At 65.2% G+C, this 115,343-nt stretch carries 63 protein-coding genes and 2 tRNA genes (1 of these 65 running past the window's edge); 17 read left to right on the top strand and 48 right to left on the bottom strand.

What is annotated here, in order from left to right; all coding sequences use genetic code 11:
- A protein-coding gene (gene nhaA / locus B5F40_RS04095; RefSeq protein ID WP_087193105.1) for a Na+/H+ antiporter NhaA crosses the window boundary here: on the bottom strand, positions 1 to 564 show its start. Its footprint begins 1,305 nt before the window's first position; only the first 564 of its 1,869 coding nucleotides appear in the window; its start codon is at positions 562 to 564; the stop codon falls past the left edge of the window.
- Positions 565 to 839: 275 nt separating this feature from the next.
- Here nhaA and hpf point away from each other — a divergent pair, with 275 nt between their 5' ends.
- Both hpf and B5F40_RS04085 read left to right on the top strand, forming a co-directional pair.
- On the top strand, positions 840 to 1,421 hold the full coding sequence (hpf, locus tag B5F40_RS04090) for a ribosome hibernation-promoting factor, HPF/YfiA family (RefSeq protein ID WP_087193104.1): 582 nt from the start codon (positions 840 to 842) through the stop codon (positions 1,419 to 1,421).
- A 353-nt stretch (positions 1,422 to 1,774) separates the two neighbouring features.
- Positions 1,775 to 1,993 (top strand): acyl carrier protein, encoded by a 219-nt coding sequence (locus tag B5F40_RS04085; RefSeq protein ID WP_087193103.1) that lies wholly within the window; start codon positions 1,775 to 1,777, stop codon positions 1,991 to 1,993.
- 177 nt (positions 1,994 to 2,170) lie between these two features.
- Here B5F40_RS04085 and B5F40_RS04080 read toward each other — a convergent pair whose 3' ends face one another.
- A complete protein-coding gene (locus B5F40_RS04080; protein WP_239442903.1) occupies positions 2,171 to 3,748 on the bottom strand; it encodes an FAD-dependent oxidoreductase in 1,578 nt (525 codons plus the stop codon).
- Between the two features lie 815 nt (positions 3,749 to 4,563).
- On the opposite strand from B5F40_RS04080, the gene B5F40_RS04070 reads away from it, so the two are divergent.
- Positions 4,564 to 6,117 carry a response regulator transcription factor gene (locus B5F40_RS04070; protein ID WP_087193100.1) on the top strand — a complete coding sequence of 518 codons (1,554 nt, stop codon included), beginning with the start codon at positions 4,564 to 4,566 and terminating at the stop codon, positions 6,115 to 6,117.
- 62 nt (positions 6,118 to 6,179) lie between these two features.
- Here B5F40_RS04070 and B5F40_RS04065 read toward each other — a convergent pair whose 3' ends face one another.
- The 4 genes from B5F40_RS04065 to B5F40_RS04050 all read right to left on the bottom strand — a co-directional run bounded on the left by B5F40_RS04065 (position 6,180) and on the right by B5F40_RS04050 (position 12,052).
- Positions 6,180 to 7,904: a hypothetical protein gene (locus B5F40_RS04065; RefSeq protein ID WP_140396405.1), complete on the bottom strand. Its 1,725-nt coding sequence runs from the start codon at positions 7,902 to 7,904 to the stop codon at positions 6,180 to 6,182.
- A 12-nt stretch (positions 7,905 to 7,916) separates the two neighbouring features.
- Complete coding sequence (locus B5F40_RS04060; protein ID WP_087193148.1) at positions 7,917 to 9,371, bottom strand: bifunctional folylpolyglutamate synthase/dihydrofolate synthase; 1,455 nt, start codon at positions 9,369 to 9,371, stop codon at positions 7,917 to 7,919.
- 352 nt (positions 9,372 to 9,723) lie between these two features.
- Positions 9,724 to 11,187 carry an NADPH-dependent glutamate synthase gene (gltA, locus tag B5F40_RS04055; protein WP_087193098.1) on the bottom strand — a complete coding sequence of 488 codons (1,464 nt, stop codon included), beginning with the start codon at positions 11,185 to 11,187 and terminating at the stop codon, positions 9,724 to 9,726.
- Position 11,188: 1 nt separating this feature from the next.
- Positions 11,189 to 12,052, bottom strand: a complete 864-nt coding sequence (locus B5F40_RS04050; protein ID WP_087193097.1) for a sulfide/dihydroorotate dehydrogenase-like FAD/NAD-binding protein — start codon at positions 12,050 to 12,052, stop codon at positions 11,189 to 11,191.
- Positions 12,053 to 12,314: 262 nt separating this feature from the next.
- On the opposite strand from B5F40_RS04050, the gene B5F40_RS04045 reads away from it, so the two are divergent.
- Positions 12,315 to 13,238 (top strand): magnesium transporter CorA family protein, encoded by a 924-nt coding sequence (locus B5F40_RS04045; RefSeq protein WP_087193096.1) that lies wholly within the window; start codon positions 12,315 to 12,317, stop codon positions 13,236 to 13,238.
- Between the two features lie 190 nt (positions 13,239 to 13,428).
- On the opposite strand, the gene B5F40_RS04040 is transcribed toward B5F40_RS04045, so the two are convergent.
- The 3 genes from B5F40_RS04040 to B5F40_RS04030 all read right to left on the bottom strand — a co-directional run bounded on the left by B5F40_RS04040 (position 13,429) and on the right by B5F40_RS04030 (position 18,161).
- Entirely contained in the window at positions 13,429 to 14,151 is a 723-nt protein-coding gene (locus B5F40_RS04040; RefSeq protein ID WP_239442902.1) for a uracil-DNA glycosylase, read from the bottom strand.
- Positions 14,152 to 14,175: 24 nt separating this feature from the next.
- On the bottom strand, positions 14,176 to 15,597 hold the full coding sequence (gene alr / locus B5F40_RS04035) for an alanine racemase (protein WP_087193095.1): 1,422 nt from the start codon (positions 15,595 to 15,597) through the stop codon (positions 14,176 to 14,178).
- A 1,022-nt stretch (positions 15,598 to 16,619) separates the two neighbouring features.
- Positions 16,620 to 18,161 (bottom strand): helix-turn-helix transcriptional regulator, encoded by a 1,542-nt coding sequence (locus B5F40_RS04030; RefSeq protein ID WP_087193094.1) that lies wholly within the window; start codon positions 18,159 to 18,161, stop codon positions 16,620 to 16,622.
- 199 nt (positions 18,162 to 18,360) lie between these two features.
- Between B5F40_RS04030 and B5F40_RS04025 the strand changes: the two genes are divergently transcribed.
- The 4 genes from B5F40_RS04025 to B5F40_RS04010 all read left to right on the top strand — a co-directional run bounded on the left by B5F40_RS04025 (position 18,361) and on the right by B5F40_RS04010 (position 23,348).
- Complete coding sequence (locus B5F40_RS04025; protein WP_087193093.1) at positions 18,361 to 20,811, top strand: DMSO/selenate family reductase complex A subunit; 2,451 nt, start codon at positions 18,361 to 18,363, stop codon at positions 20,809 to 20,811.
- Between the two features lie 14 nt (positions 20,812 to 20,825).
- Positions 20,826 to 21,467: a 4Fe-4S dicluster domain-containing protein gene (locus tag B5F40_RS04020; RefSeq protein WP_087193092.1), complete on the top strand. Its 642-nt coding sequence runs from the start codon at positions 20,826 to 20,828 to the stop codon at positions 21,465 to 21,467.
- Positions 21,468 to 21,864: 397 nt separating this feature from the next.
- The gene (locus B5F40_RS04015; RefSeq protein ID WP_087193147.1) at positions 21,865 to 22,497 is read left to right on the top strand and encodes a 4Fe-4S dicluster domain-containing protein; all 633 of its coding nucleotides are present in this window, start codon (positions 21,865 to 21,867) and stop codon (positions 22,495 to 22,497) included.
- Positions 22,494 to 23,348 carry a dimethyl sulfoxide reductase anchor subunit family protein gene (locus tag B5F40_RS04010; protein WP_087193091.1) on the top strand — a complete coding sequence of 285 codons (855 nt, stop codon included), beginning with the start codon at positions 22,494 to 22,496 and terminating at the stop codon, positions 23,346 to 23,348. The genes B5F40_RS04015 and B5F40_RS04010 overlap by 4 nt, the downstream gene beginning before the upstream one ends.
- Positions 23,349 to 24,370: 1,022 nt before the next feature.
- Here B5F40_RS04010 and B5F40_RS04005 read toward each other — a convergent pair.
- The 10 genes from B5F40_RS04005 to B5F40_RS03960 form a co-directional block, all read right to left on the bottom strand.
- Complete coding sequence (locus tag B5F40_RS04005) at positions 24,371 to 24,853, bottom strand: MogA/MoaB family molybdenum cofactor biosynthesis protein (RefSeq protein ID WP_087193090.1); 483 nt, start codon at positions 24,851 to 24,853, stop codon at positions 24,371 to 24,373.
- 9 nt (positions 24,854 to 24,862) lie between these two features.
- Complete coding sequence (locus B5F40_RS04000; RefSeq protein ID WP_087193089.1) at positions 24,863 to 26,119, bottom strand: molybdopterin molybdotransferase MoeA; 1,257 nt, start codon at positions 26,117 to 26,119, stop codon at positions 24,863 to 24,865.
- Between the two features lie 364 nt (positions 26,120 to 26,483).
- Positions 26,484 to 27,770, bottom strand: a complete 1,287-nt coding sequence (locus tag B5F40_RS03995) for a uracil-xanthine permease family protein (RefSeq protein ID WP_087193088.1) — start codon at positions 27,768 to 27,770, stop codon at positions 26,484 to 26,486.
- Positions 27,771 to 27,815: 45 nt separating this feature from the next.
- Positions 27,816 to 28,448, bottom strand: a complete 633-nt coding sequence (locus B5F40_RS03990) for a YczE/YyaS/YitT family protein (protein ID WP_204217324.1) — start codon at positions 28,446 to 28,448, stop codon at positions 27,816 to 27,818.
- 53 nt (positions 28,449 to 28,501) lie between these two features.
- Complete coding sequence (locus B5F40_RS03985) at positions 28,502 to 29,911, bottom strand: DUF1116 domain-containing protein (RefSeq protein WP_087193087.1); 1,410 nt, start codon at positions 29,909 to 29,911, stop codon at positions 28,502 to 28,504.
- A gap of 18 nt (positions 29,912 to 29,929) precedes the next feature.
- Positions 29,930 to 31,471: an acyl-CoA synthetase FdrA gene (gene fdrA, locus B5F40_RS03980; RefSeq protein ID WP_087193086.1), complete on the bottom strand. Its 1,542-nt coding sequence runs from the start codon at positions 31,469 to 31,471 to the stop codon at positions 29,930 to 29,932.
- The gene (locus tag B5F40_RS03975) at positions 31,471 to 32,391 is read right to left on the bottom strand and encodes an oxamate carbamoyltransferase subunit AllH family protein (RefSeq protein WP_087193085.1); all 921 of its coding nucleotides are present in this window, start codon (positions 32,389 to 32,391) and stop codon (positions 31,471 to 31,473) included. Before B5F40_RS03975 ends, fdrA begins: the two co-directional genes overlap by 1 nt.
- Positions 32,392 to 32,398: 7 nt before the next feature.
- Positions 32,399 to 33,655 (bottom strand): hypothetical protein, encoded by a 1,257-nt coding sequence (locus B5F40_RS03970; protein ID WP_087193084.1) that lies wholly within the window; start codon positions 33,653 to 33,655, stop codon positions 32,399 to 32,401.
- A gap of 84 nt (positions 33,656 to 33,739) precedes the next feature.
- A complete protein-coding gene (atzD, locus tag B5F40_RS03965) occupies positions 33,740 to 34,843 on the bottom strand; it encodes a cyanuric acid amidohydrolase (protein ID WP_087193083.1) in 1,104 nt (367 codons plus the stop codon).
- A gap of 168 nt (positions 34,844 to 35,011) precedes the next feature.
- Positions 35,012 to 36,634, bottom strand: a complete 1,623-nt coding sequence (locus tag B5F40_RS03960) for a PucR family transcriptional regulator (RefSeq protein WP_162610876.1) — start codon at positions 36,632 to 36,634, stop codon at positions 35,012 to 35,014.
- A gap of 331 nt (positions 36,635 to 36,965) precedes the next feature.
- On the opposite strand from B5F40_RS03960, the gene B5F40_RS03955 reads away from it, so the two are divergent.
- On the top strand, positions 36,966 to 37,526 hold the full coding sequence (locus tag B5F40_RS03955) for a gamma carbonic anhydrase family protein (RefSeq protein WP_239442901.1): 561 nt from the start codon (positions 36,966 to 36,968) through the stop codon (positions 37,524 to 37,526).
- A 940-nt stretch (positions 37,527 to 38,466) separates the two neighbouring features.
- Here the strand turns inward: B5F40_RS03955 and eno are convergent.
- Both eno and B5F40_RS03945 read right to left on the bottom strand, forming a co-directional pair.
- Positions 38,467 to 39,759, bottom strand: coding sequence for a phosphopyruvate hydratase (eno, locus tag B5F40_RS03950; RefSeq protein ID WP_087193080.1), 1,293 nt, complete (start codon positions 39,757 to 39,759; stop codon positions 38,467 to 38,469).
- Between the two features lie 456 nt (positions 39,760 to 40,215).
- Entirely contained in the window at positions 40,216 to 41,808 is a 1,593-nt protein-coding gene (locus tag B5F40_RS03945) for a helix-turn-helix transcriptional regulator (protein WP_087193079.1), read from the bottom strand.
- Positions 41,809 to 42,170: 362 nt separating this feature from the next.
- On the opposite strand from B5F40_RS03945, the gene B5F40_RS03940 reads away from it, so the two are divergent.
- Entirely contained in the window at positions 42,171 to 43,898 is a 1,728-nt protein-coding gene (locus B5F40_RS03940) for an FAD-dependent oxidoreductase (protein ID WP_087193078.1), read from the top strand.
- Between the two features lie 129 nt (positions 43,899 to 44,027).
- Here B5F40_RS03940 and B5F40_RS03935 read toward each other — a convergent pair whose 3' ends face one another.
- The 15 genes from B5F40_RS03935 to B5F40_RS03860 all read right to left on the bottom strand — a co-directional run bounded on the left by B5F40_RS03935 (position 44,028) and on the right by B5F40_RS03860 (position 84,459).
- On the bottom strand, positions 44,028 to 44,267 hold the full coding sequence (locus B5F40_RS03935; protein ID WP_239442900.1) for an energy-coupling factor transporter transmembrane component T: 240 nt from the start codon (positions 44,265 to 44,267) through the stop codon (positions 44,028 to 44,030).
- A 117-nt stretch (positions 44,268 to 44,384) separates the two neighbouring features.
- Positions 44,385 to 45,266, bottom strand: coding sequence for an energy-coupling factor transporter transmembrane component T family protein (locus tag B5F40_RS03930; protein WP_239442899.1), 882 nt, complete (start codon positions 45,264 to 45,266; stop codon positions 44,385 to 44,387).
- A 205-nt stretch (positions 45,267 to 45,471) separates the two neighbouring features.
- Positions 45,472 to 45,837 (bottom strand): hypothetical protein, encoded by a 366-nt coding sequence (locus B5F40_RS03925; RefSeq protein WP_087193075.1) that lies wholly within the window; start codon positions 45,835 to 45,837, stop codon positions 45,472 to 45,474.
- A 104-nt stretch (positions 45,838 to 45,941) separates the two neighbouring features.
- Entirely contained in the window at positions 45,942 to 46,220 is a 279-nt protein-coding gene (locus B5F40_RS03920) for a BAG1 BAG family molecular chaperone regulator 1 (RefSeq protein WP_239442898.1), read from the bottom strand.
- Between the two features lie 578 nt (positions 46,221 to 46,798).
- A complete protein-coding gene (rplQ, locus tag B5F40_RS03915; protein ID WP_087193074.1) occupies positions 46,799 to 47,401 on the bottom strand; it encodes a 50S ribosomal protein L17 in 603 nt (200 codons plus the stop codon).
- A gap of 12 nt (positions 47,402 to 47,413) precedes the next feature.
- Entirely contained in the window at positions 47,414 to 48,364 is a 951-nt protein-coding gene (locus B5F40_RS03910) for a DNA-directed RNA polymerase subunit alpha (protein ID WP_087193073.1), read from the bottom strand.
- Positions 48,365 to 48,394: 30 nt separating this feature from the next.
- On the bottom strand, positions 48,395 to 48,991 hold the full coding sequence (gene rpsD / locus B5F40_RS03905) for a 30S ribosomal protein S4 (RefSeq protein ID WP_087193072.1): 597 nt from the start codon (positions 48,989 to 48,991) through the stop codon (positions 48,395 to 48,397).
- A gap of 19 nt (positions 48,992 to 49,010) precedes the next feature.
- Positions 49,011 to 49,409, bottom strand: coding sequence for a 30S ribosomal protein S11 (rpsK, locus tag B5F40_RS03900; protein ID WP_009306916.1), 399 nt, complete (start codon positions 49,407 to 49,409; stop codon positions 49,011 to 49,013).
- A gap of 12 nt (positions 49,410 to 49,421) precedes the next feature.
- Positions 49,422 to 49,790 (bottom strand): 30S ribosomal protein S13, encoded by a 369-nt coding sequence (rpsM, locus tag B5F40_RS03895; protein ID WP_087193071.1) that lies wholly within the window; start codon positions 49,788 to 49,790, stop codon positions 49,422 to 49,424.
- 20 nt (positions 49,791 to 49,810) lie between these two features.
- Complete coding sequence (rpmJ, locus tag B5F40_RS03890; RefSeq protein WP_006363204.1) at positions 49,811 to 49,924, bottom strand: 50S ribosomal protein L36; 114 nt, start codon at positions 49,922 to 49,924, stop codon at positions 49,811 to 49,813.
- A gap of 107 nt (positions 49,925 to 50,031) precedes the next feature.
- On the bottom strand, positions 50,032 to 50,250 hold the full coding sequence (gene infA, locus B5F40_RS03885; RefSeq protein ID WP_087193070.1) for a translation initiation factor IF-1: 219 nt from the start codon (positions 50,248 to 50,250) through the stop codon (positions 50,032 to 50,034).
- Between the two features lie 707 nt (positions 50,251 to 50,957).
- Positions 50,958 to 81,518, bottom strand: a complete 30,561-nt coding sequence (locus B5F40_RS03880) for an SdrD B-like domain-containing protein (protein WP_087193069.1) — start codon at positions 81,516 to 81,518, stop codon at positions 50,958 to 50,960.
- The gene (locus B5F40_RS03875) at positions 81,503 to 83,257 is read right to left on the bottom strand and encodes a hypothetical protein (RefSeq protein WP_087193068.1); all 1,755 of its coding nucleotides are present in this window, start codon (positions 83,255 to 83,257) and stop codon (positions 81,503 to 81,505) included. The genes B5F40_RS03880 and B5F40_RS03875 overlap by 16 nt, the downstream gene beginning before the upstream one ends.
- A 1,017-nt stretch (positions 83,258 to 84,274) precedes the next feature.
- Positions 84,275 to 84,348: transfer RNA gene (locus B5F40_RS03865), tRNA-Gln, on the bottom strand.
- Positions 84,349 to 84,383: 35 nt separating this feature from the next.
- A tRNA-Lys gene (locus B5F40_RS03860) sits at positions 84,384 to 84,459 on the bottom strand.
- 445 nt (positions 84,460 to 84,904) lie between these two features.
- Between B5F40_RS03860 and B5F40_RS03850 the strand changes: the two genes are divergently transcribed.
- Complete coding sequence (locus B5F40_RS03850) at positions 84,905 to 85,249, top strand: hypothetical protein (protein ID WP_204217323.1); 345 nt, start codon at positions 84,905 to 84,907, stop codon at positions 85,247 to 85,249.
- Between the two features lie 599 nt (positions 85,250 to 85,848).
- On the opposite strand, the gene B5F40_RS03845 is transcribed toward B5F40_RS03850, so the two are convergent.
- A complete protein-coding gene (locus tag B5F40_RS03845) occupies positions 85,849 to 87,312 on the bottom strand; it encodes a helix-turn-helix transcriptional regulator (RefSeq protein WP_087193065.1) in 1,464 nt (487 codons plus the stop codon).
- A 229-nt stretch (positions 87,313 to 87,541) separates the two neighbouring features.
- Between B5F40_RS03845 and B5F40_RS03840 the strand changes: the two genes are divergently transcribed.
- Positions 87,542 to 89,287 carry an FAD-binding protein gene (locus B5F40_RS03840; protein ID WP_087193064.1) on the top strand — a complete coding sequence of 582 codons (1,746 nt, stop codon included), beginning with the start codon at positions 87,542 to 87,544 and terminating at the stop codon, positions 89,285 to 89,287.
- A gap of 385 nt (positions 89,288 to 89,672) precedes the next feature.
- On the opposite strand, the gene B5F40_RS03835 is transcribed toward B5F40_RS03840, so the two are convergent.
- From B5F40_RS03835 to B5F40_RS03825, 3 genes are all read right to left on the bottom strand, one after another.
- Positions 89,673 to 90,284: an HD family phosphohydrolase gene (locus tag B5F40_RS03835; RefSeq protein ID WP_087193144.1), complete on the bottom strand. Its 612-nt coding sequence runs from the start codon at positions 90,282 to 90,284 to the stop codon at positions 89,673 to 89,675.
- A 1,053-nt stretch (positions 90,285 to 91,337) separates the two neighbouring features.
- Positions 91,338 to 91,973, bottom strand: a complete 636-nt coding sequence (locus B5F40_RS16925; protein ID WP_087193063.1) for a sugar O-acetyltransferase — start codon at positions 91,971 to 91,973, stop codon at positions 91,338 to 91,340.
- Between the two features lie 215 nt (positions 91,974 to 92,188).
- Positions 92,189 to 93,070, bottom strand: coding sequence for an arsenic efflux protein (locus B5F40_RS03825; protein WP_087193062.1), 882 nt, complete (start codon positions 93,068 to 93,070; stop codon positions 92,189 to 92,191).
- A gap of 323 nt (positions 93,071 to 93,393) precedes the next feature.
- Between B5F40_RS03825 and B5F40_RS16395 the strand changes: the two genes are divergently transcribed.
- Positions 93,394 to 93,765, top strand: a complete 372-nt coding sequence (locus B5F40_RS16395) for a DUF2510 domain-containing protein (RefSeq protein WP_204217322.1) — start codon at positions 93,394 to 93,396, stop codon at positions 93,763 to 93,765.
- A 326-nt stretch (positions 93,766 to 94,091) separates the two neighbouring features.
- The gene (locus B5F40_RS15835; protein ID WP_140396404.1) at positions 94,092 to 94,505 is read left to right on the top strand and encodes a hypothetical protein; all 414 of its coding nucleotides are present in this window, start codon (positions 94,092 to 94,094) and stop codon (positions 94,503 to 94,505) included.
- Between the two features lie 81 nt (positions 94,506 to 94,586).
- Here the strand turns inward: B5F40_RS15835 and groL are convergent, their stop codons facing one another.
- The 3 genes from groL to B5F40_RS03800 form a co-directional block, all read right to left on the bottom strand.
- On the bottom strand, positions 94,587 to 96,218 hold the full coding sequence (groL, locus tag B5F40_RS03810; RefSeq protein WP_087193060.1) for a chaperonin GroEL: 1,632 nt from the start codon (positions 96,216 to 96,218) through the stop codon (positions 94,587 to 94,589).
- A gap of 209 nt (positions 96,219 to 96,427) precedes the next feature.
- Positions 96,428 to 96,715 carry a co-chaperone GroES gene (locus B5F40_RS03805; protein ID WP_087193059.1) on the bottom strand — a complete coding sequence of 96 codons (288 nt, stop codon included), beginning with the start codon at positions 96,713 to 96,715 and terminating at the stop codon, positions 96,428 to 96,430.
- Between the two features lie 276 nt (positions 96,716 to 96,991).
- Positions 96,992 to 99,073: an FAD-dependent oxidoreductase gene (locus B5F40_RS03800; protein WP_087193058.1), complete on the bottom strand. Its 2,082-nt coding sequence runs from the start codon at positions 99,071 to 99,073 to the stop codon at positions 96,992 to 96,994.
- Between the two features lie 306 nt (positions 99,074 to 99,379).
- Between B5F40_RS03800 and B5F40_RS03795 the strand changes: the two genes are divergently transcribed.
- A complete protein-coding gene (locus B5F40_RS03795; RefSeq protein WP_087193057.1) occupies positions 99,380 to 100,303 on the top strand; it encodes a LysR family transcriptional regulator in 924 nt (307 codons plus the stop codon).
- Between the two features lie 10 nt (positions 100,304 to 100,313).
- Here the strand turns inward: B5F40_RS03795 and B5F40_RS03790 are convergent, their stop codons facing one another.
- The 3 genes from B5F40_RS03790 to B5F40_RS16595 form a co-directional block, all read right to left on the bottom strand.
- Positions 100,314 to 101,072 (bottom strand): response regulator transcription factor, encoded by a 759-nt coding sequence (locus tag B5F40_RS03790; RefSeq protein ID WP_087193056.1) that lies wholly within the window; start codon positions 101,070 to 101,072, stop codon positions 100,314 to 100,316.
- Positions 101,073 to 101,075: 3 nt separating this feature from the next.
- Complete coding sequence (locus tag B5F40_RS03785) at positions 101,076 to 102,323, bottom strand: sensor histidine kinase (protein WP_087193055.1); 1,248 nt, start codon at positions 102,321 to 102,323, stop codon at positions 101,076 to 101,078.
- 1,928 nt (positions 102,324 to 104,251) lie between these two features.
- Complete coding sequence (locus B5F40_RS16595) at positions 104,252 to 106,030, bottom strand: helix-turn-helix transcriptional regulator (protein WP_087193054.1); 1,779 nt, start codon at positions 106,028 to 106,030, stop codon at positions 104,252 to 104,254.
- A 219-nt stretch (positions 106,031 to 106,249) separates the two neighbouring features.
- Here B5F40_RS16595 and B5F40_RS03775 point away from each other — a divergent pair, with 219 nt between their 5' ends.
- Positions 106,250 to 107,752 carry an FAD-dependent oxidoreductase gene (locus B5F40_RS03775; RefSeq protein WP_087193053.1) on the top strand — a complete coding sequence of 501 codons (1,503 nt, stop codon included), beginning with the start codon at positions 106,250 to 106,252 and terminating at the stop codon, positions 107,750 to 107,752.
- A gap of 183 nt (positions 107,753 to 107,935) precedes the next feature.
- On the opposite strand, the gene B5F40_RS03770 is transcribed toward B5F40_RS03775, so the two are convergent.
- Both B5F40_RS03770 and B5F40_RS03765 read right to left on the bottom strand, forming a co-directional pair.
- Positions 107,936 to 109,624 carry an FAD-dependent oxidoreductase gene (locus B5F40_RS03770; protein ID WP_239442897.1) on the bottom strand — a complete coding sequence of 563 codons (1,689 nt, stop codon included), beginning with the start codon at positions 109,622 to 109,624 and terminating at the stop codon, positions 107,936 to 107,938.
- A 585-nt stretch (positions 109,625 to 110,209) separates the two neighbouring features.
- A complete protein-coding gene (locus B5F40_RS03765; RefSeq protein ID WP_087193052.1) occupies positions 110,210 to 111,973 on the bottom strand; it encodes an FAD-dependent oxidoreductase in 1,764 nt (587 codons plus the stop codon).
- A gap of 293 nt (positions 111,974 to 112,266) precedes the next feature.
- On the opposite strand from B5F40_RS03765, the gene B5F40_RS16870 reads away from it, so the two are divergent.
- Positions 112,267 to 114,003: a helix-turn-helix domain-containing protein gene (locus B5F40_RS16870; RefSeq protein ID WP_275531811.1), complete on the top strand. Its 1,737-nt coding sequence runs from the start codon at positions 112,267 to 112,269 to the stop codon at positions 114,001 to 114,003.
- The last annotated feature ends 1,340 nt before the right edge of the window (positions 114,004 to 115,343 follow it).

The raw sequence follows: 115,343 nt of genomic DNA, 5'->3' as shown, positions 1-115,343 counted from the left end.
GATGATGTCGTCGGCCACGGCGAGCGTGCTCAGGAACACGCGCACGCCGCTCGGCACGCGATTGCCCAAAAGGGCCAAGATGCCGAGAGCGAACGCGATGTCGGTGGCAGTGGGCACGCCCCATCCATGCGCCGTGCCAGGATTTGCGGCGTTGAACAGCAGGTAGATGACGATGGGCGCGATCACGCCGCCCACAGCCGCCATGATGGGCAAAAGAGCCTGGCGGATGTTCGTCAACTCGCCCACCGTCAGCTCGTATTTCACTTCCAATCCCACGAGCAGGAAGAACACGGCCATGAAAATGTCGTTGATCACGTGCGCGAGCGACATGCCGGCGAACGATCTGCCGAAAAACAGACCGACCTCCGTGTGCCAGAATTCCAAGAACGCCTCGTACGCACCCGTGTTAGCCACGACAAGCGCCACCACAGCGGCGAGCAGCATAAAGCCGGCCGCTTTCGTGGAGGAATGGGTGAACTTGATGAGTTTCCTGTAACGCGCCTGATGGCCCTGCACCTCGCTGATGAAAATGCGCTGGGTGCCATCGATGTTCGTGTCCGCCATGTCAGCCTTCGCCTTCCGCATAGGAGATCATCATATTATCTCCGATCACGCCTGCGCGCCCGCTCAATTGTCGCACGTTTTTAAACCGATTTCATAACACAGGGCAAAATGCCCGGGCAAAAGTCGATGAATTGCGTTATCCTGTACCTGGCAGCTGAGGCGTGAGGAGTCGGCTTGGAACATGCGTGAGGGGCATATCGTGTCTGCCCGCATGAACTGGGGCGTTACTTGCGGTTGGCTGTTTTTTATTCGCTTCGAGTAAAGAGGTGATCGCCATGAGCATTACCGTCACCGGACGCAAAATGCCCGTAACCGATGCACTGCGTCAGTACGCCGAAGAGAAGATCGGCAACTCCATGAAAGTCATGGACATCGACCCGCTCGTCGCCGAGGTCGTCCTGTTCGTCGAAAAGAACCCTGCCAACCCCCGCCCCGCCTGCTGCGAGGTGACTTTGCGCACGAAGGGCCACATCATTCGTGTGGAGGAGTGCGAGGAAGACATGTACGCAGCCATCGACGTGGCCGCCGCCAAAGTGGTGCGCCAGCTGCGCAAGTACAAGACGAAAGTCATCGACCGCAAGCTGCGCGCCACAGACGAGTCGGCTCGCGCGATCGAACCCACCGCCGCAGGAGAGCTTGATGTCGAGGGGCTCATGGAGGAGCTTGCCTCGGACGACGAGGTCGTGCGCGTGAAGGAGATAGCGTTCGAGCCGCTGACCGAGGAGGAAGCGCTCGTGAAGATCGACCTTCTGGGACACGACTTCTTCGCCTACACCGACCGCGACTCGGGATTGGTGAACGTGCTGTACCGTCGCGACGACGGCGGGTACGGCTTGCTTAAGCAGACGGAAGGGTAAGCGCTCGGCCAGTTCGGTCGCATGGCAAACGAGAACGCGCGAAGGGGCTTTCGGGCCCCTTCTTCTTATTCTGGACAAAAACGCACGGCTTCTCTATTCTCGCTCAGAGATAAAAACGTGCTCGTTCTCCATCAGGCACTTTTCTCGAACATAGGTTGCGATGCGTCGGCAGCAGACCTTTCCGAGTCGAAAAACCGGAGTAAACGTCGCTTTTCTATACATGATCATTTTAATTATATTTAAAGAAAGGCCGGTTCGACCTTGCCGCAACTTCGGATAGCGCGCGCGGCGCAAGTTTGCAGTTCCGACATCTGCTACCATGGATGGCAACGTTATCGAAGATAGGAGGCGACATGGCGACCATCGACACCATCAGAACCGTCCTCGAAAAGAACCTCGACATCGACCCGACCACCGTAGACGAATCGTCGACGTTCGAATCGCTCGGCATCGACTCGCTCGACATGGTGGAGCTCATCTGCGACCTCGAGGAAGCTTGCGAAGTGGATTTCGGAGAACCCGAGGGCCTTGCCAGCGTAGGCGACCTCGTGAAGTACATCGATTCCCTATAGGCCGCCGTCTCGCCGCCCGCCGAGACGAGCCAGCATCCCGCAAAGCCCCGACTACAGGGATCGCCGCGCTGCGCGCTTCGGCGCCAAGCGCGCCAAGCCGCAAAGCGCAACGATCCTCGTTCGAAGTCAGGCCGCCAGAAGCCGCGCCGCCCTACCGCACCGGCTTCGGGTGAGACTTTACGCCAGCGCCGCCTCCGCAGCGTTTGTCCCGGCCCAGCGACCCGACGTGTACGACCAGTTGAGACCACAACCACCCGCCGGATAATCGTCGTAGATGAACGTGCCGCAGCACACCTCGCCCGCGGAGTACAGGTTCGGGATGGGCTCGCCCGCCGTGTCGAGCACCTGAAACGACGTGTTCACGCGATAGCCCCCGAAGCTGCCATGCGTGCACACTCCCATCGTCAGGACATAATACGGCGCCTGCACAAGCGGGACGAGGCTCTTGGCCTTCTTGCCGAATTGAGTGTCCTCGCCTGCGGCAACCATCTTGCTGTACGCATCGAACGTCTCTTGGGCACGCGCGCCGCCGATGCCCAGCGCTTCAGCAGCTTCGGCCACAGTTTGGCCCTGCGCGAACAGCCCCCGGTCAAGGCCAAGATCGAACTTCGAGCGCAGATCGTCGTCGAGCGCATCCACCATAGCCTGATCGTACACCGCGAAGAACTTCTGATCGTCGAAATGCGCAACGCTGTAATAGATGTCGTGGGTCTGGCCCGCCTCGTTGGCGAAGCGTTCGCCCTTGGAATCGATCCACAGCGCCTTGTTGCTGATGAGCTCTGACTGCCCTGCCTCAACCGGACAGGCGAGGATGCCGTTCGTACCGCCGTGGCCCACGTAGTCGGCACCGATATCGAGGCCCATCTGCAAGCCCTCGCCCGTGCAGCCCACGCCCACCTCGGTGTACACGCCAGAATAATCGGGGCAGTACGCATCGATCATCTCCGCATTGCGACAAAACCCGCCTGTGGCGACGACGATGCTCTTCGCATTGTACTGGACGAGCTCTCCTGCGCTGCTGCGCGCAATCACTCCCGTCACCGCTCCGGCATCGTCCACCACGAGCCTCTCCGCTGCCATGCCGAAATGGAACTCCGCGCCCGCCTGCTGGGCGAACGCCGTCACCGGATTGAGCGCATCCATGCCACTCGTACGGCATTTCGCCTGACGAGGGATGGTGTCCTTACCTTTGAGCAGCACTTCCTCTTGGAAATCGACGTGCAGATCGTTCGCAAGCCAGTCGATCGTCTCGCCGAAATGGTAGGCGCAGAACTCCTGCATATCGTAGTCGAGCTTGTCGCCGCCGCACGACAGGAAGTACTCCAAAAGCGCCGCCGGATCGTCCTCGATGCCCGCCGCCTTCTGCACGCTCGTCCCCGCTCCGTAGAACCCGCCGAGCGCAAGCGAGCTGGACCCGGCAAGCCACGCCATCTTCTCCAACAGCACCGTTTTCGCACCAGTCGTGGCAGCCCAACCCGCAGCGGTCACTCCGGCTCCGCCGCCGCCCAGCACCACCACGTCGTAGTCCCTCGTCTCACGCGCCTCGGTGGCGACGGCCTTGTGCGGAGCGCAGCCGAGCAAGCCCAGGCCGCCCACCGCCATCGCTGCCAAACCGCCCGTCAGCGCACGAGCGAACTGACGTCGCGATAACGACAGGGCGGCTCCTTCGCCCCTGCTGCGAAGCGGCGCAGCTGAACCTTCACCGCCGCAGCCCTCCGCGCTGCTCGACCCCATCCCGTCTTCCACTCTCCTCATGATCGTTCCTTTCCTCCCTGATGCACTGATGAGCAATGCGGCTTGCCGCGTTGCGCACGTTACGCGCGACGACTGCTTGCCGGAAGCCACCTTCCGGGTGAAACGCCCGCAGCGCCGACCGGTTTCACCCGGAAGGTGTGAGCCGAGCGTCTCCGATGCCGCAAGGGACCCTTGCCGCGACGGAAGCACCAGGCAGATGCACGAGGAGGCGGGGCTGCGACGCGTCGAGAAGAAGGGAAGCCTGGAAGGGCGAGCGGTGCGGGCTTGCCCGATGACGGGCGCAAGAAAGAACGCCGGGGGAAGAGCCAATCCGCCGTTCTTGAGGCCCGCCGGCCATCCGATTCGTCTTGCGGGCAAGACTGATCGACGGCGGCTTGCAAAGGATCGAGGCCCCTCGCATGCATCGCACCGAATTCGGCTCCGAGGAGCGGGAAGCGGACGCGAAGCGCGATCCACGCGCCGCCCTTACGGCAGAATCGGCCTCGACCATACGAAAGCATCGGAAGAAGAGGGCGGAAGCGGCAAATCGCGGGAAAACGAGTTGGCGGACCATCGCCAAATGGCAAAATGGCCGCACGACGGCTCCGACGGAGCTTCGTGAGCACGCCGTCCAAGGAGCGTTTTGCGACCCCGCGAACCAGAATGCCCGAACGTCTTTCGCCTGCGCGAAGATGATGCTTGTCGCAGATGAAGAACGCAACCCGCTCTCAAGCGAATCCGCAAGCACCGATCAGGCAAGTTGCGAAATCAGCGCGGTTGGCGACGCTCGTATATACTGGACAGCGCACCGCTTCCCCTGCGCGAATTGAGGATCAATGTCCAACACGGACCAAATCGCCCGAACGAACACGCTGACCGTGCTGACGGACGGCCCGTTTCTGCCCTCGTTTCTGGGACTGGCGGCCACGCGCGTATGGCTGCAAAGCAACCTCTTCGCCTCCTACACGCAAAGCGACGACGGCATGTTCACGATTGTCAACCAGCTGTTCTACGGCCTCGCGATGGTGGTCGGCGGAGCCATGGCGCTGCACAAGCCCTTCTCGAAACGCGCCCGCACAGCCGTGGCATGGCTCGGCTTCGCGATCATGACGTTCTCCACCGTGCTCATCCTCGCAGGAAAGGAAGCGAACGCCGTCGCGATCCTCGTTGCGGCAAGCGTGTCCGCCGGCATCGGCAGTGCATTGGGCGGCGGCATGTGGACGGCGGCCTATGCGCGCTTGGGACTGCGGCAATCGGTGCTGTACGGGTTTCTGTCGCTTGCACTGGGATCGGTAGGAGGGCTTGTTCTCAGCTTCCTGCCCGAAACGCTCGGCTACACGACCAGCATGTTCATGCCCGCCATCGCACTTCTATGCTATCAACGCGCCATGAAGGCGGATGTGGGAGCGCATCCCGCACCCGAGCCGGTGTACGACCGCGAACCGCGCACCACCATGCTGTTCATCTTCGGAGGGCTGGCCGTGTTCGGTCTGGCACTGGGCGTGTCGCGTGGCTTTCCAGCGGGCGAGCCGGTGCCCATGGACGCCACGCAGCGTATCGTGCACCAAATGGGCGTCGTGGTCATCAGCCTGTTCGTCATCTGGTGGTTCATCGTGAAGCGCAAGAGGCTGAGCTTCTCATTCCTGTGGCGCATCGAGATCATGCTCGTGGCGGCAGGGATGCTTGTGCTGTCAGTGCTGCCGGGCCACTTCACCGGACTGGCCATCGCCGTGGTCAATATCGCCGACACGCTCATGCTGGGCGTGCTGTGGGTGACGTTGCAGGACGTGGCGCGCCATACCACCACCGACGTGTACGCCGTGTACGGGTTCGCATGGGCATCGCGCATACTGTCGAGAGACGCGGGACGCGTGCTCGTCATGGCTCTCGGCACGGCAGGGCTGTCCTCGTATGCGGTGACGGCGGTCATCGGCATCGTGGTGTTCGCGCTCGCCGTAAGCATGGCGCTGCTGCTCTCGGACGGAATTCCACGACTGCGGCCGCTGTTCGAGCAAGACGAACGCCGAACACACGAAGATGCGGGAGCGGGCTCGAACGCAAAAACGACCTCGGCAGGAGCCGCGAATGCCGAGGGAGGCGGACGCGTCGACGCGGAAAAGGCACCGGGCGAGCGCTCCGGCACGAGGTGCTCGGCGAAGACACAGGCCGACGCAACCATGGACGGCAGTTGGCTGCGCGACGCGTTCGACCTCTCCGAGCGAGAGACGCAGGTGGCCTTGCTCATCGCACAAGGCCGCAGCAAAGCCTACATCGCCGATACGTTGTTCCTCTCGGAGAACACCGTGCGCACGCACGCGAAGAACGCCTATGCGAAGATGGGGGTTCACTCGAAGCAGGATCTCATCGACCTCGTCCTCGGCGGAAAATAGCGCCGCGCCCCGCCCGCATCGGCATCATGCGCGAGCGGGGCGAAGGCGCGTCCGCAACGAGGTCATTCCGGACGCGCCATGACCTTTCTCCCCTCGTCTTCGTACACCGTTTGGTATCCGAGCCCTTCGGCGGCATGCATCAAATGCGTATCTATCGCATCGTCCAGCCCGCCATTGGACAAAACAAGGTAATCGAACCAATATTTCTCGATGAAGCTGCGGAGGCTCTCGTCATCGAAAGAGACCGTCCGTCCCTGATCCTCCCTGCGACCGAGCCCCACGATCTCCCCGCGAATCTCGCTGCGGCCGTTCAACGATTCCAAAAACACCTCGGCTCGCCCATCGTAATAGCATGGTATGCGATACGCGAACTCAAGGTAGCTTCCATCGTAAGCATACACGTCCAGATCCGATACCTCTTTCCCGAAGCGCGGCATGGCATCTTCGACGATGAACGCACCCGAATTTGATTCCACTATTTCGTATGCGCTCCTTCCCTTTACCAATGGCGAAGCGAAGAATCCCGAAAAAAGGAATACGAGCGAGAGCCCCACGGGCAGAACCACATTCCCGTCGAACCTGCTCTTCTCGTCCCGGAAAAAAACGGACGCCCACTGGGATGCCAAAGCCAGAACGACGAGCAGAACGAAAAAGGAGTTTCTGAAAGACCACAGCGCGAAAGCCGCGAATATCGCCCAGAGGACAGGGAGCCAGATATCGCCACGCCGCACAAAAACAATGGACAGCGCCAGTCCGACAACGATCAAAATAATCACAATCGACACGAAAGCGAAATAGGGGCCGACGCCCACCAACGAAAACCAAAACTCGATCAAAGGCTGGCATTCGCCTATGTACTGCGTGATCAAAGGAGACATCGACCGGAAAATGTACAGCACGGCATCAATGCCGTACGGATTGCACAAAAGCACCACGGCGGACGCCGCGCCCGTCAAAGCCAAACGCCCCGCAAACCGGAACTCCTTGCGCACGAGCGCAGCCAAAAAGAAACCGCCCCCCACCATGAAGATTATCGGCCACATGCTTGCATGAAGGTTGATCAAAGCGCACGACAAGAACGGAATGGGGACGAGATACCTCGCATCCTTCTGTATGCGCGCCTTCTGAATCAAATACATGGTGCACGAGAACGCGAGCGCGTCGAACACGCGCGGACGAAAGCCGACGGTCAGGCATAGCGGTAAGAAAACCAGTATCGCCACAACAACATGAACCGTTCCGACTTTCGAACCGCTTTGCATGCAACCGGCGAGAACGGCCACCCACACCGCTACCGCGAGAATAAGATAGAGGAAAATGGCTAGGCCGAGATATCCTGAAACGCTCCACACCGCATAGAAGATCGCCGCGGAAAGCCATTGCTGGGGAAGATAGGAGAGGCCCTCGTGCATGGAGAACGGCTCTTCTCTCGTGAAACCGTTCTCCCAGATGAAGCGACCGGTATTAAGCACATGGTAGATATCGACGTTGGCGCCTAAATCCCATATCAGAGAAGTGCCCAGGAAAACCATGCCGAGCACAAGGATGATGTACTTCGTCTGTGGCTTGCCAATCCACTCGAGTACACGAGTCTTCACGAAAGCGTCCCTTTCTTCTCCGTCGCCGCCGACCGCGGGCAAAACGACGTTCCATCGCATTATCCGTCCCACACGCTCCAAAAGCGCAATTTGCCATTGTATCGTGCAACGGGAAAAAAAAGGGGGGGGGGGATTAGAAATTACCTGCCGTCTCATTATTGAGACGGCAGGAGTGTTATAGCGGCGCATCGGAGGCTGCGATCAGGCCCTTAGCCCTTCTTTGATCGCCGCGACCGAGTACAAGCTGCCGAATGCGCATACCAGTCCTCCGGGACCGGCCAAGTCGCGAGCACGCGACACCGCATCGTTGAAATCGCTCGCCACGTGCAGCCTCGCACGCGCAGAGCGACCTGGCACATCTTGCTCTTCCCTGCGTATGGCACTCGCCAGCTTCTCGGCTGGAAGGGCGCGGGGGTTTTCGGGCGACACGCACACGAACGCCGCACCGAGCGGCAGCACGGCTCGCACCATGGCAGGGTAATCCTTGTCCTCCAAAACGCCAACGATGAACACGGGCCTCTCGCCGGGAAACACGTCGGAGAGGGAGTCCGCCAACGCACGCGCGCCCTGCGGGTTGTGACCGCCATCGACCACGAAGCGCCGACCCGCTGCGTCGGGCGCGGGGTCGGCGAGCACTTCGAAGCGTCCCGGCCATTCTGCAAAAGCGATGCCCGACCGCACCGCCGCCGCGCCGATCCGCCAGCCGCGATCCCGCAGCGCGCACGCCACCTCGATGGCAAGCGCCGCGTTCGCCGGCTGGTAGCTGCCCAGGAGCCGCGTCGTATAGCGCTCGCCACGGTAGGTGAACGATCGCGCAAGCACTTCGGGTGCAGCGGTCGAATTGGACGTGCAGGTCGCTTCAAGCATATCGACCGGCGCATCCGCCCCAGGCGCATCCAACGCTCTGGCAACCCCGACCGCTCCTTTATTCTCGCCCAACGCGACCGTTCCATGCGCCTCAGACTCTTCCCACGACACGCTCCCCACCTCGAGCGCCGTAAAATCAGGGATCGCGACTTCGCAGCCGCATTCGGCGGCCGCGCGCTCCACCACAGCCATCGCCTCGGGTTCCTGCGGCCACGACACCACGGCCGAACCCCGCTTCACGATGCCAGCCTTCTCGCCCGCTATGGCAGCCAACGTCGAGCCGAGCAGTGCCGTATGATCGAGACCGATACGCGCGATGACGGCCACCTCGGGCGCATCGATGACGTTCGTGGAATCCAGCCTTCCGCCCAATCCCACCTCCAGCACCACGACGTCGCAATTCCGGCGTGCGAAATGTACGAGGGAAACGGCGGTCATCAGCTCGAACTCGGTGGGATGGTCGGCCATGGCCTCGGCGCGCTCTTTCACGATCAGCGTCGCCTCGGTCAAGTCCGCGAGCGAGATGTTCGCGCCGTCCACGCGAATGCGCTCCTCGAATGCAACGAGGTACGGACTCGTGAACAGCCCCGTGCGAAAGCCCGCCGCCTGCAGGATGGCCGCGAGGTAGGCGCAGGTCGACCCTTTGCCGTTCGTGCCGGCCACATGCACGAACTTGAGACGGTCCTGCGGCCGACCCAATCGATCGAGCAGCTCGGCAATACGGCCGAGGCCGAGCCGCGATTCAAGCCAACGCGGCTCGTTAATGTACGCTATCGGATCGAACGACACAAAGACCTCCAAACGACATCGTGAGCTGAACGCAGATGCTTCACATAAAACATCTGCTCGCGCTCAGCGCGACCGCGCAGGAGCGAAACGTTCTGCGCCTCGCACGGAACGCGGGAGCAAAAGCCCGGATTGGCGTAGCAAGCCAGCGAGGGCGCCCGTGGCACCTGAGATCGTGGGGATGACGGGGACGAAGCGTGCTTCGGCATGCGCCGAACACCCCACCGGGCTGTTCGATCCCTTGCTATGCGCCCGAGCGGACGCGCGCCGATCGGCGAAGTCGAGGCGGGGCTCCGGCATCGCCACGAGATCGGGCACCACAAGCGGCCGCAGCGTCGGCGAGCTTCGAAGGCCGTCAGGCCTTCGAAGCCAGATACTCCGCGATCCCCGCAGCGGCGCGCTTGCCAGCGCCCATAGCCAAGATGACCGTGGCCGCGCCGATGACCGCATCACCGCCGGCGAACACGCCCGGCTTCGACGTGGCGCACGTGCGCTCGTCGGCAACGATGAGGTTGCGCGAGGTCATCTCAAGCCCCGACGTGGACTGCGCAATGAGCGGATTGGTCTTCGAGCCCACCGCGATCACCAGCATGTCGACGTCGATGACGAACTCGCTACCGGCGACGGCTTCCGGCCGCCTTCGGCCGCTCTCGTCCGGCGCGCCCAGCTCCATGCGCACGCATTCGAGCCCGCGCACCCAGCCCTTGTCGTCGCCGAGAACACGCACCGGATTCGTGAGCAGTTCGAACTTGACGCCCTCCTGCTCGGCGTGATGGATCTCCTCCGCGCGAGCGGGCATCTCCTCGCGACCGCGGCGGTACACCACGCGCACGTCGGCACCAAGGCGTCTCGCAGTGCGCGCCGCGTCCATGGCCACGTTGCCGCCGCCCACCACGACGCAGCGCTTTCCGGCGTACACCGGCGTGTCGTACTCGGGAAATTCGTACGCCTTCATGAGGTTCACGCGCGTGAGCAGCTCGTTGGCCACCATTACGCCATTGAGCCCTTCCCCCTCGATGCCCACATAGCTCGGAAGCCCCGCGCCCGTGCCCACGAACACGGCATCGAATCCACGCTCGCCCAAAAGCTCATCGACATCGTAGAGCTTCCCCACCAAAGCGTTCGTTTCGAAGGACACGCCGCTCTCGCCAAGCTCCGCCACCTCGCGCTCCACAAGCGCCTTCGGCAGACGGAACTCGGGAATGCCGTAGGTCAGCACGCCACCCACCTTGTGCAACGCCTCGAACACAGTCACGCCGCAACCGAGCTTAGCCAACTCGCCTGCGCATGTGAGGGACGCCGGGCCCGACCCGATGACGGCCACGCGCTTGCCGGCAAGGTCTTTCGGCTCCACCTCGACGACGCCGCACGCCGCACGCTCATCGCGCATCTTCCCCAGCGCGACCGCGGCCTCCTCCGGATGGGCGAGCGCCCAATCGGACACGAAGCGCTCCAAACGTCCGATGCCCACCGGCTCGCCGTTCCTGCCGCGCGTGCACACGCCCTCGCACTGCGTCTCCTGCGGGCACACGCGCCCGCAGATGGCCGGCAACGCGTTCGCGCCCTTCACGATGGCGTAGGCGCGCGCGAAATCGCCCTCGGCCACCTGTGCGATGAACTGCGGGATGGGCACGCCCACTGGGCAGCCGCCCACGCAGGGGGCATTCGGGCATTGGATGCACCGGCGCGCCTCGGCCATGGCATCCTCCTCGGAATAGCCTCTCGCCACCTCGTCGAACGTCTTCGCACGCTCCGCGGGATCCAACTCGGGCATGGGAACCTTCTCCTTCTGCCGGTTCACCTCGTAGCTGGTCGCCATGCTACGCCCCCTTCCGCTCGCCGTCGGTCCCGCCGTTGCAGTCGCGGCCCTCGGCCGCCTCGCGCGCCGCGCCCTCGAAGCTGCGGTACATCACGCCACGGCGCATGGCGTCGTCGTAGTCCACCAAATGTCCATCGAAGTCCGGCCCGTCCACGCAGGCGTGCAGGTACTCGTCGCCCACCTTCACGCGGCAGCCGCCGCACATGCCGGTGCCGTCGATCATGAGCGGGTTCATGCTCACGAGCGTCTTGATGCCGTAGGGCTTGGTGGTGGCGGCCACGAACTTCATCATGATGACAGGGCCCACGGCCAGCACCAAGTCGTAATCCGCGCCCTCGTCGATACGCTGCTGCAGCGCCTGCGTCACAAGGCCCTTGTTGCCGTTCGAGCCGTCGTCGGTCATGACGATCTGGCGCGTGGAGCACGCGTTTATCTCGTCCTCGAGCAGGATGAGGTCCTTGGTGCGAAAACCCGTGATCACGTCCACCTCGCAGCCGTGCTCGTACAGCCACTTGGCCTGCGGGTACGCGATGGCCGTTCCCAGACCGCCGCCGATGACGCACGCGCGGCGCGCGCCCTCGAGCTCGGTGGGGTTGCCGAGCGGCCCTGCGAAGTCCAGCAGCGCGTCGCCCGCCTTCAGCTGCGCGAGGCGCATCGTGGTGGCGCCCACCGCTTGGAACACGATGGTGACGGTGCCCGCCTTGGGGTCGCATTCGTTCATCGTGAGCGGGATGCGCTCGCCGCACTCGTCGATGCGCAGCATGATGAACTGGCCCGGCCTGATCTTGCGCGCTATCTCGGGCGCGCGCACGACCATTCGGGTCACTTCCGCATTGAGCGGCTCTACTCGTTCGATGGGATACACGTCGCCTTCGCCCCTCTCGTCTCAGATACAAAAGCAGCACCGTGTGCGGTGCCGTTTCGTAGGGATTCCTGCAAGTATAGCAAACGCCGGTGGCCGGGATTGTTACGAGCGTGTTTCCATGCGCTCGACGGCGAGGATTCCGGGGAATTCCCACGAACGATCCGCAAGCGCCCAACAACCCTCCCACAACCGCGAGCATGTCGACGCGCCGCATGCTAAGCTGGACGAAGCGTCGAACCATCTCGTCCGAAAGAGCCGCGCCATGTCTCATGCCTACGTGCTGACGAACCGTTTCGAGCCCGTCCCCGCAAACGAGGCCGCTCCTCCCGACCGACCGGTGGTCGAAGCGCTCACATCGCGCGAGCTTGCCTCCTTGGGCCTGGCGGACAAGGACACGCAGGAGGCTTTGCATCTCCTGGCAACTGCGGAAAACACTTATCTCGACGCGCTACCCCGATGCTTCGTAGGCTCGTTTGCCGTACCGGACAAAGCACATCTTTCGCACGAGCCGTTCTGCTTTGCGTTCTACCTGGACAAGTCGCGCCTCGTGCTCCTCGACGAAGGAGACACCTGCGCACGAATGCTCGACGACATCGCCCAGCAAGACCACGTTATGCAGCCCACCGCCGCCCACTGCCTGCTCGAACTTATGAAGCTGCTCGTAAAGGACGACTTAACGTTCCTCGCAAACCTCGAGGACCGCATGGAGGACGTGGAAGAGTCGATCATCGACCGCGGCGCAGAAGGCGCGAACAAGCAGATGCTGGCGTTTCGACGCAAGCTTCTGCGCATCGACACGTACTATCAGCAGCTCGTAGATATGGCAAGCACCTTGGCCGAAAACGAGAGCAAGCTTCTCACGCAAGAGGAAAGCCATCTGTTCCACCTGTTCGAACGCCAAGCCGAGCGGCTGCTCAAACGCTCGCTCACGCTCAAGGAGTACAGTTTGCAGCTGCGAGAGCTGTACCAAACGCACATCGACATCAAACAGAACGACACGATGAGGTTCTTCACCGTGATCACCACGTTGTTCGCTCCGCTTACCCTGCTCACCAGCTGGTTCGGCATGAATTTCACGAACATGCCTGAGCTCGATTGGAAAGGCGGCTACCCCGCCGTCATCGGCGTGTCGCTGGGAATCGTAGCCGTCGAACTGGTGGTCTTCAAGCGCAAGCACTGGCTGTAGCCGACCCTCCAAGCACAGAAAGGACGAGATCGGCGCCGCATTCGCAATACGGGACTAAATGGAGTTCGAACGGTATTCGACGAATACGATGCAGGCTCTGAACGGAGTTGCGAAGCTGACTCCTCTACAGCAAGCCGACAGGCCAACCGCTTTGCGACGCAGCCGCACGCGCCAACAAAGGTGCCGGATGCTATAGCAGATGGGGCTGCTCGACATGCGAAGCGGGATCGGGCTGGGTTTCCGCCTGCCCCTCCCCTGCGTTCGAATCCGTCGGGACCGCAGGCGTGCTCAAGGCCGCCGGCGAACCCTGCGCGTTGCCCGCATCGACCTCGTGCATGCCTGCCGCAGCGTCGCTCTCACGCAAAAGCTGGCCGAGCGTCGTGAAGTCGTTCTCCAGCGCCTCGCGCTTCGAGCTGTCGTAGAGCGCGGCCGCCGGATGGAAGATGGGAAACACCTTGAAACGCCCCGCCCGTTGCAACGTGCCGTGCAGTCGCGTGATGCCGACCTCGGTCTTCAGGATGAACTTCGTGGAGAAGTTCCCCAGCGTCACGATGAACTCCGGATCGATGGTGCGCGTCTGCTCGCGCAGATACGGCGTGCACAGCTCGATCTCCTCGGGACGCGGATCGCGGTTTCCCGGAGGCCGACACTTCAGCACGTTCGCGATGAACACGTCCTCGCGACGCAACCCCGCGATGGACAAAAGCTCGTTGAGGTATTTGCCCGCCGCCCCCACGAACGGCTCGCCCTGCAAGTCCTCGTTCTTGCCAGGCGCCTCGCCCACAATCAGCACGCGCGCTGCGGGGTTGCCCACCCCGAACACGGTCTGCGTGCGCCCGTCAGCAAGCGGGCACCTGCGGCACCCCTCCACCTGCGCGCGGATCTCCTCCAGGGGAATATGCGGTTTCGGCATGTCCGTCCTCCTCCTCGGCACAGCCTACACGTACAACCGGGGCATCCGATGCGAGAAGCCGATGGCCAACTCGTAGTTGATGGTCCCCAATGTGCTCGCCATGTCGTCGAGCGTGATCGCGGCATCTCCGTCGCGCCCGATGAGCAGCACCTCATCGCCTATCTGCGGATCAAGCCGCCGACGCATGCCGTACACGCGCAGATCGACCTCGAACATGCATTGGTCCATGCAGATGCTGCCCACCTGCCGGCACCGTTGGCCCTGCAGGATGACGTCCGTTCGGCCCGACAGCCCGCGGCGCAGGCCATCGGCATAGCCCACGGGCACGGTGCATATCTTCACGCTGCCGGGGCTGCGGTAGGTCATGCCATAGCTCACGCCCTCGCTCATGGGCACGGTTCGCACATCGGTGATGCGCGCATGCACGCTCATGGCGGGCCGCAGATCGACCAGCGGCCTCGTCGCGGGAGAGGGCTGCAAACCGTACATACCGATGCCAAGGCGCACCATGTCGAAGTGCACATCCGGGTAGCGGATGGCGGCAGCGGTGTTGGCCGCGTGCACGATGCCGGGATCGAAGCCGGCCGTCCGCAGCGCCGTGATCGCCTCGATGAAGCGCTTCGTCTGGATCTGAAAGTCCAGCGACTCGGCGCTATCCGCCGTGGCGAAGTGCGTGAACGTGCCCACAAGGTCGAGCGCTCGATGGAAGCTCACCTGACCCATGAACTCCACCACCTCGTCATGACGCACGCCAATGCGGTTCATGCCCGTGTTCACCGCCAGATGATATGGAGCGCGCAGCCCGAACGCGTCGGCCGTCTCTGCGTATTGGATGGCGAAGTCGGGCGTGTAGACGCTCGGCATCACCTTGTAGGCCAAAAGCAAGGGTATGGCCGACTCAGGAGGCTGCGAGAGCACGAGGATGGGCGCGTTCACCAAGCCCTCGCGCAGCTGTATCGCCTCGTCGACGGTGGCGACGCCCAGGTAATCGACACCGGAGTTGAGCACGGTCTTGGCAACACGCACCGCACCGTGACCGTACGCATCGGCCTTCACCACGGCCATGAGGCGCACGCCCCCCTCTATGCGCTGGCGCAGGGAGGCCACATTGTGGCGGATGGCGTTCAGGTCGATCTCCGTCCAGGCCCAGCGACGGTCGGCCGGCGAGATCATGCGCAACTTCTCGGGATCGAACTGCGCGGCACCGCCCTCAGGCCGCGCATGGTCGCGCGCGTACTGGAACGCGCCCTGCGCCCCGCTGCCGAACGCGGCCGTCCCGGCCTCGTAGGCGCTAGGAACCGCCGTCGTCGCGCGCGGCCGCGCGCCGAACGCGCCGGGACCGTCCGTCAGCGGCGGCCCGCCCATCGCGTCGCGCGCGGAGACGAAGCCCTCGGGCTTGCGCTGCGAGAAGCCTGTGAATCCGTTGGGAAGCTCTTGTGCCGTCATACTGTGCGCCTTTCCTGTTGGAACGCGCATCAGTATAGCACTCGGACAAGCCCGATACGTCGGGACACACCCCGCATGCGGCGCGCAGGCGGTAAAGGAGGGCGACTGCGGCAGACCTGCGACGATTCGCCTCCCGCAAGCGTTCGGCCCTGCATGCCGAGCGCACAAACAGCGCCTCGGCCAGGCAAAAGCGGCAACCGTCGGCCGGTCAGCACGGAAGGCCCTCGAACGTTCGACCCCTCCCCCTCCCGCGTCTGATCGCCCCCCAACCCAAAAAACGGCTTCTCGCCCTTTCGTGAACGCGCGAACGCCGAAAATGGCCACGGGCCGCGCTCTGGCACGGATCGCGACCCCGACGGCTCCCTTTCGCCGCCCGAGCCTCGTCGAAGCCCCCGGTCGCGCAAATCGACTGGGCAAGCGCATCTCTATCTTGAGCCGGTTTTGCGCCAGAACGCGGCTCCGTGGCCATTTTCACGTCGCGTCTCTGCTCAACCAGAACCGACATAGGACAGATCGGCCCGATGGACGAGGCTCCGCCGACATCTCGGGAGGCCCCGCCCGTCGGGCAGGAGGGGCCTCCCGAAGCATCCAACCAGAACAAGCTAGGCTCGGAGATCAGCGACCGCAAACTCGTGCCGATCCTGTCTCAACAGAGACACCGGCCCCTTATGTCAAACCGGGATTGACATAAGGGGCCGGTGTCTTTTTAGCGCAAAATCACGGTCAAGAGCGATTTTTTGATTGGATAAAATTTCACGAACTGGCATTTCACCAAAAATGATTTCGATAGGAACGAGAAAATCGTTCTTAATCGTGATTTTGCGCCATCGCCCTCGTCGACCTCCGCTTGGCCGCCGTCGACATAGGCTAGGTCGGATCGCCGCCCTCCATCAGAGAACTCCGATTCGACCAGAGAGCCCCGTTCAAGATACGGCGAACACAATTTCGCTTCAATCCTGGTTTAGCATAGACCGCGCCGTTTTCCCGCACAGCACACGCCGCATGTCGCGCACCGCTGCGCCTCATTCGCCCAGCATGTCCAGCAGCTCCTGGCGCTTGTGAATATCGAGTTTCGTGTAGATGTGCTTCGCATGCGTGCGCACCGTGTTCTCGCTGATGACCAGGCGCTCTGCGATGCTCGCCATGCTGTTGCCGCGAGCGATGAGCTCCATGACCTCCGTTTCGCGCGTGGACAGCCCGTACGCCTCCTGCAGCTGTCGACACTGCTTTGACGTGCGGTCGCGGATGGCGCCGGCGCCGTCCGAGGCCGAAGGGCGGTTGCGACGGCGCTTGGCCGCGGGCTTCGCAGGCGCGTCGACGGACCCGCCCCCCTTCGCCCCCACCGCGGATGGCAGGAACTCAATGGGATCGGCCGACGTCGTCCCCCTCGACGCAAGCGGCCTGAACAGCGTGCCCGTGGCAGCAAGCAACGTAAGGCCCAAAACCCAGCTCGACACCATGGCGATGAAAAAGAGCCACTCGCGCCCGTCCGCCGACACGAATTCGCTCGTCCAGCCCAGCAAAAAGCCCACGCTCTGCATAAGGTACGACACGCCCCCGAAGAACCCGTAGATGAAGACGGGGTTGATGCCGCGATCACGCGACACCTGAGCGCACTGCATCATCATGAGCATCTGCACAAGGGAGAAGACCAAATACGTGAAACCAGCGAACAGGTTAAGATAGCCCGCCCCCAGAAACGGCAGCAGCAGAAACCCTGTCACGACAAGCGGGTACACCACACGGAACACCGACGTCAGTCCGAAACGGAAACTCATGCGGTACCACAGCACCAAGAGCACCGCCGCAGAAACAAACGAGCCCACCATGGAAGCGCTGTTCACCACTGCGGCTATCTCCTCATGGCGAATCGCAATGCCACGGATGACGCCGCTCGCGAACGCAAGCGATCCCACGCACAGCGCACTGCGCCAGTAGTCGGCCACCGCCTGGCGGTACACACGCGGATGCTGGCGCGGCACGTCTTCGAACATGGGTTGATCCACCTGCATCTCGCGCACCGACAACGCGATGCACAAGCCGCACAGCGGCACGAACACAAGTGGCACGAGAAACGCCGTCAACGCGATGGGGACGAGGTACAGCGCGAAGTAGACGAACGGCGCAACCGCCGTGCCCACCACGAGCCGCAAGGTCCCCACAGCCGGCGGAAGCGACGCGAAGTAGCGCTGCCACAACATGAACAGCCCCGCGCTTCCGGTCCCCAAAAGCACGCCGCCACCCGCCACCAGCGCAAGCGCCGCCGTCGCCACGTACATGGCCGCGATGAGGCACGCCGACCCACCGAACACGAGCAGCGCGCTCAGCGACACGAGCATGCGCCGTGCGCCGTGCGGAAACAGATACGCCCCCAGCATGCTCGCCGCGAACGTACCGCCGAATGCAAGCGCTTGCGCCAAGAAAAACGTGAGCGTGACTTCCGCCGTTTGGAACTCGAGCGGCAGAAACGGGAACACGCCGCCCCAGATGGACGTGGCGTTCACCGTGAGGAAGCACGCATAACCCCAACTCGACACGTGCACGCGCGCGCTCGTCCACACCATCCCGCTCTCACCCCCTCTGCCGTCCCGCTGGCAGCATGGTAGCATACGCATGATGACGAACCGATCAGAGTTTCTGCAAAGCCAAGAGGACAACCTGGGGTTTTGTCCTTAAATCACATGCACGGTGTGATTCGCCTCCCGCGCGGTTCCGGTAGTTTTGGGCATGGCGAGAGGAACAACCGAACCAAAGGAGGGAACCATGACCGCACGCGAATCGGCGCTGTCGCGCCGCACGTTCGTCAAAGGGTCGCTCGCAGGCCTTGCGCTTGCCGGGGCATCCGGCTCTGCGCTCTACGGATGCGCACCGCAAAGCCAGGGAGACGGCGCGAACGGCGCAGCCGACGCGCCCGCCGACCAGATCGCCTGGAGCCAGTGCAATGTGAACTGCGGTGGAAACTGCGTCTTCCAGTGGCACAGCCGCGATGGCAAGATCGTCTACATGGAATCCGACAACACCGGCGACGACGCCCTGCAGGCCCGCGCCTGCCTGCGCGGTCGCTCCATGCGCCGCTGGATCAACCATCCCGATCGCCTGACGAAGCCCATGAAGCGCGTCGGCAAGCGCGGAGAGGGCAAGTTCGAGGAGATCAGCTGGGACGAGGCCATCGACACCATCGCCAGCGAGCTCAAACGCATCATCGACACCTATGGCAACGAGGCCGTCTACGTGAACTACGCCACCGGCATGTACTCGTGCACGGGCAAGCAGCCCGGGCTGCGTCTGCTGGGAATGCTGGGAGGCTACGTCAACCAAGCCTACGATTACTCGACGAACATGCTTTCGGCTGCCATGCCGTTCATGTACGGCAGCGACAAGGAGAAGGGCAGCGTCTTCGGCCCCTACGATGCCTTGAACGCCTCCTCGTTCTCAGAGGCCGAACGCGCCTCCGACCTCGTGGTGATGTTCGGCAACAGCCCCGCCGAAACCCGCATGGGCGGCGCGAACGCGGTGTGGGACTTCGCCCGCGTGCGCGAGGCCGTCAAGGAGCGCGGCGGGCGCATCGTCAACATCGACTACCGCCTCAACGAAAGCTCCTCGGGCCACCCCGACGAGTGGCTGCCCATCCGACCCGGCACCGACGCCGCCCTGGCAAGCGCCATCGCGCACGAATGGGTGGTGAACGACCAGATCGACCTCGAATTCCTGCACACCTATTGCGTGGGCTACGACGAGGAGACGATGCCCGAGAGCGCCAAGGGCCAGAACAAGTCCTATCGCGCCTACCTCATGGGCGAGGGCTACGACATGGTGGAGAAGACCCCCGAATGGGCCGCCCCCATCACGCAGATTCCCGCCGATGCCATCCGCGCGCTCGCGGACGAGATCGCAGCTGCCGAGGCCCCGTTCATCGCGCAAGGCTGGGGGCCGCAGCGCCACACCAACGGCGAGGACACCTGCCGCGCCATCTGCATGCTGCCCATCCTCATCGGCAAGATCGGCCTTCCAGGCACGAACACCGGACAGCGCGAGGCGTGCCCGTCTGTCAGCCTCGTCGGCGGCCTTCCGTTCGAGAACCCGGTGAAGACGGCCATCCCGGTGTACCAATGGGTGAACGCCGTAGACCACGGCCATGAGATGACCGCCACCAACGCCGGCATCAGCGGTGCCGACAAGCTGTCGAGCGACATCAAGTTCATCTGGAACTACGCGGGCAACTGCCTGACGAACCAGCACGGCGACATCAACTACACCCACGACGTGTTGACCGACGAAAGCAAATGCGAGTTCATTTTGGTGTGGGACACCGTGATGACCGACTCGGCCAAATACGCCGACATCCTGCTCCCCGACGCCATGCGCTCCGAGCAGCTGAACATGCAGACGCAAGGCTACACCGAGTACTACACAGCCGTCGTGGTGGGCGGTCCGGCCCAGGAGCCGCCTGGCGAGTGCCGCTCCAGCTACGATGTGTGCGCAGACATCGCCGACAAGTTCGGCATGAAGGACGCCTTCACCGAGGGCAAGACGCAAGAGCAGTGGATCCAAGAGCTCTACGAAACCGGAGCCGAGGCCGACGGCAACATGCCCAGCTGGGACGAGATTCGCGAGCAGGGCGTGTACAAGCGCACCCTCGATCCGGTCATCGGGCTCGAGGCGTTCCGCACCGATCCCGAGAAGAACCCGTTGGGAACCCCGTCCGGCAAGATCGAGATCTACTCCGAGCAGCTGGCCGACATCGCCGCCACGTGGGAGCTGGAAGACGACGAGGTCATCAACCCCATCCCCGTGTTCACGCCAGGCTTCCAAGGATACGGCAGCGTGAACGACGAGTACCCGCTGTACTGCGCGGGCTTCCATCATAAGAGCCGCACGCACTCGTCGTTCGGCTTCATCGAAGAGCTCGAGCAGGTGGCGCGCCAGCAGCTGTGGATGAACCCGCTCGACGCCGAGCCGCGCGGTATCGCCGACGGCGACACGGTGGCCGTGAAGAGCCCCGCCGGCGAGATCCGCATCGAGGCGAAGGTGACGCCGCGCATCATCCCCGGCACCGTCGGCATCCCGCAAGGCGCGTGGCACAACGCCGACATGGACGGCGACCGCGTGGACACGGGCGCGTGCGTGAACACGCTCACCACGTACAAGCCCACGCCGCTGGCCAAGGGCAACGGCCCGGCGCACTCCATCATCGCCCAGGTCACGAAGGCTTAAAGGGGGAAGACGACATGACCCAGTACGGATTCTACTTCGACAGCACGCGCTGCACGGGCTGCCGCACCTGCGAGATGGCGTGCAAGGACTACAAGAACCTGCCGCAGACCATCGCCTACCGCCACGTCTACGACTACGAAGGGGGCGCTTGGACCGGCGTCGGCGACGGCACGTACACCTCCGACGCGTTCGCCTACCACGTGTCGCTGGGCTGCCAGCACTGCGCGATGCCCGCCTGCATGGCCAAGTGCCCGTCGGGCGCCATCTCCAAGGACACCGACACGGGCCTCGTGTTCATCGACGAGGAGAAGTGCACAGGCGCAGGCGCATGCGTGGAGACATGCCCCTACAACGTGCCCACCCTCGACGAAGAGACGAAGAAGGGCGTAAAGTGCGACGGCTGCGCCGAGCGCGTGAGCGCGGGGCTGAAGCCCATCTGCGTGGAGGCGTGTCCCCTGCGCGCGCTCGAGTTCGGCGACATCGAGGAGTTGCGCGCCGCCCACGAAGGCACGGTGGCCGGCATCGCGCCGATGCCTTCGCCCGACGAGACGACGCCCTCCATCGCCATCCTGCCCTGCCCCGCCGCGAAGGAACCCGGCGATGCGACCGGCGCCATCGCCAACGGCAAAGAGGTGACGGGGGTTCCCGCCGCGTAGATCGCATGGGACTAAAAGGCTTACGCGGCGCTCGTCTGTTTTCCGACGCCTCGAAAAGCCTGAGCAACCGCCCGGCATCGCAAGGCGCTTTTTGAAGAATGCGGTGCCGTGCACTGCGGTGCAAGCCCTTCGCCACGCACGAAGGCGCCAAAGGACTTGCACCGCATCACCGTCTCGCGGACGCTGAGGAAGCAATTGCCTTGCCTTCTCAGCACAAGTCCCAAAAGGACGAGGGGCGCTTGCGAGGCCGAGCAAGCGCCCCTCGTCTTGCAGCTATGCGCACAAACGCGAGGAGAACGCGGATGCGCTGCAGAGCGAAAGGGAGCCCGCCATCCGAAGGGCTCCTCGGCCCCAAATGCGCTACAATGCACCCTGCCACCATCATGAAAGCGATGCCATGCCACGAGGATTCTTCTTCGACAACACGCGCTGCACCGGCTGCCGCACCTGCGTCCTTGCCTGCAAGGATTACCAAGACCATGGCGTCGACAGCGCATTTCGCATGGTGATCGACTACGAAGGCGGCTCATGGTCGCGACAAGAGGGCGACGGAGGCGGCATCTCGGCCCACGGCGTGTTCGCCTACCATATCTCGCTCGCATGCAACCATTGCAACAGCCCCGCATGTGCGCAGGTGTGCCCTACCGGCGCCATGCACAAAGACGAACTAGATTTGGTGTGGCCCGACGCAGGCAAATGCATCGGATGCGGATACTGCACCATGGCCTGTCCCTACCATGCGCCGCACATCGACGCGCACCTCAAACGCTCAAGCAAATGCGACGGATGCCGCAACCGCGTGGCGCAAGGCGCGCGGCCCGTCTGCGTCGAGGCGTGCCCCTTGCGCGCCCTCGACTTCGGCACGGCCTTTGAACTGCACGAACGTCACCCCAATGCCGTGCGATCCATCATGCCGCTTCCGGACAAAAACGCGACCAGCCCAAACCTCTACATCCAGCCTTCGCCTGCCGCGCTCGCAGCCGAGGACGGAAAGGGGCGCATCGTCAACCGCAAGGAGATCGGCCTATGACAAGCGGGTTCGATGCGTTTTCGCTTGCGCTGTTCACCACGCTCGCCCCAGCGGGCGCGGTGGCGTTCGTCGCGCTTGCGCTCGCGAGGCTCGGGGCGGCTGGACGCGAAGCCGCTATGAGACTCGACCGCGCGGTGGCGCTGCCGTTCTCCATCGCGCTCGGAGGCTTCATCGCCTCGGCAACGCACCTCGGCACCCCCGCCAACGCGCTGCACGTGTTCTCGGGCATCGGACGCTCACCGCTGTCGAACGAGGTGCTGGCCGCCGTGACGTTCCTGCTTCTCGCAGGGTCGTACTGGATGGCGTCTTTCAAAGAGCGGTTCCCCGATGCGCTCGCACGGCTCTGGCTTCTGTTCGGCATTGGCGCGGGATGCATGCTCGTCGTCTGCACGTCCCTCGCGTACGCAGTGCGCACCGTGCCCACCTGGGACACCCCGTTCACGCCAGCGAACCTCGTGCTGGGGGCGCTTTTGGCAGGGCCCATTTTGGGGCTGCTATGCCTGGAAGCTGCCCGCGTCCAGGCACGCGGGCTGGAGACGGCGCTCGTCATCATCTCGTTCGGTGCGCTCATCGCAAGCACCATCATTTTGGGCATGCACGCGGAAAGCCTCAACGGCATCGCGAACAACGAGTACACGGCAGCCTCGCTTGCCCCGCATTACGAAACCGCCGTTGTCGCGCATTTCGCGCTCGGAGCGCTCGGGGCGGGGGCGGCCGCTTGGTCGATTCGGCGCGCGCAATCAAGGCGTCTCGCGATGAGCCTGCGCATCGCTGCAAGCGCCCTCATGCTGCTCGCCGTCTTCATCACGCGCATCGGCTTCTACCATCTCCACATGACCGTGGGATTCTAGCGTCCTCCTTCCCCTCCCATACCCTCCGACGATCCCCAGAACCCCTGCAAAATAACAGCTCGCCAATTTGCCGCTCCATCCGAGCGCGACCTCCCTTACGTCCGTTTTTCGAGGACTTCGCATGCACGAGCACTGGAAATAGAAATGGCCGCAAAATCCCGCACGCCGCGCGACACCCCGCCTCATCGCAGCAAAACACATCCCGCTTTCAATCCGTTCGCCCACAAGACCGGCCACAACTCGATGGCAAAAACGCGGGTCTCTGTTAAGCCTGGATTGACACGAACCCGCGCTCGCCTATTCTCGAGCCGGACTTTCTCCGGTCGGACGCTTCGCAAGGCCCCTCCCAGTCCGACGGGCGGGGCCTCCTGCGGCGCCGACAGAACCTTGCTCGACGAGCCAACCCAACCTCTGTCAACAGCGGTTTAACAAATACAAAAGCCGCCCTCTGTCGGAAATTTGCGTTTGGTGAACGGTTTCGGGACCGCGAGAAAAGCGGCGGGAAGAAGCCGGAAGAAAAAGCCCAGGCGATGTCGTTCCGCATGATCTCGGCAAAGACCAAAACGCCGCCCCAAGCAGCAAAACCGTTCACCAAACGCAAATTTCGACAGAAACGACCACGCACCGCGCCAAGCCAGGATCAGAAAGAGAACCGGAAGGCCCGGCATGCCGCAATTCGAATCTCGAGTCCAAAAACCTCACGCGAGCAGACGACCGGACTTACCAAGCAGCTCCGGCAACCTCGGTTCGAAGACCTCCCTTACCAGGATCGCCCTTGCCAGTCCCGATTTAAAAGTCGTCTGCCGCGCCAACCGCCAAGCCAAAGTCGGCAAAGCGCAAGCAGCCACCCCAAACGACTGGGGAGGCCCGGAATCCTCACGCTACGCCAACCGCAACGCTCCTTCCAGCACCGACGCGCAGACCCCCTCCCCGAGTTCGCGCACCGCGCAGCACCCATGCCCCATCGCGATTTAGCCGCCCTTTTCAGCCCCTTCTTTGAGGGAAGACCCCACCTCGAAGTCTCAGTGCCCGCCGCCGGCCATCATCTTGACGGCGTGCGATAGCGCGGCCACGATGCCGTCCCAGTTCTCGCGCGCGGCCTTTTCGCTCCCCGGCAGGTTGATCACAAGGTGGCGCCCCCGCTGCATGCACACGGCGCGCGAGAGCATCGCATAGGGGGTGATGGCCAGCGAGTGCGCGCGCATGGCCTCGGCGATGCCGGGCACGTTGCGCTCGCATGCGTCCATCGTGGCCTCGGGCGCCACATCGCGCAGCGAAAGGCCGCTGCCGCCGCAGGTCAGCACCACGTCAACGTCGGCCTCGTCGCACGCGCGCACGATGGCCGACGCGATGAACGGCCGCTCGTCGGGCACCACCACATGGCTTTTGCACTCCCAACCGTTCTCGGCGATGAGCGCTTCGAGCGCCGCGCCCGCCGTGTCCTCTTTCATGCCGCGCGTGTCAGAGCACGTGATGATGGCGAAGGTGATGGGATTCTCGGACATACGGCCCTCCTACAGAACGATTTCCTCGGACACGTCGAGCAGCACGCATTCCACCACGGATCCCGCTGTACGCGATTCCAAGCCCTCCGGCAAGATGGCCATGCAGTTGCTGCGCTGAATGGGGCCGAACAGCCCCGAGCTTTGGTTCTTCGCCGGAGTCACCACATAACCGCCCGCCTCGTCTTTGGAGAGCGTCGAGCGCAAGAAGACGCGGCGAGGATCCCTTTTCTTCGCGTCTGTCGCAAGGCGCGCCTTCACGACGGGCCGATCGAAGCGCGAGAATCCCTGCATCTTGCGCAGCGCCGGACGGACGATCATCTCGAAGCCCACGTAGGCCGCCGCCGGGTTGCCGGGAAGGCCGAACACGGGCGTGCCGTCCACGAGGCCGAACGTCTGCGCCTTGCCCGGACGCATGTTCACCGTGGTCATGAGCAGCTGACCCAGCTCCTCGACGACCGGCTTGATGAAGTCGAAGTCGCCGTTGGACGCGCCGCCGCTCGTCACCACGAAGTCGTACGATGCTGCCGCGTCGCAGATTGCGGCGGCAAGCGCCTCGTGCGTGTCCTCCACGATGGGCAAAACGGTGGGCGCGGCACCTGCGGCCTGCGCGCATGCGGCCAGCGCGTAGCTGTTCGAATTGCGGATCTTGCCGGGCGCGGGCACCTCGGTGGGCGCGACCAGCTCCGACCCTATGGCGATCACCGCCACGCGCGGGCGGCGATACGTGGGCACCTCCACGATGCCGCAGCTTGCGAGAAAGCCCACTCCGGCTGCGCCAACAACCTCGCCGCGCCCGACCACCACCTCGCCTGCGCGTGCCTCCTCGCCCGCCTCGCGCACGTTCGCGCGCACGTTCGCAGGCGCGTGGAACGCCACGCGGCTGCCAGGCTTGCCGTCGCCCGACACCGCCTCAACGATCTCGTACTTCACCACGGCATCCGCATCGGCGGGCAGCGGCGCGCCCGTCATGATGCGCACGCACTGGCCGGCCCCGATGACGCCCTCGAACACCTCTCCCGCCGCCACCTCGGCGACGACGTCCAGCTCCACGGGGGACTCCGGCGAAGCCCCGGCCAACTCGGACGCGCGCACCGCGAACCCGTCCATAGCCGAATGAGCGAACGGCGCGATGTCGATGTCGCTCGCCAGGTCGGCCGCAGCCACACGGCCCACGGCCTCAAGCACGGGCACCGTCTCCACCGGCAGCGGACCGACGTGCGACAACACGAGCGCACGCGCCTCCTCGAGCGAGATCATCTCCGACATGGCCTTCCCTTCCCGCAGCATGCGATGCGTCTTCGCCGCGGCCTCCGAGCCGCTTTCACGTATATGCTGGCGAGCATTATACCGCTGTCAGGATGAAAGCGCTGTGCCATCCTGTGAAAGAGAGTCCGCCCACGGCTTTCGCATCCTCGCACTCCCGCCCGCGGACTCAGACGACCGCCCGCCCTCGCAGTCAGGCCCCGCATCCGAATCCGGGGGAGTCGGGCACGAACGCAGGCGCCTTCGTCGCATGCGCGCAAAACCCGTTCCACGCGGCAAAGCGGCAAAGCCGCACGGCCCGCCCCGCGACGTGCCCTTCGCGCACGGTCCGCCAGGTCCGCGAGAGGCCGGAGCACGACTCGCGCGCCTATTCGGCAGCCTCCGTCGGCCCATCGCCTTGGGAGCGCGGCAAGGCGAGGTTCAAAACGACGCCCAGGATGGCGCAGGCCGCCATGCCGGGAATGGAGTAGTCGCCCAGCGGTATGACGATGCCCGCGCACTCCATGCCGATCCCCAGCACCAGCACCGACGCCACGATCATCAGGTCGCGCGAGTCCGAGAAGTCCACCTTGTCGGGTGTGAGCATGCTCATGCCGTTCGTGGCTATCAGGCCGAACAGCGCCAAGGACACGCCTCCCATAACGCACGAGGGAACGGAGTTGACCAGCGCCTCCAGTTTGGGGCAGAAGCCGCCTACGATGAACGCGAACGCGCCCGCGTACCAAAACACCTGCGTCGAGTACACGCGCGTCACGCTCATCACGCCGATGTTCTGCGCGTACGTGGTGGCCGGAGCCCCGCCCACAAGGCCCGCCACCGTGGTGGCCAGGCCGTCGCCCAAAAGCGACCGGGACAGCATGCCGTTGTAGTTCTTTCCCACCACCTGTCCCACCACCAAAAGATGTCCGATATGCTCCACGATGGCCACCAACGCCACAGGCGCTATGAGCACCATAGCGCTCGGTTCGAACGTGGGGAAGACGAGGCTGGGAAGCCCCACCCACGGAGCCTCGATCACCGGCGCGAAATCCACCAACCCGAAGCACACGGCGGCGATATAACCCACCACGATGCCGATGAGCACGGGGAAGGCCGCCCACATCCCCGGCAGGCACGACGTGGCCACGATCACCGCCAGCGAGATGAACGCCACCACCGCACCGCTGGCCACGAATCCGCCGCCGGAGTCGTACCCGCCGTTGAAAAACGACATCTCCACCGCGTCGGAGGACAGCCCGAGCCCGATGACGATGACCACCGGCGCCACCACCACTGTGGGCAAAAATCGATCGATCCATCCCGTTCCCACGAGCTTGACCAACCCCGCCACGCCCATGTACACGACGCCCGCCGCGACGATGCCCCCGCACGCCGCCCCGATGCCGCTGCTGGCCGCCACGATGGCGATGGGCGTGATGTAGGCGAACGACGACCCCAGATAGCTGGGAATCTTCCCGCGCGTGACCAGTAGATAGAGGATAGTCCCCACGCCGGAGCACATGATGGCCAACGACGCCGACATGCCCGTGAGATAGGGCACGAGCACCGTCCCGCCGAACATGGAGAGAAAATGCTGAACGCCGAGCAGCGCCGCCTGCGGAGGAGCCACCCGGTCGTCCACGCCTATCGTGAACCGCTTTCTCGCACCAACCATGTCGCAATCGCCTCCTTCTCGAACGCGCCGAAGCGAGCTTCGGCGTCAGTCTCTGCAGCCCAAAAGCCATCTTCGCGCCAACCTCGCCGAGCGTTGGATGACAGGACCGCTCGCCAGCATCATGCACACCGTGCACAGACCGAGCTCCCCTCCCAGTAGAACGCCGAGCGCCACCACCGCGGCATCCGACACCACGCGCACGCGCCCTACGGGCCAGCCGTTCTTCTCGGACAGGGAGAACGTGACGGCCTCGTAGGACCCTCGACCGGTGTCGGTGGATGCGTACAGCCCGGTGCCCGCCGCGAACAGCACGATGCCCGCCGCCATGAGCGCCGCATCGGCGAACGGATGCCCGACGTATCCGTGAACGCCCGAGAACGCGTCCACGAGCAAGCCGTACACCACCTGGTACAGCACCGTTCCCAAGCCGATCTGACGTTTGTCGTAGGCCAGCGAGAACGCGATCATGAGCGCCGCCACCGCAAACGACGCCTGGCCCAGCGTCAGGCCGAACGTGCGCGCGACGCCCTGCCACAGCACGGCGAGCGTCCCGCCGCCGAACCCCGCCCCTATGGCCAACGTTATGCCGTATGCCGACACCGCCGACCCCGCCGCCACGAGCGCGAGGCGCCGAACCGGCCGCGCCCCGTCCACGCGGGCGGCGCGGGCAAGCCCCACCAGAGCCCTCCGCGCCCTCCCTTCCGCATGTCCTCGCTCGTCAAACACAGCCGTCAGTTCGCGCGCGCGTCCGCGAACGCCTCGAGCGCCCGCTCGAAACACTCGATAGGCGGGTTCACGATGCCCGCGCCCACCTGGCCGATGCCCGGCACCTTGTGCGCGATGCCCGTGTTGATAACCGGCAGCACACCGCTCTCGAGCACCTTCACCATGTCGATGCCCGTGGCCGTGCCGCGAAAGTTCATCGGAGGCAGCGAGAAGCCCGCGTTCTCGGCAACGGTGATCTCGCGCATGCTCTCGGTATAGCGCATGGCATCGGCCACCGAACCGCCCACGAACTGCACGATGGCCGGCGACGCCCCCATGGCGAAGCCGCCGATGCCCATCGTCTCCGTGATGGCGCTGTCACCCAGATCGGGATTGGCGTCCTCGGGAGAGAACCCGGGGAACAGCAGCCCGTCCACCAGGTTGGCCGGGCCGGTGAACCACCGATCCCCCAGCCCGCTCACGCGGATGCCGAACTCCACGCCGTTGCGCGACATGGCCGTGAGCACCGTGGAGTTCGGAATGCCCGACACCGCATCGAGCGCGCATTTGCACGAGGGCATGGACAGGTTCAGGAAGTAGTGCTCGTTGGCCGACATGAAGCGCATGACGCGCTTGGCCGCATCGAGCGGCACGCCGCATTCGAGCAATGCGGGCGCCACCTCTTTGAACAGCAGGCTCGTGGCGGCCTTGTTGCGGTTGTGGCACTCGTCGCCCATCTGGACCGCCTGGGCGATGATGGCCTTGGTGTCGATGCCGCCCAGCTCGCGCACGGCTTTGTCCATGGCCGGCGCGAACTCCCGCTCGATCCATTTGAGGCGCTCGATCACGCTCTCGTCGAACGCGCCGAAGCGCAGCACCTTGCCCAGGCCCTCGTTCACCGTGCAGTACGCCGTGGTGCCATGGATCTGATTCTCCACGATGTGCACGGGCATGGATGGCGACACGATGCCCGCCATGGGGCCCACCGCGCCGTGCTCGTGACAGGGCGCGAACTCGATCTCTCCCGATGCGGCCAGCTCGCGCGCCTGGCGCTCGTCGCCGGCGCGCCCTTCGTACAGAAGCGCGCCCACAACGGCGCCCTGCATGGTGCCGCACATGTCCTCCCAGGAGATGGGCGGGCCCGCGTGCAGGATGGTGTTCTCGGTCATGCCGGGAACCACCTCGCGCGCCGGCGCCAGGCCCACCAGGCGCGTCTGGGCCGCCATGATGCGGCTTGCCGCCTCCTCGTTGGCCGCGCGCACCTCCTCGTCGTCCGCAAGCGCGTCGAGCGCTTCCAGAAGCGCCGGGGCCATGGTGGGCGGCTGCCAGGCCAGCTGCGTGACCCTCTGCCCCTGAAGCGCCAGGTCCTCCATGAAATTCGGCGCGCCGATGTTGACGAAGCCGAGATCCTTGCCGAACAGGTCGTTGATGCTCATGCGATCCACCCTCCCTCTCTACAGGATGCTCGCGGCCAGCAAGGCCGCCTCACGATTGCTGCGCGCCACGATGACGCCCTCCTGCTCAAGAAGGGCGGTCTGCGCAGCGAGCCCCTGCTTGTCGCCCTCCGTCGCGCACACGTACCCCACGAACGCAAGCTCGCGGCCCCCTTCGGCGGCCGCCGCGCGGGCGGCGCGGATGGCGGGCAGCGTCTGGCCGACCGGATCGTCGTGCGAGCCGAAGCCCAGTTCGAAGTCGAGCAGCACCACGCCCACCGTCGGGTCGGACCCCTGCTCCACGATGATGTCGTTGCGAAGCGCCGGCTCGATCATGGGATGAGGACGGCCGTTGGTGAACTCGTCGTCGCCCATATCCAGAAGCACGTTGCCCACGCGCGCCTCCGAGCCGCCCATTTCCTCGCCCGGACGATGCGACACGTTGCTGCGCAGCGCGTCCAGCCGGCTGCGCAGCAAGAACACGGCCTCGGCGCACAGGGTGCCTCCGCAGAAAAACGCGCGCAGGTTCCTCTGGCTGGCGCGCAGCTTGGCATGGGCCTCGGCGGCTGCGGCCCGCATCGTCTCGTCGAGCTCGGTCGAGCCCGCCTCGGGCACCTCTTCGCCGCGCGAAAGCGCCACGGCGGCCACAGCGGCATCGAAGAGGTTGTCGCGCACATGAACGTGGCTCGGCACCGCAATGCTCGCGTCGCCCTCCAAAAAGCACACCACCGCCGGCTTGCCCAGCATTTCCAAAAGGCCGAGGATCCTCGCGCTCACCGACTCCGCAGGAGGCTTCGACACCAGCACGATGACGTCGGTGCCCTCATCGGCCGCAAGCGCCTTGACGCCCTCGAGCATCATGATGCCGCCGACGGCCTCTTTCAGGTCGCGCCCGCCCGTGCCGATGGCCTGGGACACGCCGCCGCCCATGCGGTCGATCTGCACCATGACCTCCTGCAGCCCGGTGCCGGACGCCGCCACCAGCCCGATGCGGCCGGGGCGCACCTTGTTGGCGAAGCACAGCCCCACACCGTTGATGGCCGCGGTGCCGCAATCCGGGCCCATCATGAGCAGCCCGTGCGCGGCCGCATACTCCTTCAAACGCCGTTCGTCCTCGATGCTCACGTTGTCGCTGAACATCATCACGTGCAACCCCTGGCGCATCGCCAGCATTGCCTCGCGCGCGGCGTAGCGGCCCGGCACCGACAGCACGGCCACGTCCCCGAAGCCCTCCGCAGCAGCTTGGCGCACCGTCCGGCACACCACCTCTCGCTCACCGGCGCCCTTGTCTTTGCGGGTCAAGCGCTCGTCCACGGCTTCCACCGCCGCATCGCACGCCTCCTTCGATGCGGCGCGCACGGCGACGACGAAGTCGTTGGGCCCGGCTGCGTCCGTCTCTTCGGTCGCAAGTCCCACGTTCAGAAGGATCTCCTTGTTCAGCTCGGTGGCCATGGACACCACGGCCTCCTCCACCCCCTCGCGGCCCTTGATCTCGCTTCCGATGGACATGAGCGTCACCGAATCGAAGTACGAATTCCTTCGAACCACCGTAACCTGGTGCATCAACGTCTCCTTCCCGAAACGCCAGTCAACAGTACAAGCCTTCTCAGCACGTCAGCGGCGCCTGCGGCGAAATCGGCCCCCGAGGTGTGCCCTACCGACAACAGCTCGGTCAGCGCCGGCCCCACATCGTGCGCGTCGCGCAGCAGGGCCCGCCGAAACCGCAGGTGGGTGGAGGCGGCCTGACCAGCGAGCTCGCAGGCGAGCATATGGCGGCTCACCCGCGTCGTGGCGTCCAGCACGCCGGGCGCGCCCACGCCGTCGGCAACCGCCCGCCACACGCGCCGAGCGTCGGAGCCGCCCACGCCCCCCAGCACGCACAGCACGCCTGCGATGAAGTCGTCGCCCGCGGGTGTGAGCCCCTGCCCGGCGCCCACAAGCCCGCGCGCGGCAACCTCGACGCCCTCCCCGGCAAGCGCGGCCCGCATCAAGTCGTCAGCCCGCCGCCAAACGAACGCCGACACGGCGTCGAGCGTGCGCGTCTCGCCCAACCAGCGCCGCCGATACCCGAGGAGGCAGCCGCGCGCCTCGCCGGATGCCGCCAACGCCTCGTCGAGGGCCGCAAGCCCGCGACGGACGGCGGCGACGTCCCACGCCATCTCCTCGCCCGCCGTCGACACCGTGCGGCAGGATGAAAAGTCGATGCGCACGTCCGAGGAGAGCGCCAGCCGGCCTTCCCGCCACCCCGCCACGCTCCCGAGACGGATGCGGGCATCCGCGAACGAGCGCCGCGTTGCGATGGAAGCTGTGAACGGCGCCGCGAACCTCGGCCGCGCCACCACCGTCCACAGCTGTCCGCCGCCCTCCAGGTTCACCGCATGGTCGAACACCTGCAGCACGCGAAGGGTCATCCGAGCACGGATCGCAGCCTCGAAGCGGCTGTCGCACGCCTCCGCACGCAACGTCGCCATAACGTCGCCCACGCCGCCCCTACGCGAAGAAGAACGACACCGCGATCAGCAGCGCCAACATGCCGATCATGTACTTCATGTTGGTCTTCACGATGTCCATGATGCTCTTGTCGAAGCCGTTGGAAAGCGCCACCACGTTGATCTGAACGGGGCTGATCTGCGTGCCCAGGCCGGTCGCCAAAGCGATCAGTCCCATGGCCACGGGCGAGAAGCCCATGAGCGACATCGTGGGCAGGATGAGCGTGAGCACGCCTGCGCAGTACGCGCCCGACGGAATGGCGATCAAGAATCCGATGATCATGGCCACGGGCAGCATGATGAACGTGGGCACGCCCCCGGTGAGCGACGCGATGTTGGAGAACGTGCCGATCTGCTCCATGAGGTTGATGAACCCGAGGAACAATCCGACCGAGAACATGGTGGTCAGGATGAACTGCGAGCCGTCGATGAGCGCGGCGCAGGTGCCCTCGATGTCGAGCGGCGTGCACACGACGATGAGGATGCACACCACGGCCACGGTCACGGCGGGAACGACGATGTGCGAGCCCACCAGGCCGTTGATCCAGCCGCCCAGCACCACCATCAGCAGAAGCACGATAACGGGAATGGAGCGGACGAACAGCTTGCCGTTGGACAGCTGCTCCTCGTCGGCCTTCTCGCAGGAGGCGTCCTGCGCGACCATCGAGCCGCGGCGATGCACGCCCCAGAAGGCCAGGGCGGCGGCCAGCAGCACCAAGACGATGGTGAACGGCATCATGATGTTGGCGAACTCCGTCACCTCGATGCCGATGTTCTCTGCCGTCACGACGCCTTGGGCGCCGGCCGGCGACGTGATGAAGCACACAGCTCCCGCGATGGCCATAGCCGCGATCACCTCGGGAACCGCCCCGATGGCCGCGAACACGAGCGGGGCTATGACCATCGTGTTGCCCGCCGACAGGCCGGCCATGTACGTGGCGCACGCCTGCACGATCACCAACACGGCGGCCAGCACGGCGAACTTGCCCTTCAGCAGCTTCTCGCACAGATCGACGAGCGACTTGAAGCACCCCGCCTTGCCGGCCATCGCCGCCGCGGCGGCGTACATGATGGGGGCGACGTTGCCGAACATGGTCCCCAAGCCCTCGGTCACGGCATCGCCCATGCCCCCAACGGCGATGCCCCCGATGATCATGGCCACGATGCCGCCCACCAACCCCGCGAACAGCATGTGCTTCTTCAGCACCAAGAGCGCGATGATGACGACAAGGGGGATCAAACTCAAAACGAGCTCCATTTTCTCACCCTCTCACAGTATGGGATTACGGCGCGACGCGCCTGCGGTCGGGGCGGCTTTGCGCCGCCCCGAAGAACCTGGCGCCTAGCGCCTTACGATGACGGCGACCGGGCCGCCCCCGTCGGGTCCTTGATGCTCCGCGCCGCCGGACACGTACACCATCGGATCGCCCACCGCGGCGGAGATCACACCGCCCACGGCAGCGCGCGCATGGCGCGTGTGGTTGATGTCGGAATCGGTGTGCATGGTGTTGCGACGGGCGCGCACGTAGCCGGTCGAGTCGGCTTCAGCCTTGGCCAGCGCATTGACGATCAGGGCTTTCTGCTCGGCCGTGGGAAGGCCGTCCACCTTCATGCCGGCGTTCTCGACGGCCTCGATGACGGCCTCGATGTCGATGGCGTCCCTCATGACGCTGTGGCCGATGGCGAAGTCGCTGTCGAAAGCGGTCGAGTTGCCCATGAGGATGATCTCGCAGTTCAAAAGCTCGACCCCGGCGGAAGTGGACGCCACTTTGGAGTAGAGCGACCAATCGGAGCAGATGACCTCGTCGCTCACGGAGCCCTCGGGGATCTCGCCGAGCGCAAGCGCCACGCCCAGCGCCGACGCGCCGCGGTTGTAGCCCATGGACTCGTACGTGTCGTGCACCACAACCTCGCACCCGCGCTCCTGCGCGTCCAAGATGCGCTCGGACGTGAGCAGCGGGCATTTGATCTGCACGAAGTGGACGTCTGCCGGATCGGCGATGCCGGCCTTCTCCATAAGCTCGAGCGTCACGCGGCGGCACTCCTCCACCACGGCCATGGTGCCCTGTTCCTCGGGCAAAAAGTCGCGGGTGAAGCCCGAACTGGCGGCAAGCGTCTTCTCAGCGCTCGGCTCGCCCTCGGCCTCGATGCTGCAGAACACGAGCGCATGGGGAGCCAGCACTCCTTCGGTTCCGCCGGACATGACAAAAGCCACCTTCCGGGACACCTCCTCTTCCGGCCAACCGGTTTCGGCGGCGATGAGGCGCTTGAACGCCAGCGTGGCCAAGCCGCGCGTGAAATCGTTCACGCAGCCGTTGCCTTCGGTCTTGCCGAGCACGGCGATGATGGTTCTCGGATCGACGGCGCCCTCGTCGATAAGCGATTTCAGGGCGCGCGTGTCGTCGGGGCCGGACATTTCGATCTTGCGGACATCGATCTTTCTCATACGGCATCCTCCTGCTGTGAGATGACTGGACGATCCGTTGGCCAACGCTTCTGTCCCGATGCGCTCATTGTATGGAGGCGGCTCCCGCCTGTCATTGTCACGGATCGATAAAAAGAAGCCATTTCATTGTCTCTGCGAGCCACCGCGCGAAGCGCCCGCACGCCTGCCTCACTTGTTGCCGGACAACGCGCGAAGCCACACCCAGCAGTCGTACGCCAGCACGACCTCCGCGAAGTCGCGCCCCGGCTTGAGGCTCACCCCCATCTGCTCGATTTTATTCGCTCGGTAGCGCACTGTGTTGTAGTGGACGAACGAGCGCTCCGCAACCCGCTTATAGTTCAGATCGCCCTCTATCAAGTGCCCCAGCGTCTCCATGAGATCCGCGTCGTTCTCGCGATCATAATCGATGAGCTGGCCGATTTTTTCCCGCACGAACCGCTGCAGAGCGTCGACGTCTTGCACGCTTTCAATCAACGGGAAAATTCGATGTCGGCCGTAGGCGTCGACGAACGACGACCTGCTGAGCGCGCTTCCCGTCTTGAGCATGCTCATCGCCTGCGCATAAGCCACATCGAGGGCCCTCACGCGCTCGCATGCGTCCGAGATACCCACGCCGATCCTCGTTCCCCTGCCGCGCGTCAACCTCAAAAGATCGGCCATCATGTCGTTGAACAGCGCGACGTTGCCCTCCACGCTCGACACGCCGCCGAGCACCACCAACGCATCGTTGAAATACACGACGTACGCGCTGTCCGAAACGCGTCCATCCGCCCGGCCGCACCACTCGTCGAGCAATCCCGTGCTGATCACGTTGTCGTAGAACTCCTTGCGCGCCGTCTCGTCCTCCGTGAACACCTTGAGGCACACCACCGGCTGGGGAAACCCCAGCGACATGCTGAACGCCCGCATCTTGTTCTCGATCTCGATGGGAGACTTCACCTTGCCTTGCAGAAGGTCGCGGATGAACACGTCTCGAAAACTCTTCTGGTTCTTGAGCACGGCATCGGTCTTCAGAAACAGGGCGGCGAACAGGATGGCGGATTGCTCCACGGCGATGTCCAGATTGACGCGCTCATCCTGATCGCCCGGGTAGTCCGGCACGTAAATGTAGCCGAAGCGGTGCTTGCCCGCCACGATGGGGTACAGGCTGTGGTCGAGCAGCAGCTTGCGCTTGCGCCGCACCACCTCGGCACCGTCGAAAAGCGCCGCCATATCGCTGGGACCTCGCAGCGCGCCGGAGGACGAGGCGGCGCACACCGCGTTCATATCCCTGTCCAACAGGCACACATCGCGGCTGATGAGCTCTCCTAAGCGACCGACAAGCGCTTCCACGTCAGAATCGTTCAACAAAAGCTCCGCAAGCGCATTGTGAACGTGGTTTCGAAACTGAAGCTGCACAATATATTCGTCGAGTTGCAGGGAGAGCACCCTGTTCGCCATTCTGGACAGGTTCGCGTCGGGCGGTAGCTCGAGCACCGGCAATCCCAACTCGTCAGCTTGCTCGAGTATATGCGCAGGGATCTCTTCGATATAGCGTCGCGGCTTGATGCACACCCCCGCAACGCCGCACTCATTCAAGCGGGCGATAAAATCTCGCATGCGCGAATCGTCATTGGCAATGGGAAACAGCGTGGTCAGAAGCAAAGTGCCCTGCTCCAAATAGGGGAAGACGTCTGGAACCTCCATGAGCGACGCTCCGGTGACCGTGCGGGAAAGCCCTTCGAAGCCCGCCACCGCCTTGGCACCGTCGAAGCTGTCCAAATCGAGCATATCCCTGACCGTTTTGAGCATAAAATCACCCTCCGACCACGAGTTTCTCACTTTCGCCGACAGCGAGCTCCTTCCATCGTAGCGCGTCCGCGCGTGTGCCAAGGTGACAAGTATTCGAAAGATTTCCGTCATCCATCGACAATGACAAAACCCTTGCGGCACGCTATATCCCCTCCCCCGAAGAAAGCGCCCGCCGCCCGGAACGCAGCCGATCGGCGCGCCAACCTTGACGCCATGCGCGAACATCTGCGGGCCTCTCACTCAAACAACCCCACGGTCTTTCGAATCTGGGCAAGCGCCCGAACGCACATCTCCGTATAATGAATGGCAATCTAGTCGAAAGGACATGCTCATGGGCATCAAAACCACCCTGTACCACCGCGTGCGCATCCATCCGAACGCGCGCATCTCCCCTGCCGCCGGCATCGTGGGAGACGTGCGCATCGGCAGCGAGTCTTGCGTGCTGGCCGGCGCGCAGATCCGAGGAGACGATGCGCCGGTTGTCATCGGCGAGCAAACGAGCATCCAGGAGAATGCCATTGTGCATGTCGAGGTCGACTGCCCCGTGTCCATCGGCGACCGCTGCACGGTGGGCCACGGCGCCATCGTGCACGGATGCGAGATCGGACGCAACACGCTTGTGGGCATGGGCGCGATCATCATGAACGGGGCCAAAATCGGCGAAGAGTGCGTTGTGGCGGCTGGAGCTCTTGTCGCGGAAGGGAAGGAGTTCCCGCCACGCACGATGATCATGGGCATGCCCGCACGCGCTGTGCGGACGCTCGACGACGAAGAGGTTGAGCGCCTTTGCACGAGCGCCGCCGACGAATACGTGGAGGTGGGAGCCGCCATGCTGCGCGAAGGTGTCCTCGTCCACCCCGATCCCGATCTCGCCATGCAGTTAGGAGCGTAAGGCGGGCACTTTGCAGATGCGTGACGCGCTCGGACGGACGGGCGCGTCACGGAGATGCGGCCCCGTGCGTGCAGGCGCGTCTTCTCGCACAGCTCGCGAGCGCGATCCGTGCCCCCGTACGCCTGGATCGTGTTCGCGTAGACGGGCGCGACGCAAGCGCACAGCCCCCTCCCCCGTGCGCGCGGACGCGACGTAAGCGCACAGGCCACAAGCGCGAATCGCCCCCTTGCGCAAGGTTTCAGCGCCGGGTCCCCTTGCAACTGGAACGGTCGCCCCGAAACCGCAATAAACAGCACGTTTTTTCGTTTTTGGGAACGAAGAGAAAGAGGGGAATTTCACCATCTGGGGTTTTCCGGCCGCAGTTTCGAAAAACAACCGAAAGCAACGCGAGTTCGCTCGCAAAAACGAAAAAACGTGCGCGATTCGCCCGTTGCCTACGCTAAACCATGATCGGCACGAACTCATGCTCGCCACGTATCGAGCCTAGATCCTCTGGTCGGACATGGCGATCCAACCAAGCCAAAGTCGACGGCGGCCAAGCAGAGGCCGAAGAAGAAGGAGGCAGCATAAAATCACGGTTAAGAACGATCTAATCGCTTCCTTCGAGGCCGTTCTTGAGGAAACGCCAGTTCGTAGAATCCTGCCCGGTTGGATAATCGTTCTTACGCATTTTTTTGTGCTAAAAAGGCATCCGCTTCCCTCTGCTAGACAAGGATCGACACGAACTTACGTTCTCCCATTATCGAGCCGAGCTTCCTCTGACCGCGCGCCGCAGCCGTCTCGAAGCGACATGCGCGCAGCACCCTCCCCGCACGCAATGCGGCGGGTCCCAAACACGGGAACCCGCCGCATCCATCGTTAACGAGCGGCTACTGTGCAACGCTCATGGCAGACGGAACGCTGCGCGTAGCATGCCGTACGACAACCGCATGCTGTGCGATCAACGCTTGATGTTGTAGAACGCGCTCATCCCGGCGTACTGGGCGGCGGTGTCCAGCTCCTCCTCGATGCGCAGCAGCTGATTGTACTTCGCCACGCGGTCGGAGCGGCAGGGCGCACCGGTCTTGATCTGGCCGGTGTTGCATGCCACGGACAGGTCGGCGATGGTGGTGTCCTCGGTCTCGCCGGAGCGGTGGCTCATGACGCAGGCGTAGCCGGCCTGCTTCGCCATCTCGATGGCCTCGAGCGTCTCGGTGAGGCTGCCGATCTGGTTCACCTTGATGAGGATGGCGTTCGCGCAGCCCATCTCGATGCCCTTGGCCAGGCGCTTGGAGTTCGTGACGAACAGGTCGTCGCCCACCAACTGTACGCGGTCGCCGATGCGCTCGGTGAGCGCCTTCCAGCCGTCCCAGTCCTCCTCGGCCATGCCGTCCTCAATGGAGATGATGGGGTACTTGTTCACGAGGGCTTCCCAGTAGTCCACCATCTCGGCGCTCGTGAGCTCGCGGCCCTCGCCGGCCAGCACGTAGCGCTGCTTGTCGGCATCGTAGAACTCGGTCGAAGCCGGATCCATGGCGAACATGATGTCCACGCCGGGCTTATAGCCTGCGGCCTCGCACGCCTTCACGATGTACTCGAGCGGCTCCTCGTTCGTGGTGAAGTTGGGGGCGAAGCCGCCCTCGTCGCCCACGCCGCCGCCCAGGCCCGCGTCGTGCAGCACCTTCTTCAGCGTGTGGTAGATCTCGGCGCACCAGCGCAGCGCCTCGGCAAAGGAGTCCGCGCCCACCGGCATGATCATGAACTCCTGGAAGTCCACGTTGTTGTCGGCATGCACGCCGCCGTTCAAGATGTTCATCATGGGCGTGGGAAGCAGATGCGCGTTCGCGCCGCCCACGTACTTGTACAGCGGCAGCTCGGCCGACTCGGCCGCGGCCTTCGCGCAGGCCAGCGACGCGCCCAGGATGGCGTTCGCGCCCAGGGCGCCCTTGTTGTCGGTGCCGTCCACCTCGAGCATGATGTCGTCGATGGTGCGCTGGTCGTCGGCCTCCAGGCCGATGAGCGCCTCGGCGATCTCCTCGTTCACGTGGGCCACCGCGTCGAGCGTGCCCTTGCCGAGGTAGCGGTCCTTGTCGCAGTCGCGCAGCTCCACGGCCTCGAACGCGCCGGTCGACGCGCCCGACGGCACGGCGGCGCGGCCGAACGCCCCGTCCTCCAGCACGACCTCCACCTCCACGGTCGGGTTGCCGCGCGAGTCCAGGATCTCGCGACCGAACACATCGATGATGACGCTCATGAATGCCTCCTAGCACGTTCTCGTCCGTTTCGCCGCATACGCGGCGAAGATGCACCTTGCTGCATCATACCATGTCGCACGCACGGCGGGGGTTCCTCCATCCGTTCGCCAGCCTTTGTCGATGAGCGGTCGCCTGCGTGAAGCGCTGTTGAATCCGCGGCTGCGCAGCCTCCGCCCCACCCCTTGCACGCAACACGCCGCCCACACGCCAAAACGACGCGCGACCCCACCCCTCATCCCGAGCGCACCGCGCGCCGCACGCGCCACCCTCGTACGCGCCGTCCCTTGCGCCCCGGCTCTCGCAGACCTTGCCCCGACATCTCCGACGCGTTCGGGACGCGTCCATGGCCCTTGCGTCCGGATGGACGAGGTCTCCTCGCCGCACCCCCCATCCCAGGCCAGCCGTCGCTCGCAAAGGACGAGTCGGCCGCCCACGCGCCATATTGCCGCGCGCTCCTACCCCAGCGCAACTTCCTCGGCGTCGTCCGCCAATCGCTCGCGCTCTGCCACGATGCGATCGACAAGCTCTTGCTGAGAATGCACATCGAGCTTGCGGTAGACGGCGCGCACGTGGGTCTTCACCGTGTCGGGCGACACGGTGAGCGCCTCGCAGATGGCGCGGCGCGACTTCCCCTGCGCCAAAAGCAGCATGACCTCGGTCTCGCGCTGGGTCACCGCGCGCTCGGTCGCCATGAACCGCACGATGCCCTCCAGGTCGCCCGTATCGAGGGCGCCCTCGCCGGGAAGCACCGTGCCCCATCCGTGCTTCAAGTTGCTGTCGCTCGACAGGAACAGCGCGCACGCGAACAAAAGGCACGCGACGAAACCCGCCGCCATCGCCGCATCCTCGCGAGGATGCCCGCCGAGCGCCGCGCATGTCGCCGCCCCGCCCACCAGCATGCCGAAGAACAGCGCCGCACCCGGGCAGCTGGCAACCCACGTGGCGGGCAATCCCATATTCTTCATGAGGCACGCGCCCAGGCTCCACAGCACAAGGTCGAGATAGCAGAACCCGGCGAACAACACCGTGATGCCAACCCAAGGCGTCTGCGAAGCGGCGGCCAGCAGCAAGAATCCCACAGCCGCGAACGGAAACGCAACCTTGTAGATGAATCGATTGAAGTCGAGCCGCACGAACACGAGCGTCGCGAACAGCAGACCCACGGCGGCCAGCTGGCCGATCGCCAAGGCCGGCGCCACAGCGAAAGGCGCTCCGAACAAAAACAGGATCGCATGGAGCACGCCAGCTGCAACGCCCTGCACCGCCGATGTCGCCACGAACTTGGCGGGAAAGGGCAACGGCACGTCTGCGCCGTAACGGTAATAGCGGCGACGGGGAAACCCGCGAACAACCCTGCGCAAGAGCGCCGCTGCCGCAAACGGCAGCGCCACGGCACCCGCTTGCAGGATCACCGGGCTTTCAGCACCCCCCCCCGTCGGGAAGGCCAGAAAGGCCGCAAGTCCCGTCCCCGCCACGACGCCCAACATGCCCTGGTACAGCGTCTGCTGCGTGCCCACCCAGCCGAACGCCCGATCGATCTCCACGCGAAACAACGCCGCTCCGATGCCCGTCAGCGTGCTGGCGGCCCCGTACAGCGCAGCATCGGCCACTTCCGGCAGCGACCGGTCGAGCGCCCACGTCAGATGCAGCGCCGCCGCCAACGTCATGATGGAGGCCATCACCACGAGCTGCGACGAACCGTTCGGCACGCGACGCGTGCGCCTGAACCGCACGGCGATGACGACGCTCGACACGGCCATGGCAAGCACCGGCCCCGCCCAGGACGGGACGCTCGCCACCGCGCCGAGCGCATCTGGCGCCGAAACCGGCTCCGCGCCGAAACCAGCGCCCGCGGCAAACAGCACGCCGCCCGGCGGCACCGGCACTGCGACCGCAGGCCCCAAGCAGCACGCCATCATCCACACCGTGTAGCACGCAAACGAAAGCGCGATGCACCCGCGGCCCGCGGCGGACCTCCCCACCCCGAAGGCCACGCTTCGCCGCTCGCCCGCAGCGTTGAACAGATTGCGCACATGCTCGTTCGGCATATCCCTTCTCCTTCCTCCCTGCGTTCAGGATACCGCTCTTGGCCGCACCGGGCCTCACCCTCCGGGGTGAAAACACGCGATGCGGCGTTTTCCCTGCGGCGGGCGACGAAACGTCCTCGCGCCCCATGCTACGGTGGGGCCATCGCCTCGCCCCTCCGAATGCAGCATCAGGCGTCGGCCAGACAGCCAGACATCGGGCCGCAACGCGCGAATGCGACGAAACCGCAACGCGGCGCGAGGGCGGACGGCCGCTCCCGAAGCCGTAAAGCCGCGACACGCAGGAAGGGGCAAGCCGTACAGGGAAGCAGACGCTCCGCGCACGAAAGCCGCGCGCACGCACATCGAGCAAGGAAGGGATCGCCATGAAGAACAGCCCCAACATGAATCGCCGCAGCTTTTTGAAGGGGGCGCTTGCCACCGGCGCCATGGCCACAGCCGCCGTCACCGGCGCGGGCGCGCTCGCCGGATGCGGCGCGCAGCCGAAAGGGAGCGTGGACGGCGCCTCGAAAGGCCAGGCCGACGGCGCAACCGCCTACGAGTTCGAGATCGCACCCGATCCCATCCCCGACAGCGACATCGCCGAGACGGTGGACGCCGACGTCGTGGTCATCGGCGCCGGCTTCTCAGGCCTATGCTGTGCGCTCTCAGCCGCCGAAAACGGCGCCTCAGTGGTGCTGCTCGAGCGCATGGACCACGTCAGCGGACGCGGCGGCTCCATCTACGCCATGAACTCGAAGCTCACGAAGGAGAAGGGCTACGAGTGCTCCGTCGAGGAGGTGGCCCAGCGCTACAAGCGCATGATGGGCTACCACTCCTACCGCGTGGACGGCCGGAAATGGATGCTGCACTTCAACCGCTCGGGCGAGGCCATGGACTGGCTCATCGACCGCATGACCACGGCCAGCTCCGTGGGCGGCGACGACCTCACCCCCGTCATGGAGCACTGGTACGAGGATCCGGAGAACATCAACGGCGAGTTCCCCGGCACGCACGAGTTCCTCGACGGCCCCAACGGCAAGGGCCCCGACGACAACCCGCAGCAGGACGTGTGCGCGAACATGGCGCTGTACTGCGAGAAAGCCGGCGTGGACATCCGCTACGAGACCGAGGCGCAGCAGCTCGCGAAGGACGGCGACAAGGTGGTGGGCGTCGTGGCGAAGGGCAAGGACGGCTACGTGCGATTCAACGGAAAGAACGGCGTGGTCATCGCCACGGGCGACTTCGGCCAGGACAAGGACATGCTGGAGAAGTTCATCCCCTGGGCGGCGCACCAGACCGAGTTCGGCGGCATCTGGAACGGCTCGGGCCACAAGATGGCGTACTGGGCCGGTGCTGCCGTCGACAAGAGCGAGACGCCCGCGCCCATGATCTTCTGCTTCCAGTGGCGCTCCATCACGCGCCAGGTGCGCGCGTTCCAGGGCCTCATGGTGAACGAGGACGGCCGCCGCTACGACAACGAGGACAACGTCATCTCGCACGGCGGCTTGGCGCTCATGCACCAGAAAGGTAATCACGCGTTCGCCATCTGGGATGACGACTACGCGAACGAACCGGGCTGGCAGAACCACCGCTACGTGGACGGCCCGAAGGTGTTCGACACGCCCGACGACGTGCGCGCCTACTGGCAGACCGTGGTGGACGGACCCGGCACCATCAACATGAACGGCTCGGGCGACATCCCGGTGAAGATGATCAAGGCCGACACCGTGGAGGAGCTCGTGGAGAAGCTCGGCCTGCCGAAGGACGAGGCGCTCAAGACCATCGAGGCGTACAACGGCTACTGCGACACAGGCGTCGACGAGGAGTTCGGCAAGCGCAAGGAGCTGCTGCTGCCCATCAAGAAGGGTCCGTTCTACGGCATAGAGTGCACGCCATGGTTCCTGTCCACCACCGGCGGCATCCGCTGCAACGAGGACCTGCAGGTCATGAACGCCAACGACGAGGTCATCGACGGCCTGTACTGCCTGGGCTCCACGGTGGGCGATATGTACACCAACTGCTACTCCACGCACTTCCCCGGCCATAACCTGGGCGGCACGTGCCTCACGTTCGGCTACGTGACCGGCCGCAAGCTGGCCGGCGCCGAGTAGGCCGGCCCGTTCGGCCCGGGCGCCCCCTCCCTCCCCGGCGTCCGGGCCCTCGAAAACGAGGGATGCAGCCGCACGACGGCCGCATCCCTCGTTTTTTTTGGCGGCGAACGCCCTTGGAGGCGGCTTACTCTACAGCGCCGCGGCTACCGCTGCGCACAGCGCGAGGCCGGCAGCGAGCACGGCCAGGCTGGGACCCGCAAGGCGGCGATCGTGCAGGGAGGTGCGACACGGCTCGGCGCCGTAGCAGCGGGCGTCCATGGCCACGGCCAGCGCGTCGGCGCGGCGGAACAGGCCCACGAACAGGGGGATGAGCACGGTCTGCCACGCGCGCAGGCGCTCCCACAGGCTGCCCCCACGCCCTGCCTCCACCGGAAATCCTTCACACGCGCGCTCAGGCCCCGACCCCGCGCAGCCCACAACCCCCGATCGTCCCCGCGCGCTCAGAAGTTGCCGAGAAGAGGTGCGAATCCGATCGTTTCCCGCACCCTACAGCCATACAGCCAACACAATGCATGCCGCCAGGCCCACTGCCAGCACAGCAATGTCGCTCGCCGCCAACCGTTTGCGCCCCAGCGACGTTCGCACCGCGTCGCCTATCCCGTAGCACCGCGCGTCCATGGCTATGGCAAGCGCGTCGGCACGCCGAAACAAACCAACGAACAAGGGAACGAACACAGATTGCCACGCTCCCAAGCGCGTTCGCAAGCCACCTTCGGAGAACGCGGCGCAGCGCGCCCACTGGGCATCGTGCACGCGTCCCAACTCCTCCGCCGTGACGGGAATGAATCGCAAGGCCAGCGAGAGCACCATGGCAGCATCGTCCACCGGCACGCGCAGGCGCCCCAACGGGCGCACGAATACGGCGAACGCATCGGTGAGCTGGGTCGAGGTGGTGGTGTAGACGACCACAAGGCTTGCCGTCACGAGAAGCACGATGCGCACGGCGAAGAAGCATCCTCGCGCAAACCCCGCAGGCACCACGCCGAACGATCCGACCAGCGCTACGGGGGGCAGGTTCGCAAACACGCCCGCCGACACGTCGCCCGGCCCACCCGACGCGCCAGAGGCGGCTCCTGCGGCCTGCCACACATCGAATGAGAAGCCGTTGAACGCCACGGCAAGCGCCGCGACCACGTACACCGGGACGAGCAGTCCGAAGTACCGCTTCCATCCGATGCCCGAAATCGCCGAGACAACGCCGAACGCAAGCGCAGCGAGGCCGAGGCCCGCCCAAGCACGCACGAGAAACAGCGTTGCCGAATAGGCTGCGAGCAGCACGATCTTCACCCTTGCATCGCAGAGGTGAACGGGTGAGGAGCCGGGTATGTAGGAGCTGACGTCGATGCGCATGCAGGCAGTATGCCACATCTATCACGTCCCGTCGTCATCCGGGGTGACAATCGCGCGATATCGACGTGCGCCGAAGCTGCGTCAATCGCGCAACGTCGCTCCGGTCAGTTCGCGCTGAGCGCGCGGAAAAGCCCGCGGCCAACGCCGCGGGCTTCCGGAGGGTGCCAGGCACGCTCGCATCCAAGCGCTCGTCTTGAGGCGACCTCAGAAGGCCGCTTGAGGGCTAGCGACCTTCGCGCATGTTGCCGACACCCTGCTTCACGTTGTCCTTCGCGTCGACGGCGGCTTCCTTAATGGCCTCGCCGGCCTTGCCCAGCGATTCCTTCACAGAGCCGAGGATGCCCTCGCTCTTCTCGCTCGCACGCATCTCATGTTGACGCGCGCGCATCGCAGCCTGGGCATCGCCCGTACGCTGGGCCTCCTCGTGCTCACGCTTGGCCGCTTCGGCCTCTGCTTTGCGCTCGCTCATACCGGCTTTGGCGTCGTGATATGCGTCCTTGACGCTGTTTTTCACATCATGCGCCATATCCTTCGCACCCGTTTTCATATCGACGGACGCATCGCCGGTCTTGAAAGCCCGATCAACCATCGTGGTGCTCCTTTCGAGTTCGATTCGAGTTTGCCTTCTCGTTCGCCGCAATCCATTCTAAGAAAGGGCGCGCACCCGTCGGATGACGCAGGGCAACGGAACGGCTACGATTGGGTGCTGCCGCTTTCCCGGCGATCCTCTGCGCTGTCGGCGATCCTCCCGGTACGCTCTTGGGCTTGGTTGAAGTCAAACGCGGTTTCCGCCGCCTCCACCGAGCACTGCTCGTCGCCCTCGTCGTCGCAATCTTCCACTGTGGCTTCGGCTTCCCGCCTCACCTCTTCCTCTATGCTCTGCAAGTCATCGGCGGCCATGCGCGCACGGTCGGCTTCGGACGTTTGGCCATCGAGCACAACGTCCTCTTCCATTATGTCGATCTTAACCATGAGTGCTCCTTTCCAGGGCGTCCTGTGCCCCGTCGTTGTTCGGACCCCCATTCTAAGAACGCTCGCGAACGCGCGCGACCACCAGCGACCTACAGCTGCGAAACGCCTCGGAGACGCCATGCGGAGGCACCAGCGCGCCTGACGACAAAGCCGTTGCCACTCGCCACGTCCCCAAGCCCGCAAAACCCGTCGAGCCAAGACCGGCAAAAGCTTCGAAAAACTCGAAGCCGACAGGCACCTGGCAGGTGCGATTGCGACGGAGCACTCGGCAGGTTCGCGATCTGAAAGGGATCAGCGAGTCAAAACCGACGAAGCCGTCCGACCGAATCAAGGAGGCAGGGTTTGAGCGGATCCGAAGTCGGCGAACCCCCAGCCAAATCGAAACCCGCGAACCCTCGGGCAGCCCGAGCAAGAGGGAAGCGCCTGCAGGATCCGCCCCTTCGTCCACACGAAGCTCGACCGCAACGCCCAAAGCCAACCTGATCGCGCTCCACGGCAGAGCGCCGCGAACCGCACCGTATGAAAAAAGAGGGGGCCGCGACCACGGCCCCCTCTGCAAGCGCATTGTGGGAAAAAGGCTACTCAGCCTTCTCTTCCTTGGACTCCTCGGCAGGAGCATCGGCCTTCTCGGCTTCGACGCCCTCCGCACTCTCGGCGGCAGCCTCCTCGGCCTTCGCCTCGGCGCTCTCCTCCGCAGCCTCGGCAGCCTTCGCCTCGGCGGCCTCCTCCTTCGGAGCATCCTTGGCCGCTTCAACCTTCTTCGGAGCGGCCTTCTTCGCCGCCTTCTTTGCGGCAGGCTTGGCCTCCTCCTTCTTCTTCACCGGCTCGGTCACAAGCTCCATGATGACCATGGGAGCGTTGTCGCCCTTGCGGGGGCCGAGCTTCATGATGCGGGTGTAGCCACCCTGGCGATCCTGCCACATGCCTTGCGCGACCTTCTCGAAGATCTCGCGCACGAGCTCTTTGTCGCCCAAAGCGGCGATGGCAAGGCGGCGAGCGTGCAGGTCGCCGCGCTTCGCCCACGTGATGATCTTGTCCACGTCAGGGCGGATCTCTTTGGCGCGCGACTCGATCGTCTTGATGCGATCATTCAGGAACAGGGCGTTCACCAGGCTCTTCTTCATAGCCTTGGTATGGGCGAAGTCCGTCCCCAGCTTGCGGCCCTTGTAATTGTGTCGCATGATACCTCTCTCCTATAGCTTCAAATTGAGGTCCATGGAAATGAGCTTATCCTTCACTTCCTCGATGGACTTCGCACCAAAGTTTCTGATGTTCAGCAGGTCGTTCTCGGAGAACTCGACCAACTGGCGCACCGAGTGGATACCAGCGCGCTTCAGGCAGTTGTACGAGCGAACCGACAGATCGAGATCCTCGATCTGCTTGTCGAGCTCGGCGTTGGATTCCTGGCCCTCCGGCGCGAAGATGGACGGGATCTCGCCTTCCTCCTCGTCGATGACGTCGGACAAGCTGAGGAACGCCCCCATGTACTGGTTGATGATGTTGGACGCGCGGCACACGGCCTCGGTCGGCGCGATGCTGCCGTCCGTCTCCACCTCCAGCACGAGCTTGTCGTAGTCGGTGCGCTGGCCCACACGGGTGTCGGTGACGTTGAGAGTGCAGCGGCGAACCGGCGAGAACAGCGAATCCACATGGATGACCCCGATGGGATCCTCCGTGCGCTTGTTGCGCTCGGCCGACACGTACCCGCGGCCCACCCCGATGCGCACCGTCATGTCAAGCTGGCCGCCGTCGGCCACCGTGGCGATGACGTGCTCGGGATTGATCAGCGTGAACTCGGTAGGCACCTCGAGATCCGCACCCGTGACCGTGCAGGGACCCTCGGCCGACACGTGCGCCGTGGCCTCCTCGATGTCGTCGTTGAGCGCGGAGAACACGAGCCCCTTCACGTTCAGGACGATGTCGGTGATATCCTCGATGACGCCTTCGGCCGTGGTGAACTCATGCTGCACGCCCTCGATCTGGATGGCGGTGGCTTTCGCCCCGTCCAGCGAGGAGAGCAGCACGCGGCGCATGCAGTTGCCCAGCGTGTAGCCGTAACCGCGCTCGAGCGGCTCGACGATGAAACGCGCGACAGTATCGTTGACTTCTTCCGTTGTAACCGTAGGCCTCATGAACTCTGTCATGTGGGATAAGCCTCCTTAACTTCGCGGCGATTACTTCGAGTAGAGCTCGATGATGAGCTGCTCGCGAATGTCCAGATCGATCTGATCGCGCTGCGGAAGCGAAAGAACACTGCCCTGGAGTTTCTCGATGTCGACCTCAAGCCATGCGGGCACCTGGAAGCGCTCGTTGGAGACAAGCGCGCTCTTGATGACCAGCAGATCCTTCGACTTGGGGGCGACGGCCACAACGTCGCCGGCCTTCACGCGGAACGACGGGATGTCCACACGACGGCCGTTCACTTGGATGTGGCCGTGCGTCACGATCTGGCGGGCCTCCTTGCGCGTGCGCGCAAAGCCCAGACGGAAGATGACGTTGTCCAAGCGCGACTCGAGGATGCGCATCAGGTTCTCGCCCGTGATGCCCGGCATGGACTTCGCCTTCTTGTAGTAACCGCGAAACTGCTTCTCGAGCACGCCGTAAATGAACTTGACCTTCTGCTTCTCGCGAAGCTGCATGCCGTATTCGCTCTCCTTGCGGCGGCGCTTCGGCTCACGAATGGACGTCTTGGAGCTGCTGTAGCCCAGCACCACCGGATCCAGACCAAGCTGACGGCAGCGCTTCAGAACCGGGGTCCTATTGATTGCCATGGTTAATCGATCCTTTCAGTTACACGCGACGACGCTTGCGCGGACGGCAACCGTTGTGCGGGATGGGTGTGCAATCCTGGATGCTGGCGATTTCGAGGCCGGCGGCCTGCAACGAGCGGATGGCCGTCTCGCGGCCCGAGCCGGGGCCCTTCACGAACACGGAGACCTTGCGCAGGCCGTGCTCCATCGCCGTCTTGGCGGCGGCTTCGGCGGCCATCTGCGCCGCGAACGGCGTGGACTTGCGCGAACCCTTGAAACCGACCGTGCCGGCAGACTGCCAGGAGATCACATTGCCCTGGGGATCGGTGATGCTCACGATGGTGTTGTTGAACGTAGACTTGATATGCGCGGCGCCGACGGCGATGTTCTTACGCTCGGAACGCTTGATGCGCGTGCGCACGTTTTTCTTAGCTGCCACTTGTCTGCTCCCTTACTTCTTCTTGCCGCCGATTTGCTTGCGCGGACCCTTGCGGGTGCGAGCGTTCGTGTGCGTGCGCTGGCCGCGAACGGGCAGGCCGCGACGATGACGGAGGCCGCGGTAGCAGCCGATCTCCATGAGGCGCTTGACGTTCTGCGAAACCTCGCGATGCAGGTCGCCTTCGACCTTGAGGTTCGCCTGGATGTAGTCGCGCAGCTTCACGAGCTCCTCTTCGGTGAGATCGTTCGTGCGAGTGTCGGGGTTGATGCCCGTCTCCGCCAAGATTTTCTTGGAGGTGGTCAGGCCGATGCCGTAGATGTAGGTCAAGCCGACTTCAATGCGCTTGTCGCGAGGAAGGTCGACGCCAACAAGACGTGCCATAGGTTAATCTCCTCTTCTTCCTAGCCCTGACGCTGCTTGTGACGCGGGTTCTCGCAGATGACGAGCACCTTGCCATGGCGTCGAATGATCTTGCACTTGTCGCACATTTTCTTGACCGAAGGACGTACCTTCATATCATTTTCCTTTCGGTTATGCGTACCTGTTCTATATTTCACGCCCAGCCGCAGACGATGATTCTCTTACCCGACGATGCTTGCACGACGAATCGCCGATTCGCTTGCTACTTGAAACGGTACGTGATGCGCCCGCGATTCAGATCGTAGACAGACAATTCGACAGTCACCTTGTCACCCGGCAGGATCTTGATGTAGTGCATGCGCATCTTGCCGGAAATGTGGGCCAATATCTTGTGGCCGTTTTCGAGTTCAACCCTAAACATGGCGTTTGGCAGGGCCTCGAGGACGGTGCCCCCGAGCTCGATGACATCTTCTTTGGTCAAAGGTGCTCCTCCAAGCGAAATCGTCGTTAAGCAGCAATCATGGATAGTACCAAACTATTGACGAGATGTGGAGGAAAAAGCGGGATGAGCGCACAAAACCAACAAACCTTGTTGGTTTCTGGTACCTGCTTGCCAGGCTCGCGGTCTGATGCCGCGCAGTCCGCGCATGAGGAAGCGGGACCGCCAGGTATTCGCGCAGTGCGCAGCCGCCTTGTCGGCTCTCGACGAACGCGGAAACGCAGGATGCGCGCGACGTCGCATTCTCATTGTAGGCATTTTGGCCGCAAGGTCAAGGGGTCGGCATCGTCGCAGGACCCGCACGCCGTCGACCGGCGGTCAAACGCCTCGCCCTTCGCGCGTCGCACGCCTGCGGATTGCCTTGCAAACGCACGAAGCGGGTTGCGGGAGCTCTTCCGACGGGAACGGAAAACCCCGCCCCTCGCCCCCTCTCACGCGCATCGCGCAAGGAAACTCAAGGCCGCACCCCCGGCACGAAAGGCAGGCGCTGCGACCGCATGCTTTCCCAGGGCTCGGCGACAGCGGCGCGCACGACGCCCCGCCGCCGGGCCCGAAGACCGAAATGCCGCCGGATCGCCAGGACGCGCTCCCCGCGCGGCGCGTCCTACGACGAGGCCCCGCCCCTCCTTCCACTGCGCCCTTGCCCCCGGCGCCGTCGGAAAACCGGCGCCGGGGGCAGCGCGCTCCGATCAGCCGCGCCGCGCGGCTTTCCCGCGAAAGCGCAACGCGGCGGCCGCAGCGCCGATCGCCAGCAAGACGAGCGCGCCAAACCCCAGCCAGCGGTCGCCGGTCGTGGGCAGCGGCTTGGGAACTCCCTCGTCGAACCACAGGCCCAGGTCGACCGCATTGCCGCGCTCGCGCGTCCATCTGTCTACGCTCACCAAGTCGTACGCCTGGCCAAACGCGTTCGCCTCGGCGAGGCGGACGCGGGAGGGCTCCAAGAGCCCCGTCGCGCCCTCGTTGGCCGACGAGCCGTCGGCGGCATCGCCCAACTGGGCGAAGTCGTTGTCCACGTCGTCGCGCGCGCCGCCCTGCGCATCGAGGACGGTGAAGTGCGAGCCGTCGGGCTTTACGGCGCGAAGCCGGTAGCGGTACGGAACACCCGCATCCGAGCTCACCGGCAGATCCGAGAACGCGTACGAGCCGTCCTCGCCCGACCAGGCGACGGCGACCTCCTCCCATCCGCTCTCCGACGGAGCCCCCTCCCCTCCGGAAGGCGACTCGTTCCCGGAAGCGCCGCGCTCGTCGGCAGAAGAGTCTTCCGCGACATCGCCCTCGACAGGGTCGCCCGCCTCGTCAAGCACGTCGGCGGCGTCTTCGACGCGCACGGCGCCGAAGCCTTCGGGCAGCTCGTCTGCAGGCACCTCCATGCGCTCCAAGCGCACCTCCAAGCCGACGAGCAGCTGCTCGCCTGCGTCCTGCACGCCGTTGCGGTTGCCATCGTCCCACGCGCGACCCTCGATCTCGGTCGTGCCATGCGGAACGAAGCCTGCATCCGCATTGACGCAATCGTGCGAGAGCGCCGGCGAGTACGCACGGCCTCCCGGCCCCGTCTGGAGGTCGGCGGGATCCGCCCCGTCCGCTTCGTCGGCAAGGACGATGAGGCCCTCGATTGCCGCGTCGGGAGCCAAACGGCCCGTCACCTCGTCCAAATCGGAGTCGACCGAGGCGTCAGCGGCATCGCGCGGCGCCACGTCGAAGCCGTGCGGGAACCCTTCGACGGACACCCGGTAGCCGTACACCGCGTTGGAAACCGCACCGTCTGCCGCCGTCCACGCGACGGCCGGCAGATCCGAGAACAAATACGAGCCGTCCTCGGCCGTCGTGGCCGTGCGCGCGGCCGCGCCGCCGCCGAACGCCCGGTCGAGCACCCAGCGCACGGCTCCGTCCTCGCTCGGCTCGTACCGATAGCGCACGAGCCGCACCTGCACGCCGGCGAGCCCCGCCTCGCCTTCGTCCTGCGCGCCGTTGCCGTCGGCATCGATCCACGCCCGGCCGCCGATGGACGCGAGGCGCGGCGACGTGAAGCCCGCGTCGCCTCCGCGTTGGGCCGCCACGCTGCGCACGACATCGTACTCCACGCCCGCGAAAACGTCCCGGTACTGGGAGTCGAACCCCTCGTCCACCGGCGACGCAAGCACGGCGAACCCGTCTCCTCGCAGCGTCTCGGTCTCGCCGTCGGCGTAGCGCTCCACCACGTTGAGCGAACGATTCGCCTCGTCCACGAGCAAGTCGGAGTCGACGGCGGGGTCGTCGCCCACATGGTAGCGCGTCGCCACGTACCCCTCGGGCACGCCCTCCAAGGACACGCGGTACGCGGCCAAGCGGAAGTCGTCGTCGCCGACGCCGTCCGCCTCGACCGGAGCCCCGTCCTTCATCTGCACGTACGAGGGGAGCCCCTCGAAGCGGTACCGTCCCCCGTCGTCGGTGGTCGCGGCCAGCGAAGCGCCCTGGCCCTCGTCGCCGAACGCGAGGTTCTGCACCCACTCGCCGCCCTCGCGGTACCACTGCGTTACGCGCACCACCTGGCCGGGCACGCCGCTCTCCAGCCCCTCCTCGCCCGGGGCCTCCAGGTTCTGCGCGCCATCGTAGTCCTCGTCGTCCCACACCACGCCCTCGAGGGCGCCCGTCGGGAACGGCCCGAAGCCGCCGTTCATGCGAAGCTCGCTTCTGCCGCGCGCGGCATCGAAGCCCGCGAACACGTACGCCCCGTTCACCGTCTGGTCGCCGGACGCCGCCGGGCGCGCCAAGACGATGCGGCCGTCCAAAAGCGAGCGCTCGGACGTGGCGGCGTCACGCTCGGCCCACGCCAAGGCGAAATCGCCCTGCTTTTGAGGCGCCACCGCCCCTTCGTCGCCGGGCCTGCGCGCCTTCGAGTTCGCGTCGTCGGCGTCGGGCGAGTCGACCTGCAGCGCCGTCACCGGCAGCCCGCCCACGCCCTGGGGCGTCGACGAGCCGTCCACTGAAAGCGTGTAGCCCGCCAGGCGGCGAACCCCCTCGTCGTCAAGGCGCGAAGAGGGAAGGCCGTCGAACAGGAACCGGCCGTCGTCGCCCGTCAGGCGCGTTTCGACCGCCCCCTGCGTCCATGATCCGTCCACCAAAAGCCACGAGGTCAGCGATACCTCCTTGCCCGCAAGCATCCGCTCTCCGGCGCTCATCAAACCGTCGTAGTCGGCGTCAACCCACAGCGTGCCGGCGATGGCGCTTTCCGGCGGAGCCATGAGGCCGGCGTCGACATGCCCCTGCGAACGAGGCTGAGCCACGTCGTAGCGCACTTCCGCAAGGCCGTCGCCGCCCTCGGCGCGCGCGGACGGCGCCGTCGCCACGTTGGCGGCGGGCGTGTCGGGATCGGCCTCGCGCAGCAGCACGTAATGCTCCTGGGAAGCCTCCTCGGCCAAAAGCCCGTCCTGGAACAGGTCGGAATCGAACGCTGCATCGTCGCCGATGCGGGGGACCGACACGAGCCACGATGCCTTCACCGCTTCCGCATCGGCCAGCGCCACGCGATAGGCGTACACGACGGGAGACCCCGCCTCGCCTGCGCCCCACGTCTCGAGCCCGTCGAAACGGTACACGCCGTGCGACATGCGGCCGAAGTCGTCAACACCCTCGGCCGTGGTCGTCCGGACGGGCTCAAACGCCTCGTCGGGAAGCCAGCACGGCGCGCCGTCCTCGTCGAGACCCGGCACGTAGCGCGTGAGCTCCACCTCCACGCCGTCTATGCCCGCGGCGGCATCGAAGCCTTGGGTCACACCGGGCAGCGGGGAGCGCTCGTCCTGCACGCCATCCCCGTCGGCGTCGTCCCACACCACGCCCGAGAGGGAGGCGGGCTCCACGGGCGTTTCACCCATGTCGCCGCCCGGCATGCTCTGCGCCCCGTACGCCAGCAGGTCGTAGGCGCGGCCCGTGGCCGGGTCGGCCTGCCCGCCTGCGTCTTCGGCAACCTCGTCGGCCAGCACGATGCGGTCGTCGGGGCGCAGGCCCGCGCCCGCATCACCGGCCGTGAACGCCTCGCGATCGTGCAGCGGGAAGCGTCCCGCCTCGTCGGCCGCATCCGCATCGGAGTCGATGCGGGTGGTGTCGAACGACGGGTCGTCGGCATCGGAGGCATGGTAGCGCGTGGGCACGGAGCCCTCCGAGACGCCCTCCACCCACACGCGATACGCCGCAAGGTAAGAGCGGGAGGTCTGCGGGTCCGTCCACGCCGTGGGCAGCCCGCGGAACGCGTAGCGCCCGTCGGCCCCGGTGCGCACGGCGAGGAAGCCCTCCTCGCCCGGGCCGCCCTCCTCGGCGGGCGCGCCCGAGGCGTCGGCCACGGCGCCCGAGGTGAACGGGTCGGACGCGGTCCCGAAGGCCCCGTTGCGCCGCCACGCCCCGTCGCGCAGGACGAACTGCTCCACCAGCACGCGCCGGCCGGCCACGCCGGCCTCACCGTCCGCCCGCAGGCCGTCGTAGTCGGCGTCGGCCCACACCGCGCCCTCGAGGCCCGCCGACGGCACGGCCACCAGGCCGCCGTCCAAATGATCGGCGCGCACGCCGGCCGCCGCGTCATAGCGGATGCCGTCGGGCCCCATCGTCTCGTACTGGCTCGAGACGCCGTCTTCCAAACGGCTTGCGACCACGACGAAGCCGTCCGTGTCGGGCAGATCGCCCTCGTCGGTGAAGTAGCGCGTGCCCCCTTCGGCCTCGGGCGCGCCCGGAAGGGCCGACCCCACGAGCTCTGCCAAATCGGAGTCTTTCGAGGGATCGTTCGGATCGCCCGCAGCATGGCGCGCCGTCACACCGTAAGCGACCGGAAGGCCCCCGAGGGCCGCACCGTCAACGCGCACCCGGTAGCCTGCAAGGCGCTCCGTTCCGCCCACCTCGAACGTAGTCGGCAGATCGCGGAACAGATACCAGCCGTCCCCGCGTGTCATCGCCGTATCGACGGGATCGACGGCATACGGGATCCACTCTCCTTGCCCGCCGTCGCCATCGGGCATCCAATACCAACGCTCGAGCACAACCTCCACATCGGCCACGCCGGCCTCGTCGGCATCGCGTGCGCCATTGCGATCTGCATCCACCCAAATATGCCCACTGATAGCAGTGAGGGCCTTCGGCGTGAAACCGGCATCCCCGCCTTCCACGCCCCCCTCTTCGGCTCGCACCGGGTCGTAGGAGACGCCGCCACGCTCCACGGCGTATGGCGCCTCGGCATCGCCTGCGGACACGCGATGGGCCACGACCACCATGCCCTCGGCCTGCAGCGCGCCGCCCTCGTCGACCCCTTCGTAGTGCGGGTACAACGGCAGCGGCTCGCCGTCGGCGGCCACCACCGCATCCGAGTCGGCGCGCCAATCATCGCCGGCATGGAAGCGCGTGACCACCTCGTCGTCAGCCGGACCCTGCACGCTCACGCGGTACGCCGCCAAACGGAAGTCGTCGTCTCCTGGCGAGCCAGGCGCCACGGGCGCCCCGTCGCGCAGCTGCACGTACGGAGCCAGCCCCTCGACACGATACCGGCCGCCCTCGTCGGTTTGGACCTTCTGGCTGTGCTGCGGCTGGCCCCCGTCGGCGTCGAAGCCCTCATTGCCGGCAGCCTGCCCGAACGATTCGTTCTGCACCCAGGATCCATCGTCGCCCAAATACCACTGCGTCACGTACACCCAGCGACCGGAAATCCCCGGCTCGGGGTCGTCCCCATCGAGCTGCTGGACGCCGTCGTAGTTCACGTCCTTCCACACCAAGCCTTCGACAGAGCCCGTTTCAGCCGGAACGAAGCCGCCGTTCATGCGATCCTCGTCCGCCGAGAAGGCCATGTTGTAGCCCGCCTGCGCGTAGTCGGGACTCATGCCCTCCTCCTGAGGCAGGGCCACCACGATGCGGCCGCCCAGCACGCGACGGGACGCATCGTCAGCTTCGGACGCGGACGCGTCCCATGCCAAGGCGTAGGCGCCCTCGACCTGAGGAGCCACAACCCCCTCGTCGCCGGGCCTGCGCACCTTCGAGTTCGCGTCGTCGGCATCGGGCGAGAAGGCCTGCAGCGCCGTCACCGGCAGCCCGCCCACGCCCTTCGAGCCAGCCTCGTAAAACGCGGTGCCGTCGACCTCGAGCGTGTAGCCGGCCAAGCTCCGCCCGCCATCGGCCATGATCGAAGCGGGGGCCTCGAAGGCGAAGCGGCCATCCGCGCCCGTCTCGGCGGTTTGGTCTCCCCCTTCGACGCGAACCCATGCGCCCGCGTCGTCCAGGCGCCAGGCCCGAAGAAGCACCGTGCGACCGGGAAGCACCGCCTCGTTCTCGGCATCGTAGAGCCCATCGTGGTCGGCATCCCACCACAGCGTGCCCGACACCTCGGCCGCAGGAGGCGCCACCACGCCGACATCTCCCGAGGCCACGCTGTCGGCAACGGCCGTCAGCCCGTCGTAGGCCGCGTCGCCGTCAGCCGGATCGGACGCGCCCAAAAGCAACCCGGACGCATCGGACGATACAGGCGCAGCCAGCACGATGCGGTCGTCGGGGCGCAGGCCCACCGAGCCGTCCCGCCCCACGCGCAGATCGTGCAGCGGATAGCGCCCGGACGCGTCCGCGGCGTCCGCGTCGGAGTCGATGAGGATCGCGCCCGCGTCATCCGCGCCACCCGCATGGTAGCGCGTGAGGAGCTCGTCGTCGCCGAGCCCCTCCGCATGCACGCGATAGGAGGCGAGGTAGGCCGCGCCCGTCTGCGGGTCCGTCCACGCCGTGGGCAGCCCGCGGAACGCGTAGCGCCCGTCGGCCCCGGTGCGCACGGCGAGGAAGCCCTCCTCGCCCGGGCCGCCCTCCTCGGCGGGCGCGCCCGAGGCGTCGGCCACGGCGCCCGAGGTGAACGGGTCGGACGCGGTCCCGAAGGCCCCGTTGCGCCGCCACGCCCCGTCGCGCAGGACGAACTGCTCCACCAGCACGCGCCGGCCGGCCACGCCGGCCTCACCGTCCGCCCGCAGGCCGTCGTAGTCGGCGTCGGCCCACACCGCGCCCTCGAGGCCCGCCGACGGCACGGCCACCAGGCCGCCGTCCCACGTGTCGTCCTCGAAGCCGTTCAGGTAATCGTAGCGGGCGTCGTCGGGGCCGTCCACGACATGCTGCGACCCCGCCTCTGCGGGACGAGCCACGATGGCGAACTCCCCGTCCGCGCCCGGATCGGTCAGGTACCAGGCGTTGCCCGCCGCAGAGGAGCCCTCCACCGGCTCCGACGTCCGCGCCACGTCGGAATCGAGCGCGGCGTCTTCGCCCGCGCGGCGGTGCGTGGGAGCCCACGCGTGCTTCCCATCGCCTTCAGCCTGGGCGAACAGCGCCCGAAGCGCGTCTTGGTCGATGCGCACCTTGTATCCCGCCAGATAATCGACGCCGTCAACGGAGACCTTCGTCGGCACGTCGAAGCGGTAGGCCCCCGATCCGTCTGTCGTCGTCGAGGCCTCCGCAGCGCCGCTGCGGCCCTCGGCGCCGCCGTCCGAAACGGGCTTCCATGCGCCGTCGCCGGCGGGATCCCAGTACCAGCGCTCGAGCGTGACCTCCACGTCGGCGATGCCGGGCTCGGCTTCCGGGCCGTCCTGGATGCCGTCTTTGTCCGCATCGTTCCATATCGTGCCCGACAGGGCGGCTGAGCGCGGCGCGAACACGCCCGCGTCGCCGCCGCGCTGCCGCTCCCGGCCAGCCAGCGCGTCGTAGGCCACGCCGTTGAACTCGCTTCCGTACTGAGGAGCGCCCGAGGAGCCGTTCGCCGCTTGCACCTGCGCCAACACCACGTAGCCGTCCTCGCGTGCATGGTCGAAGGCCCCTTCGCCGTCGTCGAACGTCTCTCGCAGCTCGCCCGCCGCGTCCCCGTCCGGCCTCACGAGGTCCGAGTCGAAGGCGCGGTCGTCCCCGGCATGGTACAGCGTGGCCTCCGTGCCGTCGGGCAAAGAGACGCTCGCGCGGTACGCCGCCAGGCGGAAGTCGTCGGCGGCGTTGTCCACGCGGCCCTGGCCGTAACGCGACACGGGTCGACCCGAGCCGTCCATCTGCACATAGGAGGTCAGCCCGTCGAAGACGTAAGCGCCCTCGTCGTCCGTCGAGACCGTGACGCTCCCCTCGGGGGCACCCGCCTCGCCCGGGCCGAAGCCCGTGTTCTGCACCCACTCGTCGCCTTCGCGGTACCACTGCGTCAGATGCACGCGCTGCCTCGCCAACGGCTCGTCGACCGCATCCGCACCCTCGAAGGCCCGCACGCCGTCGTAGTCGGCGTCGTCCCACACCGTGCCCTCGATGCGGCCCAGGGCGTCGGGCACCACGCCGCCGTTCATGCGGCTCTCGTCCTGGCCTGCGGACACGTCGAACGCAAGGCCGTCGGCATCCACCCGGTACTCGGCCGAGGTGTCGCCGTCCGCGCGCGCGGCCAGCACCAGGCGGCCCTTCAGCACGCTGCGCACCAGGCCGTCCTCGCCGTTCGCCTGGCTGCTCTCCTCGCTCCAGCGAAGCGGATAGCTTCCCGCTCCGTATGCCGAGCCTTCGGAGGCCGCTGCGTCGTCAGGCCCGCGCAGCGTGGAGTTGGAGCCGTCGCGAGCGGGGCTTTCGGCCAGAAGGCGCGCACGCGGTTCGGAGCCGATGCCGTCGGCCCCAGCGCCCGCCACCTCCAGCGTGTAGCCTGCGAGGCGCACCCCGCCCTCCTCGCCGCCCACGTACGTGGGAAGGCCCTCGAACGAGAACGCGCCCGTCCGCACGCCGCCCTCGTCGGAGGCGGCCGTCGTGCACTCCCGCTCGCCGCTCTCGACCCGGACCCATGCGCCCTCGTCGTCCAAAACCCACTGCCTAAGCACGACCTTCTTGCCGCCGAGGCCCTCCTCGCCCTCGTCCATCAGGCCGTCGTTGTCGGCGTCTTTCCACAGGCGACCGGAGACGGTCTGCGTCGGCGGCACGATGATGCCGGCATCGTTCGAGGCGCGATCCGACGCCTTCGCGGCGTCGTAGGAGAGCGTCGGCGCGCCCGCCGTGCCGGGGTTCGCCCACTCGTAGTTCGGATTGCCCGAAACGGGCTGGTCGCCCATCGTGTTCGCGGCGAGCGACTGCTCGTCGGCCACGTCCAGCAGCACGTCGTATTCCGGACGGGACTGGCCGTCCTCGCCCAGATCCATCAGGTATCCGTCTTCGAAGCGCACGTCGGAATCGACCCGGCGGTCGTCGCCGCGCCGGTACTTCGCCATGAGGATGTCGCGGCCGAGGTAGCGCGCATCGGTCACGCGCACGCGGTAGGCGTAGGGCACGTACGACCGCTCCTCGGCGTCGTAGGCGGATGCCGCCAGGCCGTCGAAGCGGAACACGCCGGGCTGGGCGGCATCCTCGCCGCCTTCGCCCGCGCCCGGCTCCTGCGAAGCGGCCGGCACCGGCGACTGCGTGGCCGTGACCGCATTATGCTCGGGAAGGCCCCGCGTCGGATCCTCGTCGTAGGCGCGCCACGCGTCCTCGCTCGCCCACGAGGCGTCGCGCGTCCAGCCGCCCGCCCCATCGGGCACGTAGCGCTCAAGCGTCACCTGCACGCCGTTGGGAAGGTCGCTCGCGCCCGCATCGAGCGCGTCTTCCGTCTCCTCGGCATCGCGCACACCGTCGTTGTCGGCATCCACCCACACGAAGCCCGACACGCTCGGACGCGGCGCGGACAGCTCGCCCACGTCGCCGCCGGGAACCTCGCCGTCCTCGTCGGCCGCGCAACGCAGCCAGTCGTACACGGCGGCCGTCCCGTCGGGAGCGTCGCCGGCCGTCACGGACACCTGGCTTGCCTGCCCCTCCACCACGCGATCATCGGACGGACCGGCCAAGATGATCTGCCCCGCATGGGAGCGCGTCCCCTCGTCCGTGCCCGCGGAGCCAGAGGCGTAGCGGTCGGTCACCGCCATGTCCTCGCCCGGCGTCGCCGCGTCGGAGTCGAGCAGCCTGGTCTCGTCGTCGGTTCCCTGATGGTAGCGCGTGAGCAACCACGGCGTGCCGTCGTCGTCGGTCTCGAGCGCCGCAAGCCGCACGCGGTACGCTGCCAAGCGATGCCCGCCGTCGTCGTCGGTATAGGCCGTCGGAAGGTTGTCGAACGCGTACACGCCGTCCGCATCCGTCGCAACCGACACGACGCCCTGCGACGCCGTGCCGTTCGACACGATGCCCTTCGTCCAGCGATCCTCGCCGAACCGTTCGTTGCGGAACCAGTGGCTGTCGCCATCGTCGGGGTTCTCGCGCCCTTCGTCGTAGTACCACTGGGTCAGCTCCACCAGCTGCCCTTCGAGCCCCGGCTCGTCGGGATGGTACGCCCCCGTCTCATCGAGCTTCTGCAGGCCGTCATAGTCGGCATCGTTCCACACGCGGCCAGTCACGCGCGCCGTGGGCACTTCGACTAGCCCCGCGTCCCACGACTCGATGCGCTGGGCGTTGCTCAGATCGTAGCGACGCGCCTGTTCGCCAGGCGGCTCCACGGCCACCACGCCGCTTCCGTCCGCCGTCCCGTCGTCCATCGGCGTGGCCAAGACGATCATCTGGCCGAACGCGAGGTCGTCATCGCTTTGCAAGCCCTCCTCGTTCATCCAGAAGACGGGGGTGCCCGACGTCGACGCGCTCGACGTGGCCAAGTCGGAGTCGGCTTCCTCGTCGACAGCGCCGGAAGCGGCGTAGTTGCGCAGCGTCACGCCCCAGTTGCGATCAAGAGAGGTTACGGCTCCCTCGTCCACCTTCAATCGGTAACCGGCCAAGAACTTCTGCTTCTGCTCCTCGGGCTTGTCGGGGTCGTCCGCGTCGTTCGGATCGGCCACGTAGGTGGGCACGTTCTTGAATAGGTACAACCCCGACGCGCTCGTCGTTTCCGTGCGCTCCACTGGCACGCCCTCGGCGTCGAGCACGCGCTCCCAGCCAGCACCGCCCTCTTTGCCGGGGTTCCACCAGTACTGCTCCAGCGTCACCTCCACGTCTGGAATGCCCGGCTCGTCCATATCCTGCACGCCATCGTAGTCCTCGTCGTGCCACACGAAGTTGCCCAGATAGCCTTTCGTTCCGTCTATCCACCCCATCGCTATCTTGCGATAGCGCGCGAGCCCCGTCCACGCTTCGCCAGGCTGCTCGTACACGGCATGCCCGTCTTCGTCCAACGGCACCTTCGCCTCGAATGCGCGCGTGATGCCGCGACCGTCTTTCAGCTGAAGGTCGTTGTCCCACACGCCGCCCTCGGATGTCGGATATTCGAGCGGGTCGTTGCTGCGCACGTACAGCGTGGGCTTCAAAAGCAGAGTGCCTCCTTCATCCTCGCAGGTCAGCACATATGAACGCCCCGTGCGCAGACGGAACGAGAACGATCCTTCGCCCTGAGGTCCCTCTTGGCCCGTCACCTGCACGGCGGGATTCCCGTCCGCGTCGACGGCCGGCTCCTCCGACACCGCCCCCGTCTCGGGATCGTAGTCGCGAGCGGTCACGGTCATACCGGCCAAGCGTCTCTCGGACGCCGCCGTGCCGGAGCCCAGCTGCGCATCGATGTCCGTGCCATGGTAGTCGAGCACGCCGTCGATGGCGTCCTCGTCCTCGAGCGTCCCGTCGGCCAGCATATCGTCCCGATACACCACGCCCTCATAGGTGACCGGCAGGGCGATGCCTACGTCGTAGCTGGTCATGCGCGCGTCGTAAGCAGCGTGCACCTCGTCGAAGCGCCCGGCTGCAAGCGCCTCCTCGTCGTAGGCCACTGCCTCCACCTCGATGGCGTCGCGCGTGGTTGCCACCAGAGCCGTCTCATCCTCCGGCGTCGACGGGTCGTCGACCACATGCCGCACGTCCATCGACACGCGAGCATCGTCCGGTCCGATCTGATGCGTGCTCAGCGAATAGCCCGCGTATTCCTTCGGGAAGGTGAAGCGGAGCTTGTAGGAGCCCGGCACGAGGTTCGACAGGATATAGTACCCCTGGTTGTCATAGTAGTCCGACTCGGTCACGTACGAGTACGGAGCGCCGGCCTCCGCCAGGTCGTAGCCTCCTTGAGCGTTCTTCACCGGCTCGCCCGTCTCGGGATCGCACACCACCCAGCGATCCTCCCCGTCCGTCAGGTTGGGATCGTTCACCAGCTGGGAAACCTCCCCATCGCGGTTGACCGGCAGGCCGAACTCGTTGAGCAGCTCCACCTTCACGCCGTTCACGCCGGGATCGTCGGGCTTGCCGTCGTAGTCAAGGTCGCGGAACAGGTCGCTCGTCGCGGCACCGTCGCCGTACGTCCCCGTCCACAGACCCGTCTCCGGATCGATGGCCTTTCCGGTGGACAGCAGCCAGCGGCCGTTCGAAGCGCGATGGTACGTGGTGTCGCGCCCTAGTCCGTCCTGCGTCACGGCGCCTTCCGTATCGTCTTGCAAGCAGTTCCAGTCGGGATCGAGCCACACGTAGTCGCCGATGTAGCCCCTCCCGGACGGAGCGTCCACGAACGCGCCCGCCGAAGAGTTCTCGCGGATGACCGCCTCGTCGTCAGCCGTGGCCCCCGTGCCCTTGTTCACGCGCTGAGCGAACGTGTTCTTCTGCGACACGTCGGCCAGCTGGCCGGCACGCTCGGGGTTGTTCTCGACATCGGAATCCCACTGGGAGTCGCCCGACAGGTTGCCCAAGTATTTGGGCAGGTTCAAAGGCGCGCGAAGATCGTAGCTGAGACGAATGGTGCCCAAAGTGTGCACGAACAGATCGTCGTTCATCACCTGCGCCCAGATGGCGCGCACGGATTTCTTGAGCTTGTCCGCCTCCTCGGGGTGCTCCGCACAGTACTCCTTCAGCGCGTCGAGGCTCACGAACGAATACGACGCCATCTTCGAGCCGCCGTTGTCGCGCACGTCGTAGTACAGCTCGTTCATGAGTTTCAGCTGATCGGCCTCGCCCATCTGATAGAGCTTGGGCAGGGCGTCCTCGGTCTGGGGGATCAGCGTTCCGCCCTCCGTCTTGATGGGGCCCACCCAGATGCTGCACTCGTCATCGTTGAGGACCTGATCCTTCCGCGCGCCGGTCTCGCCATCGGGAACCGCACGCGTCATCACCACGGAATCCAAATCCTCCAGCCAGCCGTTCCAACGGGAGTCGCGGGGCTCGCCGTCGCCGTCGCCCGGGTTGGTGGCCGTCTTGTCCCCCTCATGGGGGAGGACATCGTAGATGACCGTGCGCACCGCACCCTGGGCCGCCGATTCGCTCGTGCCCACGTTGTCCACGGAATCCAGATACGTGTAGCTGGTTCCCTCCGGCACGGCCACAGGGCCGTTCACGTTGGAGTTGCCCATCGTGAACATGGTGTTCACCTGCGAAGAGGAGTACTTCGTTTGCCCCACCGTCTCGTTGGCGGAAAACCCTACCGTCTCGAGCTGCTTTTGGATCATCTTCTGGTTCGTCGCACCGTCGAGGTTCACGTCGCGGGTGTCGCGCGTCATGGCGAGCTTGCTCTCCCCCATTTGGATGGCGGGAACGTACCCGTTGAAGTCGCCTTGCTTGTAGCCGTAGCCGAACGCGCCGAGCAGCTCGCGCGAGATGGCACCGTTCGCATCGGGGCGAACGGGCATCATGAAATCGACCACCAGCGTCTTGCCGAGGCCAAGGCGGCCGAGATCCTCGGACTCCGTCCCTTCCAAGCCGGAGAAATGCCAGCTCATGAACTTCCTGTTCACTTGACTTTCAACCGATCCCAGCTTGTCGGCCACCAGCAAGTCGCCGTTGACGTAGTTCCCGGGCATGCCGACGCCGCCCTCGATCTGCTCCTCCCGCTCTCCCAGCTCGAAGTCGACGTCGTCGGTTTGCTCGTCTTTCGAGACGGTCGTGTCCGTGACGTAGTACGTCCACAGAGGCGTGGCCTCGTCGAGGTTCTGCGCATAATGCTCCACCGTCTCGTAGACGGGCTCTCCGTTCTCATCTACAACGGGTTTGCCCTCTTCATCGAGCTTCGGCACCTCCTCGGTGGTGTACTCGGTGCGATAATCCATGCTGAGCGGGCACGTTTCCTTCGCCGCCTCCTCGGCGGGAACGTATTGGAAGTCGTCAGCCGTAAGCGCGTCGGCGGCACCGAAGTCCTCGATGAACGGCAACATGATGGAAAGCTGCGGGTTCGAGCAGTAATCGGCCTCGGCGTCCTCCTTGGAGAATCCAAGCGCTCTCAGCTGCTCCTCGCTCAAGTTGGTCAGCGTCATCCGGTAGCGCATCATGCGCGACGCGTTCACGTCGATAGTCGGTTTGGTGTCGAAGCTCGCCCACTCGTACCCGCTGTTTCCCGAACCCTCGAAGTACGACTGGGCCATGTCGAACGCCAGGTACGGGTACTCGGGATCGCGGTAGAACCCGGCGCGTGCGCGCGCAAGATCGCTTCTCAGGTACTTTGTGTCGTCGTAGCGCGGCGTGGCGCTGACGAAATGGTTGAGGTGCACGATGGAAGTGGAGGCGATAGGCTCATCCTCCTCGTCATCCCCGGGAGCGATCTCCTCTCCGGCGGAGTTGGAGACGGCCAAGCCCATTGCCTCGGCGGCCTCAAGGCCCTCGTCGCTCGCGGAGACGAGGGCGCACGATCCGTCGGAGGCCATCCGCACGCTCGGGTCGCTCGACGCGGTCGCAGGTTCGCCGCCCTCCTCCAAGGACCCTTCGAAAACCTCCACGTACGAGGGGACCGGTTCTCCGGCCAGTTCCTCCGCCTCGGCCTCGGGCGCCTTCGGGGTTTCCAACGGCAGCGTGGTGCACGAAACCGCCGCCGCATTGTCGGTGATGCCGGCGGGCATGGGCGTCTTCGCCTTCACCTTGATGGCGCCGTTCTTGTCGCGCTGGTAGGTGCCGTCGCCCTCCTTGAGCGGTTCCCAGCCCACGTTGGCACGCTGCGGGTCGATGTCGTCGGGCTCCTGCGAGCCAGCGGAGAACTCCTTCGTCTCCTCGGAGGACTCGTCGTAATCCACGGCGTCCACGGCGAGCCGCAGGCCCTGAGGCACCGGGCAAGCGCGCCCGGCGTTCGTGTCGCCCAGCTCCCCTGCCGTGACCACCCAGCGCACCTGGCGTACGTCCGTGCCGTCGACCGCCTCGATGGGTATCTCGCTGTTCTGCTTGTTGGAAAGCGGATACCCCTTCGGATCGCCCACGACTTCCCATGCGTCCCCGCCATAGTACGAACGGTCCTTCGCCGAACCGGCCAAAGCGAAGTTCTCCTCGCTCTGGTATTCGGCTCCGTTCTGTTCGTTGTAGCCGTTCTCCTGATCGCTCTGGATCACCGAGGCCCTGCGCACGAGCACGTAGACGCGCAGCTGCTCCTCCGTGCGCGCGGCGTCGTTCGCCGCAATCGCCCCCTCCGCCTTCCGCGCTCCGGGGTCATCCGCCCCGCAGGGCTCTCCGTCGGCGTTCACATACGAGCTCCACTCGGCACCGGGAACCTCCCATACGCCGGTTCGGACGCTTTGCACCCCGGGGCGCGCGCGACCGATGGCCATGGACGGATCGTCGAACGGAGCGTCCTCCACCGACCCCTCGCCCGTGGCCCAGAACGGCACCTGCCAATCCATGACGAAGCTGTTCACCGCGCCGCCCGTGTTGATGGCCTGCGTGACCAGCATGGTGGCGTTGCCGCGCTCGTGCGCGTCATCGGCCAAGTTCACGCCGAAGTCGGGATCGGACACCAAGCGTCGCTGCGTCAGGGTGTCGGCGCGGATGGACGCGCTCGGCTTGCGCACCTTGAACCATCCCGCCGCGGCCGAGGTGTACACGTCGTCATACTCGCCATCGGCGTCGAAATCGACAGTTGGCAGAACGATGTCGTCGGACGGGTCGTCGGGGGTTCCGTTGTCGTCCGTCTCCCCTGCCGAATCGACGACCATGTCGTCGTACCGGAATCGCTCCGGCGTCTGGTCGGTGAAGCGCTTGATCGGAAGGTCGGACGCGGCATCGGGAACCTTCCGCTTGCGCACCGTGTCGCCCGGCGCACCGCCGTCGCCCTCGTAGCCGTCGGCGTACGTGTGCGTCCAACCGTCGTCGTCGGACAGCCAACCCAGATCGCGCTCATGCGTGGTCACGTAGGCGCGCGACCCCTCGCCGTCCCAGGTGCGGATGTCCTTCAACTGCTCCTGGTAGGCCTCCTTCATATCTTGGGCGGCAGACTCCTCGTCGCCTAGGTTGTCGATGGACGTGCGTATCTTGAGCGTGACGGAATCGCCCGAGCCGAAGTAGCCGTCGGGGCGGATGCCGTCTTTCCAGAACGCCTCGAGCATGCTGTCTGAGCGATCGAACTCCTCGTCGGTGGCATCGTCGGGCGGCGCCAGCTCCACCACGAGCGTCTCCCCGCCATGCGACTTGGGCTTCACGCCCTCAGGCGCAACCGTTCCCTCGGCCGCATCGTAGTCGGGCTGAGCGTAGCCCTCCTCGTCGTAGCTGTTCGATTTCCAATCGGGCTGCGCTGTCACCTCAACCGTCCAGCCCGCAGCGCGCAGCTGCTTGGGCGTTAGCCGCTCGGTCACCTGCTGCGCCTGCCCGCGCGGCGTGTAGGTGCGCTCCACATAGAACGGGTAGTCGTCGCCTTCGTAATCGTCATAGTTCTCGTTTGTCAGCACACCATCGCGATAGAACGTCACCTGCTCGGGCAAATGGAAGGAGAACACGAGCTTGCCGTGCAGGAGCGCTCCCGATTGAGAAAGCGAGACGCCGCCCTTCAACCCGTTTTTCACCGTGAGGGCGTACCACGGCTCGTCGCCGTACTGCCACGACTGCGCGGCTTCGCCCGTCTTGCCGCCGTCCGCATCGAGGACCTCCCCCTCGACCGCGCCTTGGCCGGTCGAGGGCGCCCCAACGCCCTCGGAGCCATCCGGCGCATCGTCCCGCGGACGGTCGTTCGGTTCTATCTCCACTTCGTACGACGACGTGAACGACGGCTCGGTCGAGCGCAGCCTGAGCGCCGCGTACGACCCGGCGTCGGCCAGCTCGTCGGGCGCGCCGCCGTTCGCGTTGTTCCCGAACGCGTCCCGATGGACCGCGCTCGCATCTCCGTCGAGGCCCTTGGTTGAGGCCTCAGAGAGCGACCAGGCCGGACGGAACGCGTAATCCTCCACAAGCAGGGGCAGACCCTCCCGGTCGAGACCCGGTGCGCGCTCGAAGGAGCCCGATGCCATGGCCCGGGTGTTCTCCGTGGAGCCCATCTCCTTGTACGTGCCGGTGAATCCGGGAAGCCAATCCCAATCCATCCCTTCGCGTGCGCCCTGCAGAGCCATTGCGTCCTCGGGGATGACCCCCTCATTCACTTCGGAGCCGCTCGTCGCCGTGTGGGCATCCAAGCGCTCGTCTTTGTTGTAGAGCATGGAATCGATGTGGCGGGGATTGCCCACCTGGTACGGATTCTCGCTGATGTCCGTGTCGCTGACGAAGCGGTAGCCGCCCATCTTCGAGCTGACGTAGCTGCGAATGTTCTCGTACGAGCTCGCAACCTGCTCAGGCTCTCCGTCAACGTGGTCGGGCTCTTCGTAGGTGGCGATGTCGAACGAGAACGTGCCCAAGCCGTTCGTCTTGATGCGCTGTTCGGAGTTGCCGAGCCGTCCCTCGTCCGAAGCCGTGTTGCGGCCGTCCACGTTGCCATCGAGCGCATCGAGATCGTCGCCCGTCGCAACGAAGCGAACCACGTAGCGCCATTCGCCCTCAGCCGAATCGTCGCCGGATGCGGCCGCCTCGGCCTCCGACACCCGCTCGTAGGTGACCGTCGCTTTGTAGCCCGACTGAAGGGACTGGCTGCCGGCATCGGGGTCGGCGGCGCTCGCCCCGTCGGCGTACGTCACGCCCCAATCCTCGGCGGCGAACTCTTGCTCTTTGTCGGGCAGCAGGTCGTAGGGCATGCCCGTGCTCCGATGCGCGGGGGCGATCCCCTGGGGAAGCACCGTGGTCACCACAGGAAGCACCAAATCGCCGCGCGCTCCACCATCCGTCGAATAGTTGTGCAGATACTTGTGGTAGAAGTCATACCACCGATTGCCCGAACTGTAGCTTTGATTGGGAGCATAGTCGTTCCACCAGTAATGATTCTCCACGTGCACGTTCAGCTGGCGATGACCGCCCTCCTGCTGCACGTAGTACGCAGTCCGATCGCCGGTCACGCCGTCATCGCCCACCGTGTTCCAAATGCGCACGAAGGGCTTTCGCTGCACGGCGCTCGTGCCCGTCTGGGCGTACAGCGCCGCAGGGCCCTCGCCAGCGCCCTTGTACGCCTCGCCCCATTTGATCGAGCCCGCATCGGCCACCTTGCGGGCGGGATCGGACGCCGTCACCGTGTTGTTCTGGACGGTCTTGCCGTTGACGGCCGGCATGTTGGGCGAGCCGTACGTCTGCCAGTACCGATCGGACCATCCCCTGATCGACCAACGCCAATCCATGCCGTACGGCTGGACGTCGGCCTCTTTGGCCGAGCTTGACTGGGCGGTGGCACCCTCCAGGTGGTCGATGTCGAACACCTGGTAGTAGGCGCTCGACTTGCTGGGCGCATCGGCGGTGCGATCCGTGTCCACCGGACGAGCCAGCACGCGGTCGTGCCATTCCCCGTTCGCGTTGTTCGCGAACACATGCACGGGCACGTCCACGCTCACCTTGTAGCCGCCCGCATCGTATCCGTCAGCGTCGGCCGTGTTCGCCGGATCGCCGTCGACGGCGCGCCCGAACCACTTTCCCAGCGGCTCGCGCACCGTGATCTTCAGCACCCATGGCTGCGAGCTGTCGCGATACGAAGACGCATCGCCGCCGGAGGCGGCCTTCAGGTCGTACGACGAGGCGGCCGCGTCCGCGGACAGGTCGGCATCGGCCGCAAGGGCCCTGCCGTCGCGGTACTCCGCCGGATCCTGAGAAGCGCTCGGCGCCGTATAGCCCGCCGACCGCCCATCGGGACGCTGCACCACCTCAACCAGCACGTCCGCCGCATCGCTCCACGTATCGGCGGTGTACGGATCGTTGCCTTGGCCGCCCGCTGCGCTGGCGACGTTCTGCAGCACCTTGGCATCCACCTGCACCGACCCGTCCTCTTCCAGCGCCGGCTCCACGCCGCGCGGCAGCACGTAGGTGAACTCCACGCCGTCGAGCGTGCGGTCGCCGTAGTTGTACGCCTGCAAACGGGCCGTGAAGTCCTCGTTGTACTGCAGCGCCGTCGTGTGCTGCCCGAACAGGACGCCGCGCGTGCCGTTCTCGACGCGAGCCCAAGATGACGAGCTCGTGGAAATCCGTGCATGGTTGTAGTGGGGGTCGCGCCCCTTGTCGTACGCGCGGGAGCTGTCGTAGTTCGGCGCCGCGCCATTCTCGCGGTCGGGATCGTCGCCTTCCGGCACGAACTCGCTCGATGCGGCGATCCATCCCTTTTGCAGATGCACGCGCGTCTGGCTCCAGACAAGCGGCATCTCGGACGCGCCCGCTTCGACGAGATCGGCCGTCGTCGGCTCCGTGCGCGGTCGCAGCACGAAGCTTCCGTACGAGAGGTACTTCCTGGACGCAAGCGACGAGCTGTTTCCGTCCGTCGGCGCGTACAGCGCGCTTTCGGGGAGCGAGTCAACCGTCGCGTCCTGCGGGCGCTGCGGCGAGTAGCGGGCAACCTGTTTGTTGTTCTTTGTGCTCACGTCCTCGTCGAGGAACGTGCTGTTCACATCGCCCGCTTTGCCGGGAAGGTACGTCAGCGACCCGTCGAACGCCTCCCATGCGTCGGTCTGCTCGGGCGCATCGCCCGAGAACGCGCTCTCGTGCAGCAGCGCATCCATGTCCATGAGCACGTTCTCGTTCCCGACGCGCTGGATGCTCGTGTTGCTGGGTATCGACTGCGCTCCGAAGCTGGCACCGTAGGGGTTCGTCTGGCTCGACGTGGTAGAGTACTCGCCCAAACGCGGGAAGTACGCAGGTTCGGCGCCCGTCGTCCCCGACGATATGACTGCCCGATCGAGATCCGTGTACACCTGGGGCAACCCGTCGAGCGCCGCACGAACGGGGAACCACAGCTCTATGGTGTCGCCCACCTCCATGCGCGCGTTGCCCGCACGGACCGCATCGGCGGGAGCCAGCTCCGACGGCTCGGCCGCCTCGTCCGGCAAAGCCCCTTCGGACGGCTCCCAGCTGATCTTGAACAGCGCGAACGGCGTATCCTTGCTCACGCCTTCGGCCGAGGGGTCGAGGTCGGCAAACGGCTTGCCGCTCGGAGCGTTTATCTCCTCAGAGGACGCGTAGAGCATCGCGCCGCCGTAGTCGGGTGCCTCCTGCTCGTCAACCTGCTCCACATGCAGCTCCATGCCATCGGTGCGCTGCGCGAGCACGTCGTTGCCGTCCTTGTCCGTCCAACGCAGCCTCCTGGCTATCTGGTCGGCGAGGTAGTCGGCCGTGATGTCCTTCTCGGCCCCCGCGCCGGCCTGCTTCAGGTAGGCCGTCGGGATGCGCTCGTAGAACACCGGGTTGTACAGCTCTCCTTGCAGGTCGGACACGCCGGAGTTGGTTCCCTTCGGCACGTTGAGCAGCGTGTCCTTGTACCAGAACCGCTCGCCGGGAATGTAGCCCAGCTTCTGATCCGCCCCCTCGTCGTAGGCGTCCTCGGCCTGCTCCTCGTTTTGGAACACCTGGTTCTGGAACCGCATCACCGGGGTGCGGCGAGACACGGTGATCGGCGTCGAGCCGTTGCCATCCTGTTTGGTGAGCCACGGCCCGTGCAGGGCGGGCAGTGCGGCGGCGTCTGCATCGCCAGCATCCTGCGCACCATCGCGCACAGCGGTTTCCGCGTTTTGCCCACCGTCTTCAGGGAGGAGCATGGAGCCATCGTCGAACAGGGGAACGCTCTCATTGTGGCGATGCGTGAACCCGACATCCAGCTGCGAGGAGATGTTCCACGAAGTGCTTTGCTCGACGGTGGAAACGCTTCCCTCGCCGTCGAGGCGCACGTCATGGTAGCGTCCGACGCCCACCAGCGCCACGTCGTCGAGGGCGAACGCGCCGTCGTCCCCGTCAGCGCGGGCGGGCAGATCGTAGTACGTCCAGCGAACGCCCGTAGTCGTGCGGAACACGTTCCTGTTTTCCAGGTGCGCGCTCAGCGAAGGATCCTGTTCGTCCATGAATGCGGACAGCTCGTCGTACTCGATCCACTTCTTCTGCGTCGATTCGTAGTACTCCACCTTCACCGCAGGACGGCCGGGGTTCGACGGATCGGGGCCCAGCTCGTTGTCCGCAAGACCGTCGGGGTAGTCCACCTCGCGGGGACCATCGGGATCGGCCAGCGTGTCCGCCAGCTTCGGCGTGTCCGTCAGCTCGAACACAGGCGAGCCCGTCGGGTCGCCGTTCTCGTCATGGCCTTGCGAGAACAGCACCGTCACCGTCATGTCCTGCACATGGTAGGTGGGGTTCTTCAACCCGCTCACCTTCAGCAAGGCAGGATTCCCGTCGGTGTTGGCCGTGGTGCCCGTAGCCGGATCGAGTTCCGTCCACGAGAAGGAGAGGCGCGCGTCCCCCGCATGGTTCGCATTGCCCGCCGTCACGTCGGCAGCATGGTTGTAGAACCTGACCTCCGACCAATCCTGCGCTCCGAACTGGCTCTTGCCGTCCAAGCGAGCGTCTTTGTCGAGATTTCGGCCGAAGTACGTGGCCCCCAGCCCTTTGTCGGTGCGAACGCTGTTGTAATAGCTCGAAGACGCGCCGCCCGCAGGGTTGGACCGCTCCGGCGCATCGGTCACGCGGTACTGGGCGAACCCGTGCTTCGGCGCCGCCGTCGCAAAGAAGTTCGCGACGAGCCGCCCGCCGGCCCATCCGGGAGCATCGGGGGAGAATGCGACGCCCTCCCGACCGTCGTATGCGGGATCCTCCTCCAACTCGCTCGTCATCTGGGTGATCACGCGTATTTTGACGAAGGTGCCCTGATCCATCTGGGTCGCATCAGGATCGAGCCGCTCGCCGTCTTCGCCGCGCACGTCTTCTCCCACGCTCAGCACCAGCTCGCGGTTCGCCTCGTACTGCTCCTCTCCGTCCATGCGGGACAGGTCGGAGCGCGCAGGGGCGGGACGCAGCCCCTCCGCGCCCGCCTCGGCAGCCCCGATGCGCGCGGACACCTCGAGCGGCGCACCATTCGCCCCACGCGTGGTGTTCTCCACCACCTCCCATCCCACGATGCGTTGTCCCTTTTGCACCGAGAACCGGCCGTCCACATGCTCGAGCGGCAGCGGGACGTCTGCGCCCGCCCGCACGATGAGCTCGTAGTCCACGTAATCGCCCGCATACAGCGCCCCGTCGGGGACATCCGTCACGTTGCCCGACAAGGGAGCTGCGGTGGAAGGCGCTGCCGCCGAGCGGTCGTCGCGGTCGTAGGCGAACAGGTCGCGAAGCTCGGCGTCGGGAGCCGCCTGCACCTTCGTGCCGCGCGCCATGCTGGTTTCCAGCTGGCCGAGGATGTGGTTCGCACGGTAGGCCGCCACCCGGTCCTCGCTATTCGGTTTCAAGACGCTATGGTTCGGATCCTTCGTCTGCACGTTCGACACCGCCATCGTGTCTGAGGCTTGCGCTTCGGCGCCATACGTGCTGCTCGACGTCACCTGTTTGCCGAACGACGGCGTGGACAGGCCGTCCCATCCGGCCTCGACGCTCGTCCCCGTCGTCGAGGCGTTCGCGAACGCCTCGAGCGGACGATCGGCGAACACCCCTTCGTAGGCGAACGCGTACCCTCCGGCCTCGTTGGCGAGATACTGGCCGGAATCGAGCATGGTCTCGGGGCGACTGCGGTCGGCGTTCGGGGAGTCGTAGGTGACCTCCAACATGCTGACATGCGGCTTCGCGTACTCGATGTCCACGCTGTCATCGCCTGCGAAGCCCCCGATGGAATTGGTTGCGCCCGTGGCTCGATACCGGCCCACCAAGCCCAGCGACTCGGTCTCGTCGGAACCGTCCAGCTCGGCTTTCAGGTCGCGGCGCAGATACGCCTCGATGTCCACCTCGAAGTCGCCGTTGCTGTTGGCCGCCTCGGAGACGATGCCCGCATCCACCGCCTGCTGCCACGACAGCGCGACCGTCTTGCCGTTGGCCGTGAAGCGCACGGACTCCACGCGCATCCAGTCGTCATCATATCCCTCGCCACCCGGCACGAGCTTCTGCGGGATGAAGAGCTTCTGCACACGCAGGCTGTCGTTAACGGCACTGCTCAACGTGACATGATTGATATGAGATGCCCGCTGCGCGTCCTCTTTGCCCGGGTTGACGTCCTCGATGTTCCAGAATCGCGCTTCGTAGGTCGCCGTGTTCGGCGTGTTGTTGTCGTCCGTGTAATCGCGCACGGTCGGTATGCCGGATTCGTTCCCTTCCGCCTGCAGGCTGTAGTTGTACCGGAAGGGGATCAGATACCCCAAGAACGCCGCCGGATCCTGCGAGGCGTTCTCCCCCCAAAGCGGCGATGCGATGAGTGTCTGGTCGTCCTGGTTCAGGAAGCTGAACGCCTCAACGGTGTTCGTCGCGTCTTGGACGGCCGTCTGGGCGCCTGTGGACGGGTTGGTCTGGTTGCTGTACACATAAGGTCGGCCCAGCACATACAGATCGATGGTCGTGGCATCGTCGGAGCGCTCGCCGTCGTAGCGCGGGGAGGTCTCGCCCGTGCCGTCGGCATCGCCCGCGAACGCGCCCAGCTCGATGGACAGCTCGCTTACGAACTCGTTCTCGCCAAGGTCGATGACGAACGGCGTGCGCCCCGCATCAATCATGGCGCGTATCTCGGCGGCGGGCTCCTCGCCGGGACGCCGGAACTGCACGTACACGGCGCCGTCCTCGCCCGTGGCGGCCAGAAGGTCATCGATGTCCGCCTCGGAGAGGCGCTCTTCCTGCCCATCGCCCTTGATGAGGAAGGTGCCGTCCTCCCGCACCGCGATGGTGCGGGCAGCGGCCTCGTCCTCGCGGTACGCCCCCGATGCCGCATCGCCGTCTGCTGCCCCCGCGTCGTCGCGCACCCACGTCTTCGTGGACAGCGTCACGCTCGGCGCGATGCCGCCGCGATGGTCGTCTCGCTGTTGCTTCAGCTTCCCTAGCACCTCCGAGTCGGCGGGGATCTGCACCCCCGTGCTCAAAAAGCCGTAGTACCCCAAATCGTCGTTCGGGAAGCAAACGGGGAAGCGATCGGTCAGCACCACGCGGTCGGCGAACGAGACGCGGCTCCCACCCCAGTCGTCGCCCGCCGCATAGTCGTACGAGCCGAAGGGTAAGGTCTTATGCTGGCGATAGAACGACACGCGGAACTTTACATCGTCGGCGAACCTGACGGACGTGTCGGTGTCGAGGCTGAAGGCCAGGGAGTCGTTCACGCCCTTGCGCACGTAGTTCTCGTCGTCTATGACCGAGAAGCGCTGGTCGGTACGCAGGTGGCGCATGCGGCCGTCATGATGGTAGTGGCTATAATAGCTGTTGTACTCGAACGTCCTATCCTGGTACGACCACAACCCCCGGTGATCGCCCGTGGAGGAACCGTCGTCGTAGCGCGTGACGGCCTTGTGGCCCGCGCGCTCGTTGCCCGAGTAATCGCCGCCCGCGTTCACCGTCACCTCGGTCGTCGCCGTCACGTCGTCCGCCGCCCGGTAGAACCGGCCCGTCACCTCGAACGCCATGAGGTTCGTCCACGCCTCGTCGCTGTAGGCCAGATTGTCGCCGAACCACGTGCCGTAGTCGGGCGCCTTCGCCTTCTCCCCGCGCCCGTCGCCCGGATGGTTCTCCGAGCCATCATATTGGTTTTGGTTGATGCGCACCGTGTACGCCACGCTCTTCACCAGGCGATTTTCCGACGGCATGACCTCGTCGGCGTAGTCGGCGAAAGGATCGCGATATGAATACGCATCCCCGCTCGCCGTCCCGAAGTCGGCCTCGTGGCCTCCCTCGCTATCGAGGCGCAGAAGGTTCAGGCGGAAGTAGGGCTTGCCGTCAGTCCCCGTCTCGGCGGACAGGGCGCCGCTCTCACCTTGCGCAAGGAGCTCCTCTTTCGGAACGGTCAGGGTCGAGCCGTCCTCGTAGGTCACGACAACGCTTTCTATGAAGGGAAGCGCCGCCTGGCGGATGCGCACGTAGTAGGCGTCGAAGACGCCCGAAGGCAGGTTCTGGGTCAGCGTGAGCGTGAGGCCCGTGTTGTAGCTGAGCGCGCCCACCCCCTTGATCGAACTCTGCTCGTTGCACCTGTGGCTCGTGAGCAGATTGCAGGTGTACTCGGGTCCCGACACGTTGCTCACCTGGCGGAAGTCCGCAAGGAACGACCCTTGCGCCTTGTATCCGATGTTGAGCGCGCCGTTCGTCTCGCCATAGTACCGGCCTGCGGCATGCCCCGAATCCTGCGAGCCGTTCGTATGATTGGTCAGACGATTGGGCGTCTCGCCGTCTTTGTACCCCATCCGGCTCACGGCGTCGAAGTACATCTTGCTCACGTACGCATGCGAGCGGTCCTGACGCACCACCTCGTAGCTGGCCGCCTGATCGCCTGTGCGGAACCCGCCGAGGTGGTTGACGGTGCGCACCTCGAACGTGCCCGTCGAGCCGAAGTTCGCGTCCTCGTAGCCATGCACGGTGATGACCTGATCTGCGGCAGCCACCGCGTCCTCTTGCATGTTCTTCCACGACGCCAGCTCGATGGAGACGAGGTTCTCGATGCCCAGAGCGCGCAGCGCATCCTCGCTCACCACGATCACGCCATTCACGATTGGGTAGAACCGCCCCGCCTCGTCGACGAACCCGACCACTTGATCCCCATTGAGCGGGGCATCGACTGCGCCGCCGTCCCCCTTGCCGGACGGATCGGACGCGACGGGATGCAGCGCCTTTTCCACGAGCGAGGCATCTGCCCCCTGCGCGTCCGGAGCGTAGCCTGCCACCTCGATGACGCCCACCTCCCCGTTCGGGAAGCACTTCAGCAGGGAAGCCGCCACCTCGAAGCTCGTGGCGTGAAAGCCCGTCCACGCGTCCAACGTGGTGCCGTCGGCCTGCTTAATGCCCGTCTCCCAGGAAAGGGGGAGCTTGATGGACACGTCGAGGTCGTCGAGCACCGACACCGACCGCTCGTTTTCGATGGTAGCCCACATCGTGAAGTCGCGGTCGTAGGGCACGGCCGCCGATTGCCGGTTGCCATCGGAGGCCCAGGAATCGCTATCGGTGTACTCCGTCGAATCGCTCTCCGCGTACTGCACGTACGAGTGCACCTCGGCGGCGGGGCGCTCCACCCGCAGCGTCGCCTGGGCCTCGTTCGTGTTGCGCGTGTCGAGCGCACCCGTCTGCACAAACGTCTGCTTCGCCGTGAGCGCGTCGTACCACTCGGCGCGGCCCGTCAGCTCGATGCCCAGGTCAGCTCCGGCAGTCAGCGGATCGATCTCGTCGTAGCTCAGCTCAATCTTTGACAGGTAGCACCCCTCGTAGGCCGACAGCTCCCCTTCGCCCACCGTCAGCGTGAAGGATTCGCCGCTTCCCAAGGCCTCCCGCACCGCCGCCTCGTCAAGCTCGAAGGTATCGGGCATCGGCTCGCCCGTCGTGGGATCGAGGAAGGTCAACGTCGCCTTGACGAAGGCGGAGCGGTCGGATTCGCCTTCGGCGGGAGTCCCGTACGCGGCGCTGCATGTGCCCAGCGACAACACGTCCGCGCCGATCTTCACCGTATCGGTCAGAAAGCCCCGTACGGACAGGTCCTCTTCCGAAGTGCGCCGCGCGATGCCCTGCACATCAAGCGACACCACCGCCTCGTCCGAGCGGGCGTAGCTGCCGTTTTTCAGCGAGAAGCGATACCCCACTTCGCGTGCATGCGCCGCAACCTCCACGCTTGCGCCCTCCGTCGCGCCGGACACGGGACGCACGTCCTGCGGCTTGAACGCCGATGCCCCCGAAACCATGGAGATCTGGCCGATGCTCACCCGCCGATCAGCCGTGCGCTCGATGCCCTCGCCGTAGTCGTCCGTGGTGGGGAAGAAGCGGGTATGGGCCGTCACGCCGTTGGAGAACGTCTGGGAGCCAGCGGGCTCGCCATGCGTGTCCGCACGCCCATACAGCCGCAGGGCGAACGCCGCCTGCGCGCCGAGACGCGCGTACCTCACGCGCACGAATGAAACGGGCGTGTCGGCAGGAAACTCGCTCGCCGGTATGCGCAGCGAACCCTCCGACACCCACTGCGCCAGGTCCTCCGCGTCGTAGCTCCTCACCGGCAAAACCGCTGAGTCATCTGAAGGCAGCTGGTCGAACCGGTACAGGTCGATACCGGCGATGGCGCCCGACCGGTGCCGCAGGGCCTGAGTTCCCGCCGTCCCGTCCACCGCGCACAGCACGTCATCGCCCGAGGCGTCCTCGCCCTGCTCGTTCTGGAAGCCGACAGCCTCCGCCCCCACGGGAAGAAACCCGCGTGCGTGTCCGACCGGCCCATCGCTCGACGTCCCATCGACCCAGAGGTCGAAGTTCACGGCGTCGGCCGTCGACTCGGTCTCGTTCGTCAGATTCGCCTCGATCCAGGCATCCTCGCCTTTCCCATCGCCCCATCGATACGGAATCGCCTCGTTGACGCGATCCTCCGCTCCGTCGTTCCACCCATGCGAAAGGGACACTGCGGGGTCGATCGTCGTCACATCGATGACGGCGCTACCCTTGTCGCGCTTGTCCCAGCTGGGATCGTCGTAGCGCGTCTCGAACACACCTTCGAGGGACAGCTCTCCCACAAGCGTCGGGGTGCCGAACACGTCGACGAACGCCTTGCCGCTCTCCCCTCCTTCGGGGGCGTTGCCGGCAAAGGAGGCGAAGATCACCTCGACCTCGCTCAGGTAGCCGCCGCCCCATGCGGAGGCCGGGATCACCGCATTCCCCGACGACTGGTCGATGTGCGACCGCACCGTCTCTGCCGACAGCTCGTGCTCCTGCGCTTCCTCGGCATCTCCATCGTAGGACCGCACGATCAGCGACTGCACCTCTCCCGCAGCAAGGAGCGCGGCTGACAACGTGACATGGGACGCCTCGAACCCGCGCGGCTTGCTGCCGTCGGTGTCGCGGGGGACGGCGCCCACGCGGATGGCCGCCGGCTCCATCACGGCCGCGCTCGCGTTCCACACGGTGAAGCGCCAGCCGCTTTGCTGGCGGCCGAGCGGTGCCGACACCTTGCTGGACGCATCCGGCTCGGGGTCGCCCGGGCCCGTTGCCGCCGTGTACGCCACGGCCGATAGCTGGGGGTCCACCGGGAACACGTCCAGCGAAGCAGAATCGCTTCGGGACACGTCCCACGAAGGATCGGCATACGCAGAGGAGAACGTCGCAGACATGCTGTACGTGTCGGACACCGTTCCCGCTCCGAAGACGTCGACGAACGCGTTCGCCTCGGAAGCGGGCATGTTGCCGTGCACGTAATCGAACCCGATCATGACACGGTCCACGTAACCATCGCGCCACACGGAGCTCGGAAGCACGTAGGCATCGACGTCCTTGTTGTAATAGGATCGCAGCTCGTCAAGGCCCACGCTCACCCGCTTGGGCTCCTTCGCCTGCTCTGGGTCGGACGGCAGTTCCGGATCGTCAAGGCTGACATAATAGGACACCTCGACCGAGCTCAGCGAGCCGAACTCCTCCACAAGGTCGCGGGAAAGCGACACGCTCGAAGCCTTGAAGCCCTCGTAGCGCGTGTACCCTTCGTGCGTCCCGTCCGCCACCTCCTTTTTCGGCACCGGGCCGACAACGATCCGAGCCGGCTCCACCATGGATCTGCTGTCGTTGCCGAACGAGAACCGCCACCCCGCTGCCTCCAAGCTGACGGGCACCGACGCACTGTCTTGAAGCGTGGCGTTGGGGTCGGCCGCCCTACTGGCATCGCCGTACGCCTTGGCGTCCACCACGGGGGCCACCGGCACCAGCGGCAGAAGCTTCGCTTCCGCACGCTCGCTCGCCTCGTTGCGGAATTGATATGTCGATTCGACCGACCCGCCCCCCGTTGCCGATCCGGTCACCCACATCCGCTGAGAGAACTCCACGCGGGCAGAGTTGGGGTACTCCTGCGGACTCGCCTCCGTTCCCGGAGACTTCATGTACCCGTTGATTTGGATGGACCCGGGAACTTCGCTGTTTGCGGGAAGGATTTCCTTGAACAGAACACGGAAACGACCGGTGAACGCCTCTTCGCCATCGGCCGCCTCGCCCTTCGCAGCGTAACCAGCGCTCCTCAGTGCGGCCGCGAGCGAGTCCTCGCGCGTCGTTCCGCCGAATCGCCATGTGACCGTTTGCGCCTCATCGTCGCGCAGCTCTTCTGCAGAAAGCGGCACGTCCACCCAACGCGTTGCGCCCTCGGCGCTTTGCACCTCGAATTGCAGCGGACTGCCCGATTCACCCACATGGTAGCAGTCCGATAGCTGCGCGCCCTGCGCTTCAGGATCGTCGGGAGCGTCAGCGCCATCGTCCGAAACCTCGACATCCGGCAGGGTTATCTCGACGTTTCCGAACTCCCAGTCATCGGGAAGGGCATCCACCAACGCAGCCCCGGCATGACGCTCCTCCGTGTAGCTCTCTTGGCCCTCTTCGAACGGATCGTCCTGACCGAACGGCCCTCCGTCGCTCCGCGTTCCGAACACGGGCACGTTCCCCGTGGACCTCATGTTGTTGATCACGTATCCGCTCAGGTACCCTAGCCGATCGCGCCCTTCCTTCTTAAGCGTCTCTTTCTGGGTGCCGTCGCTGCGATCAATGGCCCACTTATCCAGCGAGAAGCCGGACACCGCCTCGATGAACCCGTTGGACGTGCTCGACGACTTGCCCCATGCGTAATCGTTCTCGCCCATGTTGCCGAAGTACACGGTGGATTCCACGTTGAACTCGGCACGATCGTACTCCTTGCCGCCATCCGAGGAGGTCGTGTACCCGATGTTGGTCGTATACGGCAGCGCCACCAACAGCGTGGTGTGGTCCTTATGCCCCTGCGTCTCCCCCTCGTTCGACACCAGGCCGCCGTCCTCATCGGAAGTGGAGAACTCTATCTGGCCGTTCATGCCTCCCGTCCTGTACGTGAGGGCCGGACCGCCCCCCAGCTCTTCGATATTGGAGAACGTGTCCATGTCCAGTTGCTCGTAGGTGCTCTCGTCCCAGTCGCTCGTGTCGTAGATGAGGGCTCCGCCTTCGCCCGGCACGCCCACCAACGTCAGGTTGGCGGTGACGTCGGTGTTGTCGTTCGCCACCACGCTTCCGTCGGACTCCACGCGCCAAGCCATCAGATCCTCGGGGCGCATGCCGTACTCGTCGTTCACCACGTTGGTGAACTTGAAGTAATGCCTGAATCGGTCGATCTTGCTGTCGTCGGAGGGAGAGGTGTTGGTCAGCGTGACCTTGTACACCGCATAGTTGTACCGATCCCACAGCACCGGCGTATGCACGAGCTCCACGTCCGGATCCCAATCGAGATTGGTTTTGATGAAAGCCGCCCTCACCTGGTCTGTTTGCCCATCGGAAATGTTGATGGTGCCCTCGAGGCTCAAAGAGCCGTCTTCGTCGTAGTAGTTCTGCGCCGTTGCGCCCAGCGTGACCAAGCCGCCGCCGTTTTCAGGAATGGAGCCGACGAAGCTCAGCGCAAACGAAGGCCGCTGGAACGACTGGTTGAAGTGCCCTTTGCCATCGGGGCCGCGATACACGAGCGTGTACGATCCCGTCAGCCCGTCCGAAGCGGAAGCGACGTAATCCTCCTTCGTGATCTTGCCGCCTTCGGAATCGAGGAGATCCCAGTACATGAAGAACGTATCCGGATCGGCGATGGAGAGAGAGATGCGCTTGTTGTCGGCGTTGGCCTCGGGAGCCTCCTGCTTGCCGGCCTCCCATTCCTCCTTTGTGTAAGCGCTTTGGATGGCGCCCGTGGAGGTTTGGTACAGGTACGGCACGTTCAGACGGAACTGAACGTTGCCCAGATAGCCCCGGGTGAACCCGAGCTTGGCGTCCACCGTGACGGTGGGAAGGTCGCCCTGTTTGACCATGTACTGTCCGCCGCCCATATCGGTCGCGCCCGATACGTTCAAAAACGGCGAGAAATAGTTGGCTGGAAGGCCGCTGGCCAAGCCGGGCGCCCACAGTAGGCCCTCCGCAGCCGAATCGGCCAACGTGGAGGCGATTCCGTCGAGCGCGCCCGGCCCCTGCTCCAACACGCTCTCCGATTCCTCGTCCGTCGTCTCGATGGAATCCGACAACCCCTCCTCGTCGCCTCGGTCGGCTCCACCATCGGCAGCGGTTCTATCAACATCGAAGGGAATGTCCTTTTCGGCCGCCGTCAGCGACAGTTCGAAAGACCCTGCCGCGCCCTTTTCGCCGAAGCTCAGGGAAGAGCGCACATGAGACGCATGGGGAAACTCATACCCCCCCCCATCGCATGTTCTTGGGCGGAATAGGGAACCGCCGCCAAGAGCACGACCTCGCGCTCGGCGTTCGGCAGGCTCTCGGCTGAATCCACATCGGCCTTCAAGGCGAACCGTCCGTCGCAGTCGGCGGCGAGGGGCTTCGCCCCCGCCCGTAGGGTCGCCTCCTCGTCGGCGGGATCGAGGGCCGCAACGGCTCCGTCGTCAAGCCCCGTCACATCCCACAGCATCGGCCGGACATCCGAGGCGTTTGCGCCCGAGCGGTCGTATCCGTCGGCCCACGCGACGCTCAAGCCGCTTGCCGCAGGATATCCCGAGGGAACGCGAAGCTTCAGCTTGTACGAAAGCCACCCGCCCTGCGAGCCCTCGGCGGGAGCGGAGAGGCGTTCCGCGGCAAGATCGGCCTTCACGGACGGCTGCTCGTTGCGTACGGTCACCGTCGTCAAATCGCCGCTCGCCACGCCCGTCTCCGTCACGCCCTCTTCGGATGTGAACGAGCGCACGTCGTAACCAACCCGAACTTCGACATCTTCGCTTGCCGGCACATCCCCCGCCAGGTGAATCTCGAAGGAGGGGAGCTCTCCATCGGCGCGCAGCCTTCCGTTCGCGCTGGGCGTGTCCGCGATCCCCTCGTAGCGAAACACGACATGGCCGCTCGCCCCCGCGCGCATGTCTTCGTCGTCAAGACGCTGGTAACCGTCCTCCTCGCTCCATCGAGCCCAGGCAGACCAGCCCTCGGGAACTCCATCGGCCACGAGAGCAGCGCGCATTCCCCGCTCTTCGCCGCCATGGGACATCCACTCCGCAGGCGAGAGCGTCCGCGCAAACGATCCGCTCTCATCGAGATAGAGGTAGGGCGCGTCCACCGTCACCGTCACGCGATCACCTTCGGAGGCACCGCCTAGATACCCGGCTCCCACTGTGGAGCGCAACTGCCCGAGCGTCGCATCCACGTTGACGGAGGTGCCGTTCACCTGGTAGCGCCCCTCCGACGTCTGCGGAGCGCCGAACACCGTCGCGCGCGGATCGAGCACGCGCGCGATGTCGTCGCGGCCCTCGGTGGCGGCCGGTTCGACCTGCGACGCCGGCACCAGGCCCGCAGGCGCCTCGATGGCGGGTTCGACAGCAGGCTCGACCTGCTCGGAAGTCTCAACGGCCTCGCTGTCGGAAGCGTCCGAAGAGACCGCAGCGCCCGAGACGTCCCCAACGTCCGAAGCCTCCGAAGAGGCGGAGGAACCTTCGGAGGCGGCGACATCGGAGTCGGATGCCGCCGCATCGTCGGAGGGAGCCTCTTCGCCGGAAGCGCCGCCCTCGTCGGAAGCGGCATTTTCACCCGTTGCCGAACCATCGCCGACCGACGCGCCATCGCCGGAAGCGTCACCTTCGTCGGAAGCGACAGAATCCTGCGGAGCGTCCCCGTCGGGCGCCGTCAAGGCCTCGGGCGCACTCGAAGCTTGAGGCGCGGGCTGCGAAGCGCCTCCCTGGGCCGCGAACGCTCCTTGGATGCCCGAAAAGTCGCTCATCGTAGCCACCAGCAAAACGGACAGGACGATGGACACGACGCGCTCCCACGGCTTCGTCCGAAGCACGACCTTTCCGCGCAGCGCGTTCGACCGCGCCCCCTCGCCCGCATCCCCCTGGGCCGCGTTGCCTTTCAGAGAGGAATCCTCCTCACGATCACGCACGACCCCGCCGTTTCCCCAATAGGTTGCCATAATGTCTCGCTCCTGCGTACGCATCTCCAACGACCGTTCCCAACCAACGCCGTCCGGCATAAAAGCCCACAATTTCAACATCCCATGATATCACCGAAAACGCATCAAATTGAGGAAATTAATACCCATCTTCCTTGGAATACCTGCTGAAGACCCCGGTTGCAAACGATTTCGCGAACAAACTCACTCGCCAGGTTGCCTGCGCCGAACAGCAAACCCTTCCGGGGAAAGCCCCTTCCCCCAGCTCACATTCCGCCGCCACTCGCACGACGCCCCGTCCGCAAGCCTCGCGCGACGCAAGGTTCGCGTCCTCGATGCGTCGTCGAAGCGCGCCGCCCGAACGAACCCATCCTTGCCGCACTTGCAAGCTTTGCGCGCCTTTGTCCACAACTTCGCGTGATCGCGATCAGACCCGCGCATCGCCCCTGCCGCAAATCGCGCGCCTCCGCATGCCGCCATCCATGCTCTTCGCTCCGTAAGCCGCCCATCGCACGCGACGATGTCGGCCCTGCAGGCTCGTCCTCCCGCATACGCGTCGCTTTGATGCTTGATCGGCTTCCCCTGCTCGCCCATTCCATCGCGTGGGACAGCTCGTCATAAGCGCTGCCAACGACGAGCTTTTTTGCGCGGCCGCCCGCCCATCGGACGTATTCGAGCGCCGATGCATGATCTCGCCACGGCGACCGTCGCCCTCCCAAAGCACTCGCCCGGTCGTCGGATGCGTCGACCATGCAAGCGCAACCGTCATTTTTGGCCACGAAAGCCCGTTCCGGCACGACCATCGGCGCATTCTTTTCGCCAAAACATCAACGACCTGGCGTTTTTCAAAATCGCCGCCCCTCGCCCACTAAACAGGGCCGAGAAAAGCGCCCAGAACGTGCCAGAACGGACTTTCGTGGCCAAATTCAAAGAGATTCGCGAACAGGCGCCCAGCGCCCTTCGCAGATCGGGCAGAAACCGCTCATCGTGAGCCCGAGGCTATAAAAGTGTGCGGAAGGGACGCTCGAAAACGCACTATGGCTGGGCCGCAAGGATTCGAACCTTGATAGCTGGTACCAAAAACCAGAGTCCTGCCGTTGGACGACGGCCCAGTGAGCGTATTGGAACGCACGGCAGCGGACGAAAATGGTGGGCCGTGAGGGAATCGAACCCGCGACCTTGGGATTAAAAGTCCCCTGCTCTACCAACTGAGCTAACGGCCCACATCCGCGTCGATGCGCAATTGCTTATTGTACCGGGGCGCTTGCATGCGGTCAATGGCGAATACCAACACCAACCGCCATCGGTGCCATCCGCACGACGAAGACGGCCGCATCGCGATGACGATGCGCCCGCATTGCGCTCCCGGCGCCATCCTGCCGCGCCCGGCTTGCAACCGTTCGAAGACAAAGCCTGTCGCACCCTGATCGGAGACGACTTCAAGATCGCCGCAGAACCGTCGTTCCTTCGACGCATTCCGTTCAAACATCGACGCGTCCGTTTTAAAGCGAGATGGCCATATGAGCGAAACGAGCAACTGGCGTTCGAAGGCGCCCGTCGCCTACGACGGATCGGCCCCTTTGGCCCGCGCGCTCGAATTGGCCCGCAAGATCGGCGCGGGACACGCGGATCGAGCTCGTCTTCGATCGCGCCATGAAACCCTACGGCATGGGCGCCGGAACCGAAACGGCCTTCTTCGACCAAGCCGCCAAGGTGCTCGACGAGCTGAACGCCCTGGCCGACGAACTGCTGAACGCGGCATGCGATCGCCTGCTGAAAAACGCCTCATCCGCCAACCTCGTTGCAGAATGCACCGGCGATGAGGAATGCGACCCCATCGTCATGGGGCGGTCGTGGCCAGGGCGGCGTGAAAGGCTTTCTCAGAAGCGCGAGCTATGCGACGGCGCACAGTCTCCCCATCACCGCGCCCATCGCCAAAGACGCACCGCAAAAGCAGCGGAAGGCGACGGGCCGACCAAACGGGCAGCATACGGCGAAAACCGAGCGGCATGACCGCCATCGAGGCAAAACACACAGAAGACTGCCCCCCCCCCGCCCTCCGAAACTGTTCGTACCGGGCTGAGGCGAGAAAGCGCGTCTACACCTGACCAGGCGAAAGCCCTCAAAACCTGACGAGGGCGCAAACGAGCTCGCGAGCGAAAGCCAGGCCATCGCATGGGTGCGAACCCCGATCGTCGCGCCAGCTGCGGTCACCGCGCCCTCGTCGCTTGCGAAGCCCTCCGTTTCGCGCCGCAGCCCCTCTCGTCGTATTCTCGCGGGATCGCTCGAGCAGGCGGCATCCCGCGAATGTGCCGGAAGGCCATGCAAAGAGGAGACATCCTAGAACCCGAAGGACCCTTCCTGCCATGCTCCGAAAGAGCGGGCAAGCCAACAGGATCTCGAAGGGCGCGTCAAAAGAGAACGCTGGCGGCTACGGGCGAAGCGGGCGCCCTCGTCGCGCCCACGCTGAGCCTTGCAGCCTCACGCGATTCCTCAAGGGCAAATCGGACAGAGAGTGACGCGACGAAAAGCGAGGCGAAATGCGGGATAGGGCCACCAGCTCAGCGGCAAAGCGCGAACGCGAAACCAGCCGCCATCCGTTCGGCCCATCGCTACGCGTCCGCGCCCACTGCGTCGGCCCGCTCCACGAGGTCGATCAGCTCTTGCTGGGAATGCACTCCCAATTTGGCGTAGATGTTCGCCACATGAGTCTTCACGGTATTGCGCGACAGCACGAGCTTCTCTTGGATGAACGGGCCGTTGCGGCCATGCGCCAAAAGCTCAAGGATCTCCGTTTCCCGCGGCGTGAGACGATAGCGCGCGGCAACCGAGGCGCCCCGCTCCCGCAAACCCACGACACGGAGCGAAGAGGTCACGGATTCGGTTGAGCGCACGCCGTCAATGGTCGCCTGGAAGCCGAAAGGCTTGAGCACCGTAAAATTCATAGCCACGAACAGGAACAGCACCGCGGCAATGCCGATCGCCGCCACGAGCGCATCGGGCGTGGCATTCACGGCATGCCCCACTGTCGCACCAAAGAGCAATCCGGCCGACGACGCGGCGCGTCCCCACGCGAACACGGCGAGCGCGTTCACCCGGTTACGTGCGCCGATAGAAGCGAGCACGAACCACATGAGCGCGTCGAAGCACTCGCTGCCTGCATACAAAAGTCCGTGCGCCAGAGTCATATCGTCCAAAACGCGACCCGCAAGCACCACCACCATCAGAAATCCGCCCACGACGAACAGGGCCGCGGCCTGGTAGAGCACGTCGGCCTTCGGCACGTTTGGCATGCACGCCATCGCCAACAAAATGACAACCGGAACCATGCCGAAAAACGTTTGCTGCGGGTTGCCGTCCACCGAACCGAACGTAAGCGCGAAACCGTAAGCGATGCGAAAGATGAAGATGGCCACAAACAGTCCGTGGGCAAACGGCACGTACGCCGCAGGCTGGGTAATGGAAGCCTCCACCGGCGGAACCGCGCGTTTAGTCAAGTCCAACATGCCGAGCGCTAAGGGACGCACTGCGGCATAGGTGGCAAACGGAAGCACGAAGAGCGTGACCATGCCCGCCGTGACGCCAATATCCGCGAACGGCACGCGCAAAAGATAGCTTGCGACGAACGCCGAGGCGATGCACAGCATGCACGACCGTTTGGACAACGCGCACAGCGAGACGCCCATGAGCACGACGACCCAGCGCGATCCGACCGAGCGCACGCATGCGCCCGCCAGCAAAAGCGGCGCCGATTGCTGCGCAATGCCCATCACCACGAGCGCAAACCCTGCCGAGTACAACACAAACGACGCCGTTGTGATCGAACGCTCATCAAGCGAGGACGGCTTGCGCAGCGCCCAGACCGCCAGCACCACGAGCGTCGCCACGCCAACAAGCGACGAAGCGTCACGAGCGACGGGCAGCACGGCTGTGTACTGCGGATAGAGCGACGATTTCGTAAGCCATGTGCCGAATAACTCGAAGGTGAGCGCAATCAGGCAGCGTGCCCATGAAGGCGTGATGGCGAAGCGCGGCGCTTCCGCGTGCGATGATTGCGATTTCCCTACGGCGTCCATGAACGACGATCAGCCCCTCCCTTTGCGCATGCCCGCACAGACTATCGCACTTCACCCTCTCCTGACAAGGCGAAACCTCAGATCTGGTACCAAGAGGGTGAGAAGCGCCGCCCCGATCTGCCGCAAAAATTGGCCCCTTTGCGGTGAGGACGAAAGGACGGATGCGCAGCATCATGACAGCAGGTGGACCAAAGCGCATCGAAAACCATTCCAGAAGGAGGGAGCAAACATGACGAACATTGGACAGAGATTGACGCGTCGGAGCTTTTTGACAGGAGCAGCCGGGGTGGGAGCGCTTGCCGCCTTCGGACTCGCAGGATGCGCGCCAAAAGGGGCCGAAACGGCATCGGCGGAAAACGGGGCTTCCATACCTGGCACGAACGCCGACGGCCAGCCTGAGCACAGCGACTGGCTCGGCAGCGCGCCCGAGATCGCTCCGGAGGACATCGTCGAGACGAAGGACACCGAACTGCTGATCATCGGCGCGGGCAACGGCGGCATGGCCGCAGCGGCCACGGCTGCCGATCTGGGGCTCGACTTCATGCTGTGCGAGAAGACCGGCTCGGTGCAGCGCACGCGCCACTGGTTCGGCGCAATCAACACGAAGTACACCGAGGCCGCCGGCGCGCACGTGGACGAAAAGCAGCTGCTCAACGAGTTCGCCCGCTACGCTTCGGGCCAGTGCGACCAGCGCGTCATCCGCGTGTGGATCCGCGAAAGCGCCGAAATGACGGATTGGCTCGACCCTATTCTCACGTCGGCAGGTATGACCTGCGCTTTCGACAACGACATCGACCACGCGACGGGCGGCACGAGCTTCGCGCTGTTCCCGATGGAGCACTACTATTCGGGAAAGGACGCATCCGGGGAGTCGCTCGAGCGCAACAAGGTGCTGCTCGCCTACATCAACGAGCGCGGCCACGACGTGACCTACAACCACAAGCTGGTCAAGCTCGTGCAGGACGATTCGGGAAGCGTGACCGGCGCGCTCTTCGAAACGAGCGACGGGTACGTGCAGGTGAATTCCGAAAAGGGCGTGCTGCTTGCCACTGGAGGCTACACGAGCAACGCCGAGATGCTGCGCGCATGCAACCCCCTGGTGGACCGATGCGTCACGCTGCAGTACGGCTCGCCCAACAACGTGGGCGAAGGCATCAAGGCGGGCATATGGGCCGGCGGCCAGAAGGACAGCATCGGCGCGCCGATGATCTTCGACCGCGGCGCTGTGAAGCCGGGCGAGAGCGCGGGCATCATCAGCGAACCGGGCGAGGTGGCCACGTTCGTGGGAACCGACAAGCAATTCAACCTCGGATCCCAGCCGTTCATGAAGGTGGCGCGCGACGGCAAGCGCTTCGTGAACGAGTCCACGCCCTACGACTTCTGCTGCTTCGCGGCGGCCGAGCACGAAGGCGGGGTGTTCTGCCAGGTGTTCGACTCCAACCTCAAAGAGGACGTGAAGCGCTTCAGCACCATCGGCTGCTCACGACAGACCCAGCAGCTTCTGGCCAAAGAGGCCGACACCCCCATCGACGACATCTACGCCGCCGAACTTGAAAAAGGCGTCATGGTGAAGGCGGACACCATCGATGAACTGGCCGACAAGCTGGGCTTCGCGGACGAAGCGAAAGAGGCGTTCTTGGCAGAGGTGGAAAAGTACAACGGCTTCTACGACGCGCAAGACGACGCAGACTTCGGCAAGGAGGCCTACCGCCTGTCCGCATTGCGCACCGCGCCGTTCTACGGCGTGTGGTACGGAGGATCGCTTTTGACCACAGTGGACGGACTGCGCATCAACGAGGACATGCAGGTGCTCGACGCCAACGCGAGGCCCATCAAAGGCCTGTACGCAGCCGGCGACTGTTCGGGCAGCGTGTTCGGCAACAACTATCCTGAGTACATCGTGGGCTGCGCATGCGGACGCACCATCACCTTTGCCCGCCATGCCGTTCGCCATATGGCCGGCGACCTGGCGTAGCACGCGAATCGGTGACGAACGAACCCCTCTGATCGCGCGCTCTTCCACCGTGTCCGCATCGCGCAACGCGCACCTTCCCCTCTCGCAAACACGGCGGGAAGAAAGGCGCGAGAACCACGAGAGGATCGGCTGATACCGCAGCGGGGAGCGAAGCGCAACGACGATGCGATCTGAGCAAAAAGGGCGCTTCGAATGCGAGGGGGCACTGCGACGAGACGCAGGCGCGATGGAGGGCGAGAGGCGAACGCGGCGAAAGGCGTATGACCGAAGCGATCGACGCCAGATGCTCCCGCACGTGGCAAAGAGAGAGAAAAAAAAAGGGGGGGGGGTGGACGCGTAAAACCTGCGCGTCCACCCCCGGCGTCTCTTGACCTCTCAGACAGCGCTACTCGGTCGGCCGTTCGGCCTGGAACGTGTCCTTGTCGGGCGCAAAGGAGCGCATGGCTTCGATGGTGCGGGCGAACAGCTCGTCAAGCTCCCAGCCAAGCATCTCGGCACCGGAGCGGATGACATCGCGATTGACACCGGCGGCAAAGCGCTTGTCCTTGAACTTCTTCTTGAGCGACTTCACTTCGAAGTCCATGACGCTTTTGCTGGGACGCATGACCACGGCCGCGCCGATGAGGCCCGTCAACTCTTCAGTGGCGAACAGGATCTTCTCCATCTGAAGCTCGGGCTTGGGCAAGGTCGGATTGAAATCGGACGTATGGCTTTGGATGGCGCGGACGAGCTCGGACGTGCCGCCGGCAGCCTCGATGAGCGGGGCGGCATACAGGGTGTGCTTCTCCGGCTCGTCGTCGTGCTCTTCCCAATCGAGGTCGTGCAGAAGGCCGACAATGCCCCAGAACTCCTCGTTCTCAGGGTCGTACTCGCGCGCGAAGTAGCGCATGGTCTGCTCCACCGTCTCGCCATGCTCGATGTGGAACGGGTCCTTGTTGTGCTCCTGCAGAAGCGCGAACGCCTCGTCGCGCGTCATGCCCGCCTCGAGTTTCGCCATGCCCATCGCTCTCCTTCCGAAATCCCAAGATGTCAGCCTCCCTTCATGCTACCCCATTAGGCCCGCCCTGTCAGCGACTTTTACAGGCTTCCCCGTCGCCGCCGTCCTTCTTGGCTGACAGGCGCAGCCGACGGCTTCCCGCCGACGCAACGGAACGAACACGCTCCTGCGCTCCCATCCGCACCTCGACCCAGATTCCGCAGGAGCGGGACCGGTTCGCCGAGCGAGCCCATCGGCCCCACCGAAGAGGTTCGCCAACTTCGGCACGGCGGGCCGTTGCAAGTCTCAACCCGCCAGGCTCCCGCAGGCTTCGGCACGACGAATCGCCGACGGCAACACCAGATCAACAGCGGAAAAAGATCTCAGCCACCAAACCGAAATAGACGCAAACCGGCAGGCACCGGGTTCCGGATTGCGCCCCTTGCGACAGGGCGAGGCGGAGGAGCGCCTTGATCGGCGAGAAACCCTCCCAAACGCTGGAGGGATCTGCGCGGCGGGCTTGCATGGCGCCTGCCGATCTTGGTTTGACGGCGAACGTAGGGGCTCGGAACGCGCAATTCGCCAGATTGCCACCGCTCTTGGCTTGAAACACACCTTCGCAACGCAAACGACCAGGGTTTTCGACGACGAGCTCGTCGGCAAGTAAATATAGGCCTCATTTCGGCCGCGCAGCATGAACCTCGGCGGCAATCTGGCGAATCATACGCCGCAAAGGAACCCTTCGCCGTCGAACCGACATCGGTGCGGTCCAGAACGCCAGCATCCGAGCGAACCCCGGCTCCGCTCCGATGCATTCGCCGAAAACCCGACGGCATCGAACGGCCAGGCCGCCTCTGTCGTGCCGACTTAGCAGCGGATTCTGTTGAGACCCGTTTCGCATGCCGACGAAGGCAGCCCTCAAGAGCGGCTCGCTCGCAACACGCCCTCAACGGGAGCTCACACGAACAAGCCCCGCAGCGCGCCGCGCCGCCACGAGAAGACGACGCGCCGCCAACGCAAACGAAGGAGAGCGGAAGCCGAGAGTCGGTGGGGCGGACAGCGAAGCGGCAAACGTCAACGTCCTTCCTCGACCTCTGCCGCCACGGCGGCAAGGTAGGCATCGCGCGCAGCCTTCCAACGAGCAGCGTCCTCGGCGGTGATGGACCGCAGCACACGGCACGGGTTGCCCGCCGCCACCACGTTCGCGGGCACATCCTTCGTCACCACAGAACCGGAGCCAATCACCGTGTTGTCTCCGATGGTCACGCCCGGATTCACCACCGTGTGCGCACCGATCCACACGTTGTTCCCGATAGAGATGGGCTTGCCGTACTCCAATCCGCTCGCCCTCACGCCCGCGTCGATGGGATGACCCGCACAGCACAGGCTCACGCGCGGCCCTATCATCACGTCGTCGCCGATGGAGACGCGGCACTCGTCGAGCACGATCAGGCCATAATTCGCGAAGAAGCGCGCACCCGCATGGATGTTGAAGCCGTAGTCGCAATGCAGTGGAGGCTCGACGCGGGCGCCCTCCCCCATCGAGCCGAACAGCTCTTCGAGCAACTCGCGACGCAGCTCCTCCTCGTCTTCGCGCGTGGCATTGTAGCGGCGCGTCAACCGACGCGAGCGCACGCCTAGCGCCATGAGCTCTGCGTCACCCTCGAAGCGGTACAGCTCGCCCGCCTCCATGCGATCTCTCTCCGACATGCGTCCTCCTCATCGTACATTCTGACGACCGGGCGCCTCCGCATGCTCGCCCGCCAAGCATCGCAACCGAGCTGCCGGGCGGCCACCCCGCTGCGCCACCCGTCAGCGAGCGCGCAGTCGTGCCGCCGCCCGTCCGAGGACGCACCGCACGACCGTCGAGCGCCTGCCGCCCGCTGCGCGAATGCGCAGGGTCGCCCACGGCAAGCTTCCAACCCCTAGAACACGATGCCGAACGCGTCTGCGAGAAGCCCCCAGCCAACACCCATGGCGTACAACGCGACGACGATAGCTGCATTCTCCTTGACGCGACGGTTCGTCCGCACGAGCACGAGCAGACCCACACCGGCGCTGACCAGCAGCCCCGCCAGCATCGCGCCCGTTCCTAGCACGCCCTCCACGTACAGCTGCGCGATGACGACGCTAGCCGCGCAGTTCGGCACGAGACCAACGAGCGCCGAACCGAACACCGAGAGCACCGGGTTCGCCCTCAGGAGCTCGGCGAGGGCATCCTCGCCCACCACCTCGAGCGCGCCGTTCAGCACGAGAGTGACGACGAACACGAACAGCGTCACCTGCAGCGTGTGCCTCACGGCGCTTTTGAGGACGCTGCCACCGCCGTCATGGCAGTGGCAGCGCTCCTGCTCGCACAACTCATGGATGTGCAATGGGGCGTCGATGCGACGCATAATGCGCAAACCCGCATCCACGATGAACCCCATCGTCATTCCTATGATGATCTTCGCGCCGACGATTTTGAGAACAACGTCGGCTGGCACCTGTTCGGCGATGAAGATAGGCAGCATCTCGTCAGAGGTGGACAAGAGCACGGCGAACAGCGTTCCGAGCGTGATGACGCGTCCCGCCCAGAGCGTGGCCGCCGCCGCAGAGAACCCGCACTGCGGCACCACGCCCACGACGGAGCCCACGATGGGGCCCGCAGCCCCCGCACGCCGAATGGCGCCCTCGGCTTTGCCGCCCGCCTTGTGCTCAAGCCATTCCATAGCCACATACGTAACCAACAGAAACGGGATGAGGTACAGGGTGTCCGTAACCGAATGCGCGAGAACGTGCCCCGAGATATGCAAGAATTCTTCCATACCGTGCATTGTAGCCCACCAAGCCGCATCTCATCCGCACGACAGCCCCCCGTCGCGAAACGGCCATCGATCGCAAAGAGAGCCGGCAAGACCCCCGGCAGAGACTTTATCGGAGAGCGGCACGGCAGGCCTTGAACGAAGAACACCCCTATTGCGAGAGGGCGCATTGTCCAACCCGATGGCCGCGAAGCGCCTGAGGGGAAAGACGAAAAGAAAACGGGAGGGGGGGGGTAAAATTGCGCTATAGGAGCGACAATAGAGGACAGAATCCTATTGATAGGTTATACTTTTTGTTACTTATCCCACAACTATTGGAGGAGATCATGGAAACTACACAAGCTGGATGGTATCCCGACCCCTCGGGCAACCCCGAGAAGCTTCGCTATTGGGACGGCACGCGCTGGACCGACGACTTCGCCGATGCGCAGCCGAACGCCTCCACCACCTACGCGCAGACTCAGTCCTCCGACAGCGACCGCGGCCTGCGTCTGGCCGCTTTCGTCCTGTGCGTCATCTCGACCGTGGCAGTGTGCTGGGCCATCATTCCTCTTGCCTGGATGATCCCCATGACCGTGCACATCTGGGGCATCTACAAGGGAACGAAGGCGAACACAACCGGATTCGGCGTGTGCACGCTCATCTTCGTGTCGCTCATCGGCGGCATCTTGCTGCTCGTCTCCAAGAAGGATCGATAGCGCACTTTCGCTAGCACGCATCTCGGGCGCGTTGCCATACGGAATCTCGCATGTCAACGCGCCCGCATCCTCACGCCTGCGCCAATGCGTTCGCATTCGACATCGTTCGCCTAGAAAGGCTCATCTTTTTTCTTTTTTTGATATTTCCGCCGCATCTCGTTCCCGTTCGCAAGACCGCATGCTCCGCCCTTCTCGCCGCCCTCGGCGTATCGGCCCTCGCCGGACGCTCGTTCGTCACCGATTCAAACGACAGCGGACACCCCTCCGACGATGCCGAGCAAGCTGCCTCCGATGCGGTCAACGACGCGGCCTCGTCTCTCAAGGGGGTGCAAGATGATCTGGCGGGCATGTTCGCCGACATCAACGATGATGCGAACACGGTCGATGCCGCGTCTGCCCTGGTCAAAGCCGAACACATCACGCTGACCGATGTGCGAACCGGAGAGGTCGTCGCCACCTGCGAGGATAAAGACGCCATTACGTCTCTCGTTTCGGGCTTCGACTTTCCTGCCCGGCAAAGCGCCGAGAAGCCTTCAGAGGCCATCGAGCACACGGCCTCATTCCAACAGCGCGCGACCGCAAAGCTTGGAGAGAGCGCCGAAACAGCCGAAGAAGTCGAGCTGCGCACGCTGACAACCTACGAAGGGCCTGACGCGCTCACACTCCGAGCAGGATTGGATGAGCCCCGCTTCCACGCCCCCGCCGATGCAGCGGCGTTGCGTTTCCTCGCGCAGCGCTAACAAGCCGCACGCAAAAGAGGGGCCGCAGATGCGGCCCCTCTCGATGCGCAAGCGTGCGTGCAAGTTTGCAAGCCGAAAGGCTTACATCATGCCGCCCATGCCGCCCGCAGCAGCAGCCATGGCCGCCGGATCGGGATCCTTCGGGATGTCGTTGATGGTGGCCTCGGTGATGAGGATGAGGGCCGCGACGGAAGCGGCGGACTGCAGCGCCGTGCGGGTCACCTTCACGGGGTCGTTCACGCCCATCTCGATCATGTTGCCGTACTCGCCGGTGGCGCAGTTCAGGCCCTCGCCCTTAGCCATGCCCTTGACGCGCTCCACAACGACGCTGCCCTCGTAGCCGGCGTTCTGGGAGATCGCGCGGATGGGAGCCTCGAGCGCCTTGCGGATGATGGCGATACCCACTTCCTCGTCCTTGTCGGCGGTGTCAATGGCATCGAGCGCGGATTGCACGTCGAGCAGCGCCACGCCGCCGCCGGCGACGATGCCCTCCTCGACAGCCGCGCGGGTGGCCTGCAGGGCATCCTCGATGCGGGACTTCTTCTCCTTGAGCTCGGACTCGGTCGCAGCGCCCACCTTGAGCACGGCCACGCCGCCGGACAGCTTCGCCAAGCGCTCCTGCAGCTTCTCGCGGTCGAAGTCGGAGTCGACGCGCTCGAGCTCGGCCTTGATCTGATGGATGCGATCCTCGATGGCCTTCTTGTCGCCGGCGCCGTCCACGATGAGGGCGGTGTCCTTGGTGACCTTGACCGTCTTGGCATGGCCGAGCATGTCGACCTTGGCGTCGGCCATGGTCATGCCGAAGTCCTTGTCGATGACCTGCGCGCCGGTGACGGCCGCGATGTCCTCGAGGATGCGCTTGCGACGGTCGCCGAAACCGGGAGCCTTGATGGCGACGCAGTTGAACGTGCCGCGCAGCTTGTTGAGCAGGATGGTGGCCAACGCCTCGCCCTCAACGTCCTCGGCGACGATGAACAGCGGGCGACCGGAGCGCATGACCTCCTCCAGAAGCGGCACCATGTCCTGGACGTTCGTGATCTTCTGGTCGGTCAGCAGGATGTAGGGATCGGAGAGGACGGCCTCCATCTTCTCCATGTCGGTGGCCATGTACGGCGAAATGTAGCCGCGCTCGTACTGCATGCCCTCGACGATGTCGAGCTCGAGGTCGAACGACTGCGCGTTCTCCTCCACGGAGATGGCGCCCTCGTTGCCCACGGCCTCCATGGCCTCGGCGATCTTCTCGCCGATCTCGGCGTCACCCGCGGAGATGGTGCCCACGTTGGCGATCTGGTCCTTGCCGGCAACCGGCGTGGCGTCGGCCTTGATGGCCTCGACCACGGCGTCGGTGGCCTTCTGGATGCCGCGACGGATGCCGAGCGCGTCGGCGCCGGCGGTCACGTTGCGCAGGCCCTCGGACACGATAACGTCGGCCAAAAGCGTGGCGGTGGTGGTGCCGTCGCCGGCCACGTCGTTGGTCTTCACGGCCACCTCGCGCACGAGCTGGGCGCCCATGTTCTCGACCGGATCCTCAAGCTCCACTTCCTTGGCAACGGTCACGCCGTCGTTGGTGATAGTGGGAGCGCCATAGGACTTCTCCAGGGCGACGTAGCGGCCCTTGGGGCCGAGCGTCACCTTGACAGCGTCGGCCAGCTTGCTCACGCCGGCAGCGAGCGCGCTGCGAGCGTCGGCCTCGAACTTGATCTCTTTCGCCATGATGTGTGCTTCCTTTCGACTGGTATCTAGTAAAGGTGATCGCAAGGTTTCGCGATGCGCTGCAGACCTTGGACCGGCAAGCGACAGCTTGTCGGCAAGCGCCCTTCGCACCCGGCTGGGCAACGCTTTAGCCAAGCGACTTTCGCGCCGCGGCGAAAGCGCTCAGGTTGGCAAACCGGGCAGCCATCGCGAAAGCCGTCGGACCTAACTTACGCGAACACCGCGTACAGGTCGTCGGCGCGCAGGATGAGGACGTCCTCGCCCTCCACGTTGATCTCGGTTCCACCGTACTTGCCGTACACGACCTTGTCGCCCACCTTCACGGGAACGGGAACCAGGTTGCCGTCCTTGTCGAGCTTGCCGTCGCCCACAGCCAGAACCGTGCCGCTCTGGGGCTTCTCCTTCGCCTCGGTGGCGAGGTACAGGCCGGAGGCCGTCGTCTCCTCGGCCTCGTCCTGCTTGACGATCACGCGATCACCCAGAGGTTTCAAATTCATAACGCTGCCTTCCTTTCGTCCGACTGGTGTACGAAACTGGTTATCGCACGTTTGCCTATTTAACCACTCGATTGTGGCGACTGCTAGCACTCAGTAGTAACGAGTGCTAAACAATGAGCAATCATAGCATCCTCGCACCCGAATGCAAGAGGTAATGAGGAAATATGAGCGCAGCCGACTAAGATTTCGCCCAATCGCCAAATGTTCGTCACAATTGAAACAGGGCGGCCGCGCAACAAGTGCGCGGCCGCCCTCCCCTTTGCTGTTTATCGCACTTTAGCGAGCGGAGACACCCCGTCCTGCGATCTGGCCGAATGTGAAGATGTCAGCGATGGCGTTGCCGCCGAGACGGTTGCCCGCATGGATGCCGCCCGTCACCTCGCCTGCGGCGAACAAGCCCTCGATGATCTGACCTTGCTCGTCGAGCACATGGGCTTCGGTGTCGATGACCACGCCGCCCATGGTGTGATGCAGTGATGCCCGACGCGGGCTGATCACGAACCCGACGCCCTCCGTGCTCTCCACCGCATCGATGTCGACGGCGCCCGAGATAACCTCTTTGCCGAAGTCCTCGTCTTTCTGGTTCTCGAAGTAGCGATTGTAGGTTTCGATGGTCGAACGGAGCGCGTCAGCGGAGAATCCGGGGGCGACACCGGCGGCGGGGTTCTTGGAGGCCTCGGCCAGCTCCTCGAGCGTCTCGCCGTACCATACCTGGCCCGACTCAACGAAATCCTTGATCGACCCCGAAGGTGCGGTTCCCTCGTACTCGGCTCCCTTCACCCAGCCTGTTTCGTCCGCCGCGCCAGCGTACAGGATGTAGAAGATGCCGTTGTCAAGCTTGAGGGATGCCTTGGCCAGCACGTCGCGCTCCGCGTACTCGTCGACGAACCGGTTGCCCGCCCCGTCGATCCAAATCTGCTCGGAGGCGTCTCCCCACACGCCGTCGGTCATCGTGCCCTTCACCGGAGACGAGGAAGGCATCATCTGCGCCACCTCCAAGCCGGTGGTTGCGGCGCCGATCTCTTGCGCCATGACGATGCCGTCGCCCTCGTTGGTGCCCATGTTGGTGGTCAACGTGGTGTCACTGAGGTCGTCTCCCCAGTACTTGTCGTATTTCTTCACCATCGCCGGGTTCGCGCAGTACCCGCCGCACGCGAGCACGACGCCTTGCACGGCGTTGATGGTGATCTTCGTGCCGTCCGAACGCTCGGCCACCGCGCCGACCACCGCGCCGCCATCGGTGAGAAGCTGCTTGGCGGCCGTCTCGGCGTATGAGGACACACCAACCTTCTCCGCCGCCTCGCGCAAACGCGTGATGCGGTCCTTGCCCTGAACGAACGTATGCGTACGCGGCCACATGGCCCCGAGCACCGTGTACAGGCCCTCGGTGGCCTTCGAGCCGTACACGCACTCCATGTTCTGGGCGTCCATCCATTCGAACGTGCCCAGCGCGTTTTCCGCGAGCGTGCGCGCAAGGTCGATGTCAGACGCTATCCATGTGCCGTCGGACATCTCGCGCAGGCCTCCCACGTAGATGTGCCACATATGCAGCGACACCGAATCGAATCCGGGTAGATCGACTCCGGGCGTCTTGCCCTCGTTGGCCGCATAGTACGCGCTTATCTCGCCCTGCAAGTTGACGAGCACGTCCTTCCATTCGGGGAACTGATCGAACTTGAGCGCAGGGTCGTCCACGGAAAGGGCCAGGTAACCGTCGAGCGTGCCCTTCTGAGCCGCCGAAAGGCGCATAATGGCCTGGGCGTCGGGGTCAACCGCGTTGAAAGCCGCACCGGCCATCATGGTGTTCCCGCCGAACACCGACCCTTTCTCGATGAGCGTGACCTTCGAACCCGCCTGAGCCGCCGTGATGGCGGCCGACCACGCCGCGCCGCCTCCGCCGATCACGAGCACGTCGGTGTCCCACGTCTCATCCGGGCCGGGAGACGCCGTGAACGCATTCTTCTTCAGGGCGCCCATGTCAAGCCCCGCGTTCTTCGCCGCGTCCTCAGCCGCGGTCATGATGCCCATGGAGCACAGCGTGGCCCCGGTCACCGTGTCCACCGAGGTCGTTTGATGCTCCACGATCTGGGCGGGAATGCGCTCGAGGGCCACTTCCGCCACGTAGGGGGTCTCTTTCGCCTCCACCACTTCGACGTTCGTGATGACGCCGCTGCTCACGTCGATGGACACCTTGATGTCGCCCTGCATCCCCTGGCCCACGCCCTCGAACGTGCCGTTGACGGCCGCATTCGCATCGCTTGCGCTGCTCGGAGCGCAGCCTCCCACCGTCGCTCCGGCGGCCGCAAGCGCGCCCAAGCCCAACGCCCCTTTAAGGAATCCCCTGCGATCGATATCCATGATGATCTCCCTTCTCCTTTCTTGCATGATGCACGCGACGCGACCGCGCCGCACCCCTTCGCAGGACGTCGCGACGATCGATCCAACGCAAAACCGCTTCGGCGCGACACGTCCTTCGAGATCAGGATAGACGTGCGATGCGGCGCAGGCGAAGCAACGTATGACTGAAAGCGACAACCATTTCTTGAAAGAGATGCTTCTCGCTCATCAAAGGGAACATGGTAAAATGGGCGGACGGCGTTCGAGACATCCACGCATCGGGGAGGATGTCCCGAGCCGCAAAAGAACGCGACGGAGGGGAACGCCGTGATCGACATCGACATGAGACAGCTTTCGTACTTTCTGGAGTCGGCGGAAACCGGAAGCTTTTCACGTGCCGCCAAAAACCTGTTCGTGTCTCCGCAGGCCGTATCGAAGGGCGTCCAAATCCTCGAGAGCCGTTTGGGCGCGCCTCTGTTCGACCGCAGCAACGGGCTGCATCTGACAGAGTTCGGCGCGGCGATCCGCGACGAGGCGCGCAACGTGTTCCTCGGCCTCGACCGCATCGAACGCACTGCGCTACGCTACCGAGAGGGCAGGCGGCAGATCGTGACAGTGGGCATCAACCCCCTGTGCCTCAAAACGCACGGCGGGACGCTCGACGTAGACTCCCTGCGCGACGTGCAATCCGCCCGCCCCGAGACTCAATGGGAGTTCGTCGAAATGAAAGGCGACCTTCTCATCGACGGGGTTATACGCGGCACGCTCGACTTCGGCATAAACGGCGCCGCCCCTCCAACTGGAGTGGAAAAGGTGGCTCTTGCTTTCTATTCGCTGGCTGCCGTGGTGTCGGCATCGCTGCCGCGGTTCAAAGACCAAGCGTCCGCGACGCTTCGCGACCTGTCCGAATGCGGCGCGCTCTCCTCTCCGGGAGAGAAGGCGTTCGCCGCGTCGCTGCTCGACCGCCATCCCAACCTGGAATCCTCCTCGCACCTGTCGCCCCTCCAAATCGAACTGGAAAGCGACGCGAGCGCCATAGCCCGGGGGGAGGTCTTCGCCATCAGGCCCCTCCAACACGCGCAGCGCACAGTTCGCGACGACGGGGTGCTCGTCGTGCCTCTCGTCCACGAGGACGGATCACCCGTCGTTGCGCCGCTGCACCTGTTCTGGCGCACACGAAGGCTCACCGAAGCGGAAGAGCACTTCGTCCGTCATATCGAGGCCATCTACCGCTCCGTCCCAACGGCCTAGCGAGGGCGGATCACCGCAGCCCCGGCTTCACGAGGCCGCTTTCGTAGGCGCGCACGACGAGCTGGGCGCGATCATGGGCATCGAGCTTCGCCATAATGCGCGCAAGGTGCGTTTTGACCGTGGCAGGCGAGATGAACAGGTTTGATCCGATCTCTTCGTTTGTGAAGCCTCGCGCCACCAGCACGAGGATCTCCCGCTCGCGATCCGTCAGCCGGGAGAGTCCGGCCGCGCGTCCCGCCACCATGCCGGCGGGACGCGTGGCCACGAACGTCTCGACAAGCCGACGCGTGATGGACGGCTCGATGAGCGCGTCGCCGCGCGCCACGACGCGAACGGCAGCTGCGATCTCGTCGGGCTCGGAGTCCTTCAGCAGAAAGCCGCCGGCGCCTGCGGCCAGCGCATCGTAGACGTACTCGTCCAGATCAAACGTTGTGAGGATGAGCACGCGAACCCCCTCGAGCGCATCATCGGCGCAGATGGCGCGCGTAGCCTCGATACCGTTCATGCGCGGCATGCGGATGTCCATGAGCACCACGTCGGGAAGAAGCCGCCGGGACAGCTCGACGGCCTCTTCGCCGTCGCGCGCCTCGCCCACCACCTCGATGCCATCGTACGACGCGAGGATGAGTTTGAATCCGCTGCGCACAAGGTCCTGGTCGTCCGCGACCAGTACGCGCACCGGCTCAACGCGCCCCGAGCGTCCAGAGCGCTCCTCGCGCTCCGTCGACCCCGGTTGCTCCGGTCGGGTTTGCCGCCCTGTTCGCTCCATACCCTACCCCTCCGTTCCTCTCACGGGAATGCTCGCCACCACACGAAAGCCGCCGCCGGCCTTGGGGCCTGCGGAAAACGCTCCGCCGAGCAGATGCACGCGCTCGGCCATGCCGGGGATGCCGTGGCCGCCGCCCGCACGACCGGGGGCGGCATCCGCAGGTTCGAAAGCCTGCGCGACGGCGGCGCGCCCATCGTCTTCCACCACGAGCCGCGCCTGCCCGTCCTCAAGCGCCAAGCGCAGCGTGGCCGTGCGCGCCCCCGCATGACGCACGATGTTCGTCGCCGCCTCGCGCGCGATGCCGAACAACGCCATATCGACGTGCGCGGGCACGCGGGAACCGTCGTAGGCGCGCGTGTCGAGCGACGCGGCCACCCCCGCGCCACGCAGGTACGACACAAGGTCGTCCAAACGGTCAGTGCCTGCAGCGGGCGACGTCTCCGCCTCGTCGCCGCGACGCAGGACCCCTATCATGCTGCGGATGTCGTCGAGCGCGCTTTTCGCCGTGGCGCGCACGGCCACGACGGCCTCCCTCGCCGCCACCGGGTCTCGGTCGATGAGGCGCTCAGCTGCGGCCGCCTGGATGCTCACCGCCGACAGCGAGTGCGCCGTAATGTCGTGCACTTCGCGAGCGATGCGCACGCGCTCTTCCTCCACGCGCCGAGCCGCCTCTTCCTCGCGCGTGCGCTCGGCCTCCAAAGCCCGCTCCTCGGTCGCCCGTACATAGGCGCGATGCACCCGGTAGGCGTATCCGGCGAACGCCGCCGCCGCGACGAATGCGATGTTCTGAAACCGCGTGAAGAAGGCCAGGCTCGCCGTCCGTGAGGGGGCATCGACGAACAGCAGGCCCGCAGCCGCCACCACCGCGCCGACAACCGCCTCGGAGCGCCCCCGTTCGTTCGCGATGGTGTACAGCGCCACCGCCGGCCCCACGATGGTGAGCGACAGTCCGCCGAATGCGCCCTGCAGCCCCAAGAAAGCGACGAAGCAGAACAGGAACACCGGCCAAGGGCAGCGACGGCGAGCGACAAGCGGCACCGTGGTGAGCGCAAGCGCCACGTAGGCCGACGTGTCGGGCACCACGTTCACCAAGCCAAGGTACTGCCGCAGTGCTAGGTCCGGCACCACGATGGACGAAGCCGTGAGCATGAGCTGCACGCAGCCGAACAGAAACGCCGCAGCCGTCACCACTGCGTCGATCGCCCAGTCCTTCGCCGTCATCGGCCGGTCGCTCATGAGAAAGTCGTTCATGTCCCCATACTACGCGACACCGTGACGCCGCGCCATACCCCGTACGATGTACGTCCGGGAATTCGAGCGCTCCGAACATGCCATGGGCGCGCATTGCGCCATTCCCCATGCGGTGCGCATCCGGGAATCGCCGCAACCGGCGACGCCAGGCGGCCCACGAAAGCAGAGGGGAATCGCATGAAAGCGCCATCTTTCACAATGCCGGAAGCGGGCGCCTCGCACCCGCAGAAACGCCCGAAAGCGAAAGGGCCGGACGACGATTTTCCACACAAGAGCAGGCCCCTCTCCCCCTCCCCTTTCGAAAGCCCGCCGAAACCCGCAGCGTCGCTCTCCGAACGCGCTTCTCGCATAGCGGATGCACCCCTGCGCCAAGCCGTCGCCACCGTGCCGCCTCCGCGCGACGCGCGATAACGCCTTCGACAAGGCAGATCTCGCTACGACAACGGCAGGCCGCCCAAAAAAGCAAACGCGATCCGCGCCGGAAGCTCGAGCGCCCCACGCAAAGCCGTCGCCGTTCGAACTCGACCCTCCCCCTTGCCATCGCGAGACCGAACCTCTCCTTTCATGGCTTCTGCCACATCCGGCAACGCAAGACGCCCTCTCCATGCGACATCGTCCCCGTCCCTTCGTCGCTGCAACAGCGTCCCACCGCTCCGTCATTTCTCGCCACGCAGCTGCGCCATCCGCTCTTAAGCCAAGATCGGCAGGGGGACACACCGATCCGCAGCGCAGATCCCTCCAGCGCTTGAAAGGTCCTTTGCCAACGGGGAAGCCCTCCGCCTCACACGGTCGCAAGGAGCTCGATGCACAGTCCGGCGTGCGCCGGTTCGCGTCGACCCCGTTCCAGCAGCGAGCTACGCCGGATTCCGTCACGCCGGCCTCGTCCCACCGTTTGTCGCGCGCCCTCTGTCGCAACGCCGGGTGCCCGCCATATGGCAACATCCCGCCTTTTCGGCGCAGCTCCTACGCCACGCGCCCCGGGCATACGCCGCAATGCGGCATCATCCCCGCCCTTCGCCATGCCCCTTTTCCACCCGTTCGATCCATTTGCCACGCTTCGCCACACCCCGAACCGCTCTCCTTCCGAAAAGCTCTGACGCACACCGATGCGCCGTGGCGCGAAAACTCCTCCCCTGTGTCAAAACCGCCATTGGCGTGCTCCCGGGCAGCCTCCGCGTACGGCCCCGTCGGCACCGCACGGCCCCCTTCGCCCGACGGGGCCCCTCAGCGCCCGCCCGCAAGGGATCTGAGCGCAAGTCCGAGTGAGCGCAGGCTCGCATCAACGGAGGTTTGACATGGACAGAGGACCTAACTGGCACGAATCGCGCTTTGTGCATAGATTTTCGGCGCCAGGAAGGGGGCTGGGCCAAAGGCGGTCGGCATAAGCCCAGGTCGCGGGAAGTCGGAGGGAAGCCGAGCGTCGCAGATGGGCCGCAGATCCATGCACAAAGCGCGATTCGTGCCAGTTCGCAGGGAGCTGCCTCGCAAGGAGCTGCCGTTCGCTCGCGAAGCGGAAGGCTCAATGCTTGGACCTAGCTCATGACCCGCAGAGCAAACCCAGCGCATGACCCTCAGGGAGACGCACCTCTCGCTCCCTGTTGCGGCAGAAGACGTTATGCAAACATGACCGGACATTCATCAATGGCGGCTCAACAAAGACGAACCACCTTGAGCGTCGGATGCGCATCGACAAACCCGGACGATCGCCCCGACTCTTTCGGAGCGAACAGCGCCGAGGACGATCCCGAACAGAAGGAGCGAGCGCGACTGAAACGACTCCCGACCCTTGCGCCGATCCTCTCCGATGGCGCGCCCTCCCTTTTGCATCCACGCCTTTGGCCCCGAAAGCCCGCTCCGAGCCTTCCGCAAACCAACCGCACAGCCCGGCAGCGCGCCATCGGCCCCGAGAGCACGACGCGCCAGAACCCTCAGCGATACACCAGATCGAGCAGCTCCTGGCGCGTATGCACCCCGAGTTTGGAATAGATGTTGCGCACATGGCTGCGCACCGTGTTCTCGGTGACGAACAGCGCGTCGGCAACGTATGCCTTCGTGCGGCCGCGCGCCAAGTAGACAAGAATCTCGGCCTCGCGCCCGGTGAGCCCCCCTTCCCTCGCCACCGCCGCACACCGCTCGTCAAGCGCTGGTGCGCACCCTTTGACACGAGAATCAGCCAAAGCCGCAACCGCCCCCGTATCCGCAGCGGAGGCATCCGCTCCCGCAACCGGCGACGAAGAAGAACAGCCCGCCTGCAATGCAGAAGGCAAAGAGGTTGCGGGCGAGCACGACGAACTCGACCCGGAAGCACCCGAAGCCCCAAGCCCGACGCGTCGCTCGAAACCACGGGCGCTGCCGGCTCCAAAGGCGCCCTCGGAATCGACGGGACGGCGCCCGAGAACTCGCCCGAACCGGTACGCCCCCCCCCCGAAATCGAAGCCGAGCGCCGACCGCTCGTCAGAAGAGGGGCGACGCTTGCGTCCGCGCGAAACGAACACGAGCGCCATGCACAGCAGGTACAACACCACGACGATGATCGCCAGATAGCGCATCGTGCGCTCGGCCTCGTCACCCGGGCCCCCGCCCGCCGCAGCCGCAGCGAATCCCGCAGCCAACGAGACCGCCAGACATGCCCGAGCTCCGCCCATCGCGACGCCCATCAGCACGTAAGGAGGCGCTTTGCGCACATTCGCCGCCTCGGCCACAAGGTACGTGACGATGAGCGCGACAAACCAGTAGCTCCCCAACAACAGCAGCGAGAACGCAAGCCGGTAGCGCTCGCTGAGAAACGGAAGGAGCACGAGCATCGCGGCCAGCACCGGCATGATCGCGCCTGACACCGTGGACACCTTCGGCATGCGGCGCGCAACGAACACGACGAGGCAGAACACGATGATCGCACCCGCAATGGCTGCAGCCGACACGGCACCCGAGCCCTCGAAGCCCACAAACCCCGCCAACATGAAGCTGTTCAGCAGCCCGATAACGGCCTCGAGAACGAAGAACGCCGCAAGCGCGTCGCCCACTTCCAGAAGCGCGCCGCGGCACGCATCCCACCGCACGCGCGCAAGCGCACGCCCGCAAGAAGCCTTCCCTTCGGACGCGCCCGACACGCCGGACGGCCCCACGCCCCTGCCCGACGCGTCCGCAACGCTCATGCGCCGACGCGCGAACCGAGCGCACCCCGTCGTCACCGCAAGCAACGCGCAACTCAACCACATCTGCGCATCCGCCGAAAAGGCCGACAGCGCCGACGACACCGCAACGGCCAGCAGCATTCCGAACGCGATGCGCGCGGCTATGGCGCTGGGCGCATCGGTCGCAAGCGCTTCGATCCAGAACAGAGACAGCATGACGCTTCCCACGCCGTACAACACGCCGGGCACGAGCAGCGCCGCCTCGGAAGGCAGCCCCAGCCTTGCCCCCATCACGGCCAGAGCGCCGCCGGAAAGCAGCAGCGCCGCCGGCGCGCAATACGGCATGGAGTTAGCCTCCAGCCGCCCTGTCAGCGCAAGCGCCACAACGACGACCGAGCACACGATGATCGAGCATGCCACCACCATGTTGAAGAAAAGGTCGGGAACGAACATGAACGGCGATTCCACAGAAGCGAACGCGGAAAGGTATGCGCTCGAACTGACGCCGCGATACAGGCCGAAACCCACGATCACGGCAGCCGAGAACGCGATATTGGTGCGAGTGCGCGCCATCTGCCTCCAACCGCCTCCTTCGCTCCCCCCCTGGACACATCATACCGAAAACGACTCGCTGTGCACGGGCAAACGCGCCCTAAGCCGGTCTCAAACGCCAATATAGTCCGAAACGGACGGTGACGAACCCCCTGATCGAACATAGGGTGAAAAGGTCGCCGGACGCAGAGCGCGCACGGCGGATCGGAAGGACCGCTTCCATCGACAAGGAGGACAACCATGAAAGCTTCAATGGATCGCCGCAGCTTCCTGAAAGCCGCCATCGCCTCGGGCGCCGTGATCGCCGCCTCGGGCACGCTCGCAGGATGCTCGCCGAGCGGCAATGCGGCGAGCGGCAGCAGCTCGAACGCATCCGGGCAGGTTGCAGGCACCGCTCCCGTCTCGTTCAGCGAAGAGACCGACGTGCTCATCCTCGGCACGGGGATCGCCGGCATGTCGGCTGCGATGGATCCGGTCGAGGCGGGCTACCGGGTCATGCTCGTGGACAAGCTGGAGCGCGTGGGCGGCGAGAGCTTCATCGCGTGCGGCGTTATGAACGTGACGGGCAGCAAGATGCAGAAGGATGCCGGCATCGAGGGCGACCCCGAGGAGAAATGGAAAGCCTACCAGCCCGTATTGGAGGAGAAGGGCGAAACCGACGACATGGACTACAAGCACAACGTGTACGTCTACCAAACCGAATGGGCCGACCGCGTGGCCGCCGACTACGGCGCCGTGTTCCAGCCCATCACTGACTATATGGATACGGGCGCGCCCACCTCGATGCTGCTGCCAGGCAACGGCATCGGCGACATGCAGGCCGTGCTCACGCCGCTGCAAAAGGGCCTTGAGGAGAAAGGCGCCACGTACAAGCTGAATCTGCGGGCCACGAACTTCATCGTCGATGGCGACGGAACGCCCATCGGCGTGCGCTTCAACGACGAGAAGAACGACAAGCCCGTGGACATCCGCGCCAAGAAGATCGTCGTGGCCACCGGCGGCTTCTCGTGCAACCAAGAGATGGTGTCGGCGTACCTGCCCAGCCAAGCGCGCCTTGGGCCGCTCACGGTGAACTCCATGGGAGAGGGACATCAGATGTGCAAGGCCCTCGGCGGCGAGTACGCGCACATGGACATGGAGGCGAACCGCATGAGCGACCTCGCCCAGGTGACGGTATGGGGGTACTTCTCGCCGCAGGTGCAGGTGACCCCGCAGGGTCGGCGCTTCATCAAGGAGGACCAAAGCCACGACTCTCCCGACGCGGCGGTGGAGCTGGGGCTGGGGTACTGGTGGACCGTCTTCGACGACCAGACCGTCAACGGCAGTCAGAAGTGGAACGTCGAGATGAACATGAAAAACAATGCCGACCGCCTCGTGGGGCCGTGCGACTCGCTCGACGAGCTGGCCGCCGCCATGGACATTCCAGCCAGCACGCTCAAGGAGACGTTCGCCTCCTACGACGCTTCGGTGGCCGCGGGCGAGGATGCCGAATTCGGCAAGAAACTGTTCCTGAACTCGCTTTCCGCCCCTTATTACGCGATGAAGCACTTCCCCTACCGCTACAAGACGCACGGTGGCATGAAGATCGCCACCGACAGCCAGCTCACGGACAAGGACGGCGCTCCCATCCCCAACGTGTACTGCTGCGGCTCCACCGTTGCCGACAGCGGCAGCGACCTCGCGCCCAACGCCGGCAGCGGCCTGGTCACCGGCAAGGCCGTGGTGGCAGCGCTCAAGGCGTAGAACCTTCGTCGTGCCTGCGGCCTTCACCCCGCCGCAGGCACGCCCTGCCGCGCTTCGCCAGGCACATCCCCGTGCGCTCGCGGCAAAGCGCAACCTGCACGCCTCTCACCAGGCACGGAAGTGGCGCTCGCGCGACGAAGGGCCTTTCGGCGCCCTTCGTCGCGCGGCGGCAGTCGAGAGCTTCTACGCGCTTTGCAGGTAGTCACGCACGGCGTTGGCAGCCTCGCGACCGCTGTTCACCTGGTTTCCGAACGCGGTGCCCGGCATGTTGATGGTGTAGACGTTTCGGTAGAGCATGTTGCCGTCGTTGCCGATGGCGTACAGGCCCTCGATGGGGTTGCGATCGCCGTCGAGCACGCGCCGGTTCTTGTCGGTGGCGATACCGCCGACCGAGAAGAAGTAGCTGTACGTGAGCTTCGCCATATAGAACGGAGCCGTCTCGATGGGCACCATGAGATCGGCGGGTTTGCCGAGATCGGTGTCGGCTCCGGCAGCGGCCAACTCGTTGTAGCGATCAACCGTGGCCGCAAGCGCGTCCGCGTCGAGTTGGAACGCGTCGGCCAGCTCGGCTATCGTGTCGGCCCGATGAAGGCTGTTGCCGTCATTGGAGGACAGCGCGTCGTCGAACGTCTTTCTCGCATCGTCGTCCGTGCCGAAGAACTCGTCGAAGATGGCCTGATCGAACACCACGTAGTTCTCCTTGTTCTCCTTGCCGGGGATGCACTGCAAAACCAAGTTGTCGTCGGTGAGGTTCTCGCGGCTGTAGCGCTCGCACGCCTCGTTCACCCACAGCACCGGGCCGCCCGCCGCGATGCCGAAGTAGCCGTTGATGGGATTTTCAGCCGCATCGTGGAAGTCGATGGGCGGAAGTGCCTGGATGGCGTAGAGGATGGACTGGGCCGACTGCGCCATGAAGTCGCGTGCGCCCTGATCCATGGCCATGCGGTAGCCGTCGCCCGCCGCATTCGGCGAGCCCACGATATGGATGCCGTCGGTGTTCCACCCCTGCTCGGCGATGACCTCCGCGTTGCCGCCGAATCCGCCGGTGGCGAGCACGACCGCCTTCGCGTTGTAGCGCACCACGCCCTCGTCGCCCTCGGCGTACGCCCCCGTGATGCGGCCCTTGTCGCCATCGCGCAGAAGGCCTTTCACCGCGGTGTTGAGGTGCAGCTGCACGCCCAGCTCGTCGATGCGCGCCTTCATGGGCTCGACGTAGCCCACCTCGGCTTTCCCGTCCTGGAACCAGTGGAACGTGGGGAACAGGCCACCGTAGTAGTCGTCGACCGTTCCCGAGTACAGAACACCTTGCTCGATGCACCAATCGATGTTCTCGGCCGACTTGTTCACCAAATCGAGCCAGTACGCGCCGTTCTGGCGATGCTGTCCGCGCGTGAGCTCGGCCTCGACGATGTCCGCCGGGTCGATCTCGACGCCTTGCTCGCGCTGCAGCGTCGAGCCGACGGCGAACATGCCCTCGACGAAGCTCGCATTACCTCCCACCTGGGAGTTTTTCTCCACAAGAATGAAATTCGTGCCGTTGAGCGCCGCTTGCACCGCGCACGCGAGCCCGCTGCCGCCGGCACCCACGATGAGCAGGTCGGTGTCGTAGGTCTTGTCCACGTTGGCAGGCGCGGAGCCGCCCTGCGCCGCATCGCCGCCCGTGCCCGCACCGTCCGCCGTGCCCTGGTCGGCAGGCTGCGGCTCCTGCGCGCACGCCGTAAGCTCGCCCGCCAATGCGAGCGCTCCGGTCGCGCATGCCCCCGCCAGGAACGCGCGACGCGACAAACCTCCACGCGACGTGCGATTCGACATGTTCGCGCACAACGCATCATCCGATTCGCAATTCCTGCGAGAACCGTCTTCTTTCACCATGAAAGGTCTCGCCTCCCTTCGCGGTCGCGCAGTCAAAGCGCCCGCGGTCGCTTTCGCCGATGTTCACGTGAGCATTGTTCCACGAGAATGACGAGAGGCGATTGCAAGGCCGTAGCGCCTCGGCAACTTCCGGGCAACAGACGCGCTTTAGCGGGCAGGGCCTTTTGCGCCTGATGAGACACGCGCTGAAGCGAACGGCTTTTCGCCGATGCAAAAGAAAGCCTGAGAATGTCGCTCGCCAAACCCGGCAAAGGGCAGCCCGCCCCGAACGCAAGCGCGCGAATCCGAAGCGGGCGCACGTCCTTGCAACCAGCGAGCGCAGGCGCCCAAAGCAATCTGCGGGACGAAGCGGAACCGCCCGCTCTTCGTATTGAGCCCCCGATGGAACAGACGGACGTCTCGCGAAGCCGTACCGAAACCTTGAGCATCCGAGACGGCGCAGCCGCGCCATGGACCCCTCTCCGCTCCCGCCCTCGACGCGCGGAAAGCAAGACTGCCCGCCGTCGAAAGCCGATCGAGCAACAAGCGCGCACGGTCCAAAAGGGGCTGGGCGCGGGCCATGTCGACCCGCGCCCAGCGCGGCATCTACTTGCCAGCGGCGGCGTTGCGGCCGGCCAGGCGTCCGAACGACATCGCCATGGAATGACTCGCCCCCGCAACCGTCACAGGGTAGTCCACCAGGAAGCGGCCGCCCATCGTGTTGCCGGCCACGAACAGGCCCGGAACTGGGTTCTTCTCGGCATCGAGCGCGCGGCAGTCCACATCGCAATCGATGCCGCCGATGAGCACGAGCATGCCCGAATCGCCGAACGGCACGATGTAGTACGGAGGGTTCTCGATGGGGAACAGGCGCTTCGGCGTCTTGGAGAAGTCGGTGTCCTTGCCCGCATGCGCCAGCTCGTTGTAGCGCTCAACCGTGGCCACGAGCGCGTCAGCGGGAATGTCCACGGCCTTCGCCAGCTCCTCTATCGTGTCGCCCGGGATGATGGAGCCGGCGTCGATCTCGCTTTGGAAGTAGGTGTCGGAGGCGTAGCCCGCCGCGAAGTGGTTGATGGCGTGCTCGTACTCGGCCTCCTGCTCGGGCGGTATGTAGTGCGTCACGCCGCCGAAGCACTGGGGCATCGCCGACAGCTGCTCTTTCCACTTGCTGTCGAAGATCTGGTACGACACGCCGCCCTTCTGGCGCTTGATGGCGTTTTGCAGCTCCTGCGCTCCCACGTCCTCGTTGGCGAAGCGCTTGCCGTCCTGGTTCACCATAAGGTAGGGATTGATGCCGATGGAGTTCGTGCCCAGGCTGTGCGTCATCGGTGCGTAGGGTCCGTCCTCCATGACCGCGCCGGCCCACATGGCCATCCTATGGCCGTCGCCCGTGTTGACCGGCTTGCCTTCCTTGTCCATGCTGCTGAAGAACACGCCGTACTTCGTGGCCTGGGGCGCATAGTAGGCGAGCATCTCGGCGTTGCTGGAAATGTCGCCCGTTGAGAGCACCACGCCCAGCTTCGCGTTGACGCGGATGATGTTTCCGTCCTCGTCGGAGGCGTACACACCCGTCACCCGGTCGCCTTCCTTGATGAGCTGCTCGCCCTTCACGTTGAAGCGCGCCTCGGCCCCGGCCGCCTGCGCAGCCTCGAGCGTGCCGTGCATGGCCCAGCCGTGGTCGGGCAAGAGGTGCACCATGCCGGGGAAGCAGGGGTAGTTCTCCTCGCGCCAGTTGTAGCTCTCGTTCACGGGGCAGCGCTCGGGGAACACGTAGGGCTTCTCGGGGTCGGCGGGCGCATCATGGTCGCTCGTCAGCAGCTCGTGCTCGGCGGTGCCGATGTACCAGTCCAGGTCAGGGCCGGAATTGGCGATCCAGTAGTTCAGCAGCTGCGCGTTAGGGCGGTTGCCCATGACGCGCATGAGCTCGTTGACCACTTCCTGCGTCTCGGGTTGCTCGATGCCCAGCTGCTTGTGGATCTCGCTGCCGAACGTGCCGAACTCGCCGGAGCGGTAGCCCACGTCCGGACCCTTCTCCAGGCCGACGACCTTGACGCCGGCGTCTGCGGCCTCGCGCAGCGCGCACACGCCCGCCAGGCCGAGGCCCACCACGCACACGTCTGCGTCGACGGTCTCGGTCACCTTCGACTCGTCGACGGGCTCGGGCGGGTTGAGGAACGACGGCGTGAACTCGGTGAAGCTTCCACCAGCAGCCGCTCCCGTCGTCGTGCCGCCCTCGACGGTCGAGCCAGCCCCCTCCTTCGCAGAGGGAGCGCACCCTGCAAGCCCCGTCGCGCCCGCCACCGCCGCTGCGGCGCCCAAGCCGAGGAACGCTCGGCGGGAAAGGCCCTTGCCGCTCTCGCCTTTCGTCATATGAGTCCCCTTTCTCTCCTTGGTTTCGGACGATCGGAGCAACCCTTCCGGGCGGCTCCGCCCCTCCATGATGACCGCTGGTTTTCGGCGCGTCCATCACCCGTCCGGACAAACTTTGGGCCAACATCCTCCGTACCGGACCGCGCCGGAACGGTTTTGTCACCCGAAACGGCCAAACAGCGTCACCCATGCATGTCTGCGTACGAATTCCCAACCTCGCGGCGCGCTGCAAGAGGCTATCATGGACAGGTACGAAAAGGAGGAGGCGCCCGCGCGGCGCGGAGGGCTGTCATATGGGAAAGCGACCGGCGACCCCCGCAGCGGGGTTCGCGCTTTACTGGCTCACCGAAATCCTGAGCTTCCATGCGGCCACGGCGTTCGCGGACCTCGGGAGCATGGGCGCCAAGCTGGAGAACGTCTACTTCGCCACACTTGCCGCCGCGCGCATCGTCGCGTACGCGATCGTGGTGCTGGCGCGAGGGCGCTCGCACGAGGAGGGACTGCCGCCCGTCCCCGCCGCCGCGGGTGCCACTGCGGCGGCGCTGTCGGGCCTCGCGCTCGTCGCAGGCGCGATCACGCACACGAACGCGGGAGCGACGGATCCGACAGCGCTGGCGACGTTCGTGACGGGCGCGGCAACGCTCGGGGCGGCTCAAGGAGTCATGGGGCTCGCATGGGCGTCGAAGCTCCCCTTGCTCTCGTACCGCGGAAGCTACCTCTACCTGATCGCCACGCACGTGGCCGCCACCGCCCTCGTGGCGGTGGCGCTCCTGCTTCCCACGTCGTGGCTGCTGCCCCTCACCGCGGTGTCGCTCGTGACGGCTAACGCGTGCTTCGCGAAGCTGCCGCGCGCCGAGAGGCTCGAGCACACGGTGCGCGAACAGGCGGGCGACATCGCACCGCTTTTATGGCGGGGCGTGCTGGCCGTGGGCGTGTTCGCGTTCGTGAGCGGGCTCGTGTCCTCCATCGCCCGCCAAGGTTTCGACGACGCCAACCCCGTGGAATTCCAGTTCTTCACGCAAGGCGTCTCCAGCGTGGTGCTCGTGGTGATGGCGGTGCCAGCCCTCGTGTTTCACCAGCCCCTCAAGCTGGAAACGAGCTACCGCGTGGCGCTGCCGCTCTCGGCTCTCGGGTTCCTCGTGCTGCCAGGCCTCATCGAAACGGTGCCTCCCGGGCTGTCCGGCACCTTGGTCACCACAGGATACATGATCACGGGCATCGTGCTGTACTGCATGGTGGGCGAAGCGTCGAAGATCGCCCGTGTGCCGGCGCTTCCGTTGGTCGCAGGCGTATCCTGCCTGACACTCATTTGCCTTTTGGCAGGGGAGGCGGCGGGGCTCGCGCTTGCGCGGCACTTAGTCGAAACCGGCACGAGCGCGGCGTTCATGGGCCTAGGGGGATTGTACCTGGTCGCGCTTGCGGCATCATGGCTGGTGGGACGCTCGGACGCGCGAAAACAGAGCTGCGCCCCTCTTCCGACGAACGTCCACCGCGACAGCGTCCGACATGGGGAAAAGGGCGGTCCCGGCGAGCACTGCGATGCCGAGCGGGCATCCGCTGAGGGGACGGACCCATCCCTCTCGCTTGAAGAGCTGGCCGCTCGCTATCGCCTTTCCGACCAAGAATCAACCGTGCTCGCCCTTTTTATGGAAGGCCGCACGATACCGCGCATAGCGCAGGAGCTGTATCTTTCGCAAAGCGCAGTGAAGTACCACGCCCAGAAGCTCTACCGGCGCTTCGGGGTGCATTCGCGCAGCGAGCTTTGCGGAGCCGTGGCCCAACTGCGCCGAGAAAGATCGGAGCGACCCTTTCCTGAAAACGATCTGGGCAGCACTTACGACCTCACCGCCCGTGAGCGCGAAGTGCTCGCGGGCCTCTCTCGAGGCCTGTCCGTCACCGAGATCGCCGACGACCTCGATATTTCCGAAAACACTGTGAAAACCCACGTCAAGCGAATTTACGGCAAGCTGGGGGTCCACTCGAAACAAGAGGTGATCGACCTGGTGCAAGGCAGCAGGCCGACAGCCTAACGATCAAGTTCCCGAGTCGACGCAGATACGACGAAGGCGGGCGAACCGCACATGCGCATCCGCAAATACCGCGACGCGCGGCACCGGCGCCTTCGATAGGAGGCTCCGCGCATGCGCGCACATCGCCGATCCGCACCCAAGCCAAGGTCGACGCGATTCGACGGCATTGCGCTCCTTGCCCCGCATCCGGCAGCACCCCGAACCCGGCAGCGACGAGGTCCGCTTCCCGAGACCGACCCCACCGTGGCCTGCTCCCAAAAAACGCCCGCACCGCGGTCCGCGTTACGATCCGCGCCCCGAACCGGCGATGGCGCGGACCGGCAGCGGTGCGGTTCTCGTTTCGAGCCTGCGCCTCGCACAACGAGCAGCGCCGAATCCTCCGAATGGCTCCAAAACCTCGGCTCGACGGACCGCCCTTGCCGATCCCGCACCAGCAGCGAAGCGACGCGTCCGCCGCCGGACCCAGAACGGTATGGGCTGGCGCTCGCCGGATTTCCGGCCGCGCCCCCGCGCCCGCGCGCGGCGAGGCCGGGGGGCGCCCCGCCGGGCGCGGGGGCCTTCCGAGGAGCCCGCGGGTCGCCGCGCGGAGGGCCGGGCGCGGCCTCCGGGCACGGCCCGGCGGCGGGGCCCCGCTCGCGCCTGAGGGCCGCATCCGGCGCGAGCCCGCGCCCGCCGGGGCCCGGGCCGGGCCCCTCCGGCCGGGCGCCTTGGGCCCCTCCCCGCCAAGCGGGCGGGGCCTCCAGAGGAGCCCGCGGAGCGCCCGCGGGGCACGGCGCGGCGGGCCGCGCGCCCCCGGCGGCCGGCCCGCGCCGGCGGCGGCCCCGCCGGCAAGGCCCCGCCCGGCTGCTGCAAAACCGCCGGTTTCGGCGCCTCCCGCGTGGCGCGGGGGCCCTTCCCCGCCCGGGCCTTGCGCGCGCCGGGCGAAGCCCCTGGTCGGGAAGCGGCCGACGGGGGACGCCGCGCGGCCGGCCGCCGCCCCCGCCCGCCAACCTGCCGAAATCGGCGCTTTTGCAGCAGGGCCGCGAGGATCCGCCGCCAAACCGCCATCGATACGCAGCCGCTCCGCTCATCGAATATCCGTCTGCCGATGCGAATCATGAACGGTCTGGAATCGAAGCGGGTCGGCTCCCACGTGCGGATATGAGCGCCGAACGCCTCATGGGAGCAGGACGACTCCCGCAACTCCCGCATCGTTGCGGAACCGCTCTCGTCGACAGAACCAGTCGAAGGGGCACCGGAGCATGCGATTGGGCATTTCATCGAAATGGCCGAGGAGAGCCTTGGCTCCGAGCGCAAAAAAAAAGGGGGGGGGGGGGAGCCCCTGGATGGGAGGACCCAGT

The organism is Gordonibacter sp. An230, from assembly GCF_002159915.1.
Lineage (GTDB): Bacteria > Actinomycetota > Coriobacteriia > Coriobacteriales > Eggerthellaceae > Rubneribacter.
This window is presented reverse-complemented; position numbering and strand designations above follow the sequence as displayed.

Bases quoted from the DNA above. Each gene is read 5' to 3' on its own strand.
- B5F40_RS03940 (WP_087193078.1), top strand. From the start codon at position 42,171: ATGAAGAACAGCCCCAACATGAATCGCCGCAGCTTTTTGAAGGGGGCG.
- groL (WP_087193060.1), bottom strand. From the start codon at position 96,218: ATGGCGAAAGAGATCAAGTTCGAGGCCGACGCTCGCAGCGCGCTCGCT.
- B5F40_RS03805 (WP_087193059.1), bottom strand. From the start codon at position 96,715: ATGAATTTGAAACCTCTGGGTGATCGCGTGATCGTCAAGCAGGACGAG.
- B5F40_RS04040 (WP_239442902.1), bottom strand. From the start codon at position 14,151: ATGCCGAAACCGCATATTCCCCTGGAGGAGATCCGCGCGCAGGTGGAG.
- rpmJ (WP_006363204.1), bottom strand. From the start codon at position 49,924: ATGAAGGTACGTCCTTCGGTCAAGAAAATGTGCGACAAGTGCAAGATC.
- B5F40_RS03960 (WP_162610876.1), bottom strand. From the start codon at position 36,634: ATGCTCAAAACGGTCAGGGATATGCTCGATTTGGACAGCTTCGACGGT.
- B5F40_RS03945 (WP_087193079.1), bottom strand. From the start codon at position 41,808: ATGCCGAACGAGCATGTGCGCAATCTGTTCAACGCTGCGGGCGAGCGG.
- fdrA (WP_087193086.1), bottom strand. From the start codon at position 31,471: ATGCACCAGGTTACGGTGGTTCGAAGGAATTCGTACTTCGATTCGGTG.
- B5F40_RS03925 (WP_087193075.1), bottom strand. From the start codon at position 45,837: ATGGTTGATCGGGCTTTCAAGACCGGCGATGCGTCCGTCGATATGAAA.
- B5F40_RS04015 (WP_087193147.1), top strand. From the start codon at position 21,865: ATGCCACGAGGATTCTTCTTCGACAACACGCGCTGCACCGGCTGCCGC.
- B5F40_RS03765 (WP_087193052.1), bottom strand. From the start codon at position 111,973: ATGACGAAAGGCGAGAGCGGCAAGGGCCTTTCCCGCCGAGCGTTCCTC.
- atzD (WP_087193083.1), bottom strand. From the start codon at position 34,843: ATGAGAAAGATCGATGTCCGCAAGATCGAAATGTCCGGCCCCGACGAC.
- B5F40_RS03840 (WP_087193064.1), top strand. From the start codon at position 87,542: ATGACGAACATTGGACAGAGATTGACGCGTCGGAGCTTTTTGACAGGA.
- B5F40_RS03835 (WP_087193144.1), bottom strand. From the start codon at position 90,284: ATGGCGAAACTCGAGGCGGGCATGACGCGCGACGAGGCGTTCGCGCTT.
- B5F40_RS03790 (WP_087193056.1), bottom strand. From the start codon at position 101,072: ATGGAGCGAACAGGGCGGCAAACCCGACCGGAGCAACCGGGGTCGACG.
- B5F40_RS03920 (WP_239442898.1), bottom strand. From the start codon at position 46,220: ATGGTTAAGATCGACATAATGGAAGAGGACGTTGTGCTCGATGGCCAA.
- B5F40_RS03770 (WP_239442897.1), bottom strand. From the start codon at position 109,624: ATGGTGAAAGAAGACGGTTCTCGCAGGAATTGCGAATCGGATGATGCG.
- B5F40_RS03985 (WP_087193087.1), bottom strand. From the start codon at position 29,911: ATGAGCATCAACGACCTGTTCGGCAAGGATCTCGGCTTCGTCAACATC.
- B5F40_RS04065 (WP_140396405.1), bottom strand. From the start codon at position 7,904: ATGCGCCGCTATAACACTCCTGCCGTCTCAATAATGAGACGGCAGGTA.
- alr (WP_087193095.1), bottom strand. From the start codon at position 15,597: ATGACGGCACAAGAGCTTCCCAACGGATTCACAGGCTTCTCGCAGCGC.
- B5F40_RS03910 (WP_087193073.1), bottom strand. From the start codon at position 48,364: ATGACAGAGTTCATGAGGCCTACGGTTACAACGGAAGAAGTCAACGAT.
- B5F40_RS03775 (WP_087193053.1), top strand. From the start codon at position 106,250: ATGAAAGCTTCAATGGATCGCCGCAGCTTCCTGAAAGCCGCCATCGCC.
- B5F40_RS03875 (WP_087193068.1), bottom strand. From the start codon at position 83,257: ATGGCAACCTATTGGGGAAACGGCGGGGTCGTGCGTGATCGTGAGGAG.
- eno (WP_087193080.1), bottom strand. From the start codon at position 39,759: ATGAGCGTCATCATCGATGTGTTCGGTCGCGAGATCCTGGACTCGCGC.
- gltA (WP_087193098.1), bottom strand. From the start codon at position 11,187: ATGGCGACCAGCTACGAGGTGAACCGGCAGAAGGAGAAGGTTCCCATG.
- B5F40_RS04085 (WP_087193103.1), top strand. From the start codon at position 1,775: ATGGCGACCATCGACACCATCAGAACCGTCCTCGAAAAGAACCTCGAC.
- B5F40_RS04070 (WP_087193100.1), top strand. From the start codon at position 4,564: ATGTCCAACACGGACCAAATCGCCCGAACGAACACGCTGACCGTGCTG.
- B5F40_RS04025 (WP_087193093.1), top strand. From the start codon at position 18,361: ATGACCGCACGCGAATCGGCGCTGTCGCGCCGCACGTTCGTCAAAGGG.
- B5F40_RS16395 (WP_204217322.1), top strand. From the start codon at position 93,394: ATGGAAACTACACAAGCTGGATGGTATCCCGACCCCTCGGGCAACCCC.
- rplQ (WP_087193074.1), bottom strand. From the start codon at position 47,401: ATGCGACACAATTACAAGGGCCGCAAGCTGGGGACGGACTTCGCCCAT.
- rpsD (WP_087193072.1), bottom strand. From the start codon at position 48,991: ATGGCAATCAATAGGACCCCGGTTCTGAAGCGCTGCCGTCAGCTTGGT.
- B5F40_RS04005 (WP_087193090.1), bottom strand. From the start codon at position 24,853: ATGTCCGAGAATCCCATCACCTTCGCCATCATCACGTGCTCTGACACG.
- B5F40_RS03800 (WP_087193058.1), bottom strand. From the start codon at position 99,073: ATGGATATCGATCGCAGGGGATTCCTTAAAGGGGCGTTGGGCTTGGGC.
- B5F40_RS03850 (WP_204217323.1), top strand. From the start codon at position 84,905: ATGGGCGCCGGAACCGAAACGGCCTTCTTCGACCAAGCCGCCAAGGTG.
- B5F40_RS04020 (WP_087193092.1), top strand. From the start codon at position 20,826: ATGACCCAGTACGGATTCTACTTCGACAGCACGCGCTGCACGGGCTGC.
- B5F40_RS03970 (WP_087193084.1), bottom strand. From the start codon at position 33,655: ATGGAGCTCGTTTTGAGTTTGATCCCCCTTGTCGTCATCATCGCGCTC.
- B5F40_RS04000 (WP_087193089.1), bottom strand. From the start codon at position 26,119: ATGTCGGAGATGATCTCGCTCGAGGAGGCGCGTGCGCTCGTGTTGTCG.
- B5F40_RS03995 (WP_087193088.1), bottom strand. From the start codon at position 27,770: ATGGTTGGTGCGAGAAAGCGGTTCACGATAGGCGTGGACGACCGGGTG.
- B5F40_RS04080 (WP_239442903.1), bottom strand. From the start codon at position 3,748: ATGAGGAGAGTGGAAGACGGGATGGGGTCGAGCAGCGCGGAGGGCTGC.
- B5F40_RS03825 (WP_087193062.1), bottom strand. From the start codon at position 93,070: ATGGAAGAATTCTTGCATATCTCGGGGCACGTTCTCGCGCATTCGGTT.
- B5F40_RS16870 (WP_275531811.1), top strand. From the start codon at position 112,267: ATGGGAAAGCGACCGGCGACCCCCGCAGCGGGGTTCGCGCTTTACTGG.
- B5F40_RS16595 (WP_087193054.1), bottom strand. From the start codon at position 106,030: ATGGCGCGCACTCGCACCAATATCGCGTTCTCGGCTGCCGTGATCGTG.
- B5F40_RS04045 (WP_087193096.1), top strand. From the start codon at position 12,315: ATGTCTCATGCCTACGTGCTGACGAACCGTTTCGAGCCCGTCCCCGCA.
- B5F40_RS03845 (WP_087193065.1), bottom strand. From the start codon at position 87,312: ATGGACGCCGTAGGGAAATCGCAATCATCGCACGCGGAAGCGCCGCGC.
- B5F40_RS16925 (WP_087193063.1), bottom strand. From the start codon at position 91,973: ATGTCGGAGAGAGATCGCATGGAGGCGGGCGAGCTGTACCGCTTCGAG.
- B5F40_RS04010 (WP_087193091.1), top strand. From the start codon at position 22,494: ATGACAAGCGGGTTCGATGCGTTTTCGCTTGCGCTGTTCACCACGCTC.
- hpf (WP_087193104.1), top strand. From the start codon at position 840: ATGAGCATTACCGTCACCGGACGCAAAATGCCCGTAACCGATGCACTG.
- B5F40_RS03785 (WP_087193055.1), bottom strand. From the start codon at position 102,323: ATGAACGACTTTCTCATGAGCGACCGGCCGATGACGGCGAAGGACTGG.
- B5F40_RS03930 (WP_239442899.1), bottom strand. From the start codon at position 45,266: ATGTGGCATACTGCCTGCATGCGCATCGACGTCAGCTCCTACATACCC.
- B5F40_RS03955 (WP_239442901.1), top strand. From the start codon at position 36,966: ATGGGCATCAAAACCACCCTGTACCACCGCGTGCGCATCCATCCGAAC.
- B5F40_RS04030 (WP_087193094.1), bottom strand. From the start codon at position 18,161: ATGGTGTGGACGAGCGCGCGCGTGCACGTGTCGAGTTGGGGTTATGCG.
- rpsM (WP_087193071.1), bottom strand. From the start codon at position 49,790: ATGGCACGTCTTGTTGGCGTCGACCTTCCTCGCGACAAGCGCATTGAA.